This is a genomic window from Amycolatopsis deserti (assembly GCF_014653945.1).
GTDB classification, from domain to species: domain Bacteria; phylum Actinomycetota; class Actinomycetes; order Mycobacteriales; family Pseudonocardiaceae; genus Amycolatopsis_E; species Amycolatopsis_E deserti.
Window position 1 is genome coordinate 57,672 of the sequence record NZ_BNAU01000013.1, and the last position, 111,058, is coordinate 168,729.

Below are 111,058 nucleotides of genomic sequence, written 5' to 3' on the forward strand. Positions count from 1 at the left end.
CGCTACCCCGAGGAGGTGACCGTCGGCGACGACGGCATCGTCGTGGGCGGCAAGACCATCAAGGCGCTCGCCGAGCGCGACCCGGCCAACCTGCCCTGGGGCGACCTGGGCGTGGACGTCGTCGTCGAGTCCACCGGCTTCTTCACCAACGCCGACGCGGCGAAGGCCCACATCGCGGGCGGCGCCAAGAAGGTCATCATCTCCGCGCCCGCCAAGGGCGAGGACCTGACCGTCGTGCTGGGCGTCAACGACGACCTCTACGACGGCTCGCAGACGATCATCTCCAACGCGTCCTGCACCACCAACTGCCTCGGCCCGCTCGCCAAGGTCCTGCACGAGGCCTTCGGCATCGAAAAGGGCCTGATGACCACCATCCACGCCTACACGCAGGACCAGAACCTGCAGGACGGCCCGCACAAGGACCCGCGCCGCGCCCGGGCCGCCGCGCTGAACGTCGTGCCGACCTCCACCGGCGCCGCCAAGGCCATCGGCCTGGTCCTGCCTGAGCTCAACGGCAAGCTGGACGGCTACTCGCTGCGCGTCCCGGTGCCCACCGGCTCGATCACCGACCTCACCGTCGACCTGGCCAAGAAGGCTTCCGTCGAGGAGATCAACGCCGCGTACAAGGCCGCCGCCGAGGGCCCGCTGGCCGGCATCCTGCGCTACAGCGAGGACCCGATCGTCTCCAGCGACATCGTCAACGACCCGGCCTCGTGCATCTTCGACGCGCCGCTGACCAAGGTCATCGACAACCAGGTCAAGGTGTTCGGCTGGTACGACAACGAGTGGGGCTACTCCAACCGCCTCGCGGACCTGGTCAAGCTCGTCGGCTCGAAGCTCTCCTGAGGCCATGGCTGTCAAGACTCTCGAAGACCTGCTGGCCGAGGGTGTCTCCGGGCGGCGCGTTCTGGTCCGGTCGGACCTGAACGTGCCGCTCGACGGCTCGACCATCACCGATGACGGCCGGGTGCGCGCCGCGCTGCCGACCATCCGGAGCCTGGCCGAGGCCGGCGCGAGGGTGATCGTCGCGGCCCACCTCGGCCGTCCCAAGGGCACCCCCGAGGCCAAGTACTCGCTGCGCCCGGTCGCCGACCGGCTCGGCGAGCTGCTCGGCAAGGAGGTCCGCCTGGCCGGTGACGTGGTCGGCGAGCAGGCCCGCGCGGTCGTCGCCGGCCTGGCCGACGGCGACGTCGCCCTGCTGGAGAACGTGCGGTTCGACCCGCGCGAGACCAGCAAGGTCGAGGACGAGCGGGCCGAGCTGGCCCGCGACCTCGCGGCCCTGACCGGAGAAGGCGGCGCGTTCGTCTCCGACGGTTTCGGCGTGGTGCACCGCAAGCAGGCCTCGGTCTACGACGTGGCCCGCGCGCTGCCCGCCTACGCCGGCGGCCTGGTGCTCGCCGAGCTGGAGGTGCTGAGCAAGCTCACCGGCGCCCCGCAGCGGCCGTACGTGGTCGTGCTCGGCGGGTCGAAGGTGTCGGACAAGCTCGCGGTGATCGAGGCGCTGCTGCCGAAGGTGGACCGCCTGCTCATCGGCGGCGGCATGGCCTTCACGTTCCTGGCCGCCCAGGGCCACAGCGTCGGCTCCTCCCTGCTCGAGCAGGACTACGTGGAGACCGCGCGCAAGCTGCTGGCCGAGCACGCCGACAAGATCGTCGTGCCCTCCGACGTCGTGGTGGCGGACAAGTTCGCGGCCGACGCGGCCACTGACACGGTCGCCGCCGAGAAGATCCCGGACGGCTGGATGGGCCTGGACATCGGCCCGCGCACCACCGAGCACTTCGCGGCCGAGGTGGCCGCGGCGAAGACGGTGTTCTGGAACGGCCCGGCCGGCGTGTTCGAGATGGCCCCGTTCGCGGCCGGCACCAAGGGTGTCGCGCAGGCGATCGCCGACTCGGAGGCGTTCAGCGTGGTCGGTGGTGGCGACTCCGCGGCCGCGGTGCGCGTGCTGGGCCTGCCGGAGGAGAAGTTCTCGCACATCTCCACCGGTGGCGGCGCCTCCCTGGAGTACCTCGAGGGCAAGGAGCTGCCGGGCGTCGCGGTGCTGGAGGGTGGTGCCTGATGGCGCGCAAGCCGTTCATCGCCGGCAACTGGAAGATGAACCTCAACCACCTCGAGGCCATCGCCCTGGTGCAGAAGATCGCCTTCTCGCTGCCGGAGAAGTACTACGCGAAGGTCGATGTCGCGGTGCTGCCGCCGTTCACCGACATCCGGAGCATCCAGACCCTGGTCGACGGCGACAAGCTGCTGCTGACCTACGGCGCCCAGGACCTCTCGCCGCACGACTCCGGTGCCTACACCGGTGACGTGTCCGGTCCGATGCTCGCCAAGCTCGGCTGCTCCTACGTGACGGTCGGGCACTCCGAGCGGCGCGAGTACCACCACGAGGACGACGAGCTGGTCGGCAAGAAGGTCCGCGCCGCGATCAAGCACGGCATCAAGCCGATCCTGTGCGTCGGCGAGAAGCTCGAGGTGCGGGAGGCCGGCGGCCACGTCGACCACTGCCACTCGCAGCTGCTCGCGGCGCTCAAGGGTCTCAAGGCCGAGCAGGTCCGCGAGGTCGTGGTGGCGTACGAGCCGGTGTGGGCCATCGGCACCGGCAAGGTCGCGACCTCGACCGACGCCGAGGAGGTCTGCAAGGCGCTGCGCGGCGCCCTGGCCGACAAGTACGGCTCCGAGGTGGCCGACGAGGTCCGCGTGCTCTACGGCGGGTCGGTCAAGTCGGGCAACATCGCCGAGCTGGTCGCGTGCGACAACATCGACGGGGCGCTGGTCGGCGGGGCGAGCCTGCAGGCCGAGGAGTTCACCAAGCTCTGCGCGCTGGCTGCGGGTGGGCCGCTGCCGTAACCGGGGGGTCGGCGAGTAGTCTGGCAACCTCAGACCGTCACACGATCAGGCAACTCCCGAAGACCAGAGGATGAGATGAAGCTGTTCCTGCAAATCCTGCTGATCGCGTCCAGCGTGCTGCTCGTGATCGCCGTGCTGCTGCACCGCGGCCGCGGTGGCGGGTTGTCCTCGCTGTTCGGGGGTGGCATGCAGTCCAGCCTCGCGGGGTCGAGCGTGGCCGAGAAGAACCTCGACCGCATCACCCTGCTGCTGGGCGCCGTCTGGCTGATCAGCATCGTGGGCCTGGGCCTGCTGCTGAAGGTGTGACGGCCTGAACGCACGGGCGTGCCTATGGGGGGTGCGCCGCCTATCCACACTGTGAGGATTCATGGTTGGCGGTAACGCAATCAGAGGCACCAGGGTCGGTGCCGGTCCGTCCGGTGAGTCGGAGCGCGGTGAGGCCGCTCCCCGCCGCCGGGTGTCGTACTGGTGTGCCAACGGGCACGAGTCCAAGCCGTCGTTCGCCATGGACGCGGAGGTGCCGGACGAGTGGGACTGCCCGCGCTGCGGGCTACCCGCCGGCCAGGACGAGAAGAACCCGCCGGCCGCGCCGCGGACCGAGCCGTACAAGACCCACCTGGCGTACGTGAAGGAACGGCGCAGCGACGCCGACGGCGAGGCCATCCTCGCCGAGGCGCTCGAGCGGCTGCGTCAGCGCCGTCAGATCTGAGGAAGCGCTTTCCCGGACACGGACCCGCCTCGCCGGCGCGCACCGGCGGAGCGGGTCCGTTCTGCGTTCCGGACCTCGCCCGGCCCTGACGCGGGCTTCAAGCCGCCGGAGGGCAGCACGCCGAGCCCGCGACGCCCCTGTCTCAGACGCCCAGCGGGTAACGGGCCCGCACGCGGAAGCCGCCGTCCTCGGTGGGGCACGTTTCCAGGCTCCCGCCCAGCAGGCGAGCCCGTTCGGCGAGGCCGGTGAGCCCGTAGCCGCCCGAGGGGAGTTCCGTCGCCTCGTGGCAGGGGCGCTCGTTGCGCACCTCCACGCTCAGCGCGCCGTCCTCACCACGCACGAGGACCGTCGCGGTGGCGCCGGGCGCGTGTTTGCGCACGTTGGTCAGCGCCTCCTGCACCGTGCGGTACGCCGCCGCCGACACCTTCGGGGGCACGTCCTCGGGCACCTCGTCCATCGTCAGCCGCACCGCGACCGCGCTGTCGTGCACCAGCCTGCCGAGCTCGGCGATCCCGGGTTGCGGGCCGTCGTCCTCCAGGCCGGACCGCAGCACACCCACCAGCGAGCGCAGCTCCTCCAGCGTGCGGGTGGACAGCTGCCGGATGACCTCGGCGGTCTGCCGCGCCGACGGCGAGTCCTGCGCGGTGAGCACCCCCGCCTGCATCGCGATCAGGGTGATGTCGTGGGAGACCACGTCGTGCATCTCGCGCGCCAGCCGCGCCCGCTCCTCGGCGCGCACGGCGTCCGCGGTGAGCTTGCGTTCCCGGTCCCGGCTGGCGGCCAGCTCGCCCAGCTTCTGGGACAGCTGCGCGCGGGCGCCGATGAGCAGCCCGATCGCGATCGGCATGCCGGCCACCAGGACGCCGTAGATGCCGTCCAGGACGTGTTCGCGCCAGCTCAGCTGCGCGAAGTCGCTCGGCGGCCACTGCACGAACCGGCACATCCACACCAGCGCCGCCCCGACCCACACCTGCCAGTGGGTCTGTTTGCGGGTGGCGAGCATGCCCAGCGCGATCATCGCGGCCAGCTGCGACCAGCCGGTGAGGAAGCCGGGCACGGTCAGCAGCACCACGCCGAACGGCATCCAGCGACGGCCGGCCAGCGCCAGGCAGGCGAGCCCGGACAGGTAGATCGAGTACGGCGGCGCCTTCTCGGGGATGACGAGCCAGACGTCGAGCACGGCGATGAGGATGGCGGTGGCGTCGATCGCGAGCGGCAGCCACACCGCCCGCCGCGCGAGCGCCGCCCGGCGGGAGCGGGTGCCGCCGTGCGCCCGGTCGGCGGCCCCCGCGCCTGGGCCGCCGACCGAAATCCCGATGGAGAGTCCCTCGGTGCTCATGGTTTGGACCTCACTCGTCTTGTGGACTGCCTATGAGAGTCCGAAGTCACCCGATCGGGACGCGAGTGGCCGCAACAATGTGCGGATGCTAACGGGAACCTCACACGGGTGCGGGAAACACCGGAGGCGTGCGGGGGAGGGGAATGCTCATGGGCGAGGGGACGCGGGCCGCCAGCGCGGTGGCCTGGCGTTGATCGGCGAGGCCGCCGACGGGCGGCGGCTCGGCTGCGCTCACCCCGGCTGCCGGGTTCCGCCGGGCCGACGGCGATCCCAGGACACTGGGAAGGCGACCTGATCATCGGCAAGGACGGTGCTTCCGCGATCGGCACCCTGGTCGAACGACCGCCCACGCAAAACGCTCGGCTGGGACACCCAGCCGAGCGCTTCGCGAAACTCCTGACCCAAGCCAGTTGATCAGTTGTGTTGCAACGACCCCACTCAAGTCACGCTGTGGGCGGCAGGTACACGTTCGACAGCTTGCCCGCCGCCGCGCGGTCGAGCAGCCACAGCGTCCTCCGCTGGCCCCGGGCGCCCGCCACGGGCACCTGCACCTCGCCGGCACCGGACAGGGCCAGCGCGACCGCGTCGGCCTTCGCCTCACCCGTCGTCATCAGCCAGACGTCGTGCGAGCGCCGGATCGCGGGCAGCGTCAGCGACACGCGCGTCGGCGGGGGCTTCGGGCAGTTGCGCACCGCCACCACCGACCGCTCGGTCTCGTACACCGCCGGAGACTCCGGGAACACCGACGCCGTGTGGCCCTCGCCGCCGAGACCGAGCAGGCAGATGTCGAACTGCGGCACGTCGCCGTGGTCCTCCGGCTTCGCGTTGTCCGCCAGCACCTGCGCGTACGCCGCCGCGGCCGCGTCCACGTCGTCGCCGAACTCGCCGTCTGAGGCCGCCATCGCGTGCACCCGCTTCGGGTCGACGGGCACGTGGTCCAGCAGCGCCTCGCGGGCCTGCTTCTCGTTGCGCTCGTCGTCGTCCGCGGGCACGAACCGCTCGTCGCCCCAGTAGATGTCCAGCCGCGACCAGTCCACCGCGTCCCGCGCGGGGGAGCGGCGCAACTGCTCCAGCACCGCGATCCCGGTGCCGCCGCCGGTGAGCACCACCGACGCCGACCCCTTCGCGGCCTGCAGATCCACCAGGCGCGTCACCAGCCGGGCCGCCGCGGCCGCCGCCAGCAGCTCACCGTTGGCGTAGACCACCACTTCCGAAGAAGCCATCACGCGCTCGCCTTCGCCGACTTGGCCGGCTTCTTCGCGGGCGCCTTCTTCTTGGCGGCGCCCACCGAACCCGAGGCCAGCTTGTCCAGGCCCTGCAGCGACGCCTCGAACACCTCGTCCGGATCGAGCCGCCGCAGCTCCTCGATCAGGCAGTCCTTGGTGTTGCGCCGGTGCAGCGCGATCCGCCGCGTCGGCTGGCCCGGCTGCATGAGCGTGCCCACCTTGCCGTCCGGCCGGTGCAGCGCGATCGCACCCGAGCGGCGCTCCAGCTCCACCGACACGATGCCCTGCGCCGTCGTGGTCTTCACCCGGCGCACCGGCACCTTCAGGTACTCGGCGAGCCAGCCAGCCAGCAGCTCGGTCGACGGCGAGTCGGCCTCACCGGTCACCGTCGCGCCGGTGACCTTCTCGTACGGCGGCAAGTCCAGCGCCGCGACCAGCTGGGCACGCCAGTTGGTCAGCCGCGTCCACGCCAGGTCCGTGTCACCCGGCACGTACGCCTTCCGCCGCGCCGACAGCGCTCTTATCGGGTTGCGCTCCGCCGCCGAGTCGGTGATCCGGCGCTGCGCCAGCTCCCCGATCGGGTCCTGCGCCGGCACCTTCGGGCCGGAGCTGGGCCACCACGCCACGATCGGCGCGTCGGGCAGGAGCAGCGGGATCACCGCGCTCTGCCCCTGCGACGCCAGCGGCCCGTACAGCCGCAGGATGATGACCTCGCTCGCGCCGGCGTCCCCGCCGACGCGGATCTGCGCGTCGATCCGGGCCGCGGCCGTGCGCGACCCGCGGGCCAGCACGATCACCCGGCACGGGTGCTCGCGGCTGGCCTCGTTGGCCGCGTCGATGTGCTCCTCCAGGTGCTCGCCGTCGTCGTCGACGATCACCAGCGTCAGCACCCGGCCCAGCGCGACCGCGCCACCGCGCTCACGCAGCTCGACCATCTTGCGGTTGACCTGCGAGGTCGTGGTCGAAGGCAGGTCGATGATCACGGGCGCCTCCAGTTCCGGCCGCTGCGCTCCAGGACCTCGTCCGCCGACGGCGGACCCCAGGTGCCCGGGGGATAGGGCTCGGGCGTGCCGTTCTTGGCCCAGAACTCCAGGATCGGGTCGAGGATCTCCCAGGACAGCTCGACCTCTTCGTTGACCGGGAACAGCGACGGCTCGCCGAGCAGCACGTCCAGGATCAGCCGCTCGTAGGCCTCCGGCGAGGACTCGGTGAAGGCGTGCCCGTAGCCGAAGTCCATCGTGACGTCGCGGACCTCCATCGTGGTGCCCGGCACCTTCGAGCCGAACCGCAGCGTCACGCCCTCGTCCGGCTGCACCCGGATCACCAGGGCGTTCTGCCCCAGCTCCTCGGTCGAGGTGTAGTCGAACGGCAGGTGCGGCGCCCGCTTGAACACGACCGCGATCTCGGTGACCCGGCGGCCCAGCCGCTTGCCGGTGCGCAGGTAGAACGGCACCCCGGCCCAGCGGCGGTTCTGCACCTCCAGCGACACCGCGGCGTAGGTCTCGGTGGTCGAGTCCTTCGCGAACCCGGCCTCCTGCAGCAGGCCCGGCACCTTCTTGCCGCCCTGCCAGCCGCCGGTGTACTGGCCGCGCGCGGTGGTCTCGGCGAACGGCTGCATCGGCTTGGTGGCGCGCAGAACCTTGATCTTCTCCGCCCGCAGCGCGCGCGGCTCGAACGACAGCGGCTCCTCCATCGCGGTGAACGCGAGCAGCTGGAGGAGGTGGTTCTGGATCACGTCCCGCGCCGCGCCGATGCCGTCGTAGTACCCGGCGCGACCGCCCAGGCCGATGTCCTCGGCCATGGTGATCTGCACGTGGTCGACGTAGTTGGCGTTCCAGATCGGCTCGAACAGCTGGTTGGCGAAGCGCAGCGCGAGGATGTTCTGGACGGTCTCCTTGCCGAGGTAGTGGTCGATGCGGAACACCGACTCCTCGGGGAAGACGTCGTTGACGATCGCGTTGAGCTCCTTGGCGCTGGCCAGGTCGTGGCCGAACGGCTTCTCGATCACCACGCGGCGCCACGACTCGTCGTCGGAGGTCGCCAGGCCCGAGCGGGCCAGCTGCTTGGTCACCACCGGGAACGCGCTGGGCGGGATCGACAGGTAGAACGCGGTGTTGCCACCGGTGCCGCGCTCGGCGTCCAGCTCGCGCACGGTCTGCGCGAGCCGGTCGAACGCGTCGTCGTCGTCGAACGTGCCCTGCACGAAGCGGATGCCCTCGGCGAGCCGGTTCCACACCGACTCGCGGAACGGGGTCCGGGCGTGCTCGGCGACCGCGTCGTGCACGAGCTGCCCGAAGTCCTCGTTCTCCCAGTCCCGCCGCGCGAAACCGACCAGCGAGAACCCGGCGGGCAGCAGACCGCGGTTGGCCAGGTCGTAGATGGCCGGCATCAGCTTCTTGCGGGAGAGGTCACCGGTGACGCCGAAGATCACCAGGCTGGACGGCCCGGCGATCCGCGGCAGCCGCTTGTCGCGGGGATCCCGCAGCGGGTTGTTCCACCCCTTCGTTGTCACTCGGCCTCCTGTACGGCGCGCATCAGCTCGGCCAGGCCCGCGGCCCGGTCGGTCAGGTGCAGCCGCAGCACCGGACGGCCGCGCTCGGTCAGCACCTGGCCGTCGCCGAGCGCTTGCGCGTGCTGCAGCTGGCCCAGGGTGTAGGGCCGGTCCGGCACGTCGAGGTCGTGCTCGTTCGCGCCGGTGATCTGCAGGAAGATGCCGTTCTGGTGACCGCCCTTGTGGTACTGGCCGGTCGAGTGCAGGAACCGCGGCCCCCACCCGAAGGTGGTCTGCAGCCCGGTCCGCTTCGCCAGCTCGGGGCGCAGCAGCGCCGCCGAGGCGTCGTCGAGCCGGTCCAGGTACGCCTGCACCGCCAGGTAGCCGCCCTCCGGCGCGGTGGCCAGGAACTCCCGCAGCACGTCGGACAGCGAGCCGTTCCCGCTCACCCCGGCGGGGGCGAAGATCTCCACCGCGTCGTCCACCGCGCTCGGCGTCTCGCCGCCGGACAGCTTCGACGGGTCGTCCAGCAGCGAGCGGGCGGCCTTCTTCGCGGCCTCCACGTCCGGCTGGTCGAACGGGTTGATCTTCAGCAGCCGCCCGGCGATCGCGGTGGCGAACTCCCACAGCAGGAACTGCGCGCCGAGGGAGCCGGTGGTGGCGATCTTGGCAGCGCCGGTGACCGGGCCGATCGCGACCGGGGTCGCGTCCGCGCCCGCGTCGGCGAACCCGGGCGCGGCCGGGCCGTCCACGGCGACCGGCAGCAGGCCGGTGCCGAGCTTGCCGGTGGACTCTGCGATCAGCTGCTCGGCCCAGTCGGCGAACCCGGTGATGCCGGACCCGGTGTCGGCCAGCACGACCTTCTCCGCGCCCGCGTTGTGCGCGGCGCCCCACGCGGCGGCCAGCTTGACCGCCGGGTTGTCGGCGCTGTCGGCGCCGAGCACCTGCGCGGCCGCCGCGGCCTGGTCGAGCAGCCGGGCGATGTCCGCCCCGGCCAGCCCGGCGGGCACCAGCCCGAACGCGGTGAGCGCCGAATAGCGCCCGCCCACGTGCGGGTCGGCGAGGAACACCTTGCGGTACCCCTCCTTCTCGGCCAGCTCCGACAGCGGCGAGCCCGGGTCGGTGACCACGACGATGCGGCGCGCGGCCTCGATCCCGTTGTCGGCGAACGCCTTCGCGAAGATCCGGCGGTGGCTGTCGGTCTCCACCGTGCCGCCGGACTTCGACGACACCACCAGCACCGTGCGCTGGAGGTCACCGGCGAGCGCGTCGGCGACCTGGCCCGGGTCGGTGGTGTCCAGCACGGTCAGCGCCACGTTCTCGGTCGCCGCGATGACCTCCGGCGCGAGCGAGGAGCCGCCCATGCCGGCCAGGACGACCCGGTCGACGCCCTCGCTCCGCAGCTCCTCGCGCAGCGCCTCGATCTCGCCGATCAGCGGCCGCGACGACTTGTGCAGCGTGGTCCAGGACAGCCGGATCGAGGCCTCGGACTCGGCGTCCGGACCCCACAGGGTGGGGTCCTGCGCCGCGACCTTGGAGGCGACCTGGTCGGCGACGAGCTCGTCGACCAGCGGAGCCGCCTGCGCGGCCAGCTCCTCGTCGCTGATCGTGACGGTCAGCTCTTCCCCCACCACGGCGTCAGCCCTTCGCCTTCTCGAGCTGGCCGGTGACGGTCTCGAGCAGCTCGGTCCAGGACTTGTCGAACTTCTCCACGCCCTCGTCCTCCAGCGTGCGGAAGACGTCCGGGATGTCGATGCCCACCGCGGCGAGCTTGTCGAACACCTCCTGGGCCTGCGCGCCGGTGCCGGTGACCTGGTCGCCCTCGATCCGGGCGTGGTCGGCGACCGCGTCCAGGGTCTTCTCCGGCATCGTGTTGACCGTGCCGGCCACGACGAGCTGGTCGACGTAGCGGGTGTCGGAGTAGGACGGGTCCTTCACGCCGGTGGAGGCCCACAGCGGGCGCTGCGGCCGCGCGCCCGCGGCGGCCAGGGCCTGCCAGCGGTCGGTGGCGAACAGCTCCTCGTAGGCGGCGAAGGCCAGCCGGGCGTTGGCGATGGCGGCCTCGCCGCGCAGCGCCTTGGCCTCGTCGGTGCCGATCGCGTCCAGGCGCTTGTCGACCTCGGTGTCCACCCGGGACACGAAGAACGACGCGACCGACTCGATGGTGGCGAGGTCGTGGCCGTTGGCCTTGGCCTGCTCCAGGCCGGCGAAGAAGGCGTCGATCACCTTGCGGTAGCGCTCGACCGAGAAGATCAGCGTGACGTTGACGCTGATGCCCTCGGCCAGGGTCTTGGTGATCGCCGGCAGACCCTCCTCGGTGGCCGGGATCTTGACGAAGATGTTCGGCCGGTCGACGGTCTTCCACAGGTCCTGCGCCTCGGCCACGGTCTTGTCCGCGTCGCGGGCCAGGCTCGGGTCGACCTCGATCGACACGCGGCCGTCCACGCCGTTCGTGCGGGTGTAGACGTCGCGGAACAGGTCCGCGGCGTTGCGCACGTCGGTGGTGGTCAGCTCGCGCACGACCGCGTGGACGTCGGCGCCGCGGGCGGCCAGCTCACGCACCTGGTCGTCGTAGGCCTCGCCCTTGGACAGGGCGTTGGCGAAGATCGTCGGGTTGGTCGTCACGCCGGTCACGTGCCGGTCGCGGATGAGCCCGGCCAGGTTGCCGGAGTTCAGCCGTTCGCGGGACAGGTCGTCGAGCCAGATGGACACGCCGGCCTGCGTCAGCTGAGCAAGGTTGTCGCTCATGACTTCATCCCCTTTTCGGTGATCAGGAGTTCTTGGTCTTGGCGAGCGAGCGGCGCGCGGCGTCGACCACGGCGTCGGCGGTGAACCCGAACTCGCGGAACAGGGTCTGGTAGTCGGCCGAGGCCCCGAAGTGCTCGATCGAGACGATCTCACCGGCGTCGCCGACCCAGCGGTACCACGGCTGCGCGATGCCGGCCTCGACCGACACGCGGGCCTTCACACCGCTGGGCAGGACCGACTCGCGGTAGGACTCGTCCTGCGCCTCGAACCACTCGACGCACGGCACCGACACCACCCGGGTGGGCACGCCGTCGGCCTCGAGCGTCTTGCGCGCCTCGACGGCCAGCTGGACCTCGGAGCCGGTCGCCATCAGCACGACCTCCGGGGCGCCGGAGGAGGCGTCGGCGAGCACGTAGGCGCCCTTGGCGACCTTGTCCGCCGAGGTGCCCTCGAGCACCGGGACGTTCTGGCGGGTCAGCGCCAGGCCCGACGGGTGGCGCTTGTCCTCCAGTGCGGCCTTCCAGGCACCGGCGGTCTCGTTGGCGTCGGCGGGCCGGACCACGTTCAGGCCCGGGATGGCGCGCAGCGACGCCAGGTGCTCGATCGGCTGGTGCGTCGGGCCGTCCTCGCCCAGGCCGATCGAGTCGTGCGTCCACACGTAGATGACCGGCGCGTGCATCAGCGCGGCCAGCCGCACCGGCGGGCGCATGTAGTCGCTGAACACCAGGAAGGTCGCGCCGTACGGGCGGGTGCCGCCGTGCAGCGCGATGCCGTTGAGGATCGAGCCCATGGCGTGCTCGCGGACACCGAAGTGCAGCGTGCGGCCGTAGGGGTTGGCCTGCCACATGCCCGTGGAGGCCTTCTCCGGGCCGAACGAGTCGGCGCCCTTCATCGTGGTGTTGTTGCTCTCGGCCAGGTCGGCCGAGCCGCCCCACAGCTCCGGCAGCACGTCGGCCAGCGCGTTGAGCACCTCACCGGAGGCCTTGCGGGTGGCGATGCCCTTGGCGTCGGGCTCCCAGCTGGGCAGCTTGTCGGCCCAGCCCTCGGGCAGGTCGCGGGTGGCCAGCCGGTCGGCCAGCTTCTTGCGCTCCGGGTTCGCCGCGGCCCACGCGTCGAAGCGCTCCTGCCAGGCGGCGCGCTCCTGCTTGCCGCGCTCGAGCGCCTTGCGGGTGTGCTCGAGCACCTCGTCGTCGACCTGGAAGCTGCGCTGCGGGTCGAAGCCGAGGATCTCCTTGACCGCGGCGACCTCGTCGGCGCCCAGCGCGGCGCCGTGCGCCTTGCCGGTGTTCATCTTGTTCGGCGCCGGGTAGCCGATCACGGTGCGCAGCAGGATGAACGACGGGCGGGTGGTCTCCGCCTTGGCGGCCGCGATGGCCTCCTCGATCGCCACGACGTCCTCGCCGCCCTCGACGACCTGGACGTGCCAGCCGTAGGCCTCGTACCGCTTCGCGGTGTCCTCGGACAGCGCGATGTTGGTGTCGTCCTCGATCGAGATCTTGTTGTCGTCGTAGATGACGACCAGGTTGCCCAGCTCCTGGCGGCCCGCGATGGACGAGGCCTCGGAGGTCACACCCTCCTCGATGTCGCCGTCGGAGGCGATCACGAAGATGTGGTGGTCGAAGATGCTCTCGCCGGGCGCGGCGTCCGGGTCGAGCAGGCCGCGCTCGCGGCGGGCGGCCATCGCCATGCCGACCGCGTTGGCCAGGCCCTGGCCCAGCGGGCCGGTGGTGGTCTCCACGCCCTTGGTGTGCTGGTACTCCGGGTGGCCCGGGGTCTTCGAACCCCACTTGCGCAGCTGCTTGAGGTCCTCCAGCTCCAGGCCGTAGCCGGCGAGGAACAGCTGGATGTAGAGGGTCAGGCTGGAGTGCCCGGCGGAGAGGACGAACCGGTCACGCGCAGGCCACTCCGGGTCGCTCGGGTCGTGGCGCATGATCCGCTGGAAGAGCGAGTACGCCACCGGCGCCAGGCTCATCGCGGTGCCGGGGTGACCGCTGCCGCAGTTCTCGACCGCGTCGGCGGCCAGCACCCGGACGGTGTCGACCGCACGGGTGTCGAGGTCGGTCCAGTCGGCGGGCAGGTTCCGCCGCAGCAATGGGTTGTTCTCGCTGATGGAGGCGATATCGGACACTGAACTCGAACTCCCCGTCCTTCTCGGTGGCAACTCTTCTGTTCGTGGGGGTCTTCGCGCGCGCAGGCTCCACTCATCTCAATCGATCCCGAAGAGACGATATTCCTGCTAGCGGGCGTGCGCACGACCACAAGCGCAACCCCGGGCGCCAGCCTAGTAGGTCGGGTACCCGGCGCCTCCGGGGCCGACACACGCGGCTGGCGCACCCCGGTGCACGCGGGGTGCGAACCCGGCGATTACGATCGGTGGCGGTGCCGGGCCGCCCTCGGTGCCACCGAATCTGACTCAGGGAGCGGAATTGTCGTTGGTGAACGCTGCGCACGGGCGCAGTGACAGCACCAGCGCTGTCGACCCCGGAGGCGAGCGCCCGCGTGGTCTGCGGCGCGTGAGCCGGATCGTCGGCGCCTACGTCGCCCTGACCAAGCCTCAGGTCATCGAGCTGCTGCTGGTCACCACCATCCCGGCGATGTTCCTCGCCGCGCGCACGATCCCGTCGCCGTGGCTGATCCTGGCGACGCTGGTCGGCGGCACCATGGCCGCGGGCAGCGCGAACGCGCTCAACTGCGTGATCGACGCCGACATCGACAAGGTGATGAACCGGACCAAGCGCCGCCCGCTGGTGCGGGACTCGGTGCCCCGGCGCAACGCCCTGGTGTTCGCGCTGGCGCTGGGCGCCGGTTCGTTCGCGATGCTGTACTTCACGGTGAACCTGCTGGCCGCCGTGCTGGCGATCGCGACGATCCTGTTCTACATCTTCGTCTACACGCTGGTGCTCAAGCGGCGCACGGCGCAGAACGTGGTGTGGGGCGGGGCCGCCGGCTGCATGCCGGTGGTGATTGGCTGGGCCGCGGTCACCGGCACCGTGCAGTGGCCGGCGTTCGTGATGTTCGCCGTCATCTTCTTCTGGACGCCGCCGCACACCTGGGCGCTGGCGATGAAGTACAAGGACGACTACGAGCGCGCCGGCGTGCCGATGCTGCCGGTGGTCGCCACGGCCGAGCACGTGGCCCGCCAGATCCTGATCTACTCGTGGGTCATGGTCGGCTGGACGCTGCTCCTGCTGCCCGCGACCAGCTGGCTGTACGCGAGCTTCGCGGTGCTGGCCGGGTCCTGGTTCCTCTTCTACGCGCACCGCCTGTACTCCGGTGTCAAGCGCGGCGTGGAGACCAAGCCGATGGCGCTGTTCCACCGGTCGAACACGTACCTGATGATCCTGTTCTGCGCGCTGGCGGTCGACTCGGCGATCGGCCTGCCCACCCTCGGCCTGCCGTTCTGACGCGGGCCGGGAATTCCCCGGCGCCGGCCTTCGTTGATCCCAGGCCGACCACTCACCCGAACGCCGAAAGCAGGTTGCACTTGTCCGTGGCTGGGGACCGGGAACCGCAGAACACGACCGACCTTCAGCACGAGCAGGACTACGTGTCCATGCTCTACCGCAAGCTCGACGCCGAGCGCGAAACCACCGAGCGCCGCCTGGAGCGGGCGCTGCGCTCACACGGGGAGACCCCGCAGGAAAGCGCCGAGCGGGACGCCGCCAGCAGCCTCCACCACGAGCGGCTGGCGCAGCTCGGCTCGGTCGAGCAGGGCCTGTGCTTCGGCCGGCTCGACTTCCACGACCAGCAAGCGCCCGCCTACATCGGGCGGCTCGGGCTGTTCGACTCCGACGGCGACTACGAGCCGCTGCTGCTGGACTGGCGCGCGCCCGCGGCGCGGCCGTTCTACCTGGCCACCGCCGCCTCGCCGGAGGGCGTGCGGCGGCGCAGGCACATCCGCACGCTCAGCCGCAAGGTCGTCGGCCTCGACGACGAGATCCTGGACCTCCGCGCGGTCGACGGGCAGCAGGCCGACCTGGGACTGGCCGGGGAGGCCGCCCTGCTGGCCGCGCTGGAGCGCAAGCGCACGGGTGAGATGGGCGACATCGTCGCCACCATCCAGGCCGAGCAGGACGACATCATCCGCGACGAGCTGGGCGGCGTGGTCGTCGTGCAGGGCGGGCCGGGCACCGGCAAGACCGCCGTGGCCCTGCACCGGGCCGCCTACCTCCTCTACACCTACCGCCAGCAGCTCGCCTCGCGCGGTGTGCTCGTGGTCGGCCCGAACAGCACGTTCCTGCGCTACATCGGCCAGGTCCTGCCCTCGCTCGGCGAGACCGGCGTGCTGCTGTCCACGATCGGGCAGCTGTTCCCCGGTATCCGGGCCCGTGGCGCGGACAGCCGGGAGGCCGCCGAGGTCAAGGGCCGCCCGGTCATGGTCGACGTGCTCACCCGGGCCGTCGCCGACCGCCAGCGGGTGCCGGAGGAGAAGTTCGAGGTCGCCTTCGACGACGACGTGCTGGTGCTGGACCGGGACGTGGTGGAACGAGCCCGCGACAAGGCCCGGCGCACCCGCCGCCCGCACAACCTCGCGCGGCGGGTGTTCGTCGACGCGATGCTCGACGCGCTGACCGAGCGGGCCACGGTCCGCATGGAGGTCGACCTGTTCGCCGGCGTGCCGGACATCCCGCTCGCCGCGGGCGAGGACGCCGACGCGCCGGTGCTGGACGCGGGCGACCGGGTGGAGATCCGCAAGGAACTGTCCGAGTCCGACACCGTCGCGGCCGCGCTGGACGAACTGTGGCCGAAGCTCACCCCCCAGCGGCTGTTGCGTGACCTGTTCGCCGACGCCGACCGGCTGCTCAGCGCGTCCGAGGGGCTGCTGTCCGACGATGACCGCGCGGCGCTCAAGCGCCCGGCGCGGTCGCCGTGGACGCCCGGCGACGTGCCGCTGCTCGACGAGCTGGCCGAGCTGCTCGGCGAGGACGACGCGGCCGAGCGGGAGGCCCGCGAGCGGCGGGAGCGCGAGGAGCGCGCCTACGCCGAGGGTGTGCTCGACATCATGGACCAGGACGAGGAGCTCCTGGACGAGGACCAGATCAACATCGCCGACATCCTGGACGCCGAGCTGTTCGCCGAGCGGCAGGAGCGCAGCAGCCACCTGACCGCCGCGCAGCGCGCCGCCCGCGACCGCACCTGGACGTTCGGGCACGTCATCGTCGACGAGGCGCAGGAGCTGTCGGCGATGGACTGGCGGCTGCTCATGCGGCGCTGCCCGAGCCGGTCGATGACCGTGGTCGGCGACGTCGCGCAGACCGGCGCGCCCGGCGGCGCGTCGTCCTGGCGGGACATGCTCGAACGCTACGTCGGCGACCGGTGGCGCCTGCGCGAGCTGACGGTCAACTACCGCACGCCGGTGGAGATCATGGACCTCGCCGCGGAGGCACTGCGCGAGGTCGACCCGGACCTGCGGGTGCCGGCGTCGGTGCGGGAGACCGGGGTGCGGCCGTGGCGCGCGCCGCTCGGCTCGCGGCCCCTGACGTCCATTGTGGACGAGGAGGTGGCGGCCGCGGACGGCGGCACCGTGGCGGTGCTGGTCCCCGCGTCCCGGCTCGGCGCGGTCCGGTCCGAACTGGACGGTCACGCGGAGGCGGTGTCGGTGCTGACCGTGGCCGAGGCCAAGGGATTGGAATTCGACGGGGTCGTGGTGCTGGCGCCGGAGGAGATCGTGGCGGAGTCGCCGCGCGGGTGGAACGACCTGTACGTGGCGTACACGCGGGCCACCCAGCGCCTCGGGATTCTTTACACGGAGCGCTAACCCGGGCAAACCGACTGGTCAGCGCCCGGTTAAGGTGTCGCCATGCGTAACGCTGGCAAGATCGTGCTCGCGGCGGCAGCCGCCCTCGCTCTCGGGGCCTGCGCGCCCGACCAGGACCCGTCGTCCTTCCCGCCCGGTGGCGGCCCGACCTACCCGGCGCCGGAGCCGGCGGGGGCGTCCGCCAGCGCCTCGGCGGGGCACGGGACGGGCAGCGCCGCGCACGAGTGCACCGCGGACGACATCACCGTGACCGGCGACTTCGGCGCCAAGCCCACGATCACCATCCCGGACGACTGCGGTGCGCCGACGAAGCTGCTGACCAAGGACCTGAAGCCGGGCACCGGCGCCACCGCGCACGCCGGCAGCACGCTGCAGATGGACTACGACCTGGTCACCTGGTCGGACAAGGTGGACCAGCAGAACTCCTTCGGGGCGGCGCCGTTCTCGTTCGCGCTCGGCGAGGGCACCGCCATCCCGGGCTGGGACCAGGGCCTGGAGGGCATCAAGCAGGGTGGCCGCCGTCTGCTGGTCATCCCGCCGGACCTGGGCTACGGCGCGCGCGGCAACGGCCCGATCAAGCCGAACGAGACGCTCGTCTTCGTGGTCGACGCGGTGCAGGTCACGGGCTGACGTCGCGGTGACGGCCGCGGGAAGCTGGGCCGGCGGCAGCCGGCCTCGCTCCTCGCGGCCCGCGGGCTCGGCCGGCGGAAGCCGGCCTTGGCCGCACGGCCCACGGGGCGGGCCAGTGGTGGCCGGGTTGCCGGGGCCTCGCTCCCGCGGCCCAGCGCGGGCGGGGGCCGCAGGAAGGTGGCCGTCCGCCAGGCTCGCTCGGGAAGCCCGCGTGGGGGCCGGTAGCAGCCGGCTTCGCTCCTCGCGGCCCGCGCAGTTGGCCGCGGCCCGGCTGGAGGGTGGGCGCCGCCCGTACGTCGCCCGGATCGGAGGCTGACCATGGACGTCCGTGGTGCGGTCGCGGTGGTCACCGGTGCCTCGTCGGGCATCGGGGCGGCCACGGCGCTCCGGCTGCACGAGGCTGGTGCTCGCCTCGTGCTGCATGGGCGGGACGGCGACCGGCTGGCGGCGCTCGCCGAGCGCACCGGCGGGGTCGCCGTCCGTGCCGACTTCGCCGAGCCCGGCGCCGTCGAGGCCGCGGCCGCGGAGATCACCCGGGCCGGCCGCATCGACGTGCTCGTCAACAACGCCGGCCTCGGCTACGCCGGACCGGTGTCCGGCATGTCCGGCGCCGACGTCCGGCGATTGCTGTCCGTGAACCTCGCCGCACCCGTCGAACTGACCCGCGCCCTGCTGCCCGACCTCCTCGACCGGCCCCGAGCGGCCGTGGTCTTCGTCACATCCATCGCCGGCCGGGCGGGCGTCGCGGGGGAGTCGGTCTACTCCGCGACCAAGGCGGGCGTGGACGTGTTCGCCGAGAGCCTGCGGCTGGAACTGGCCGGTACCGGGGTGCGGGTCGGGGTCGTCGTCCCCGGTGTGGTGGACACCGAGTTCTTCGCCCGCCGCGGCCGTCCCTACCAGCGGCGCAGCCCCCGGCCGGTGCCCGCGGGCAAGGTCGCCGACGCGGTGCTCGAGGCGATCACGGCCGAACGGGCCGAGCAGTACGTCCCCCGCTGGCTCAGACTGCCAATTGCGGTGCGCGCGACCGCTCCCTCGGTGTACCGTGCACTATCTGCCCGGTTCGGGGGTTCGAGCTGAGTTCCCGGAATCTTTCCGCCACTGGAAGCGCTGAAAAGTGACGTGTTAGTCCCGGTATTCCTCGGATTCGCCGCGGCGTTCCTGTTCGCGGCGTCAGCCGCGCTGCAGCGACGCGCGGTGATCGAGGTTGCCGACACCGAGGCCGGCGGGCGCGCCGCGCGGCACCGCGTCCCCGTACTGTGGCTGATCCGCAAGCTGTTGCGCAAGAGGGTGTGGCTCGCGGGATGGGCCACGAACCTGTTGGGCTTTTTCAGCCAGGCCGCCGCGCTGCACTTCGGGTCGATCGCGCTCGTCCAGCCGCTGCTGGTCACCGAACTGCTCTTCGCGCTGCCGATGGCCTCGGCCGCGATCAAGCGCTGGCCGCCGCTGCGGGACTGGCTGGCCGGGCTCGCCATCACCGGGGGCGTGGTGGTGTTCCTGACGGTCGAGGGCACCGCGCCGCTGGGCGGGTCGCCGGACCAGGGCCGCCTGCTGATCGCCGTGCTCATCGCCGCGGCCACCGTCGTCACCCTCGTGCAGGTCGCCCAGAAGCGCGGCCCGCTCCTGCACAGCGCGCTCATCGCCACCGCCGCGGGCATCTGCTACGCGATCAGCGCGGCCATGATGAAGGTGACCACCGACCTGCTGTTGAACGAGGGTGTCGCTCACACCGCGCTCACCTGGCCGGGGTACGTCCTGGCCCTGTCCACCTTGTCCGGGCTGCTTCTCGGGCAGCAGGCGTACGGGTCGGGTTCGCTGTCCGCGGCGATCGCCGTGATGTCCATCGTCAACCCCGCGGCCAGCTACTTCCTGGGGCTACTGGCGTTCAACGCGACCCTGGTCACCGAGCCGGGACCGCTCGCGGCGACGGCGGGCGCGGCCGTGCTGCTGATCGTCGGCGTGTTCGGGCTGGCGCACTCGCCGAGCGTCCAGGCGGAGACCAGCCGATCCGCCCAACGCGGGGTTTATCCCGGAAGTGGTAAATTCTCCGGAACCGTCCCCGCCCGATCTTCGGACTCCTTCGCTCAGGAATAATTCAGGTATCCGGCGTAGGTTTCGGGCCCGGCGGGCGGTGGAACCTACAGAGCCTGTCAGTGAGTGCGCTGCCCCCGCGCACCCAGGCAGACCCTTGGAGGCTGGAACCCGTGCACCACCGAGCGTCCTCCGGCGAGCGCCATTTGGTGATCGAAATACCGCATTTGCGGAAAACGATCAAGGATGCGGCGATTCTGCTGCTGGAAACCGTCGTCATCCCGTCGGTGCTCCTGGCTTTGCTGCTGAATTTCGTCGGTCTGGTACCCGCGTTGTGCGCGGTGCTCGGCTGGGCGGCCGTCGTCATCGGCGCCCGGCGCCTGATGAAGCGCGACATGCCCCGCACGCTGCTGCTGTGCACGGCGATGCTGGTCGGACGGGCGGCGGTCGCGCTGGTGACGTCGAGCGCGGTCGTGTACGTGCTGCAACCGGCCGTGGGCTCGGTGCTGATGTTCCTGATCTTCGTCGGCAGCGCGATGATCGGGCGCCCCATCACGGCGCGCCTGGCCAAGGACTTCGTGCGGCTGCCCGCGGAGCTGTTCAAGCACCGCACGGTGAACCGCGTGTTCATCGAGGTGGCCCTGCTGTGGGGCGGCTCGCGGCTCATCGACGCCGCGATGACCATCGGGTTCCTGCACTGGGGGGTCGGGGCCGGCCTGATGTCGCGCGGCATCCTCAGCGGGCTGCTGACCGCGCTGACCGTCGCGGCCTGCGTGGGCCACGGCTGGCGCAAACTCCGCCGCGACGGCGTGACGCTCCGCCTGGCCGGCCGCCACACCCCGGCACCCGCCGCCGCCTGACCCGCGCCGCGCGCGAACTCCGCGCGCTCACCGGGGTCCGCTCACGCCGCCGCGCCCGGGCCGGGCAGCAGGTCCACGTTCCCGGCGTGCAGGGCCTCGCCGCAGTGGTCGCACCTCAGGCCGGCCCCGCTGACCTCCCCGCACGCGTGGTGCCGGTACACCACCGGCGGCCCCGCCTCGCCCGCCAGCCACCGGTCGCCCCAGTTGGCCATCACCATCAGCACCTCGACCAGCTCGGCGCCCTTCTGCGTCAGCACGTACTCGTAGCGCGGCCGCCGGTCGTAGGGCCGCCGCTCCAGCACCCCGCGCTCCACCAGGTGGTTCAGCCGCTCGGTCAGCACCTTCCGGGATATCCCCAGATCGGCCTGGATCTGCTCGAACCGGCTCAGCCCGGCCCACACGTCCCGCAGCACCAGGGGCGACCACGGCTCCCCGATGACGTCCAGCGTGCGCGCGATCGAGCACGCCATCCCCCCGAAGTTCGTCCGCTGCATGGACCCGAGTCTAGCAATCGGGGTTCCCTGAAGGAACTCACACTGCTACGGTCGGAGTCTCTTGAAGGAACTCCGAAGGGAACCCGAGATGAGCAAGGTCATCGCCGCGCACGCGGTCTCCGTCGACGGCTTCATCACCGGCCGCGACCCCCAACCGGGCCACGGCCTCGGCGACGGCGGAATGCTGTTCGACTGGTACTTCGGCGGCGACACCCCGAGCGGCGTGTTCGACGGCTTCTGGCTGAGCGAGCCCAGCGCCCGCGTGTTCGACGCCCTCGCCGGCCGGGTGGGCGCCATCGTCGCCGGGCGCACCACCTACGAGGACTCCGAGCGCTTCGGCGGCGGCAGCCCGCACCCGAAGGCCCGGTTGGTCGTCCTGAGCCACCGGCCCGCGCAGACCAGCGACCGGCAGATCCTCGCCGCCGGCATCGAGGACGCGATCGCCCGCGCGCGGGAAGCCGCCGGCGACCTGGACGTCGGCCTCATGGGTGGCGGCGTCGTCACCGCGGCGCTGGCGGCCGGCCTGGTCGACGAGATCGTCCTGCACCAGGTCCCGGTCCTGCTCGGCGCCGGACGGCCCTACTTCCGGGAACTGCCCGCGCACGTGCGGCTCCGCCTCGTCGAAGCCGTTCCAGCGCCGGGCGTCACCCACCTCCACTACGCGGTCGAGCGGTGATTCGAGCGAGCGCACCCGCCACGAAGCGTGGTATATGACGGTGTGCTCACCGTAGGTTCCACCTCACGGTCCCCGGTGGTCGCGGACGCCCGCGCGGCGGCCGTCCCGCGTCCCAGCTGGTGGGGTGAACTGCTGCTCGGGCTCGCCCTGTTCGGGGTGTACCTGCTGGTCGAGGCGTTCCCGCTGCCCGGCCGCGAGCCCCGGGCGCACGCCAACGGTGAGGCGCTGCTGGCGTTCGAACGCTGGATGCACCTGGACTTCGAGCTGCCGGTCAACCTGTGGCTCGCCGAGCAGGGCTGGATCCGCGTCTTCGCCAACTATGAGTACGCGATCACCTACATCGCCAGCGCGATCATCCTGCTGATCTGGGTGCACGCCCGCCACCCGGTCTACTACCGGTCGGTGCGCAACAGCTTCGTCTGGCTCAACCTGTTCGCCCTGGCCTGCTTCTGGCTCTTCCCGGTCGCGCCGCCGCGGATGCTCGAGGGCGCCGGGTTCATCGACACCGTCCGGCTCGGGCACACGTTCCTGTCCTGGGGCTCACCGGCGTTGCAGGGTGCCAACCAGCTCGCCGCCATGCCGTCGTTGCACGTCGGGTGGGCGCTGTGGGTGTCCGTCGTCCTCGCGCGCATCCGCGGCGGCTGGCTCGTGCAGATCGTCAGCGCCGTCCACGTCGCCATCACGTTCGCGGTGATCATCGCCACCGGCAACCACTACTGGATCGACGCGGCCGCCGCCGTGGTGTTCATCGCCGCGGCGACCTGGATCGCGCGCCTCGCGCGGCCGGTCGACCGGGTGTCCGCGTCCGACACGTTCTTCCTGCACGTCGAGACCCCGGCCTACCCGCAGCACGTCGGCGGGCTGATCATGCTCGACACGTCGGCGAACCCGTCCGGTCCGACCCGCGAGTGGGTGCAGAACGCCATCCGCGACAAGCTGCCCGCGATGCCCCGCTACGCGCAGCGCCTGTCGGACTACTCGCCCTGGCGGCGCCAGCACTGGGTGCCGCACCCGGACATCGACTGGGACTGGCACGTCCCCGATTTCGACCTGACCCGCCCGGACGGCACGCCCGGCGGGATGGGGGAGCTGCACCGGCTGGTCGCCCGGTTCCAGAGCGAGCCGCTGCCCCGGGACCGCCCGCTGTGGCGGTTCGCCGTGGTGCGCGGCGTCGAGGAGAACACCGCGGCCGTGATCTCGCTGGTGCACCACGCGGTCGCGGACGGCATCGGCACGATCAGCCTGATGCTCGAGCTGTTCGACTCGCCCAGCCTGCTCGAGGGGATCAACGAGACCAGGCAGCCCAACGCCCTGCAGAAGGCCGCCGCGGGGGCCGTCGGCCTGGCGCAGCTGGCCACCGACGGGCGGCCCAAGGCGCAACTGCCGTCCGGCGACCCGCCGGATCGCCGCTACGCGACCCTGCAGATCCCGCTCGACGACGTCCGCGAGCTGGCGCGCAAGCACGGCGTCCGGGTGACCGACCTGCTCCTGGGCGGGGTCGCCGGGGCGCTGCGGCGGGTCGCGGTCGCGCCGTTGCCGGAGTCGATGCTCACCTCGGTCACGCTGATGGCCGCCGAACCGCGGCCCGGCGCGGAGGGCAACGTCACCGCCGCGGTGATGGTCGACATCCCGCTGGGGGACATGCCCGAAGCCGAACGCCTGAAGCGGATCGCGCGGGCCACCAAGCGGTTGCGCACCGGCACGCGGGTCGTCGCGTCCCGGTTCGTGCAGCACACCCTGGCCGGCCTGATGCCACCGTTCTTCCACTCCTGGTTCGCCCGGACTGTCTACAATGAACGGTTCTTCAACGGCACCGTGTCCAACATGCCCGGTGCGGCCTGGCAGGTGAGCTTCCGGGACTTCCCGCTGCGCACCGCGTTCGCCATCATCCCGCTCGCGCCGGGAACACCGTTCACCGTCGGCGTGCTGGGGTGGTACGGGTCGTTCTCGATGAGCGCCACCGTGGACGCGGCGCTGGTGGACAGCGTGGACGGTTTCCTCGCCGAGTTCCGCGCGGTGCTGGCGGAACTGGACTGACCCGGCCTCAGAGGTCGCCGGATTCCGGGCCGCCCCAGGCGAGGGCGAGCGTGAGGCGGCGGCGGTTGTCCGGATCGTCCAGGCTCTCGCCGAACAGCTCACGCAGCTGGGTCATCCGGTAGCGCACCGTCTGCGGGTGGATGTGCAGCTCCTCCGCCATCGCCCGGCGGTCGCCCAGGTGCCGCAGCCAGCACGCGAGCGTCTCGCACAACCGCTTGCGCGTCACCGGCCCGAGGTGCGCCAGCGGGGCCAGGCACTGGTGCCGCATCGCGTCGAACAGCTTCGCGTCGCGGTGCACGATGATCGAGTCCAGGTGCTCGTCCACGAACACCGGATCGTCCTCCAGCACGTGCGTGCGGCGCAGCTGCGCGGCCAGCTCGGCAACGTGCATGCTGGCCGGCAGGTGCTCCAGCGGCACGGCGTGCCCGACCACCGCGCCCGCCCCGCGCAACGCCGACGCCAGCCGCTGGCGCCGCTGCGGCCCGTCCGGATCGGGCACGATGGCGCAGACCAGCCGCTGCCGCCGGACGTGCAGGGACGAGTTCCCCAGCCGCCCCAGCAGCGCGCTGCCGACCGGGTTGTCCGGCTCCACCAGAACCACCGCCGCCTGCCGGGGCAGCGGCCAGTCCACCCGGGCCGCCGCGGCGCGGATCGCGGCGGAATCGGACCGGTCGGACAGCAGCATGTCGGCGAGCTCGTCGCGCAGCCGTTCCCGCATGGCCGCCGACTCGGACTGCTCCAGCACGTAGCCGCGGGCCGACGCCGAGGACAGCTGGTCCACGAAGATGAACACCGCTTCGGCCAGCGAGGCGAACATGTCGGAGGGGACACCGACCTCGAGCGCGACCTCGGCGACGTGGTGCCACGCCACCCGCGCGCCGATCTGGTAAGCCGACAGCAGGCTCGTCAGGTCGCGGCCCTGCTGCCACTGCGCGCGCCCGATCTCCTCGAACAGCGGCTGCTCGCCGAACCGGTCACCGGCCTGGTCGGCGATGCCGGACAGTTCCGCGATGTCCCATTTGGCCATCCGCAGCAGCCGCTGCAGGAACATGGTGGCGGAGACCAGGACCTCGTCCCGCTCAGTGACGATGAACTCGGCGTAGTCGGGCCAGTGCTCGTTCAGCAGCCGCGCCACGTCGTCCAGCATGCGCGGCAACCGCTTCGAGGTCGCCGCCGCGAGTTCGGCCAGCGTGCCCTCGCTGGTCTCCGTTCGTCTGCCCGCCATGTCGTGGACCCCCACTCGCTGCCCGCGTGCCGTCCATCGTCCGGGTCAATACTGTCAGCTCGTGACAACCGTGGCTTCTTCATTTTTGTTTCCGGTGCGAAGAATTCGCCGCGGCCACGGAGTGATTATGAGGCGATGGCTCCCGCACCCCCAGGTCCCGGCACGGTCGGCGACCGCGCGCTGCGCGAAAAGGAACACGCCGAGAACTTTCCCGTAGCGCTGCGGATACTTCCCCGTGACCTGCGGGCGGACCTGGTCGCGGTGTACGACGTCGCGCGCGTCATCGACGATCTGGGTGACGAGTCAGCAGTCCAAGATCGCACACCCGGGTTATTGCGATTCCAGCGCGATCTGGAACGCACCTTTCGGGGGGAGCAACCACACGAACGGGTATTACGTGATCTTCTTCCCGCGATTCGGCGCCGGGAACTGGAACTCGACCCGTTCAATCGCCTGGTGCGGGCGAACCTCCAGGACCAGCGTGTCGCCGCGTACGCCACCCAGGCCGAGCTGGAGGACTACTGCGTGCTCTCCGCCGATCCGGTCGGCCGGATCGTGCTCCGCGTCTTCGGGGTGCGCGACCCCGTCGCGGAGCGGCTCTCGGACCGGGTGTGCACCGCGCTGCAGCTGATCGAGCACTGCCAGGACGTCGCCGAGGACCGCCGCAACGGGCGGGTCTACCTGCCGCAGGCCGACCTCGCCGCGTTCGGGGCCACCGAGGCGGACCTGGACGCGCCGACCACGAGCCGCCCGGTGCGCCTGACCGTGGCCGCGCAGACCGCCCGCGCGCTGGACCTGCTCACCGAGGGTGCGGCCCTGCTGGACCGCCTGCACGGCTGGGCGCGCCTGGCCGTCGCCGGGTACATCGCTGGGGGACTGGCCACCCTCGACGCGCTGCGCCGGGCCCGCTGGGACGTCCTGGCCGGTACCCCGCGCCCCCGCAAGACCGACGTCCTGGCGCACCTGATCGCCCTGCTGGTGCGCCCGGCCGCCCATGTCCGCCGGATCCGGGAAGGTGGTCGGCTCTCATGACGGCACCCACGATCGAGCAGGCCTACGCCACCTGCGAGGACATCACCAGGACGGAGGCCCGCAACTTCTACTGGGGCATCCGGCTGCTCACCCGGCAGCGCCGCTCGGCGCTGTGCGCGGTGTACGCGCTGGCGCGGCGCGTCGACGACATCGGCGACGGCGACCTGCCGGTGGAGGAGAAGGCCGCGCGGCTGGAGACGGTGCGCAAGGAGCTGGCCGCGCTGGACCGCAGCACCGACCCGGTGATGGTCGCGGTCGCCGACGCCGCCCGCCGCTACCCGGTGCCGCTGGAGGCGTTCGAGGAACTGCTCGACGGCGTCTGGATGGACATCGAGGGCCGCCGCTACGGCACGTTCGACGAGCTGACCGAGTACTGCCGGTGCGTGGCCGGGTCGATCGGACGGCTGTGCCTGGGCGTGTTCGGCCACAAGCCGCACCCGCGGGCCACCCACTACGCCGACGCGCTCGGCATCGCCCTGCAGCAGACCAACATCCTGCGCGACATCCGCGAAGACCTCCTCAACGGCCGGGTCTACCTGCCGCAGGAGGACCTGGACGCGTTCGGGGTCGAGCTGCGGATCGACAACGGCGCCCTGGCCGACCCGGACGGCGGTCTGGCGAACCTCATCCGGCACAGCGCGGCCCGCGCCCGCGAGTGGTACGCCGACGGCCTGCGCCTGGGCCCGCTGCTGGACCGCCGCAGCGGGGCCTGCTGCCTGGCGATGGCGGGCATCTACCGGCAGCTGCTGGAACGCATAGCCGACCAGCCGTCCGCGGTCTACGACCAGCGGCTGTCGCTGTCCGGGCGGGAGAAGCTGGGCGTGGCGGTCCGCGCCCTGGGCGGGCGGGCGGCATGAGGCAGCGGGTCGCGGTCGTCGGTGGCGGTCTCGCCGGGATCACCGCGGCTCTGCGCTGCGCCGACGCCGGGCACGAGGTGACGCTGCTGGAGTCGCGCGGCCTGCTGGGCGGCCTGACCCACTCGTTCACCCGGGACGGCCTGCATGTCGACAACGGGCAGCACGTGTTCCTCCGCTGCTGCACCGCCTACCTCGGGTTCCTGCGGCGGCTCGGCGTGACCGACCGCGTGCACCTCCAGCCGCGGCTGGAGATCCCGGTGCACTCGCCGCGGCTGCGCCGTCCGGTGTGGCTGCGCCGCAACCCGCTGCCCGCGCCGCTGCACCTGGCCGACTCGGTGCTGCGCTACACCCCGCTCGGTCTCGGGGACCGGATGCGCTTCGCCGGTGCCGCGCTCGCGCTGAAGTCGGTCGACCCCGCCGCGCCCAGCTCGGACCGGCGCACCTTCGGCGAATGGCTGGCCGCGCACGGGCAGAGCCGCGACGCGATCAGGAAGCTGTGGGACCTGGTCGGCATCGCGACGCTGAACGCCCCCGCCGAGCAGGCGTCGCTGGGCCTGGCCGCGACCGTGTTCCAGGTGGGCCTGCTGACCGACGCGGACGCCGCGGACATCGGCTGGGCCACGGTCCCGCTGCGCAAACTGCACGGCGAACCCGCGCTGGCCCGGCTGACCGAGGCCGGAGTGACCGTCCGGCTCAACACGAAGGTGACCGGACTGTCCCGCGCGGACGGCGTCTGGCGCGTCGAGGCCGGGGAGCCGGTCGAGGCCGACCAGGTCGTGCTGGCCGTGCCGCCGCCGGCCGCCGCGAAATTGCTGCCCGAAGGCGCGGCCGCCCTGCCGCCGGACTTCGCGGACGGCCTGGGCAGCTCGCCGATCGTCAACGCCCACGTCGTGTTCGACCGTCCCGTCACCGACCAGGCCTTCTTCGCCGTCGTCGACTCGCCGCTGCAGTGGGTGTTCGACCGCACCGCCTCGTCCGGCCTGTCCCGTGGGCAGTACCTGGCGATCTCGTTGTCCGCGGCCGTGGAGGAGATCGACCTGCCGGTGCGGGTGCTGCGGGACCGCCTGCTGCCCGCGCTGCGCGAGGTGCTGCCCGCCGCGCGCCAGGCCGAGGTCCTGGATTTCTTCGTGACCCGTGAGCGGCACGCCACGTTCGCTCCCGCGCCGGGCAGCGCGGGACTGCGCCCACCCGCCCGCACCCGCGCCCCGGGGCTGGTCCTGGCCGGAGCGTGGACCGCCACCGGCTGGCCGGCGACCATGGAGGGCGCCGTGCGCAGCGGTGAGGCGGCCGCCCAAGCCGTACTCGGCACCTCCGCGGAGGTGCCGGGCCGATCGGAAGGGATACCCGCATGACCGCTGTACTCGATTCCCTGCAGCAGGGCAGGCAGGCCGTCCTGCCCGCGATGCGGGCCGCGATCGACCGGCTCGACCCGGCCAGCCGCGCCATCGCCTACTACCACCTCGGCTGGACCGACCTGGACGGCAACCCGACCTCCGGCGGCGGCAAGGCCGTGCGCCCGGCGCTGGCGCTGCTGTCGGCCGAGGCCGCCGGCGCGCCCCCGGCCACCGGGCTGCCCGGCGCGGTCGCGGTGGAGCTGGTGCACAACTTCTCGCTGCTGCACGACGACCTGATGGACGGCGACACCGAGCGGCGGCACCGGCCGACCGTGTGGGCGGTGCGCGGCGCGGCCAGCGCGATCCTCACCGGCGACGCGATGCTCGCCCTGGCCAACGAGGTCCTGCTGGACTCCGACGGTCCGGGCGCGGTCGCGGCGGCCCGGCTGCTGTCCGAGGCGGTCGGCGAGCTGATCCGCGGCCAGGTCCTCGACGTCGCCTTCGAGCAACGCGACGACGTCACCCTCGACGAGTGCCTGGACATGGCCGGCGGCAAGACCGGCGCGCTGCTGTCCGCCAGCGCCGCGATCGGCGCCGTGCTCGCCTGCGCGCCGGCCCGCACGGTCAGCGCGCTCGCCGAGTTCGGCGCCGACCTGGGCCTGGCGTTCCAGCTGGTCGACGACGTGCTCGGGATCTGGGGCGAGCCGTCGGTCACCGGCAAACCGGTGCACTCCGACCTGCGGGCCCGCAAGAAGAGCCTGCCGGTCACCTACGCGATCACCCACGGCGGCGCGCCCGGCCGGGAGCTGGCCGCGTGGCTGACCGACGGCGACGTCGCCGACGACGACGCGGTGCGCCGCGCGGCCGACCTGGTCGACCTGGCCGGCGGGCGCGCGTGGGCGCTGGAGGAAGCCCACCGCCGGATGGCGGCGGGACAGCGCAAGCTCGAGGACGCCGAGGTCCCGGGACGGGTGCGCGAGGAGCTGCTGGCCCTCGCGCGGTTCATCGTGACCAGGGAGGCCTGAATGACGCAGACCGCTGATCCGGCGACCAGATCCGGCGCCGGTGCCGCCGAGGCGCTGGACCGCGCCGTGGCCCACCTCAAGGGCCTGCAGCGCGACGGCGGCTGGTGGAAGGGCGAGCTGCAGACCAACGTCACCATGGACGCCGAGGACCTGCTGATGCGGGAGTTCCTCGGCATCCGCACCGCACGCGAAACCGAGGAGGCCGCGCGCTGGATCCGTTCACAGCAGCGCGCGGACGGCACCTGGGCCACCTTCTACGGCGGCCCCGGGGACCTGTCCACCACCCTGGAGGCGTGGGTCGCGCTGCGGCTGGCCGGGGACTCGCCGGACGAGCCGCACATGCGCAAGGCAGCCGAGTTCGTCCGCGCCGGCGGCGGGGTCGAAGCCAGCCGCGTGTTCACCCGGATCTGGCTGGCGCTGTTCGGGCTGTGGTCGTGGGACGACCTGCCGAACATGCCGCCCGAGCTGGTGCTGCTGCCGTCCTGGGTGCCGCTGAACGTCTACGACTGGGGGTGCTGGGCGCGCCAGACCGTGGTGCCGCTGACCGTGGTCAGCACGCTGCGGCCGGTCCGCCCGCTGCCGTTCGGCATCGACGAGCTGCGCACCGGGGTCAAGCGCGGCGGGCTGGTCGCGCCGTGGACCTGGTCGGGCGCCTTCCACTACCTGGACAAGGCGCTGCACGCCTACGCGAAGGTCGCGGTCAAACCGGTGCGGGAGTTCGCGATGCGGCAGGCCGCGGAGTGGATCCTGGCCCGCCAGGAGGCCGACGGCGGATGGGGCGGCATCCAGCCGCCGTGGGTGTACTCGCTGCTCGCGCTGCACCTGCTCGGCTACTCGCTGGACCACCCGGCGATGCGCGCGGGCCTGGCCGGCCTGGAGGGGTTCCTGATCCGCGAGGAGACCCCCGAGGGCACCGTGCGGCGGCTGGAGGCGTGCCAGTCCCCGGTGTGGGACACCGCGCTGGCGATCACCGCGCTGCTCGACGCGGGCGCGCCGGGCGACGACCCGCACGTGCTCAAGGCCGTCGACTGGATGCTCGGCGAGGAGATCACCGTGCGCGGCGACTGGGCCGTGCGGCGGCCGGACCTCGACCCGGGCGGGTGGGCGTTCGAGTTCGCCAACGACCTCTACCCGGACACCGACGACACCGCCGAGGTCGTGCTCGGCCTGCGCCGCGTCTCGCACCCGGACTCCGAACGCCTGGACCGCGCGCTGGACCGGGCCGTGAAGTGGGTGACCGGCATGCAGTCGCGCGACGGCGGCTGGGGCGCGTTCGACGCCGACAACACCCAGGAGCTGACCACCAAGCTGCCGTTCTGCGACTTCGGCGCCGTGATCGACCCGCCGTCGGCCGACGTCACCGCGCACGTGGTCGAGATGCTCGCCAAGGAGGGCAAGGCGGGCAGCCGCGAATGCCGCCGCGGGGTGAAGTGGCTGCTGGACCACCAGGAGGCCGACGGGTCGTGGTTCGGCCGCTGGGGCGCGAACTACGTCTACGGCACCGGAGCCGTCGTGCCCGCGCTGGTCGAGGCCGGGGTGCCGTCCTCGGCCACCGCCATCCGGCGGGCGGTCACGTGGCTGGCCGAGCACCAGAACGCCGACGGCGGTTGGGGCGAGGACCTGCGGTCCTACCGGGACCCGTCGTGGGCCGGGCGTGGCGAGTCGACCGCGTCGCAGACCGCGTGGGCGCTGCTGGCGCTGCTCGCGGCGGGTGAGCGGGACTCCGAGGTCACCGCGCGCGGCGTGCGGTGGCTGGCCGAAACCCAACGGCCGGACGGCACGTGGGACGAGCCGCAGTTCACCGGCACCGGCTTCCCCGGCGACTTCTACATCAACTACCACCTGTACCGGCTGGTGTTCCCGGTGACCGCGCTCGGCCGGTACCTGGAACGGTCATGACCGGCGTCGTGGTCGCGCCGATGCGCGTCGAGGCCTCGGCACTGCGGATGCCGGGCCTGGTGGTGCTGCGCGGCGGGATGGGCCCGCGCCGCGCGGCGGAATCGGCGCAGCGGCTGGCCGCGGCCGGGCGGCCGGTCCTGGTAGCCGGGGTCGGCGGGGCGCTCGTGCCCGACGTCCGGCCGGGCGACCTCGTGGTGGCGACCGAGATCGACGGCCCGGACGGGCGGGTGCCGCTGCCGTCGGCGCCGATGCTCGCCGCGGCGCTGCGACGGCTCGGCCTGACCGTCCACCTCGGACCGATCGCGTCGTCACCGTCCGTCGTGGACGGTGCGGAACGAGCCCGGTACGCGCGCAGCGGCGCGCTCGCGGTCGACATGGAGTCTGCGGAGTTCGCCGGGCTGCCCGGCCCGGTAGCCGTCGTCCGGGCCATTGTGGACACGCCGGACCAGCCGTTGTGGCGTCCGGGCACGGTGTTGCGCGGCCTCAGCGGCCTTCGGTCGTTGCGGGCGGCGGTCCCTGCGCTGCGCGAGTGGTGCGAGGCCGCGGGGGAGGGAGAACTGCTGCTCGCCAGCCCACGGTCATTCTGCGCCGGGGTGGAACGCGCGATCGAGATCGTCGAGCGGGCGCTGGAGCGGTACGGCGCGCCGGTCTACGTGCGCCGTCAGGTCGTGCACAACGCGCACGTGGTGCGGCGGTTGGAGGCGCTGGGCGCGGTGTTCGTGCAGGAGGTCGAGGAGGTGCCGCGCGGCGCGACGACGGTCCTGGCCGCACACGGTGTCGCCCCGGCCGTGCGGGCGGCGGCGCAGGCGCGGGACCTGCGGGTGATCGACGCGACCTGCCCGCTGGTGATGAAGGTGCACAGCGAGGTCAAGCGCTACACCGGGCGCGGGGACACGGTGTTCCTGATCGGGCACGCCGACCACGAAGAGGTCGAGGGCACGGTCGGGGAGGCGCCGGAGCGGATCGTGGTGGTCGAGGACGCCGAGGCGGCCGCGCACGTGCGCGCGCCCGACGGCGGCCGGGTGGCCTACGCGATGCAGACCACCCTGGCCGTCGACGAAGCCGAGGAGATCGCCTCGGTGCTGCGCAAGCGGTTCCCGTCGATCGAGGGGCCGCGGCGCGACGACATCTGTTACGCCACCACCAACCGCCAGCGCGCGGTGACGACGGTGGCGGAGGAGGCGGACCTCGTCCTCGTGGTCGGCTCGGCGAACTCGTCCAACTCGCTGCGCCTGGTCGAGGTGGCGCGGCGGCGGGGGACACGCGCCCGGCTCGTCGACGACGTGTCCGAAGTGGACCTGCGCTGGCTGGCCGGTGCGACGCGGATCGGGATCACCGCGGGCGCCTCGGCCCCACCGGACCTGGTGGCCGAGCTGGTGCGGTGCTTGCAGGGACTCGGCCGCACCCGCGTGACCGAGACCGTGCGGGCCGATGAAGACGTGGTTTTCACATTACCCCGGGAGGTGAGCTAGACCATGGCGATGCCGTTACGCCAGTCGATCCGGCTGGGCGCGTTCCTGGCCAAGCAGAAGCTGCTGCGCAAGGAGAAGTACGCGATCCTGGTCGAGCTGGAACCGTTGTTCGCGTGCAACCTCAAGTGCGGTGGCTGCGGCAAGATCCAGCAGCCGGCGCATCTGCTGAAGCAGCGGATGCCGGTGCAGCAGGCCGTGGGCGCGGTGGAGGAGAGCGGCGCGCCGATGGTGTCCATCGCCGGTGGCGAGCCGCTGATGCACCCGCAGATCCACGAGATCACCCGGATCCTGCTGGAGCGCAACAAGATCGTGTTCCTGTGCACGAACGCGCTGCTGCTGCCCAAGCACATCCACAAGTTCAAGCCGCACCGCAACTTCACCTGGATGGTCCACATCGACGGGCTCGAGGAGAAGCACGACGCGTCGGTGCGCAAGGAGGGCGGCTTCCAGGCCGCGGTCGAGGCGATCCAGCTGGCGAAGTCCCAGGGCTTCAAGGTGATGACGAACACGACGTTCTTCAACACCGACACCCCGCAGGACGTCATCGACGTGCTGGACTACCTCAACGACGTGGTCAAGGTCGACAACATGCAGTTGTCCCCGGGGTACGCCTACGAGAAGGCCCCGGACCAGGAGCACTTCCTCGGGGTGCAGCAGACCCGGGAGCTGTTCGCCAAGGCCTTCGCCGACGGGCGCCGCAAGAAGTGGCGGCTCAACCACTCGCCGGTGTTCCTCGACTTCATCGAGGGCAAGCGGGACCTGGAGTGCACGCCGTGGGGGATCCCGTCCTACTCGCTGCTGGGCTGGCAGCGGCCGTGCTACCTGCTCGACGACGGCTACGCCAAGACCTGGCGGGAGCTGATCGAGGAGACGGAGTGGGACAAGTTCGGCCGCGGGAAGGACCCGCGGTGCGCCAACTGCATGGCGCACTGCGGCTACGAGCCGACGGCCGTGATCGCGACGACGAGCAGCCTGAAGGAGACGATCCGCGCCGCCGTGAGCGTGTGAGCGTGCCGGCCCCGCCTCCCCGTCCGGAGGCGGGGTCAGCTCTCGAAGAACTGGTGGTCCACGGCGATGCGCCCGTCGGCGGCCAGGGTCAGGACCTCCAGCCCGGTGCTGCGCAACTGCCCGCTGCCGTCGACGAGTTCCCAGTTGAACTTGACGGTGTCGCCGAGCCGGTCGGTGTTGCCGCCGGCTCTGAGCGTGACCCCCGCGGGCGCCAGGAAGTCCTCGTACCCGCGGCGCACCCGCTCCTCGATGGCGGCGTAGCCGCGTGCGGCCAGGACCGCGTCGCCGAAGCCGAGGGCGATCGCCCGGTCCCGCATCTCCCGGGGCGGTTGCAGCAGGTGCACGCCGTCCTCGTGCCACAGCAGCTCGATCGCCTTCCGGCGGGCATCCGCGCCGGTTTCCTTCCACAGCGCGACGTAGCGTTCCACCAGATCCATGGCGGTAGCCTCGCCGGAGCCGGGGCAGACCGGCAATTCCCGCCCGGGTATCAGGCCCGGGCCGCGGCCCACTCCGGGTAGCCGTCCTCCAGGCGGGCTGCCCGGTGGCCGGCCGCGGTCAGCAGCCGGACCGCGTCGTCGGCGTAGACGCAGTACGGGCCGCGGCAGTAGGCGACGACCTGGGCGCCGTCCGGCACCTCGGTCAGCCGCGCCCGCAGCTCGGTGATCGGGATCGACACGGCGCCCGGGATGTGGCCGGCCGCGTACTCCGGGGCCGGGCGGACGTCGAGCACCACCACGTCGCCGTCGCGCAGCCGCCGGTCCAGCTCGTCGCGCGTGATGGTGTCCAGGCCGGAGCGGTCGCCGACGTAGTCCTCGGCGAGCCGGGTCAGGCCCTCGACGTGCTCCTCGGCCGCGGCGCGCATCGCCAGCCACAACCGCGCCACGGCGGCGCCGGCCAGCGAGTAGAACACCCGCGTTCCCTCCCGGCGGGTCCGCACCAGGCCGGACCGCAACAGCCGCCGCAGGTGCTGGGAGGTGTTGGCCACCGACTGGCCGATCTCGGCGGCGAGCTCGTCGACCGGCCGCTCGCCCTGGACGAGCACGTCGACCAGCTCCGCACGCCGTCCGCTGGCGAGCGCCTTCGCGGTCTCGGCCAGCGCGTCGTACAGCTCGGTCTTCGCGGCCCGGTCACCCATGCGGAGCAGGATATTCAAGAGAACTCTTGACAAGCAACCCGGCGCGGGGCTCTTATTCAAGAAGTCACTTGAACAAGCGCGGAGGTGCGCGATGACCGCGACCGTGGACACCCTCGGTGCAGGATCCGAGCGCGGACGCCGGGATCGCGTCGACCGTCCCGGCGGCGCAGCCAGCCCGGCTCGCGACCCCGAGCCCCAGCTCGAAGTGGAAACTCGCGCCCGCCTAGCCGCTGAGGCGGGCGCCGGCGCCGACGGCCACGCGCGCATCCCCGGCCGGGCACGGGACGCCGGCGTGCACAGCGTGTCCGTCCTCGCCACAAGCGCGGGAGGGTGAGTGCCGTGTCGACTGTGGACGTCCTGCCGCTCGTGGACGAGGGGCTCGGCAACTCGGCCTACCTGGTCGACCTCGGCGACGGCCGGGCCCTGGTCGTCGACGTGAGCCTGGACCTGCGGGCCGCCCGGCGCGCCGCCCGCCGCCGGGGTCTGCGCCTGGCCTTCGCCGCCGACACCCACCTGCACGCCGACTTCGTCTCCGGCGCCCGGCAGCTCGCGGTCACCGACGGCGCCCGCGTGCTGGCCTCCGCGGCCGGGCAGCGCGAGTTCACCCACGACGGGCTGCGCGACGGGGACGAGACCGACCTGGGCGGCCTGCGCCTGCGCGCCCTGTTCACCCCCGGGCACACGCACGAGCACCTGTCGTTCCTCCTGCTCGACGGCGACACCCCGGTCGGCGTGTTCACCGGCGGCTCCCTGATCGTGGGGGCCGCCGCCCGCACCGACCTCGTCGACCCGGACCGGACCGACGAGCTGGCCCGCCGCCAGTACGCCTCCCTGCGCCGGCTGGCGACCCTGCCCGACGAGGTCGCGGTGTGGCCCACCCACGGCGCCGGCTCGTTCTGCTCCGCCCCACCGGGAGCACGGCGCACCAGCACGATCGGCACCGAGAAGGCGACGAACACGTTGCTGCGCGCGGAAAACGAGGACGCCTTCGTCACGGCGCTGCTCGATTCCCTGGGCAGCTTCCCGTCCTACTTCCGCGAACTGGCCGACACCAACCGCCGCGGCGTGGTCCTCCCCGGTGACCCCACCTTGCCCGGGCTCGACGTGGACCGGGTGCGCGGGTTGTGCGGCGATGGCGCCGTGGTGGTCGACGCCCGCCCCGCCGCCGACTTCGCCGCCGGTCACCTGCCGGGTGCGCTGTCGAACCCGCTGCGCCCGGCGTTCGCGTCCTGGCTCGGCTGGCTGGTGCCCGCCGGCCGCCCGATCGTCGTCGTGCGCGGGGCGGACCAGGACCCGGCCGAGATCGCCTGGCAGGCGGTCAAGATCGGCCGCACCGACCTGGCCGGCGAACTGGCCGGCGGGCTGGACGCGTGGACCGCCGCCGGGCAGCCGGTGCGCCGCACCCCGGTCGTGACCCCCGCCGGGATCGGCCGGCGGCCGGTGCTCGACGTGCGCCAGGACGGGGAGTTCGCCGCCGGTCACCTGCCTGGCGCCCGCCACCGCGAGCTGGGCCGCCTCGACCCGCGCGAGCTGCCGCGCGAACCGCTGGTCGTGATGTGCGGGCACGGCGAACGGGCGATGAGCGCGGCCAGCCTCCTCGAACAGGCCGGTCACCACGAGGTCGCGGTGCTGCTGGCGAGCGGCCCCGCGGACTGGGCCCGCGCGACCGGGAACGCGCTGGTGACCGGAGCGTGACGGTCCGGCTGGGCCTGCGCGCCAACCTGGCCCAGTTCACCCTGCTGGTCGCCGTCAACGCCCTGGTCGGCGGCGTGCTGGGCCAGGAACGGACCGTCCTGCCGCTGCTCGCCGGACCGGTGTTCGGCCTAAGCGGCTACACCGTCCTGCTCACCTACGTGCTCGCCTTCGGCCTCACCAAGGCCGCCGCCAACTACCTCGCCGGCACCCTGTCCGACCGCCACGGCCGCAAACCCGTGCTGCTGGCCGGCTGGCTGATCGCCGTGCCGGTGCCCGCGACGCTCGCGCTGGCCCCGGACTGGGGCTGGATCGTCGCCGCCAACGTGCTGCTCGGCCTGAGCCAGGGCCTGACCTGGTCCACCACCGTCATCATGAAGATCGACCTCGCCGGGCCCCGGCGGCGCGGCCTCGCGATGGGGCTCAACGAGGCCGCCGGGTACGGCGCCCTGGCACTCACCGCCGCCGCCACCGGCTACCTCGCCGCGCACTTCGGCCTGCGCCCGGCGCCGTTCCTCCTCGGCGCGGCCTACGTCGCCCTCGGCCTGGGCCTGACCGCGGCGTTCGTGCGCGAAACCCGCGACCACGCCCGGTCCGAGTCCCACCCCGCCACCGCCGTCCTGAGCGGCTGGGCCGTGTTCGCCCGGACCAGCGTGCGGGACCGCGCGATGTCCGCCGCCAGCCAGGCCGGGCTGGTCAACAACCTCAACGACGGCCTCGCCATGGGCCTGTTCCCCGTCCTGTTCGTCACCACCGGGCTGTCCGTCGCCGGCGCGGGCGTGCTCGCCGCGCTCTACCCCGCGGTGTGGGGCGCCGGGCAGCTCGTCACCGGCCCGCTGTCCGACCGGTGGGGCCGCAAACACCTGATCACCGCGGGCATGCTGGTGCAGGCCGCCGCGCTCGGCCTGACCGCGCTCGGCACCGGGTTCGCGGTGTGGGCGGTGGCGATGGTGCTGCTCGGTGCCGGCACCGCGATGGTCTACCCGACGCTGCTCGCGGTGGTCGGCGACGTGGCGCACCCGGCGTGGCGGGCCCGCGCGGTCGGCGTCTACCGGCTCTGGCGGGACAGCGGCTTCGCGGCCGGGGCGGTGGTGTCCGGGCTCGCCGCCGACCTGTGGGGGCTGCGGGCGGCGGTGGCGGTCGTCGCCGCGCTCACCGCCGCCTCCGGGATCGCGGTCGCGATCCGCCTGCCGGAAACGCTCCGCCGGAGCTGACTCACGGGATCAGCAGCACCTTGCCGGTCGTGCGGCGGCCCTGCAGGTCCTCGTGCGCCTTCGCGGCCTCGGCCAGCGGGTACTTCGCCCCGACCCGGACCTTCAGCGCGCCGGAGGCGACCGCCTCGAACAGTTCGCCCGTGCGCCACTCCAGCTCCTCGCGGGTGCGCACGTAGTGGGCCGAGGTCGGGCGCGTCAGGTACACCGAGCCGGCCGCGTTCAGCCGCTGCGGGTCGAACGGCGGCACCGGTCCGCTGGCCGCGCCGAACAGCACCAGGAAGCCCCGCACCCGCACGCTCGCCAGGCTTCCGTCGAAAGTGGACTTGCCGACCCCGTCGTACACCGCGGCCACACCCTCGCCGCCGGTCAGCCTCCGGACCTCCTCGGCGAAGTCGACCTGGTCGTACCGGATCACCTCGTCCACACCGGCCTCCCGGGCCAGCGCCGCCTTCTCCTCGGTCGACACCGTGCCGATCACCCGCGCGCCCCGCGCCTTCGCCAGCTGCGTCAGCAACAGCCCGACGCCACCCGCGGCCGCGTGCAACAGGATCGTGTCGCCGTCCTGGACCTCGTAGGTCGACCGCACCAGGTAGTGCGCGGTGATGCCCTGCAGCATGGTCGCGGCGGCCGTCTCCGCCGAGACACCCTCGGGCACCGGCACCGCGGCGCTCGCCGGGATCAGGGCCCGCTGCGCGTAACCGCCGAGCACGCCCTGCCACGCCACCCGGTCGCCGACCGCGAAGCCCGACACGCCCTCGCCGACGGCGGCGACCGTGCCCGCGCCCTCCATGCCCAGCGTCGCGGGCAGGTCGATCTTGTAGATCCCGCCGCGTTGGTAGGTGTCGATGTAGTTCACGCCCGCGGCGGCGACGTCGACCAGCAGCTCACCCGGCCCGGGATCGCCGATCTCGACGTCACCGGCCTCCAGCACCTCGGGTCCGCCGGTCCGCCGAATCTGCACTGCCGTGGGCATCGCCTGTGTCCTCCTGACGTGGTCGGGTTCACCTCGCACAACCGGGTGGGCCGGGCGGATCTTCCCTAAGATGCCGACATGGCTGAAGAGACCGAGGCACCGGCGCCCACCGCCAAGCAGCTTACGACCGCCCGCCGCTTCGTCGCCGAGCACGGCAAGCCGGCGAAGGCCGTCGTGGAGAACATCGGCCGCGCCGGCGCCCGCGTGGTGCTCGTCGGCCACGACGGCGCGCTGGGCGACATCGTCGTGCCGGCCGTGGAAACCGGGCAGAAGCTCGTCGAGGCCGTGGAGGACCTGGAACCGGCCGAGTGGGACGCCGAGACCACCAACTCGACCAAGATCGGGCCCGGCCACCGCCGCCGGATGGCCGGGCACGCCCTGTAGGAACTAGGAAGCGGGCTCGAGCCGCTTCGCGGCGAGGCGCTCGGCGCGCGGCCACCGCACGTCGCGCGCCCAGCCCAGCTTCTCGAAGATCCAGATCACCCGCGCCGACACGTCCAGCTGCCCGCGCAGCACGCCGTGCCGGGCGCAGGTCGGGTCCGCGTGGTGCGAGTTGTGCCACGACTCGCCCATCGACAGGATCGCCAGTGGCCAGAAGTTCGCCGCCTTGTCCCGGCTGGCGAACGGCCGGTCGCCGATCATGTGGCAGATCGAGTTCACCGACCACGTCACGTGGTGCAGGAACGCGATGCGCACCAGCCCGGCCCAGAAGAACGCGGTCACCGCGCCCCACCACGACCAGCTCAGCAGACCGCCGAGCAGCGTCGGCAGGCCCAGGCTCAGCACGATCCACAGCCAGAACAGCCGGTTCACCACGCGCAGGTCGTCGTCGGCCAGCAGGTCCGGCGCGAACCGCTCGTAGTTGGTCACCTCACGCTGGAACATCCACCCCATGTGCGCGTGCCAGAAGCCGCGCAGCAGCGCCGCCGGGCTCGTGCCGAACAGCCAGGGGGAGTGCGGGTCGCCCTCGCGGTCGGCGAACGCGTGGTGACGGCGGTGGCTGGCCACCCAGAAGATGACCGACCCCTGCACGGCCATGCTGCCCGCGATCGCCATGGCGACGCGCAGCGGACGGCCGGTCTTGAACGCCCCGTGCGTGAAGTACCGGTGGTAGCCGACCGTCACCCCGAGGGTGGCGACGACGTAGAAGAACACCGCCAAGCCCAGGTCGAGCCAGGTCAGGCCCCAGCCCCACGCCAGCGGAACGGCGGTGATCAGGGCGAGGAACGGGATCAGCAGGAAGGCTTTGAGCACGATCATCTGACCGGAGGACCGGCGATGCGAGATCAGCGGTTTCGTCATGGGTGGCAGTAACCTCTCTCTCCGGCCCCACCGTACGGAGCCGTCTTGGCGAATACCCCCCTCAGGCGTTACTACCGCATGACGGGCGGCGAAATCACGCCCCAGCCGCGGTCAGCCGCGCGCCGCGGTCAGCTCCGGCTCCCGGGGCGCCGGCCCGTCCGAGGTGACCGGCCCGCGGTCGCGGCAGCCGCACCACAGCGCCGCGGTCGCCACGATCACCAGCGCCGAGCCCAGCACGTGCAGCGACACCAGTGCCTCCGGGATGCCCAGCGCGTACTGCACCGAACCCAGCACACCCTGCGCGAGCGCCACCAGCCACACGATCGAGTACCGCCGCCACACCACCGCCGGGGTGCCGCCGCGCATCAGCACCAGGCCGAAGACCGCGAGCACCAGCAGGTAGAGGACGAGCAGTCCGCCGTGGACCTGGGCGAGCACCTCGATCGGCGCGTCCAGACGGTGGGTCTCCGGGTCGCCGCCGTGCGGGCCCGCGCCGGTGACGGTGGTGCCGGCGATCAGGATCGCCCACAGCGCGACCACGAGCGTGACCAGCAGCTTCTTCGCCAGCGGCGGGACGAGCCAGCGGGCCGGCCGGTCGCCCTCGTTGAACGCGCGCAGCAGCAGCACCGCGAGCCACACCAGCGGGGTGGAGGCGAGGAAGTGGATCGCGACCGTCCACCATTCCAGCTTCGCGAGCACCGTGATGCCGCCGACCACGGCCTGCAGCACGACCCCGCCGGGCATCGTCCAGGCGAGCCGGACCAGCCGCTTGCGCTCGGGGTGGGCGATCTGCACGCGCCACGCGGCGAGCACCGCCAGCGCGGAGACCAGCACGACCACGACGGTGAGCATCCGGTTGCCGAACTCGATCCACTGGTTGAGCGTGTCGAATTCGGGGTGCGCGACCGGCACCATGCTGCCCGGGAAGCACTGCGGCCAGGTCGGGCAGCCCAGACCCGATCCGGTGACCCGGACGACCGAACCGGTGACCCCGATGCCGGCCTGGGCCACGATCGCGGCGACGGCGATCGCGCGCTGCACCGGGCGCGACGGGTAGGGCAGGCGGGCGATCAGGGACTTCAGGGCCACGGCAACATCCTAGAGTTATGTCAGTTTCGTCGTTTTCGCGGCCACGGCTGCCGCCAGCGCGCCCCACACGGCGAGCACGAGGACCGGGCCGACGGCGAACCGCCCGTCGACGAGCGCGGCCCGCAGTCCCTCGGCCAGCGCCCCCGAGGGCAGCAGTTCGATCACGGTCGCGGCCGCCGACGGCAGCGCCGAGGGCGCGAGCAGGATGCCGCCCGCGAGCAGCAGCACGAACCACACGATGTTCGCCAGCGCCAGCACCGCCTCCGCGCGCAGCGAACCGCCGAGCAGCACGCCCAGCGCGCCGAAGCTCAGCGTGCCGAGCACCAGCAGGACCACCGCCTCGGCGATGCCCCCCGCCGACGGCGTCCAGCCGAGGAACGCCGCGACCACGCCGAGCACCACGACCTGCAGCAGAACCACGACCAGGGCCGCCACGATCCGGCCCGCGACCAGCAGCCAGCGCGGGATCGCGGTCGCCGACAGCCGCTTGAGCACGCCGTAGCGGCGGTCGAAACCGAGCGCGATCGCCTGGCCGGTGAACGCCGAGGACATGACCGCCAGCGCGAAGATCCGCGGCGTCACCCAGTCCACCTTGGACACCCCGGCGAGGTCGCCCGCGGGCAGGATGTCCAGCAGCGTCAGGCCGATCAGCAGGGCCAGCGGGATGAGCAGGGTGAGCAGGATCTGCTCGCCGTGCCGCAGCGTGAGGCTGGTCTCCAGCTTGGCGTGGGTGAGCAGCATGCGCGCGCGGCTCCCGGCGCCGGGCGCGGGGGTGAAGGTTCCGGCGGGGAACCGGGCCGGTGCGGTCACGAGCGCAGCTCCCGTCCGGTCAGCTCGAGGAAGACCTCTTCCAGGTCGCGTTTGCCGACGTGCAGCTCCTCGGCCAGCACGCCCTGCTGCGCGCACCACGCGGTCACCGTGGACACCACCTGCGGGTTCACCTTCCCGGACACCTGGTAGCTGCCCGGCGCGGACTCCTTGACGTGGTAGCCCTCGGGCAGCGCGGCGGACAGCAGCTCGGTGTCCAGCCCGGCGCGGGCCTTGAACCGCAGCTGCGCGGTGTCGGCGTCGTCGGCGGTCAGGGCGCTGGGGGTGCCCTCGGCGATGACCTTGCCGTGGTCGACGATCACCACGTCGTCGGCCAGCGCCTCGGCCTCCTCCATCAGGTGCGTGGTGAGCAGGACGCTGACGCCGTCGGCCCGCAGCGCGCCCAGCAGCTCCCACACCAGGCGGCGGGCCTGCGGGTCCATGCCCGCGGTCGGCTCGTCGAGGAACACCAGCTCCGGCCGCCCGACCAGGGCGCAGGCCAGCGACAGGCGCTGCTGCTGGCCGCCGGAGAGGCGCTTGAACGGGGTGCGGCGCGCGGGGGCGAGGCCGAGGACGTCGAGCAGCCACGCCGGGTCGAGCGGGTTGGCGGCGCACGAGGCGACCAGGCCCAGCATCTCGCCGGCGCGGACGCCGGGGTAGGCGCCGCCGCCCTGCGGCATGACGCCGATGCGCGGGCGCAGCGCGGCGCCGTCGCGGACCGGGTCCAGGCCCAGCACGCGCACCGAGCCGGAGTCGGCGCGGCGGAAGCCTTCGCAGATCTCGACGGTGGTGGTCTTGCCGGCGCCGTTGGGGCCGAGCAGCGCGAGCAGGCGCCCGCGGTCCATCTTGAGGTCCAGGCCGTCGACCGCGGTCTTCGAGCCGTACCGCTTCACCAGCCCGGTGATCTCGACGGCAGGTGTGCTCACGACTGTCAAGCGTACGACCCCGGCTCAGGCCACCGGCTGCGGATCCCTCTTCAGCAGAAGAGGTGCCCTGCGCCACACGACGAGCATCGCGACGGCGACCACGAGAGCCGCGGCCAGGTAGGCCTGCGGCACGACGAACGAGCGGCCGTCGAACGTGCTGCCCGGCGGCGCGGCGAGGAACGCGAGCGCGACGCTGGCCACGCTGGCCGCGACGCGGAACCGGGAGGTGCCCGCGGCGGCGGCGAGCGGGATGACCGCCCAGAGCAGCCACCACGGCTGCATCGCGACGTGCAGCATCATGAACGCGCCGAGGGAGACGCCGAGGCCGATGATGGGCCGGTAGCGCCAGCGGAAGCTGTCCCAGAGGAACTTGGCCGTGATGAGCCCGGCCAGCGCGGTGCCGGCCAGCTGCAGGATCGAGACGAGCGCGTTGGTGTGGTTGCCCAGGCCCAGTGCGATGCCCAGGACACCGCCGAGGTTGGCCAGCTCCGCGGTGGGGGAGATCCAGCTGCGCACCAGTCCCGGCGTGCCGAGCGTGCCGACCCAGCCGAAGCCGAGGCCGGTGCCCAGGCACACGGCGGCCATGACGACCGCGAACACGCCGGAGACCAGGGCCGCGGCGCGCAGCAGGTCGGTGGTGCGGCCGTGCCAGCGGCGGGCGATCATCACGCCGAAGAAGCCCAGCGCGATGATCGCGTTGACTTTGACCGCCGCGCCGAGCGTGATGACGGCCGCGCCGAGCACGATGAACAGGACCTCGCCGCGGGCCAGCGGCGGCGGCGTGTCGCCCGTCACGCGCACCGGCAGGCGCCGCAGGCCCAGCTCCAGGCCGGCGACCATGAGGCCGATGCCGAGCGCTTCGTTGTGCGCGCCGGCGACCAGGTGGAACAGGACGAGCGGGTTGGCGGCGCCCAGCCACAGCGCGGTGGCCGGTTCGACGCCGAAGCGCTGCGCCAGGCGCGGCAGGGCCCAGATGATGAGGGCGACGCCGGCCAGGGCGAGCGCGCGCTGCAACAGCACCCCGGCGACGATGTTGTCGCCGACGATCGCGGAGATCCAGCTGCCCAGCTTGAGGAACAGCGGGCCGTAGGGGGCCGGGGTCTCGCGCCACATGTTGGAGACGCCGCTGGTGAGCGGGTCGGCGACGCCGAGGGCCTGCGCGGGGCCGAGCGAGTAGGGGTCCATGCCGCGGTGGACGATCTCGCTCTGGGCCAGGTAGCTGTAGACGTCGCGGGAGAACAGTGGCGGGATGAACATCAGCGGCGTCAGCCACATGACGAGGGTGCGGGTTAGCTGCGCGCGGCTGGCGAGGCGGGTGCGTCCCGGTCGCGCGAACCGCCCGAGCAGCAACCAGCCGAGGACGAGCATGCCCATGCCGGCGAAGCAGATGGCGAGCGAGACGGTGGGGATGCGCGAGAAGAGGCGCAGGACGGGCAGGTCCTGGACCGGGTTGAGCACCGGAGCGGCCCCGGCGCCCAGCGAGCCCAGCGCGAGTAGCAGCGCACCGACCGTCCCGAGGCGGCGGATGATGTCGAGCGCGCGCAGTTCGCGCTGTTCCAGCGGTGCGGCCTCGGGGGGCCGCACCGGGGACAGCGGTACCGCCACCGCACCGCCACCGGTGCTCTGCTCGCCCAATGCCACACAGAGAGGGTATCGACGCCGTGAAGGGCGCCGGTGAAGGGCGGTGGCCGGGGTTGATCATGACGGTGGGTAGTGGTGTGGGGACGGGTTGTTGTCGCGCGGTGGGGCCTCGGCGCTGCCGGCGCCGCCCGTAGCGGGAAGGGCAGGCTCGCCGCGGCGACGGTTGGTGCTCTCGCGGGGCCGCGGTTGGCCTTCTCGTGGGGCGATGGTTGGCCCTCTCGCGCCGCGGCGACTGGCCTTCTCGCGGGGCGATGGTTGGCGCTCTCGCGCCGCGGTGACTGGCCCTCTCGCGGGGCCGCGACTTGCTCTCTCGTGGGGCGGCGACGGGCCCTCTGGCGCCGCGGCGGTTGGCCTTCTCGCGGGGTCGCGACTGGCCCTTCCGTGGGGCGACGAGTGGTCCTCTCAGACGGCGGCGGTTGGCCCTCTCGCACGGTGGCGACTGGCCCTCTCGAGAGGCGACGGCTGGCCCTCGCGGCTGGGGCGATGACTGGGCATCTCGTGCGGCGACGGTTGGCCCTTTCGTGTCGCTCTGAATGGCCCTCTCGCGCGCACCGGCGCGGTTGGTCATCTCGTACGGCGACGAACGGACCACTCGCGCGCTCACGACTGGCCCACCCGCACGCCACCACCCACCCGAGCGACCGCCGACACGCCGCGAACCCGCCACCGACCAGCGCGGACACGTGAGCCCGGTCACCGGGAGTTGACCGATCTTTGCCTCCCGCCCCGAAATACGACACACTTATGTTGTGAAAAACAGCGGACCCATCCAGCACCAGGCCGGCGCGAGCCGTCCCGGGGCCGTGGTGTCCGCTCAGGCCACCCCCGGCCACCCGGGCCAGACCGCCCCGGCGCACCCCGCCGAGGCGCACGCCACCCAGATGCATGCCGCCGAGGCGCACCACCCCGTGCCGCCGCAGGCGACCCCCGAAGGGCGCACCCGCCACGAGGTCGCCCGCCTCCTGTTGGAGGACGGCCCCATGACGGCGGGTGTCGTCGCCGAGCGGTTGGGTCTCACCCCGGCCGCCGTGCGCCGCCACCTCGACGCCCTGGTCGCCGACGGGGAGGCCGAGACCCGGGACGCGCCCCGGCGCGGCCCGCGCGGCCGGGGCCGCCCGGCCAAGCTCTTCCTGCTCACCGAAACGGGACGGGCGCGGTTCGGGCACGCCTACGACGACCTCGCGGTCGCCGCCATCCGGTTCCTCGCCGAGCACGCTGGCGAGGACGCGGTGCGGGCGTTCGCGGAGCGGCGGGTGGCGGCCCTGGTCGAGCCGCACCGGGCCGCGGTCAACGCGGCCGACAGCCCGGCCCACCGGGCGGAGGCCCTGGCCGCCGCCCTGACCAGGGAAGGCTACGCTGCGTCCACCCGCCAGGTGGGCGCATCGGCCACCGGTGCCGGCGCGCAACTGTGCCAGCACCACTGCCCGGTCGCCCACGTCGCCGCTGAGTTCCCGCAGCTGTGCGAGGCGGAGACCGAGGCGTTCGCCAAGCTGCTGGGCACCCACGTCCAGCGGCTGGCGACCATCGCACGCGGTGACGCCGCGTGCACGACACACGTCCCTGCGGAAAATCCGCCGGGTCTGCAAGCGAAAGCTCCGGACGGAGGGGAACGCGAATGACTGCCGCTGCCGAGCAGCGCAATCCCACCACGACGCCGCTGTCCCAGGAAGAGACCATCGAGTCCCTGGGCAACTACGCGTTCGGGTGGGCCGACCCGGATGCCGCGGGGGCCAGCGCCCGCCGCGGGCTCAACGCCGACGTCGTGGCCGACATCTCCGCGAAGAAGAACGAGCCGGAGTGGATGCTCGAGGCGCGCCAGAAGGCGCTGAAGCTCTTCGAGCGCAAGCCGATGCCGAACTGGGGCGCCGACCTGTCGGGCATCGACTTCGACAACATCAAGTACTTCGTCCGCTCCACCGAGCAGCAGGCCACCAGCTGGGACGAGCTGCCCGAGGACATCAAGAACACCTACGACAAGCTGGGCATCCCGGAGGCGGAGAAGCAGCGCCTGATCGCCGGCGTCGCGGCCCAGTACGAGTCGGAGGTCGTCTACCACAAGATCCGCGAGGACCTCGAGGCCCAGGGCGTCATCTTCCTGGACACCGACACCGGCCTCAAGGAGCACCCGGAGCTGTTCCAGGAGTACTTCGGCTCGGTCATCCCGGCCGGTGACAACAAGTTCTCCGCCCTGAACACCGCGGTGTGGTCCGGCGGGTCGTTCATCTACGTGCCGCCGGGCGTGCACGTGGACATCCCGCTGCAGGCCTACTTCCGGATCAACACCGAGAACATGGGCCAGTTCGAGCGGACCCTGATCATCGTCGACGAGGGTGCCTACGTGCACTACGTCGAGGGCTGCACCGCCCCGATCTACAAGTCCGACTCGCTGCACTCGGCCGTGGTCGAGATCATCGTGAAGAAGGGCGGCCGCTGCCGCTACACGACGATCCAGAACTGGTCGAACAACGTCTACAACCTGGTCACCAAGCGCGCCAAGTGCGAAGAGGGCGCGACCATGGAGTGGATCGACGGCAACATCGGCTCCAAGGTGACCATGAAGTACCCGTCGGTCTTCCTGATGGGCGAGCACGCCAAGGGCGAGGTCCTCTCGATCGCCTTCGCGGGCGAGGGCCAGCACCAGGACGCGGGCGCGAAGATGGAGCACCTGGCGCCGCACACCTCCTCGACCATCGTGTCGAAGTCGGTGGCGCGCGGCGGCGGCCGCACCTCCTACCGCGGCCTGGTCAAGGTCGCCAAGCGGGCGCACCACTCCGCCTCCACGGTGAAGTGCGACGCGCTGCTGGTCGACACCATCTCCCGCTCGGACACCTACCCCTACGTCGACATCCGCAACGACGAGGTGTCGATGGGCCACGAGGCCACGGTGTCCAAGGTCTCCGAGGACCAGCTGTTCTACCTGATGTCGCGCGGTCTCACCGAGGACGAGGCCATGGCGATGGTCGTGCGCGGGTTCGTCGAGCCCATCGCGCGCGAGCTGCCCATGGAGTACGCGCTCGAGCTGAACCGCCTGATCGAACTGCAGATGGAAGGAGCCGTCGGCTGACATGACGGTGTCTGCTGAGAACACCGCCGCCGCCGCGGAGGCCGTCGTCCCGGCGGCCTCCCGCGCGGAGCGCTTCACCGGGTACGACGTCGAGGCCTTCGAGGTCCCCAGCGGCCGCGAGGAGAACTGGCGCTTCACCCCGATGAAGCGCCTGCGCGGCCTGCACGACGGCACCGCGGCCGCCTCCGGCGAGGTCAAGGTCGACGTCGACGCCGCCCCCGAGGTGCGCGTCGAAACGGTCGGCCGCGAGGACGAGCGCCTCGGCCAGGCCGGCGTGCCGAGCGACCGCATCGCGGCGCAGGCGTACAGCTCGTTCCCCGCGGCGACCCTGGTGACCCTGCCCAAGGAGACCAAGGCGTCGAAGCCGACCGTGCTGCGGCTGACCGGCCCCGGCGAGGGCAACACCGCCTACGGGCACGTGCAGGTGCGCGCCGAGGCCTACGCCGAGGGCGTGGTCGTGCTCGACCACCTCGGCTCCGGCACCTACGCCGACAACGTCGAGTTCGTCGTCGGCGAGGGCGCCAAGCTCACCGTGGTCAGCGTCCAGGACTGGGCCGACGACGCGGTGCACGTCTCCGAGCAGCACCTCAAGCTCGGCAAGGACGCCACGGTCAAGCACATCGTGGTCACCCTGGGCGGCGACCTGGTGCGCGTGTCGCCCACCGCGACGTTCGCCGACCGCGGCGGCGACGTGGAGATGCTGGGCCTGTACTTCGCCGACGCCGGGCAGCACCAGGAGCACCGCCTCTTCGTCGACCACGCGGTCCCGAACTGCAAGTCGAACGTGATGTACAAGGGCGCGCTGCAGGGCGACGACGCGCACGCGGTGTGGATCGGCGACGTGCTGATCCGGGCCGCGGCCGAGGGCACCGAGACCTACGAGCTCAACCGCAACCTCGTGCTCACCACGGGCGCGCGCGCCGACTCGGTGCCGAACCTGGAGATCGAGACCGGTGAGATCGCCGGCGCCGGGCACGCGAGCGCCACGGGAAGGTTCGACGACGAGCAGTTGTTCTACCTGCAGTCGCGCGGGATCGAAGAGGAGCAGGCGCGGCGGCTGGTCGTCCGCGGCTTCTTCCACGAGATCCTGATGAAGATCGACGTTCCCGAGGTCCGCGAGCGCCTGGCCGAGGCGATCGAGGCCGAACTCGAAGCCGTCGGCAGCTGAGCCCCCTCCTTCCACCACGAGAGACAGAGACGAAACAAGGCCATGGCCACACTGGAAATCAAGGACCTGCACGCGAGCGTCACCACCGACGAGGGCGCCAAGGAGATCCTCAAGGGCGTCAACCTGACGATCAAGTCCGGTGAGACCCACGCGATCATGGGCCCCAACGGCTCGGGCAAGTCCACCCTGTCCTACGCCATCGCCGGCCACCCCAAGTACGAGGTGACCTCCGGCGAGGTGCTGCTGGACGGCGAGAACGTCCTCGAGATGAGTGTCGACGAGCGGGCGCGCGCCGGGCTGTTCCTGGCGATGCAGTACCCGGTCGAGGTGCCCGGCGTGTCCATGTCGAACTTCCTCCGCACCGCGGCCACCGCCGTGCGCGGCGAGGCGCCCAAGCTGCGCCACTGGGTCAAGGAAGTCAAGGACGAGATGGCCAAGCTGGAGATCTCGCCCGAGTTCGCCGAGCGCAGCGTCAACGAGGGCTTCTCCGGCGGTGAGAAGAAGCGCCACGAGATCCTGCAGCTGGCGCTGCTCAAGCCGAAGATCGCGATCCTCGACGAGACCGACTCGGGCCTGGACGTCGACGCGCTGCGGATCGTTTCCGAGGGCGTCAACGAGTACAAGGCGAACAACGAGGTCGGCGTCATGCTGATCACGCACTACACCCGGATCCTGCGCCACATCACCCCCGACTTCGTGCACGTCTTCGCCGACGGCCGCGTCGTCGAGTCCGGTGGCAAGGAGCTGGCGGACGCGCTGGAGGAGAACGGCTACGTCAAGTACACCGGCAAGAAGGAAGCCGCGGCGGTCTGACGTTGTTGTACCTCCCGAACTGACACACCGAGAGAGGAGTTGGCGCGCATGACCACGCGAACAAACGCCAACACGACAGCCACCTCGCTGGATGTCGCCGCGGTGCGCGCCGACTTCCCCATCCTGTCGCGCACGGTGCGTGACGGGAAACCCTTGGTGTACCTGGACTCCGGCGCCACCTCGCAGCGGCCGACGCAGGTGCTCGACGCCGAGCGCCGGTTCCTGGAGACCTCGAACGCGGCGGTGCACCGCGGCGCGCACCAGCTCGCCGAGGAAGCCACGGACGCCTACGAGTACGCCCGCGCCCGCACCGGCGAGTTCGTCGGCGCGGACCCGGGCGAGCTGGTGTTCACCAAGAACGCCACCGAGGGCATCAACCTCGTCGCGTACGCGATGAGCAACGCGGCCACCGCCGGCCCCGGGGCCGAACGGTTCCGCGTCGGCCCCGGTGACGAGATCGTGATCACCGCGATGGAGCACCACGCGAACCTGGTGCCCTGGCAGCAGCTGTGCCAGCGCACCGGCGCGACGCTGCGGTGGTTCGACCTGACCGATACGTTCCGGCTGGACCTGTCCAACCTGGACGAACTGGTCAACGAGCGCACCAAGATCGTCGCGTTCGCGCACCAGTCCAACGTGCTCGGCACGATCAACCCGGTCGAGCCGATCGTGCGGCGGGCCCGCGAGGTGGGCGCGCTGACGCTGCTCGACGCGTGCCAGTCGGTGCCGCACTTCCCGGTCGACTTCCACGCCCTCGGCGTGGACTTCGCGGTGTTCTCCGGGCACAAGATGCTGGCGCCGTCCGGCATCGGCGTGCTCTACGGGCGCCGTGAGCTGCTCGAGGCGATGCCGCCGTTCCTCACCGGCGGGTCGATGATCGAGCTGGTCACCCTGGAGCGCACCACGTTCGCGCCGCCGCCGCAGAAGTTCGAGGCCGGCGTGCCGATGACCTCGCAGGCCGTCGGGCTGGGTGCGGCGGTGGACTACCTGACCGCGATCGGCATGGAGCGGGTCGCCGCGCACGAGCACGCGCTCGTCGAGGCCGCGCTGGCCGGGATCGCCGAGATCCCCGGCGTCCGGCTGATCGGGCCGGGCGATTCCGCCGACCGCGGCGCGACGGTGGCGTTCGTCGTCGACGGCGTGCACCCGCACGACGCCGGTCAGGTGCTGGACAGCCTGGGCATCGCGGTGCGCGTGGGACACCACTGCGCGTGGCCGCTGCACCGGGTCTGCCAGGTGCCCGCCACCGTGCGGGCGACCTTCTACCTGTACAACGATCTGTCCGAAGTGGACGCCCTGCTGGGCGGGATCCGCGAGGCGCAGAAGTTCTTCGGGGTGGCGTAGGTGAACCTGGAGAGCATGTACCAGGAGATCATCCTGGACCACTACAAGAACCCGCACGGCCACGGCCTGCGGGAGCCCTTCGACGCGGAGTCGTTCCAGGTCAACCCGACCTGCGGCGACGAGATCACCCTGCGCCTGAAGGTGGAGGGCGACAAGGTCGCCGACGTCTCCTACGAGGGGCAGGGCTGCTCGATCAGCCAGGCGTCCGCGTCGGTGCTGACCGATCTGGTGACCGGTCACACCGTGTCGGAGGCGCTGTCCACGATGGACACCTTCGTGGAGATGATGCAGAGCCGCGGCCAGATCGAGCCGGACGAGGATGTGCTGGAGGACGCGGTCGCCTTCGCCGGGGTGTCGAAGTACCCGGCGCGGGTGAAGTGCGCCCTGCTGGGCTGGATGGCGTTCAAGGATGCGCTGACCCGCACGAACGGAGCTGGGAAGTGACCGAGGAGCAGACGCGCGAGGGCCGCACCGCGGAGGACCTGCCCGAGCAGGCGCAGCCGCCTGCGGCGGACCTGGCCAAGATCGAGGACATCGAGGAGGCCATGCGGGACGTCGTCGACCCCGAGCTCGGCATCAACGTGGTCGACCTCGGACTGGTCTACGACATCCGCGTGGAGCCCGACAACACCGCGACGATCGACATGACGCTGACGTCGGCGGCCTGCCCGCTGACCGACGTGATCGAGGACCAGACGGCGTCCGTGCTGGTCGGCCAGGCCGGCGTGGTGAAGGACTTCCGGATCAACTGGGTCTGGATGCCGCCGTGGGGCCCGGAAAAGATCACCGACGACGGCCGGGAGCAGCTCCGGGCGCTGGGCTTCACGGTCTAGGGTTTCACGGTCTAGATCTGTAGCTGTACCTGCGGAACACCGCCGCCGCACTCGGGCCCGTTCGGGAACACGAGCCGCGCGGCGGTGTTCTGCGTTGTGCGGCCCACTTCGCGGCTGCCCGCGTCCGTCAGGACGACCGTGACGTCGTAGGGGCCCTCGCGCAGATCGTCGACCGGGACGAAGCCGTGCCAGCCGCCCGTTTCGTGCAGCTGCACCGAACAGGAGTCCTCTGGCCCGGTGCCGGTGCACGTCTGCGGGCCGGCGGTGGTCGCGGGGAAGAGTGGCGTTTCCCCGGTCCGGCAGGCAGCGTCGCGGCAGACGGTCACCGCTGCCGCGGCTATTGCCTGTCCCACGCGCGGCGCGACGTCCAGGCTGATCCCCGGCATCGCGCCGATCATCGTGCAGGCACGGTCACCCGCGGCGCCCGAGGACGCGCCGCAGGCCGTCAGCACAGCCACTCCCAAAACGGCCACCGGCACCATCCGCATACCGGACAGACGAACCCAAGCCGCCCCCCGGTTGCATGTATAACGACCTACACGGCGCGGCTCAAGCCGACCGGTCCCGCCGGCCGCTGCTCCGGCAGCGCGTGCCGCGACCGGCCGCGCAGCACCTCCACCCGCTCGGAGCCCGGGCGCCCCAGCACCCAGCTCGACCCCGGCACCGCCTTGGCCTGCTTCTTCAGCGGCGCCAGCAGCCGCGACGCCTCGCGGTAGGACTCGATCGTCGCTGTGGCGCAGACCAGCGTCGCCAGCGACACGGTCACCGGCATGCCCTCCGCCGACCACGGCGTGTCCAGCAGCGCGCCCGCGATCGTGCCGATCTCGTCCACGTCGCAGGCGATCAGGAAGTCGTCGCCGCCGACGTGGCTCACCACCATCCGCGGCAGCCGCGACGCCAGATCCGTCAGCGTCCGGCCGATCGCGCGGATCAGATCGTCCCCGGCGGCGAAGCCCGCGTTGTCGTTCACCGCCTTGAACGAGTCGACGTCCAGCCACGCCGCGACGAACGCCTCCCGGCTGCCGATCCGCCGGTCCACGTCCCGCGCCACCGTGTCGCTGCCGGGCAGCCGGGTCAGCGGGTTGAGCGCCGCCGCCTCCTCGACCTTCGCCTCGGCCACGCCGCGCACCACCTCGGTCACCAGCACCACGCCCAGGCACCGGCCCGCGTCGTCGACCACCACGACGTCGTCGCCGGTGCGGCCCCAGTCCGCGTCGGTCACCAGCTCCAGCAGCTCCAGCGCCCCGGCGTCGGCGTGGATCGTGTGCGGGGTGTCGGCCAGCCGCTCCGCGCTGCGCTTCGCGTGCAGCGCGTGCCCGTACGGCCCGGTGACCGAAACCAGGAACCGGGTGCGGTCGATCGACCACCGCGGGCGGCCCTCGTCGTCGATGCCGACGATGCCGCTCGGCGCGTCGCCGGCCGCCAGCGCGGTACGCACGTCGTCGCAGGTCGCGTCGTGCGGCAGGGTGCTCGCCGGGCGCAGGAAGTCCCGCACCCGCGGCGTGGTGAGCGGGCCCGGCGTGAGGCGCTCGTCGGGATCCGGGATCGCCGGGGTCAGCAGGTGCCCCAGGTTCACCCCGTCCCGGGCGGGGGCGAACAGGTTGCCCTGAGCGATGCGCACCCCCAGGCGGCGCACCGCTGCCAGCTGCGCTTCGGTCTCGATCCCGGTGGCGACCAGCCGCGCGCCGGTCCGGGCCGTGAAGTGCAGCAGGGATTCCACGACCGCGACCGAGCCGGCGTCACCGGGCAGCCCGCGCAGCACGCTGCGGTCGAGTTTGAGCACGTCCACCGGCGCCGCCGCGAGCATCGCGAACGGCAGGTCGCCGCGGCCGAGGCCGTCCAGCGCCAGCCGGAACCCCAGCTCGCCGAGCCGGTTCAGACCGGCGAGCAGCTGCTCGGGCCACACCGAGCAGAACGGCGGCCCGACCTCCAGCACCACCTCGCGCGGCCGTTTGCCGGCGCGGGCGAGGGTGTCGAGCAGCGGATCCACCGGCCGCGGACGCGGTGGCCGCGGTGATGTTGAGGTGCAGCGGCAGCAGGGTCTGCTGGTCGGCCTCCGCGCGGACGGCGTCGCAGGCCAGCGCGATGTCGGTCTCGACCAGGCGCCGTTCACGGCGGGCGGTGTCGAGCAGGTCGTGCACGGACCCCTCGGCGGGGCGGGCCAGCGCTTCGAGCGCGACCATACCGCCGGTGTTGAGGCTGTAGAGCGGCTGGAAGGCGAACCGGACTGGGCGCACGGACCGATCTTCGCTGGTGAGGTGGGTGAATTGAAAGAGATGTCGACTGATGTTCACCTCGGGGGCGGGTAGCGTACTCCCGCGCGGGTACGGGCGGGGCAGATACGGTGATGCGCATGGAACCCGATCCGCGGACGCTACGCCGGGAGAACGCCCGGGAACCGGCCTGGTCCGATCTGGCCGACAACCCCTTCCGGGCCGACCGGGACCGCATCGTGGTGTCGCCGTTCTTCGCCCGGCTCGGCGGCGTGACCCAGGTGGTCAGCGCGGCCGGGTCCGGTCTGCTGCACAACCGGCTCACCCACAGCCTCAAGGTCGCCCAGGTCGCGCGCGCCATCTCGCAGCGGCTGCTGTCCTCGGTGGACTCGGCGGAGCTGATCGGCAAGCTGGGCGGGCTCGACCCGGACGTCGCCGAGGCCGCCGCGCTGGCCCACGACCTCGGGCACCCGCCGTTCGGGCACCTGGGGGAGCAGGTGCTGGACCGCATCGCGCGGCACCGGTTCTCGCTGCCGGACGGGTTCGAGGGCAACGCGCAGACCTTCCGGATCATCACCACGACCGACGTGCGCGGGCCGGCCGCGGTCGGGCTGGACCTCACCGCGGCCGTGCGGGCGGCGGTGCTGAAGTACCCGTGGGCGCGCCTGCACTGGCCGGACCCGCACCCGGCCGCGATGCGCATCCCGCCGCGGGGCGCGGCCGAGCCCGACGAGGCTCCGGGCACCGGGTCGAGCAAGTTCTCCGCCTACTGCACCGAGCTGGACGACGTGGTCGCGGCACGCCGGTCGTTCGCCGGGCGGATCGAGCCGTGGCAGCAGACGGTCGAGGCGTCGGTGATGGACACCGCGGACGACCTGGCCTACGCGATCCACGACATCCAGGACTTCCACCGCATCGGGGTGCTGCAGCACGCGCCGGTGGCGGCCGAGCTGGGGGAGTGGCTCGACCACGCGGTGGAGCTGGCCGGGCTGGACAACGCCACCCTCGCCGCGCGGATCCGCCGCCCCGGCCGGTCGCTGGAGCAGCTGCGGCGCCGCATGCACGCCAAGGACGCGTGGATCGTCGACGACGACGCGTTCGCCCAAGCTGTGTCCCGGATCCGGACCGAGCTGGTCGACGGCTTGCTGGCCGAGCCGTTCGACGGATCGATCGAGGCGGAGCAGGCGACGGCGGCGTTCTCCGCGCGGTGGACGCATCGCCTGGTGGACGGGGTGATCGTGCTGCCGTCGCCGTCCACGCGGGCCGGGCACGTGTCGCTGCGGACCGCGCAATGGCACGAGGTGCAGGTGCTGAAGTTCGTGCACCGGCGGTTCGTGCTGCTGCGCCCGGAGCTGGCCCTGCACCAGCGGGGGCAGGCGTCGCTGCTGACGACGCTGGTCGACGCGCTCGACGCGTGGCTCGCCGACCGGGACGAGGTGTCCCGCCTGCCGCGGCGCCTGCACGACCTGGTGGAGCTGGCGCAGTCGGAGTTCGATGAGCTGGTGCGGACAGCGCCCGAGCTGCTGGTCGGAGCCACCGGCGAGCCGGTGGCCGGAGCGGACGCCGTCCGGGGCCTGGCGAGGGGCCGCGCGGTGATCGACTTCGTGTCGTCGCTGACGGACAAGCAGGCGGTCAGCCTGCTGGACGCGCTGTCGGGCCGGTCCGGGCAGCCCTGGTCGGACAGCTTCGTGCTCTGACCAGCGCACCACCCACAACCGCCGGCCGGCAACGCAACAGCGGTTTGTGCATATCACCTTGAGCCAGGGCCGCAAGGTTGGCATGGTCGGCCGCCGGAGAGAGCCTGGGTTGCGGCCCTGGCTCAAGGTGATCGTTGCGTGTCAGGCGACGGGATGACCACCCAGCTACCTGGGGTGTCGGGTGAGGCCCGCCACCGTGGGGAAAATCGCTGGACGGTGATCCGTACACTGGGTCTCGTGGACGTCCAGTTGGAGTAGCTCCGGGCCGCCTGTGCAGCAGGCCCGTCGATGCCACCTGTCCACCCCCGATACCGGGAGTTTCCTTGATCACGGCCACCGGCCTCGAACTGCGCGCCGGGTCGCGCATTCTGCTGTCCGACACCACCCTGCGCATCCAGCCGGGCGATCGCATCGGCCTGGTGGGGCGCAACGGCGCCGGCAAGACCACCACCCTGAAGGTCCTCGCCCGCGAGGGTGAGCCCTACGCGGGCGAGGTCCGCCACGGCAGCGAGCTCGGCTACCTGCCGCAGGACCCCCGCGAGGGCGACCTGTCCGTCACGGCCAAGGACCGCGTCCTGTCCGCCCGCGGCCTGGACACCCTCCTGCGCGACATGGAGAAGGCCCAGACCGCCATGTCCGAGCTGGTCGACGACGCCGAGCGGGACAAGGCGATCCGCCGCTACGGCCGCCTCGAGGAGCGCTTCGCCTCCCTCGGCGGCTACGCCGCGGAGAGCGAGGCCGCCCGCATCTGCGCCAACCTCGGCCTGGCCGACCGCGTCCTCACCCAGCCGTTGCGCACCCTCTCCGGTGGTCAGCGCCGCCGCGTCGAGCTGGCCCGCATCCTGTTCGCCGCCTCCGACGTGGGCGCCTCCGGCCGTTCGGACACGATCCTGCTGCTCGACGAGCCCACCAACCACCTCGACGCCGACTCGATCAACTGGCTGCGCGGCTTCCTCAAGGGCCACGAGGGCGGCCTCGTGGTGATCAGCCACGACGTCGACCTGCTGGCCGAGGTCGTGAACAAGGTCTGGTTCCTCGACGCCACCCGCGCCGAGCTGGACACCTACAACATGACCTGGAACCGCTACCTCGAGGCGCGCGCCACCGACGAGAAGCGCCGCCGCCGCGAGCGGGCCAACGCCGAAAAAAAGGCCGCCGCCCTGCAGGCCCAGGCCGCCAAGCTCGGCGCGAAGGCCACCAAGGCCGTCGCGGCGAAGAACATGGCTCGCCGCGCCGAGCAGATGCTCGCGAGCCTGGACGACCAGCGCCAGGCGGACAAGGTCGCGCACATCAAGTTCCCGGCCCCGGCCCCGTGCGGGCGCACCCCGCTCACCGCCGAGGGACTGTCCAAATCGTACGGTTCGCTGGAGATCTTCACCGGCGTCGACCTCGCGATCGACCGCGGCACCAAGGTCGTCGTGCTCGGCCTCAACGGCGCGGGCAAGACGACGCTGCTGCGCCTGCTGGGCGGCATGGAAAAGCCGGACACCGGAAGCGTCGTCGCGGGCCACGGCCTGCGCCTGGGCTACTACGCGCAGGAACACGAGACGCTCGACCACGACGCCAGCGTGTGGGAGAACATCCGCCACCTCGCCCCGGACACCGGCGCGCAAGAGCTGCGGAACCTGCTGGGCTCGTTCCTGTTCACCGGCGAGCAGCTGGACCAGCCGGCCGGCACGCTCTCCGGCGGCGAGAAGACCCGGCTCGCGCTCGCCGGCCTGGTGTCCAGCGCCGCCAACGTCCTGCTGCTCGACGAGCCCACCAACAACCTGGACCCGGCCAGCCGCGAACAGGTGCTGAACGCGTTGCGCAGCTACACCGGCGCGGTCGTCCTGGTGACCCACGACCCGGGCGCCGTCGAGGCGCTGGAGCCCGAGCGGGTGATCCTGTTGCCCGACGGCACGGAGGATCACTGGTCGGATGATTACTTGGAACTCGTCCAGTTGGCCTGATGTAAACAAAGGGCTGATTGCTTAGTTGGACTAGGCAACCACCTGGAACGGCGCAATTTTTCCGCCATTGGGCAGGTTTTTCGCCGCTCGTCTGGCAAATTCGCGGTTCGTGTTCGATCATTGCGTGACGAGGCCCACCGTGGCCTGCCAACGCGATCTGGTGGAAGGCGGAACGACGTGGCTGACCTGAAGAAGGGCGCGCGGATCACCGGCAGCACGCGTGACAAGCTTGCCGCTGACCTGAAGAAGAAATACGAGAAGGGTGCGAGTATTCGGGCCCTGGCCGAGTCGACCGGACGCTCGTACGGTTTTGTGCACCGCGTGCTTTCCGAATCCGGGGTGCAGTTGCGCGGGCGCGGCGGGGCGACGCGCGCTAAGAAGAAGTAGGCCGGGCGTCCCCGGCCTCGGCACGGCGGAAGCACAACATCGCACCGAGGAGCACGCACGGGTACACCAGGTACCCGAAGCGCGTCGCGGGCGTCAGGAGGGTGAAGGCCCCCAGGCCCACGGCGATGCGCCACAACGCGTCCGATCCGGCCACGGGCGGACGCCGCAGCAACCAGACGAGGATCGCGGCAGCGGCGCCGGCGAGCAGGACGAACGCGGCCACCTTCCCGGCCGGTCCGGTACTGGCGATGAGGTAGCCCGGCAACGGGCTCGCCGCCGGTGACGTCACCTGGCCCAGGCCGGCCGGGAACCGGATCACGTGCTCCACGAACGCCCGCGGGTTCACCAGGAACACCGGGACGTTGAGCACGGCGCACGCGAGCACCGTCGTGGTGAGGAAGCGCGCCAGGGCCCTGCCGCCCAGGCGGGCGAAGACGAGCACGGCCAGCACCACGGCGGCCGGTGCCACGATGAGCTTCGCGCTGATCACCAGCGCGAGCACGATCGCGCTCGCCACCGGGCGGTCCCGGGCCGCGAGCGCAGCGGCGACCAGCATCAGACCGACGATCGCCAGGTCCGGCCCGGCGACCGCCCAGGTCAGCGCGGTCAGCGGGCAGGCCATCGCGAACTGCGCCGCGCGCACCGGGACCCGCGGGGTGCGGGACAGCCGGATCGTCAGCCACGCGCACACGCACGCGGTGAGGACGAACATCAGCCGCGCGTCGGTGAGGGCGTCGGCCACCGGGCTGCCGCCGAACAGGGCGCGGGGCAGCCCGAACACGGCCATGACCGGGCCGTAGGGCGTGTAGTCGTTGACCTCCGGCGCCCGCGCGAGGGCCGCGACATCCACATAGGGCGTGCCGTGGTCCAGCAGCAGGCTCGCCGAGCGCTCGATCACCCACACCTCGGGCTGCGCGCTCCAGGAGAACGGCGTGTTCAGCCAGTCCGTGCCGGTGAGCCGCCGGATCACCAGGACGGTCAGGGGCAGCAGCATCGACAGCACGGCGATCCCGGCCAGCCCCACCCAGCGGGAGCGCAGCTGCCCGCCCTGGCGGCGGGCGGCGATCAGCCAGCCGGTGTGGGCGGCGGCGAAGCCGTAGCCGAACGCCGCGCACGAACCCCAGATGCGGAAGCCGTAGAACTCGTTGGTGACCGCCAGTGCGATGGCGTAGACGGTACAGCCGAGGTAGAAGACCAGGTCGACGGTCAGCGGGTGCGCGGCGAGCAGCGCGCGCCAGCGGTCGAGGGCGGTGGCGGGGGCCGGCGGGCGCACCGCGGTGCGCTCAGTGGTCATCGCGGGCCGCCGGATGGTCTGGCACCGGTTTCGTCCCTCCCCATGCGCAAAGGTTACCGAGGAGGGAATCGGCGGCGACGTCCGGGAAGCTTTTGGTGTCCGCCCGCGTTGGCCTGGAGGTCTTCGGAGTGGACCTCAAGCATTGTCGAAGTTTTAGGGTGGGCGGCGTGGACAACACCTGGTCTTTGATGAGTTCGGCGATGCGTGCCGCGAACGCGCCGAAGGGCCTCGCGCCCGGCACGATCCGGCGGGTGGCGCGGTTCGCCCGGCCGTACTGGCGCAGCCTGCTGGTCTTCCTGGCGCTGACCGTGGTGTCGGCGGTGATCGCGGTGAGCACCCCGGTGCTGGCCGGCAAGGTCGTCGACACCATCGTCGGCGGCAAGGAGGCCGGGCTGGTCGTGCTGCTGGCGGTCGTGGTGGCCGGGCTGGCGATCGCCGACGCCGGGTTCGGGCTGGTCGAGCGGTGGCTGTCGGCCCGCATCGGCGAGGGGCTGATCTACGACCTGCGCCGCGCGGTGTTCGAGCACGTGCAGCGGATGCCGATCGCGTTCTTCACCCGCACCCGCACCGGCGCGCTGGTCAGCCGCCTGAACAACGACGTGATCGGCGCGCAGCGGACCTTCACCGCGACCCTGTCCGGCCTGGTCACCAACGTGATCCAGCTGGTGCTCTCGCTCGCGGTGATGGTGACGTTGTCCTGGCAGGTCACCCTGCTGGCGCTGGTGCTGCTGCCGGTGTTCGTGCTCCCGGCGCAGCGCATCGGGCGCCGGATGGCCGATCTGCAGCGCGAGTCCGCGCAGCTCAACGCCGGGATGACCACGCAGATGACCGAGCGGTTCTCCGCGCCCGGCGCGACGCTGGTCAAGCTGTTCGGACGGCCGCGGCGGGAGGCCGAGGACTTCGGCGCCCGCGCCGGGCGGGTGCGTGACATCGGGGTGCGGACCGCGATGCTCACCCGGTGGTTCATGACCAGCCTGACCCTGGTGTCGGCGCTCGCGCAGGCCCTGGTCTACGGCCTGGGCGGCTGGCTGGCGATCCGCGGGCAGCTCGCCCCGGGCACCGTGGTCGCCCTCGCGCTGCTGCTGACCAGGCTCTACAGCCCGCTGACCGCGCTGGCCAACGTCCGGGTGGACGTGATGACCGCGCTGGTGTCGTTCGAGCGGGTCTTCGAGGTGCTCGACCTCGACCCGATGATCACCGAGAAGCCGGACGCCCGCACCGTGCCGGCCGGCGGGGTGTCGGTCGAGTTCGACGACGTGCGCTTCGCCTACCCGGCGGCCGACAAGTACTCCCTGGCCTCGCTGGAGGAGGTGTCCACACTGGACACCCGTGGTGGCGAGGAGGTGCTGCACGGGATCAGCTTCCGCGCCGAGGCCGGGCAGATGGTCGCCCTGGTCGGGTCGTCCGGGGCGGGCAAGTCGACGATCGCGTCGCTGCTGCCGCGCCTCTACGACGTCGACTCCGGCGCCATCCGGCTGTCCGATGTGGACGTGCGTGACCTGGGGTTCGCCTCGATCCGGGACACCGTGGGCGTGGTGACCCAGGACGGGCACCTGTTCCACGACACCATCCGCGCCAACCTGGAGTACGCGCGGCCGGGCGTGACCGAGGAGGAGATCTGGGACGCGCTGGAGCGCGCGCGGCTGGCCGAGCTGGTGCGCGGCCTGCCCGACGGACTGGACACGGTGGTGGGGGAGCGCGGCTACCGGCTCTCCGGCGGCGAACGGCAGCGGCTGACGATCGCGCGGCTGCTGCTGGCCCAGCCGCGGGTGATCGTGCTGGACGAGGCGACCGCGCACCTGGACTCCGAATCCGAGGTGGCGGTCAGCGAAGCCCTGTCGCACGCCTTGGAGGGGCGGACCGCGCTGGTCATCGCGCACCGGCTGTCCACCGTGCGGGCGGCCGACCAGATCCTGGTGGTCGAGGCCGGGCGCATCGTCGAACGCGGCACGCACGAGGAACTGCTCGCCGCGAACGGCCGCTACGCCGACCTCTACCACACGCAGTTCAGCGAGGAGCCGGCCGCGGTTTAGCGGAGGGCGGGGACGCGGGGGCGGTAGTGCTCGAGCAGCGCGGCGTTGGCCGCGTCGCCGCCCTCGACGTTCGAGCTGCGCCACAGCGGCACCTCGACACCCTCCTGCGCGGCGGTGGTGACGACGTGCGCCAGCACCTCGTTCCAGAGGTAGACGTTGAGCAGCGAGGACAGCGCCACCGTGCGGGGGGCGTCCTCGGGGAAGGCGGCGTCGCCGGGCCGGACGCCGGTGTCGAGCACCACGTCGGCCTGCTCCGGCAGCGTGCTGTGCGAGCGGCGGGGCGCCGCCTCGACCGAGGCCCGCGACGTCACCGCGACCACCGGCGCCCCCGCGGCCCGGGCGGCTTCGGCCAGTTCCACCGGGTAGGGGTTGACGCCGGAGTTGGAGAACACGAACACCACGTCCTCCGGGCCCGGCGCGCGCCCGGCCAGCACCTCGGCGGCCAGGCCGGACCGCCGCTCCGCCGTCGTGCTGCCCGCGGCGCTGTGCAGCGGCAGCAGGTCCGGGTGGTACAGCGGGTAGACGCAGGCCAGGCCGCCCGCGCGGTAGAAGGTTTCGGCGACCGAGGCCAGCGAATGCCCGGCGCCACCGGTGAAGACGAGGGCGTCCGCCCGCACCGCGGCCAGCACGAGCCCCGCCGCCCGCTCGATCTCCCGGGCGTTGCGTTCGCCGGCCCGCGCGAGGGCCCCGGCGACCAGATCGTGGATCATGCGCCCGACCCTAGGCGCCGGACCACCGGGCCTGGGTGGTCGGCGGATGATTCCCGCCGTCCGGCCGCGCTCCGCGCCCGATCAACCCCGCGGCGGTGGCCGTTGAGGGCTCACCCCGAGCGGCCCTGCCGCTGAGGAAGCAGACATCCCGTCCGAGTGGCCAGCGGAAGTTTCCCGCCCGCCGGCCCACGTTCGGCGGATGCGCTCCGCGCGCCGCCGCCCGGTCAACCCAACGGCACCGGTTGGCGGCCCACCCGCGGCCGCTGAGGAAGCAGTCACCCCGCCGGGGGGTCGGCGGCAGGTTCCTTGCCCGCCGTCCCGCCCGTCCACGCGCCGCCGCCCGATCAACCCCGCGGCGGTGGCGGTCGAGGGCTCACCCAAAGCGGCTCTGCCGGCGGCGGAAGAATCCCGCCGTCCGTGGTGTTGCCCGGGGTGTGACGAGTGATCCCGTGCTGACCACCTGGCGCGCCCGCGGGCCGGTGCGCGCCGTGGTGCTGGTCCTGCACGGCGGCGCCGAGAACGGCCTGAACGTGGTCCGCCCGTGGGGCCTGGCCTACCTGCGCATGGTGCCGCTGGCGCGGCAGATCCTCCGCGCCGGCGGCCCGCACGGCGTCGAGGTTCGGCTGCTGCGCAACCGGGTCCGCGGCTGGAACGACCCCGACCTGCACCCGGTGGCCGACGCGCGGTGGGCGCTGGAGCGGATCCGCGCCGAGCGGCCGGGCGTGCCGGTGTTCCTCGCCGGGCACTCGATGGGCGGCCGCGTCGCGCTGCGGGTGGCCGACGATCCGCAGGTCCGGTCGGTGCTGGCGCTGGCCCCGTGGACGCCGATCGGCGAGCCGGTCGAACCGGTCACGGGCAAGACGGTCGTCATCGCCCACGGCACGCGTGACCGCATCACCCGTCCCGCCGAGTCCTTCGCCTACGCCGAGCGCGCCCAGGCGGTCGCCGAGCGGGTGGTGCGCATCGAGGTCATGTCCGAGGGGCACGCCATGCTGTACCGGCCCGGCGTGTGGAACCGGCTGGCGCGCGAGTTCGCCCTGGACGCGGCGGGTGTGGCGCCGCTCACGGCCTGGTCGGTGCGTCCCGACCAGCGGCTTCGCCTGCCCGGGTAGAGGTGAGCAACCCTTTCGGGGTGCTGGACGTCCTTGATCGAGAGGTTTGCGGTTCACTAGGTGCGTCCTAGGGCCGGTCGATCGGGGAACGGTGATGGCGTGACGAACCAGGGCGGCTACCCACCGCGCGTGCCGCCGCGCGGCCCGCGACAGCACCAGCCCGCGCAGATGATGCCGCTGCCCGGCCGCGAAGGCGGCTACCGGCAGCCGCCGCCCCGCCGTCCCGGACCGCCGCCCACCCGCGCGATGCCCTCCCGCGGCGACGTCCCGCCGCCCCCGCCGCCGGTCGCGCGCCGTCCGCGCCGCCGGTTCGGCCCCGGCAAGGTCCTGCTCACCCTGCTGTCGGTGTTCGTGCTGTTCCTCGCCGGCGTGTGGGTGTACCTGGAGTTCTCGATCAACCGGATCGCCGCGCTGGAGGACTACGAGGGCCGCCCCGCCGCCGGGGCGGGCACGAACTGGCTCATCGTCGGCTCGGACAGCCGTGAGGGGCTCACCGCCGAGGACGAGCAGCGCCTGGTCACCGGTGACGTGGCGGCCGCGGGCGGCGGGCAGCGCACCGACACGATGATGATCGCGCACCTGCCGGACAACGACACCAAGCCGACGCTGGTCAGCCTGCCGCGCGACTCGCAGGTCGCCATCCCCGGCCACGGCACCAGCAAGATCAACGCGGCGTTCTCGATCGGCGGCGCGCCGCTGCTGGTGAAGACCGTCGAGCAGGCCACCGGGCTGCGCATCGACCACTACGCCGAGATCGGGTTCGGCGGGTTCGCCACCATCGTCGACGCGATCGGCGGCGTGCCCATGTGCGTCGACAAGGAGATGCACGACACCGTCACCGGCATCACGATCCCCGCCGGGTGCGGGGACCTCGACGGCGCGCAGGCGCTCGGGTTCGTCCGGATGCGCCACAGCGACGCGACGCCGCGGTCGGACCTGGACCGGGTGGAGAACCAGCGCAAGTTCATCGGCGCGCTGGTCAGCGAGATCTCCAGCCCTGGCACCCTGCTCAACCCGTTCGACGTGTTCCCGCTGCTGAGCGCCGCCCCGGACGCGCTGACCATCGACGAGGGCGACCACCTGCACAACCTGGTCGGCCTGGCCTGGGCGATGCGCGGGATCTCCTCGGACGGCGTGCTGTCCACGACGGTGCCGGTCACCTCCGCCTCGGCCGAACACTGGGACAAGACGAAGTCGAAGCAGCTGTTCGACGCGCTGCGCAACGACACGGTGGTGCCCGAAAGCGCCATCATGAACTAGGAGCGCAGCCAGGGCGTGTCTGACAAGCCTTTGTCCAGGTGATGGCGTCGTGGATGGGGATGGCTGCGCGGTGGACGGTGGCGAGGTTGCGTAGCGGGTGGCGATGCCGCGGCACATCCCGCCACGCGATCCCGCACCGGTACCGGTAGATGATCCCGTCCACCATCGCCCGCGCATCCGAAAAGGCCTACCCGGTCGCGCCGGCGACAAGTCCTCGATCAACGCCCACTGCTCAACCGACAACAACTCAAACCGCGACACGGCCAGCACCATCCCAGCTGGCCGATGCCGCGGTCCTGCCCCGACTAGACCCAGACCAGCGCGGTCGCGTTCTGAAGTCGGGCGCAGGCGTTCTTCGCGTCCCAGGAATCACCGCGCAGCACACCGGCTACTGGCACCGCAACCCAAGCGGGACCAGCACCTAGGAGCGGCCGAGGTCGGCGAGCAGGCCGTCGAGGGCCTGGGTGAGCCCTGCCGCGTTGGCGGGCGTGAACCACGTCGTGCGGATGCGCTCGTTGTTCCCCTTCGGCGTCTCGTGGTCGGCCGCCAGCTGCTCCAGCGTGCGGGTCCGGTCGCCCAGGGCGCGGCCGACCTCCTGGAACAGGCTGCGCACGTAGCGGTCCGCGTCCGGTGCGGCGATGCCGTGACCGGCGGCCCACGAGGTGAGCGTGGCGAGGTACCAGTAGTGGCTGGTCAGCGTCCCCGTCACCGCGGAGAGCACATCGAAGGCCCGCTCGTCGGCGACCGGGAGCACCCCGCCCAGCGGCTCGAAGAAGGCCTCCGCCACCGGATGGGCCGGGTAGGTCGCGGTGAGGGAGCGGCGTTCGCGGATGGCCGGCAGCGGGATGGCCCGGACGATCGGGGCCTCGGTGCCCAGCGTCGCGCGCAGGTCGTCGTTGGCGACGCCGGCCATCACGTTGATCACGATCTTGCCGCTCGCCACCGTCACGCCGTCAAGTGCCTCGTGCCGGTCCTGACGGCGCACTGCGATGACGACGATGTCCGCGCGGTCGGCCACCGCCTGGTTGCCGGGACACACCTGGACGCCCGCGTAGCGCTCGGACAGCTCCGCGGCCGTGCGGGCTCCCCGCGGCGAGAGGAACACCTCCGGCGCCTCGCCGCCTCCGTGGTGCAGGCCGTCCACGATGGCCCGGCCGATCTCGCCGACCCCGATGATCCCGACGCTGTTCACCGCGTCTCCCTTCCGCGCTGCTGCCACAACAGTGCGACCGCCACGACGCCCGCCAGGCAGGGAGCCATCCCGGCCCAGCCCAGCTCGGGCGGCAGCCCGGTCTCGCCCGAGACGTCCCTGGTGAGCAGTCCAGCCAGCCCGGCGCCGGTGCCGAGCACCAGCAGCACGGTCGCGGCGGGGCGGGCCCACCGCTTGCCCGCCCGGACCGCCCAGGTCGTCCAGAGCCAGGCGCCGGCGCCGAGCGCACCCAGAACGGACAACAGGACGAGGTAGGCGGTGACGGCCGAGTCGATCTGCGCTTCGGTGTAGGCGGGATAGCCGGCCCGGACGTGACCGGCCAGGGCATCGCTGTCGAGGTACGGCAAGACCGTCGCGGCGACGGTGAGCCCCAGCCCCGTGTACATCGCGGCGAGCGCTGATCGTGTCTTCGTCATCAGAACGCCTCCCCGCCCGGGACGAGGGCGGCCCGGAGGAACTCGAGGATCTCCGCCTGCGCGGCCCGGGCCTGGGGTTCCACGCCGGGCAGGGTGAGGAACGCGTGCCCCGCTCCGTGGTACTCGGCCAACCGCGCCGGTGTCCCGGCCGCGCGCAGCCGCTCGGCGTAGCGGCGGCCGTGATCGGCCACCGGGTCGCGGGTGGGCACCACCACGAGCGCCGGGGCCAGCCCGCTCAGGTCGCCGGCGTGCAGCGGCGAGACCGCACGGTCGTCGGCTCCCGTTGGCACGCCGAGCCGCCGGACGAGCTCGAGCTGCGGCACCGAGAGCGTCGGGGTGTGGGCGTACTCGGTGACCGAGGGGTAGTCGAGCATCGTGGCGGTCGTGTCGGCGACCGGGTTGACCAGCACCTGCGCTTCCAGGCGCAGGCCGGCGTCCCTGGCCCGGATCGCCGTCAGGGCGCTGATCAGCGCGCCGCAGCTCTCGCCGAACACGGCCGCGCGCCCGGCGTCGACGCCCCACCGCGAGGCGTGCCGCACCACGTGTTCGAGCACGTCCCAGCCGTCGTCGGCGGCCGCGGACAGCGGCGTGTCGAAGTCCAGGAGGCGGTGCTCGACCGAGACGACGACCGCGGGCAGCCGCACGGCGAGGTGGCTGTTGGTCCAGTCGCACTGCGTGGCCGTGCCCACGAAGCCGCTGCCGTGCACGTGGACCACGAGTGGCAGCCCGGCTCTGTGCCCGGCTCTGGCCCCGACCGGCCGGTACACCCGGACCGGCAGCTCGCGGCCGGGCAGCGGCACCTGCTGCCAGTCGATCGTGGCGCCGGGGTCCGGGTGCCCGAGCATCTCCCGCGCCCCTTCGGACGCGCGGAAACGGTTCTCCGCGTCACGGTAGGCACGCAGTTCCTCCGGCGTGATCGCCGCGAAGTCCGGTGCCGGGGGCCGCGTGACGGTTTCGCTCATGCCTGCTTCTCCTTCTCCAGAGGCAACTGTCCCCATTATGCACGCAGTGCGTGCAACAGCAAGTGCACAGGTAGACTCGGGTCCGGACGAGAGGGGCGAGATGACGGGCCGAAGGCGTTGGTCGACCGAGGAGATCCTGGACGTGGCGGCGGAGCTGCTGCGCACGAGCGACGCCGAGTCGTTCAGCGTGCGCAAGCTCGCCGCGGCGCTGGGGACCGATTCCTCCAGCCTCTACCGGCACTTCCGCAACAAGACCGAACTGCTGCGGGCGGTCGCCGACCGGATCCTGCTGGCCGCCGTGGAGGGTCACCGCCCGGAGGGTGACTGGAAGCAGCGCATCACCGCGCTGGCGCTGCGGCTGCGGGAGGCCTTCGGCCGGCACCCGCAGCTCGCCACGATCTGGGGGCGGTACGCCTCCAGCGGCACCGGTTCGCGGCTGGTCATGGAGGAGGTGCTGCAGGCGCTGCGGGCGTCGGGCCTGCCCGACGAGGAGATCCCGGCCCGCTACCACCGGGTCGTGGTCCTGCTCGCCGCGCTGATCTCCGCCGACGCCGGGATCGGCACCCTCACACCCGAGGAGTACGAACAGGGCGTGGAGCTGTTCCGCGTCGCGGTACTGGGCGCCGACCCCGACCGCTTCCCCGCCCTGGCGCACTTCGCCCGCGAGGTCCGGCCACTCGGCGCGGACCGCGGCGCCGCGTTCGAGGACATCCTCGCCGCGCACCTCGCCCACATCGAGGCCGGGATCGGCTGAGGAGTCCCGGCGGAAAGTCCCGTGCGGGGCACGGCCGCGGCGTGGATGATCGAGGGATGCAGATCCCTGCGGAGACCCTCTCGGACGGGGTGATCCTGCTGCGCCGGTGGTGGGCCGGCGACGCCGAGCTCCTGCACCGCCTCGTGAACGAGTCCCTGGACCACCTCGCGCCGTGGATGCCGTGGGCGGTGGACGGCTACACCGAGCGCGACGCGCGGGACTTCCTGACGCTGACGCGGGAGAGCTGGCTCGCGGCCGAGACGTTCGACTACGCGATCGTCGGGCCGGACGGGGCGGTCGCCGGCAGCTGCGGGCTGATGGCGCGCATCGGCCGGGGCGGGCTGGAGATCGGCTACTGGCTGGCGAAGGCCTACACCGGCCGCGGATGGGCCACCCGCGCGGCGCGGCTGCTGACCACCGAGGCGTTCCGCGTCGGCGCCAACCGGGTGGAGATCGTCCACGACGTGGCCAACCACCGCAGTGGAGCCGTCCCCGCGCGGCTCGGCTTCACCCGGATCGACGAGCGCCCGACCCGGCTCCCCGGCGGCACGGCGGCCACCGGACGGGTCGCGGTGTGGCGGCTGACCGCGCCCGACGGGTCGCCACTCCCAGTTGCTTTCCCTGCGTCCGGACACCCGCGAGGGCACGGCTGATCTGTTGACCGCGCCCGGACGCGGTAGCCGAAAAGATCACCAACCGTGACGGCATCTACACTGATCATCACACGTTCGGCCGGTAGACAAGTCTGTCCGGGCGTGATGGCGTGGCATGACTCCGGGACGGATCCGGCCCGGGGTGGGCCCGTCAGCGCCCGGACCGGGGCTGACCTGGCCGTTGTCGTTCTCCGGAAGAGGTGGAGCGTGTCGGAACCTGGTGCCGCACCAGGGTTGGCGGACGTGGCCCGTCGCTGGGCCGCGCGGTTGGCTGACACGGACGGAGTATCACTTCCCCCGGAAGAGCTCGAGCAGCTCCTGCACGACTTCGCGCGCAACGCCGTCGCCGAGGCCGAAGCGGCCCGCGACGCCGCCCTGCGCCGGTTCACCACGCTCTACAGCACCGCGCCCATCGGCATCGCGATGGCCGATCCGGACGGCACGATCGTCGAGGTCAACAAGGAGCTCGGCAAGTTCCTCGGGCACAGGCCCGACCGCCTGCGCGGCCGCCGGCTCACCGAACTCGGCTTCGACGACCGCGACTGCGAAAAGCTGGCCACCGGCCTGGCCGAACTGGCCGAGACCGACCTCGAGGAGTTCGCCGACCGGGTCCGCCTCGCCCACGCCGACGACGCGGGCGTGTGGGCCGACATCGTCCTGACCCGCCTGCCCGGCGACCGGCCCGGCACCCTCTACCCGGTACTGATGGCCGCCGACGCGAACGAGGTCCACACGCTGCAGGAAACCCTGCGGCACCAGAGCATCCACGACTCGCTCACCGGCCTGTCCAACGCCTCCCGCTTCCGGACCCTGCTGGAGTCCGCGCTCAGCCCGTCGGCACGCGGCCAGATCGCGCTGGTCTACCTCGACCTCGACGGGTTCAAGGTGATCAACGACGGCCTCGGCGCCGGGGTCGGCGACGCGGTTCTGCGCGGGGTCGCCAAGAAGCTGAAGGAAGCCTTCGCCGAGCACGACGCCCTGGTGGCGCGGCTGTCCGGTGACGGGTTCGCCGTGCTGCTGCGCGGCGAGCTGACCCCGCCGCAGGTCATCGCCCTCGTCGAGACCGCGTTGGAGGACCTGGCCGAGCCGATCTACATCGGCGAGCACGGCGTCGGGGTGAGCGCCAGCGCCGGGATCGTGGTGCGGGACGTGCGTGACGGCGGTGTCGAGGACATCGAGCGCGCCGCGGAGATCGCACTGCACCGCGCCAAGGAGGCCGGCAAGGCGCAGTGGATGCTGTTCGACCCGGAGCTCGACGCCCGCGATCGGGCCCGCTACCGGCTCGGCGCGGAGATCGCCGGCGCCCTGGAGAACGGGCAGTTCGAGCTGATCTACCAGCCGACCGTGAAGCTGGCCAACCCCGACGAGATCGCCGCGGTGAACGCGGGACTGCGCTGGCACCACCCGGAGCTGGGCGAGCTGCCCGCCGAGGAGTTCTTCCCGCTGGCCGACACCACCGGTATGACGATCCCGCTCGGCAAGTGGCTGCTGACCGAGTCGTTGCGGGCGACCGCGCGCTGGCGCGAGCGCTACGGCGACGCCGCGCCGGACGTGTGCATCCGGCTGCCCAACCGGCTCGCGATCGAGCCGGACCTGGTGGCGATGGTCAAGGAGGAGCTGGACCGCAACGAGCTGCCGGCCAAGGCGCTGCGGCTGTGCACGGACAGCGACTCGATCCTCGACCCGCGCGGCGAGGTGCTCGACTCGCTCACCGTGCTGGCCGATCTCGGCGCGAAGCTGGTGCTCACGGTGCAGGGGTCGGCGGATCTGGAGCTGATCCCGCAGCACCGGCTGTCGGTGCAGCACGTGATCCTGTCCGGCCCGGTCGTCGACGCGCTCGCCGACGGTGAGCCGGAGATCGCGGCGCGGCACCTGGACCAGCTGATCACGCGGGCGCGGGAGCTGAAGCTGCGGATCGGCGCCGAGGGTGTGCGCAGCCACGAGCAGGCCGAACGGCTGCGGCGGCACGGCGTGATCGCCGCGCGTGGCGCGTTCGTGGCCGAGACGGCGACCGGCGACGAGGTGGACCAGCTCATCGAGCAGCACACCGACGCGACGGTGACCGGGTGAAGCCGGGGGAGATCGTCCCGGACTTCACGCTGCCGGACGAGCGGGGTGAGCCGCGCTCGCTGAGCGGTTTCCTGGCGTCGGGGCCGGTGGTGCTGTTCTTCTACCCGGCGGCGATGACTCCGGGGTGCACCGCGGAGAGCTGCCACTTCCGGGACCTGGCGAAGGAGTTCGCGGAGGTCGGCGCCCAGCGGGTGGGGATCAGCCCGGACCCGGTGGCGCGGCAGCAGGAGTTCTCGGCGCGGCACGGGTTCGACTACCCGCTGCTGTCCGACCCCGAGGGCGAGGTAGCGCGAACCTTCGGCGTGCGGCGCTCGTTCGGCCCGCTGCTGACGAAGCGCCAGACGTTCGTCATCGCCCCCGACGGCCACCTGCTGGAAGTGATCAAGAGCGAGTTGCGGATGGCCGTGCACGCGGACAAGGCGCTGGATGTGTTGCGGGCGCGCAGCCGGTAGCCGTCCGCCTCAGCGCAGGCGCCGCAACCGCACCGTCAGGCCGTCCACCGGGACCGGCAGCGACACGTAGTCCCACTTGATGCGGTAGTCCTCGGGCACCGACCAGCGGTACGTGCGCAGCATCTCGTGCATCAGGAGCTTCACCTCGTTGTTCCCGAAGTGCATCCCGATGCACTTGTGCGCCCCGCCGCCGAAGGGCATCCACGCGAACCGGTGCGACTTGTCCTCCCGCCGACCCTCCGCGAACCGCTCCGGGTCGAACGCGCGCGGGTTCGTCCAGTGCTCCGGCGAATAGTGGTTGGTGTTGGGCGAAACGCTGCACATCGTCCCGGCCGGGATGTAGTGCCCCAGCACCGACGTGTCCTTCACCGTCTTGCGCGGCAGCGACGGCACCGGCGCCGTCAGCCGCAGCGCCTCCTTGATCACCAGGTCCAGCGTCTTCAACGACTCCAGCGCCTCGAGATCCGGCAGCTCGTCACCCAGTGCCAGCGACTCCTCGCGCGCCCGTTCCTGCCACGAAGGGTGCTTCGCCAGGTGATAGGCGACCGCGGAACTGGTGATCGTCGCCGTGTCGTGGGCCGCCATCATCAGGAAGATCATGTGGTTCACCACGTCGTCGTCGGTGAACTCGGCTCCGTCGTCGCCGCGCGCGTGGCACAGCGCCGAGAACAGGCCCGCGCCCTCGCTGCGCCGCTTCGACGGCAGCTTCTCCGCGAAGTACCGCTCCAGCACGCGCCGCCCGTGCAGGCCCGCCGCCCACCGGCCGCCCGGTACCGGCACCCGAACCAGCGCCGTCGCCGCCCGGACCGTCCCGACGAACGCCCGGTTGATCGCGTCGGCGTCCGCGCCCGGCGGCATGTCCATGAACACCCGCGACGCCACGTCCAGCGTGAGCCGCTTCAGCAGCCAGTACAGCCGCGGCCGCTCGGCGCCGGCCCAGGCCGCCACACCCTCGCGCAGCACCGGCGCCGCCTGCCGCATGTAGCCGGCCAGCTTGTCGCGCGTGAACGCCTCCTGCATGATCCGCCGGTGCAGGTGGTGCTCCTCGAAGTCCAGCAGCATCAGCCCGCGGTGGAAGAACCGCTCGATGAAGAACTGCCAGCCCTCCTGCGAGAACGCCTTGTCCTTGTTCACCAGCGCGGCCTGGGTGGCGTCCGGGCCGGCCAGCACGACGATCCGCTGCCCGAACGCCCCCATCCACGACACCGGCCCGTACTTGTCGAACCGGTGCAGCGCGAAGTCCAGCCCGAACCGCATCGACTCGATGGCGTGCCCGACGATCGGCGCCCCCGCGTCGCCGATGATCGGCTCCAGACCGCTGCCCGCCGGCGGGGTCGCCAGCTCCCGCACCGGCCACCGCTGGTCCAGCAGCCTGCGGTCGACGGCCCGGGGGAGGGGGATGGCGGTCAGGGGTGGAACGCGTTCCCGGAACGCCCGGACGACGGCACTGGTCACGATCGCGCCTCCTTGCGACAACACGTGTGATCACCACCGTCCCGCACACCCCCCGCCCCCGGCAAGGGTGAACTTCACCCGGTGATCAGTCCCAGGCGAGCGATCCACCCGTCTGGTACTCGGTCACCCGCGTCTCGAAGAAGTTCTTCTCCTTGCGCAGGTCCATCGCCTCCGACATCCACGGGAACGGGTTCTCGTTCTCGCCGAAGATCGGGGCCAGCCCGAGCTGCTGGGCGCGCCGGTCGGTGATGAAGTGCAGGTACTGCTCGCACAGCGCCGCCGACAGCCCGAGCATCCCGCGCGGCATCGTGTCCCGCGCGTAGGCGACCTCCAGCTCGCACGCCTCGGCGAGCATCGCGCGCACCTCGGCCTGGAACTCCGGCGACCACAGGTGCGGGTTCTCGATCTTGATCTGGTTGATGCAGTCGATGCCGAAGTTCAGGTGGATCGACTCGTCGCGCAGGATGTACTGGAACTGCTCGGCGATCCCCACCATCTTGTTGCGCCGCCCCAGCGACAGGATCTGCGCGAACCCGGTGTAGAACCACATGCCCTCGAACACCACGTAAAAGGCCACCAGGTCACGCAGGAAGTCCTGGTCCGCGGCCGCGGTGCCGGTCGCGAAGTCCGGGTTCTCCAGGTTGCGCGTGTACCGCAGCGCCCACGCGTCCTTGTCGGTGATCGACGGGACCTCGCGGTAGGCGTTGAACAGCTCGCCCTCGTCCAGGCCCAGGCTTTCGCAGATGTACTGGAAGGTGTGCGTGTGCACGGCCTCCTCGAACGCCTGCCGCAGCAGGTACTGGCGGCACTCCGGGTTGGTGATCTGCCGGTACACCGCCAGCACCAGGTTGTTCGCCACCAGCGACTCGGCGGTGGCGAAGAAGCCGAGGTTGCGCTTGACCATGCGGCGCTCGTCCTCGGTCAGCCCGTCCGGCGACTTCCACAGCGCGATGTCGGCCTGCATCGCCACCTCGGTCGGCATCCAGTGGTTGGTGCAGCCGGCCAGGTACTTCTCCCACGCCCAGTGGTACTTCAGCGGCAGCAGCTGGTTGACGTCGGCGCGGGCGTTGATCATCGCCTTGTCGTCGACGCTGACCCGGTCGGCGCCGCGGCTGATCGCGCCCAGGCCGGTCTGGTCGGTTTCGGTGGTGGTCACTGGCAGGCCTCGCAGTCGGGGTCGTCGATCCGGCAGGCGGCGAACTCGGGCTCCGGCACAGCAGTGGGCACGGCAGCCGGGACCGCGGCGGGCACCGCGTTGAGCTTGCCGTCCGTGCCGCGCAGCGTGCTCTTCTCCACGCTCGTGGCGGCCTTCGCCCGCAGGTAGTAGGTCGTCTTCAGGCCCTTGTGCCACGCGTACCGGTACAGCTCGTCCAGCTTGCGGCCGCTCGGCGCGGCGATGTAGAGGTTGAGCGACTGGGCCTGGTCGATCCACTTCTGCCGGCGCGAGGCGGCGTCCACCAGCCACCGGCTGTCGATCTCGAACGCGGTCGCGTAGAGCCGCTTCAGGTCGGCGGGCACCCGGTCGATCCGCGCCAGGCTGCCGTCGAAGTACTTCAGGTCGGCCACCATCGCCTCGTCCCACAGGCCGCGCTCCTTCAGCGCCGCGACCAGGTGCGGGTTGACCACGGTGAAGTCGCCGGACATGTTCGACTTGACGTAGAGGTTCTGGAACAGCGGCTCGATCGACTGCCCGACCCCGCAGATGTTGGAGATCGTCGCGGTCGGCGCGATCGCCATGACGTTGGAGTTGCGCATCCCGCCGCGCACCCGCTCACGCAGCGCGTCCCAGTCCAGAGTGGACGAGGAGTCGACCTCCAGCGCGTCACCCACCCGGGCCTGCGCCAGCAGCCGCAGCGAGTCCAGCGGCAGCACGCCCTGGCTCCACAGCGAGCCGGAGAACGTCTCGTAGGCGCCCCGCTCCTGCGCCAGCTGCGCCGACGCGGCGATCGCGTGGTAGCTCAGGTGCTCCATGCTGCGGTCGGCGAACTCCACCGCCTCCGGGCTGTCCACCGGCAGGCCGAGCGTGAACAACGCGTCCTGGTAGCCCATCAGCCCCAAGCCCACCGGGCGGTGCCGCAGGTTGGACCGGCGCGCCTCCGGGATGGTGTAGAAGTTGATGTCCACGACGTTGTCCAGCATCCGCACCGCGGTGCGCACCGTGCGCTCCAGCTTCGCGGTGTCCAGGCCGTCGGCGGTGACGTGCCGGGCCAGGTTGACCGAGCCGAGGTTGCACACCGCGACCTCGTCGGGGCTGGTGTTCAGCGTGATCTCGGTGCACAGGTTGGACGAGTGCACCACGCCGGCGTGCTGCTGCGGCGAGCGCAGGTTGCACGGGTCCTTGAAGGTGATCCACGGGTGCCCGGTCTCGAACAGCATGGTCAGCATCCGCCGCCACAGCTCCACCGCCCGCACCCGGCGGAACACCCGGATCTCGCCGCGGTCGGCCGCGGCCTCGTACTCGCGGTAGCGCTGCGCGAACGCGTTGCCGTAGAGGTCGTGCAGGTCCGGGGTCTCGTCGGGGGAGAACAGGGTCCACTGCGCGTCGGCCTCGACGCGGCGCAGGAACTCGTCGGGCACCCAGTTGGCGGTGTTCATGTCGTGGGTGCGGCGCCGGTCGTCGCCGGTGTTCTTGCGCAGGTCGAGGAACTCCTCGACGTCGATGTGCCAGGTCTCCAGGTACGCGCACGCCGCGCCCTTGCGCTTGCCGCCCTGGTTGACCGCCACCGCCGTGTCGTTGGCGATCTTCAGGAACGGCACCACGCCCTGGGAGGTGCCGTTGGTGCCCTTGATGTGGGCGCCCAGCCCGCGCACCGGGGTCCAGTCGTTGCCCAGCCCGCCGGAGTACTTCGCCAGCAGCGCGTTGTTCTTGTACGACTGGAAGATCGCGTCCAGGCTGTCCTCGACCGTGGTCAGGAAGCACGACGACAGCTGCGCCCGGGTGGTGCCGGAGTTGAACAGCGTCGGCGTGGAGGCCATGAAGTCGAAGCTGGACAGCAGGTCGTAGAACTCCACGGCACGGGCCTCGCGGTCGTCCTCGCGCAGGGCCAGACCCATCGCCACGCGCAGGAAGAACGCCTGCGGCAGCTCGAACCGGGTGCCGTCGGAGTGCAGGAAGTACCGGTCGTAGAGGGTCTGCAGGCCGAGGAAGCCGAAGTCCAGGTCGCGCTCGGGCCGGATCGCGGCGGTGACCCGGTCCAGGTCGAAGCGGGCCAGCTCCGGATCCACCAGCTCCAGCTCGATCGCGTGGCGCAGGTAGTCGCGGAAGTAGCCGGGGTAGTCCAGCTCGGCGTGCGACGCCTGGCGCGGCTCGCCGGCGAGGTGGCTCAGAGCTTCACCACGCAGCTTGTCCAGCAGCAGGCGCGCGGTGACGGCCGAGTAGTTGGGCTCGCGCTCGACCAGCGTGCGGGCGGCCATGATCAGGGCCAGGGCCAGCTCGTCGGCGCCGATCCCGTCGTAGAGGTTGCGCTCGGTCTCGGCCAGCACCGGCTCCGCCGAGACGTCGTCGATCCCGGCGACGGCCTCCCCGACGACGCGGGCGATGCGCTCGCGGTCCAGCGGGCGCAGCTCGCCGTCCGGGTGCTTGACGCGGATCGCCGCCGGGGGCGGGGCGGTCTCGCGGGCCTTGGCGTGCTCCTCGCGGTAGAGCACGTACGCGCGCGCGACCTTGTGGTGGCCGCCGCGCATCAGCGCCAGCTCCACCAGGTCCTGGATCTGCTCCAGGTGCACGGCGTCCCCGGTGGCGTGGCGGCGCAGGGACGACTCGACCTGCGCGGTCAGCTCGCCGACGACGTGGTGGATCCGCGACGACGCGGCGGCCCCGTCGCCCTCGGCGGCGAGGAAGGCCTTCGTCAGCGCGACGGAGATCCGGTTCGCGTCGAACGGCGAGGCCTCGCCGTCCCGGCGGATCACCCGCAGCGTGGCTGCCGGCGCCGGGGAGGTTTCCACAGACATGCATCACTCCGTTTTCGGGCGCGTTTCATCGGCACACCGGCCTTGAGTGCCGGCGTGCTGGGGTGGGCACGACTCGTACCGGACGGGCCCGCGCTCGCTTCCCCTGGCGTCGGGCCCTGCCGGTGATCGAAGACTACATCTTGGGGTCGATCTGTCCAGTGACCCCAAGATGCGGGCGTGTCGGCGTGGCGTGCTAGGTAAAACAATCAAGCGTGCTTGATTTTTCTGCTCCGGGGTGCCACGCTCGGCAGCAAGCGTGCGCGAGGAGGCGGATGGCGTGGCGGACCCCGAACCGATCCTGCGGGACCTGGCCGACGAGAGCCGGGAACTGGACGACCTGGTGAACGAGGCCGAGTGGTCGGCCCCGACCCCGGCGGAGGGCTGGACGATCGCGCACCAGATCGCGCACCTGGCGTGGACCGACGCCAAGGCGCTGATCGCGGTGCGCACCCCCGACGAGTTCCCGGCCGAAGTCCAGCGGGCCTTGGCCGCCGGAGAGGACTTCGTCGACCAGGGTGCGCGGGAGCTGGCGGGAAAGCCGCGCGACGAACTGCTCGCGCTGTGGCGGTCCGGGCGGGAGGAGCTGGCGACCGAGCTGGCGCGGGTGCCGGACGGTCAGAAGCTGCCGTGGTACGGGCCGCCGATGAGCGCCGCGTCGATGGCGACCGCGCGGCTGATGGAAACGTGGGCGCACGCGCAGGACGTCTACGACGCGCTCGGGCTGCGGCGCGAGCCGACGCGCCGGCTCTGGCAGATCGCGCGGTTCGGAGTGCGCACCCGCAACTTCGCGTTCTCGGTGCACGGACTCGCCCCGCCCGCTGAGGAATTCCGCGTCGAACTGTCCGGAGTGGACGGCACAGAGTGGACGTTCGGTCCCGAGGACGCCGCCCAGCGGGTCACCGGGTCCGCGCTCGGGTTCTGCTTGATCGTCACGCAGCGGCGGCACCCGGCCGACACCGACGTCGTGGCCGCCGGTCCGGACGCCGAGAAGTGGCTGGAGATCGCGCAGGCGTTCGCCGGCCCGCCTGGTTCCGGCCGGAAGGCGGGGCAGTTCGCATGACCGACGTGCTGCGCATCGGCAACGCCTCCGGCTTCTACGGCGACCGGTTCTCCGCCGTGCGCGAGATGCTCACCGGCGGCCCGCTGGACGTGCTGACCGGCGACTACCTCGCCGAGCTGACCATGCTGATCCTCGGCCGCGACCGGCTCAAGGACGCCACCCGCGGCTACGCCAAGACCTTCCTGCGCCAGATGGAGGAGAACCTCGCGCTGGCGAAGGAAAACGGGGTGAAGATCGTCACCAACGCGGGCGGGCTCAACCCGGCCGGGCTGGCCGCGGCGATCCGCGAGATCGCCCAACGGTTGGGCGTGGACATCGCCGTCGCCCACGTCGAAGGTGACGACCTGCTGTCCCGGGTGGACGAACTGGGACTCGGGAAACCGTTGACCGCCAACGCCTACCTCGGCGCCTGGGGCATCGCCGCGTGCCTGGAACGCGGTGCGGACGTGGTCGTCACCGGGCGCGTCACCGACGCCTCGCTGGTCGTCGGCCCGGCCGCCGCGCACTTCGGGTGGGCCCGCGACGACTACGACGCCCTCGCCGGCGCGGTGGCCGCCGGGCACGTCATCGAATGCGGCGCCCAGGCCACCGGCGGGAACTACGCGTTCTTCACCGAGCACGACACCGGCACCCCGGGCTTCCCGATCGCGGAGATCGCCGCCGACGGCACCAGCGTGATCACCAAGCACCCGGGCACCGGGGGAGCGGTGACCGCCGGCACCGTCACCGCCCAGCTGCTGTACGAGATCGCCGGTGCGCGTTACGCCGGGCCGGACGTCACCGCCCGGTTCGACACGATGACGCTCACCGAGGACGGCCCCGACCGGGTGCGGATCTCCGGCACCCGCGGCGAGCCGCCACCCCCGACGCTCAAGGTGTGCCTGAACACCCTCGGCGGCTTCCGCAACGAGACCACGTTCGTGCTGACCGGACTGGACATCGATGCCAAGGCGACCCTGGTCCGCGACCAGCTGGAGGGCGCGCTCAAGGACCGGCCCCCGGCCGAGATCCGCTGGATCCTGGCCCGCACCGACCATGAAGACGCCGACACCGAGCAGCGCGCCAGCGCCCTGCTGCACTGCGCGGTCAAGGACCCCGACCCGAAGGTCGCCGGGCGCGCGTTCAGCGGCGCGGCGATCGAACTGGCCCTGGCGAGCTACCCCGGTTTCCACGTCACCGCGCCACCCTCGGACGCCTCGCCGTACGGCGTCTACACCGCGGCCTTTGTGGACGCTGCCGAAGTCCCGCACGTGGCCGTGCTGCCGGACGGGTCCCGGGTGGACATCGCGCCCGCGATCGACACCCTGCCCTTGTCCGAAGTGGACGAGCCGGAGCTGCCGCAACCGTTGCCGGACGGTCCGACGCGGCGCGTGCCGCTGGGCACCATCCTCGGCGCTCGCAGCGGCGACAAGGGCGGCGACGCCAACCTCGGCGTGTGGGCCCGGTCAGACGAAGCGTGGCGCTGGCTCGCGCACTACCTCACCGTCGAGGAGTTCCAGCGGCTGCTGCCGGAGACCGCGAGCCTCACCGTCCGCCGGTACGCGCTGCCCAACCTGCGTGCGCTGAACTTCGTCGTGGAGGGCCTGCTCGGGCAGGGTGTCGCGTCGCAGGCCCGGTTCGACCCGCAGGCCAAGGCGTTCGGCGAGTGGCTGCGTGCCCGTCACGCCGACATCCCGGAGGTGCTGCTGTGACCGACCCGTTCGCCACGCCCGAGCGGACCGCGCTGCGCAAGACCGTGCGCCGGTTCGTCGAGGCCGAGGTGCTGCCGCACCTGGACGACTGGGAGCGCGCCGGTGAGCTGCCGCGCGAGCTGCACCGCAAGGCCGGGGAGATCGGCCTGCTCGGGGTGTCGTTCCCGGAGAGCGCCGGCGGCGGGGGCGGCGACTTCCTGGACGCGATGACCGTCACCGAGGAAATCCTGTACGCGGGCGGCTCGGGCGGGCTGATCGCGTCGCTGTTCACCAACGGCATCGCGGTGCCGCACATCGTGACCGCGGGTGATCCCGGGCAGATCGAACGCTGGGTGCGGCCGACCATCGAGGGCCGGCTGATCGGGTCGCTGGCGATCACCGAGCCGGACGGCGGCTCCGACGTCGCCGGGATCCGCACCACGGCCCGGCGGGAGGGCGACCACTACGTCGTCAACGGCGCCAAGACCTACATCACCTCGGGCACGCGTGCCGACTTCGTCACGACGGCCGTGCGCACCGGCGGCCCGGGCGCCCACGGCGTGTCCCTGCTGGTGATCGAGAAGGGCACGCCCGGGTTCACGGTCAGCCGCAAGCTGGAGAAGATGGGCTGGCACTGCTCGGACACCGCCGAGCTGTCCTTCGCCGACGCCAGGGTGCCGGCGAAGAACCTGGTGGGCGAGGAGAACACCGGGTTCATCCAGATCGCCACCCACTTCGTCACCGAACGGCTCTCCCTCGCGGTGCAGGGCTACGCGACCGCCCAGCGCGCGCTGGACCTCACCCTGCAGTGGTGCCGGCTGCGTGAGACGTTCGGCCGCCCGCTGATCTCCCGCCAGCTGGTGCAGCACAAGCTGGTGGAGATGGCCCGGCGGATCGACCTCGCTCGCGTCTACACGCGACACGTCGCGCAGCGGTTCGTGGCCGGGGAAGAAGTCATCGCCGAGGCGTGCTTCGCGAAGAACACCGCGGTCGAGACGGCCGAGTGGGTGGTCAACGAAGCGGTCCAGCTGCACGGCGGCCTCGGCTACCTGCGCGAGTCCGAAGTGGAACGGCACTACCGCGATGTCCGCATCCTCGGCATCGGCGGCGGCACCAACGAGATCCTGGCGGGTCTCGCGGCGAAGAGATTGGGGTACACGGCTTGAGCGTGATCCGGTCCGGAGTGGACACAGGGAGCGCGGAGTTCGCGGCCAACCGGGAGGCGATGGAGGCCAAACTCGCCGAGCTGGCGGCCGAGCACGCGAAGGCGATCGCGGGCGGCGGCGAGAAGTACGTCGAACGCCACCGCAAACGCGGCAAGCTGCTCGCCCGGGAGCGGATCGAGCTGCTCATCGACGAGGACTCGCCGTTCCTGGAGCTGTCGCCGCTGGCCGCGTGGGGCACCGACTACCACGTCGGTGGCAGCGTGGTCACCGGCATCGGCGTGGTCGAGGGCGTCGAGTGCATGATCGTCGCCAACGACCCGACGGTGAAGGGCGGCGCGAGCAACCCGTCCAGCCTGAAGAAGGGCCTGCGGGCGGCGGAGATCGCGGCGGAGAACCGGCTGCCCACGATCAACCTGGTCGAGTCCGGCGGTGCGGACCTGCCCACCCAGAAGGAGATCTTCATCCCGGGCGGGCGGACGTTCCGCAACCTGACCACCTCCTCGGCCGCGCGGATCCCGACCATCGCGCTGGTGTTCGGCAACTCCACCGCCGGCGGCGCCTACCTGCCCGGCATGTCCGACTACGTGGTGATGGTGAAGGAACGCGCGAAGGTGTTCCTGGGCGGCCCGCCGCTGGTCAAGATGGCGACCGGCGAGGAGTCCGACGACGAGTCGCTGGGCGGCGCGGAGATGCACGCGCGCACCTCGGGCCTGGCCGATTACCTCGCGCACGACGAGCAGGACGCCATCCGCATCGGCCGCAGCATCGTCAAGCGGCTGAACTGGCACAAGCAGGGGCCGTCCCCGAAACCGGACTACGCCGAGCCGGTGCTGGACGCCCAGGACCTGCTCGGCATCGTGCCGACCGACCTGAAGATCCCATTCGACCCGCGCGAGGTGATCGGCCGGATCGTCGACGGCTCCGACTTCGACGAGTTCAAACCGCTCTACGGCACCAGTCTGGTGACCGGCTGGGCGAACCTGCACGGCTACCCGATCGGGATCCTCGCCAACGCCCAGGGCGTGCTGTTCAGCGAGGAGTCGCAGAAGGCCACCCAGTTCATCCAGCTGGCGAACCAGACCGACACGCCGCTGCTGTTCCTGCACAACACCACCGGCTACATGGTCGGCAAGGAGTACGAGCAGGGCGGCATCATCAAGCACGGCGCGATGATGATCAACGCGGTGTCCAACTCGAAGGTCCCGCACCTGTCGGTGCTGATGGGCGCCTCCTACGGCGCCGGGCACTACGGCATGTGCGGGCGGGCGTACGGGCCGCGGTTCCTGTTCGCCTGGCCCAGCGCCAAGTCCGCGGTGATGGGGCCGGCGCAGCTGGCCGGTGTGCTGTCGATCGTCGCCCGCCAGGCCGCCGCCGGGCGCGGTCAGCCCTACGACGAGGACGCCGACGCCGCGATGCGCGCCATGGTCGAGCAGCAGATCGAGGCCGAATCGCTGCCGATGTTCCTGTCCGGCATGCTCTACGACGACGGCATCATCGACCCGCGCGACACCCGCACGGTGCTCGGGCTGTGCCTGTCCGCCATCCACAATGGACCGATCAGGGGCGCCGAGGGCTTCGGCGTCTTCCGGATGTGAGTGACGTGATCGACAACGTTCTGGTCGCCAACCGCGGTGAGATCGCCCGCCGCGTGTTCCGCACCTGCTCGGCCCTGGGCATCGCCCGCACGGCCGTGTTCTCCGACGCTGACGCCGGGGCCCCGCACGTCGCGGAGGCGGACGCGGCGGTCCGGCTGCCCGGCAACACCCCGTCCGAGACCTACCTGCGCGCCGACCTGCTGGTCGAGGCCGCACGCTCGGCCGGTGCGGACGCCGTCCACCCCGGCTACGGGTTCCTGTCCGAGAACGCCGGGTTCGCCCGGGCGGTGCTCGACGCCGGGCTCACCTGGATCGGCCCGCCCCCGTCCGCGATCGAGACCATGGGCTCCAAAGTGGAGTCCAAGCGGCTGATGGACGCCGCCGGGGTGCCGGTGCTGTCCGAACTGGACCCGACGGCGGTGACCGAGGCCGATCTACCGGTGCTGGTCAAGGCTTCCGCCGGTGGTGGCGGCCGCGGCATGCGGATCGTGCGGTCCCTGGACGAGCTGGCCGAAGCCGTGGAGAGCGCGAGCGCGGAGGCGGCCTCGGCGTTCGGCGATCCGACCGTCTTCTGTGAGCGGTACCTGGAGACCGGGCGGCACATCGAGGTCCAGGTGCTCGCCGACACCCACGGCACGGTGTGGGCGCTGGGGGAGCGGGAGTGTTCGATCCAGCGGCGGCACCAGAAGGTCGTCGAGGAAGCGCCCTCACCACTGGTCGACGACGCGATGCGCGCCGAACTGTTCGACGCGGCGCGCAAGGCCGCGAAGGCGATCGACTACGTCGGCGCGGGCACGGTCGAGTTCCTCGCCACCGAGGACGGGCGCTTCTACTTCCTGGAGATGAACACGCGCCTGCAGGTCGAGCACCCGGTCACCGAATGCGTCACCGGCCTGGACCTGGTCGCGCTGCAGATCCGGATCGCCGAGGGGGAGCGGCTGCCGGCCGAGCCGCCCCAGTCGCGCGGGCACGCCATCGAGGTACGACTGTATGCCGAGGATCCGGCCGCCGGGTGGCAGCCGCAGAGCGGGACGCTGCACCGGTTCGAGATCCCGGGCGTGGACAGGGAGTTCGCCCTGGGTGGTGAGGCCGGTCTGCGGCTGGACGCGGGCGTGGTGGACGGCTCGGTGGTCGGCGTGCACTACGACCCGATGCTCGCCAAGGTGATCGCGTGGGCGCCGACCCGGGCGGAGGCGGCCTGGCGGCTCGCCCGCGCCCTGGCCGGGGCCCGGATCCACGGCCTGCGCACCAACCGCGACCTGCTGGTCAACGTGCTGCGGCACGAGGAGTTCCTGGCCGGGCGCACCGACACCGCGTTCCTGGACCGGCACGGGCTGGACGTCCTGTCTCGCCCCCTCGCGGACGCCGCCGCGGTGCGGCTGTCGGCCACGGCGGCGGCGCTCGCCGAAGCCGCGGCCAACCGGGCGTCGGCGCGAACGCTGGGCCGGCTGCCCGCTGGATGGCGCAACGTGACCTCCGCGCCGCTGCGCAAGCGTTACCTCGCCGGGGGCACCGAGGTGGAGGTCGAGTACCGGCCGGGCCTGCGGGTCGACGGCGCGGAGGTCGCCGAGGCCACGCCGGAACGCGTGGTGCTGGACGTCGACGGGGTCCGGCGCGTGTTCACCGTCGGCCGGTACCCGGGGCTGGTGTGCGTGGACTCCGCGCTCGGGGCCGTCGACCTGGTTCCGGTGCCGCGGTTCACCGACCCGGAGGCCGCGCTCGCCGCGGGCTCGCTGGTCGCGCCGATGCCCGGCACCGTGCTGCGGATCGCCGTCGCGGTCGGGGACACCGTGTCCGCCGGTGACCCGCTGCTGTGGCTGGAAGCCATGAAGATGGAACACCGGATCACCGCGCCCGCCGACGGTGAGGTCACCGAACTGCCCGTGTCGGTGGGCCGGCAGGTCGAACCGGGCGCCGTCCTCGCCGTCGTCACCCCCAAGGAGCAAGCATGAACTTCGTCGAATCCGAAGAGCGGATCGCGCTGCGCAAGGCGGTCGGCGACCTGGCACGCGGCTACGGGCACGAGTACTACGTCAAGGTCGCGCGCAGCGGCGGCCACACCAGCGACCTGTGGAACGAGGCCGGGCGGCTGGGCTACCTCGGCGTGTCGGTGCCCGAGGAGTACGGCGGGGGCGGCGCCGGGATCGGCGACCTGGCCGCGGTGTGCGAGGAGTTCTGCGCGGCCGGCACGCCGATGCTGCTGATGGTGGTGTCCCCGGCGATCTGCGCCACGGTCATCGCGCGCTACGGCACCGAGGAGCAGAAGCGCTCGTGGCTGCCGCGGTTCGCCACCGGCGAGGTGCGGATGTCCTTCGCCATCACCGAGCCGGACGCGGGGTCCAATTCGCACCGTCTCACCACGACGGCCAAACGCGACGGTGCCGACTGGATCCTCAACGGGCGCAAGGTGTTCATCTCCGGCGTGGACGAGGCCGACGCGGTGCTGGTGGTCGGCCGCACCGAGGACGCGAAGACCGGCAAGCTCAAGCCCGCGCTGTTCATCGTGCCCACGAACACGCCCGGGTTCGAGTACCGGCAGATCGAGATGGACCTGGTCTCGGCCGACAAGCAGTTCGGCCTGTTCCTCGACGACGTCCGGCTGCCGGCCGAGGCGCTCGTCGGGTCCGAGGACGCGGCGCTGGCGCAGCTGTTCGCCGGGCTCAACCCGGAGCGGATCATGGGCGCGTCGTTCTCCATCGGCATCGCCCGGTACGCGCTGGACAAGGGCGTGGCGTACGCGAAGGAGCGCAGCGTGTGGGGCGCGCCGATCGGCACCCACCAGGGCATCGCGCACCCGCTGGCGCAGGTCAAGATCGAGCTGGAGCTGGCCAAGCTGATGACCCAGAAGGCCGCCGCGCTGTACGACTCGGGCGACGACTTCGGGGCGGGCGAGGCCGCGAACATGGCCAAGTACGCTGGCGCGGAGGTCGCCATCAAGGCGGTCGACCAGGCGATCCAGACCCACGGCGGCAACGGCATGGCGTCGGAGTACGGGCTGGGCACGCTGCTCGCGGCCGTCCGGGTGGGCCGGATCGCCCCGGTCAGCCGCGAGATGGTGCTCAACTTCGTCGCCCAGCACTCCCTGGGCCTGCCGAAGTCCTACTAGGAGGAAGACCCGTGCCGGAGCCCCGCCAGGAGCGCAGCCGGACCACCCGCCGCAAGCTCATCGAGGCAGCCGTGGACTGCATCGGCGAGGTCGGGTGGGCCGGCACCACGGTCGCGTTGATCGCGCAGCGCGCCGGGGTCTCGCGCGGGGCCGCCCAGCACCACTTCCCGACCCGGGAGGACCTGGTCACGGCCGCGGTCGAGTACGTCGGCGAAGTGCAGATCGCCGAGATGCGCCGCGGCGCCGAGGGGCTGCCCGCCGGCCGGTCCCGCATCGAGCCGGTCGTCGACATGCTGCTCAACCTCTACACCGGCCCCATGTTCCGCGCCGCGCTGCACCTGTGGGTGGCGGCCTCCAGTGACGAGTCGTTGCGCACCGTGCTGGTCCCGCTGCAGGCGAAGGTCGGGCGGGAGGCGCACCGGCTGGCCGTCGACCTGCTCGGGGTCGACGAGGCTCAGCCCGGGGTGCGGGAGCTGGTCCAGTCGACCCTCGACCTGGCTCGCGGGCTCGGCCTGGCGAACCTGCTCGCCGACGACACCACCCGGCGGCGCCGGATCATCCGCCAGTGGGCCCGGGTGCTGGGCCCCGCCCTGCCCGAGCCGGAGGTCACCTCGGTGGGTGGCTGACGGCGTGTCGGGGGACCGGTCGTTAACACTAATGGACCAGTGTGCGATAACAGAGGCAACAGCAGGTGATGAGGCAAGGGGGTAGATCCCGGTGTCCGGTACAGGTGAAGAGCTGTCCCATCGTGCGATGGCGATGTTGCGAGCGGTGGCCCAGGGCCGCGCCGTGATGTCGTCGAGCGTCGAGCCGGACCTTTTCATCGACGGAGTCGCCTGCTGCGACCAGATGGCCGCGCACGCCCTCGCCCACGGCGGCTACATCCGCCCGGACGGCGAGAGCGGGGAGCGCCTGGTGCCCGCCGTCCTGACCGAGGCCGGGCAGGCCGTCCTCGCGCCGGCCGTCGGCCACGTGGCCTGATCCACCAGCTCGAGCCCGCGCCGGTCGCCTGATCGGCGCGGGCCTCACTCCGCGGTCAGCAGCTTCCCGAGCAGCGTCGCGAGCTGATCACGCTCCGCGGCGGAAAGCGCTGCGAACGTGCGGTCCAGGAAATCCGGCGTCGCCGCCTCGGCCTTCTCCAGCGCCTTCCGGCCGGCGGCGCTGATCGTGACCGCGTACGCCCGCCGGTCCCGCGGGTCCCGTTCCCGGCGGACGTAGCCCGCCTTCTCCAGGTCGTCCGCGATGCCGACCATCACGCTGCGGTCGATCCGCAGCTCCTCGCTGAGCACCTGCTGCGAACACGGCCCCACCGCCGCGAGCATCTTCAGCACCAGGTGCTGCCCGACTCCCAGCCCCTGCTCACCCGCGGCCTTCTCCGCCGCCCGGGCCACCGACGTGCTCGCCCGGCACAGTGCGATGTCCAGCCGTTCCGCCGCGAGCCGCGGGAAGTAGGACTCTTCTGACCTGGCCGCCATACCGTGGACCCTACCACGAATCGTCTGTTCGCCAATTGTTTGACAGCAGATCAATCGAAACCGTATGGTCGCAAATGATCTGTCCACAGACGATTTGCGGAGACATCATGACGCTCGACCTGACCGCCGACGAGGTCCTGTCCACCACCCGCGCCGTGCGCAAGCGCCTCGACTTCGCCCGGCCCGTCCCGCGGCGCCTCATCGAGGAGTGCGTCGACCTCGCCACCCAGGCCCCGACCGGGCGCAACCGCCAGCGCTGGCACTTCCTGGTCGTCACCGGCAAAACCCAGCGCGCCGCGGTCGCCGGGATCTTCCGGCGCGCCGTGCAGCTGGCGAGCGGCCGCCCGCTGACCGAGAAGGACCTGCGCCGCATGGCGGCCCACCCCGGCTCGATGCGGCGCATCGGCGAGGGCGCCCAGTACCTCTACGACAACATCCACCGCGTGCCGGCGTTCGTGATCCCCGCCGTCGAGGGCCGCACCGACCACGCGCCGGTGCTGGACCAGGCGATGACGTGGGGTTCGATCCTGCCTGCCGTGTGGAGTTTCATGCTCGCGGCACGCAACCGCGGCCTCGGCACGGTCTGGACCACCGCGCACGCGCCGCTGGAGAAGGAGCTCGCCGCCACCCTCGGCGTGCCTCACGACGAGGTCATGCTCGCCGCGCTGATCCCGCTGGCCTTCACGCTCGGCACCGACTTCCGCCCCGCGCCCCGCATCGACCGCGGCGAGGTGCTGCACTGGGACCGCTGGTGAGAATCAGCGACGTACCCAGCGGCGGCCTACTACCGCGTACAGTCCCGCGGCCAGGCCGAACCCGACGAAACACGTCACATCGCCCACCTCCGGCACCGCCCGCGGCACCGGCCCCGCGTACAGCGTCTGGTTCGCGAACAACGCGATCGACGCCACCGCCGCGACCAGGAACGCCACCAGTCCCGGCCGCCCCCACCGCCCGGTGTCGGACAGCAGGCGGTCCAGCCCGGCCTGCCCGCGCCGCATCAGCTGGTCGGCGAACACCACCCCCAGCCACGGGCTCACCCAGTACGCGATCACCAGCAGGAAGTGCTCGTACGCCGTCCCCGCGTCGGCGAGCCCGAGCCACGCCAGCACGAACCCGACGGCGCCGAACGCGAGCGCCACCAGCGCCCGCCGCCACGCGAGCGGCAAGTCCACGCCGAGGGTGAGGAACGCGAGCGCTCCGGAGTAGACGTTCAGCGCGTTCGCGGCCACCGCCCCGAGCGCGATCGCCAGCAGCGTCAGCGCGGACAACCAGCCCGGCATGTGCCCGGTGAACGCCGCCGTCGGACTGCCGTCCCCGCCGCCCAGGGTCGCCGACGCGGCGCCCGTCGCCATCAGCACCGTCGTCGCCACGAACAGGCCCCCGCCGGCGGCCCAGCCGACCGCGCGGCCGCTCACCGACTCCGGCAGGTAGCGCGTGTAGTCCGCGGCGTAGGGGTTCCAGCCCGCCGTGTACCCGAACGCCGCGCCGACGGTCAGCAGGAACCCGCCCACCCCACCGGTTCCGGCGACCGCACCCGGCGACGCCTGCGCGAACGTGACCACCGCCCCGATCGCGAACACCACCGCCAGCACCCCGAAGATCCAGCGCTCGTAGGCCTGCACCAGGTTGTGCCCGAAGAACGCCAGCCCGATCTGCGCCACCACCACGATCACCAGGCACAGCAGCGCCGGCATCCCGGTCAGCGTGCCGAGCGCGAACGCCCCGCTGACGCTGTTGACCGCGAACCAGCCGATCCCCGCCGTCACCGACATCAGCGCCGCCGGCACCGCGTTGCCGCGGTAGCCGAACGCCAGGCGGCTCACCACCATCTGCGGCACCCCGAACCGCGGCCCGCGCGCGGACAGCACGCCGTGCGACACCGCGCCCAGCCCGTTGCCGATCGCCACTGCGATCACCGCCTGCGAAAAGCTCAGCCCGAACGCCGACACCGCCAGCACGCCGACGAAGATCGTGGCGAACTCCAGGTTCGGCGAGGCCCACGTCCAGAACAGCTGCCGCGGCCTGCCGTGCCGGTCGGCCGCCGCCACCGGCTCGACACCGCCCGGTTCGACCGCGACGACTTTTTCGCCGTATTCGCCTGTTTTCCGCCCTGCCCTGGTCACCATGGCTGCACCGTAGGCACCCGATGTTGCGTTGATGTTGCACCATCGGGTGAACCGCGGAACTTCCCCGGGCCGGTCGGCGACCCGGAGGGCGAACCCCCATCCGAGGAAAGGAACACCATGGAGACACCGGGCAACTGCAACTGCGGCAACTGCTGTGACTGCGGCGGGGAGTACGGCCGCAACTGACGCCGTCGTGCCCCCTGGCCCCGGTGCGGTCAGCGCCGCCGGGGTCAGGGGGCCACGGTGATCGCGTCGAGTTTCCCGCGCAGGTACTCCGACGCCACGACCTCCGGATACGCGGTGCGGCCCAGCGGCGGCGCCAGCGAGGTGATCCGCGCGTCGTGGTCGGTCTCGTAGAAGAAGATGAGCGACACCAGGTCCTCCTCCGGCGCCTCGGCCGAGGGCGGCAGCACCCGGTGCCGCGTCGAGCGCCAGCGGTCGCCCGTCCAGCGCGCCATCAGGTCCCCGATGTTCACCGTGAACGCCGCCGGCTCATACGGCGCGTCCAGCCACTCGCCGTCGCTGGTGCAGACCTGCAGCCCGCCCACCCCGGCCTGCCGGTCCAGCACCGTCACCGTGCCGAAGTCGGTGTGCGGCCCGATCCGGAACTGCCCCGGCTCCGGCGCGCCGACCCGGTTCAGCGCCGGGTACCAGTTGATGTTGAACGTGTACGTCGGATGCCCGGTGTGCCGGGTGAAGTGGTCCGGCGCCAGGCCGAGCGCCGCCGCGAACACCGTCAGCAGCTCGTCCGAGAGCTCCCGCATCCGCGCCATGTACTCGCGTGACGCGGCCGCGAACTCCGGGACCTCCGACGGCCACACGTTGGGCTGGAACCAGAACTCGTCGACCTCCGGCACACCGACCGCGGCGTCCGCGCCGACCGAGTAGGACTCCTTGAGGTCCGGCGGGGTCTCGGTGCCCTCGGCGTAGCCGTTGGCCTCCACCCCCGGCGGCAGCCAGCCGCGCCCGCCGACCGTCACCGCGTACCGCCGCTTCACCTCGGCGGGCAGCGCGAAGAACTCCCGCGCCCGCGAGCGCACCCGCGCGCGCAGCTCGTCCGGTACGCCGTGCCCGGTGATCAGCAGGAAACCGGACTCCCGCAGCGCGCGGTCCACCTCGGCGGCCACCCGTTCACGGCCGGTGCCGTCGAACCAAGTCGTCAGGTCGATCAGCGGAACGGACGGTGACATGGCAGCTCCTCAGGAAGTTTCGACCCCGATGTCCTCGAACCACAGATCCGGGCGCTCTTCGATGAACTCCGTCATCAGCGCGACACACGCGGGGTCGTCGAGGATGGTGATGCCGACGCCCAGCCCGGCAAGCCAGTCGTGGCCACCGGAGAACGTGCGGGCCTCGCCGATCACCACGTGGGAGATGCTGAACTGCCGCACCAGACCGCTGCAATACCAGCAGGGGGACAGTGTGGTGACCATCACGGTGTCGCGGTAGTGCGGCCGCCTGCCCGCGTTGCGGAAGGCCGCCGTCTCGGCGTGCATCGACGGGTCGCCGTCCTGCACCCGCCGGTTGTGACCCCGGCCGAGCAGCTCACCGTCCACAGTGAACAGCGCGGCGCCGATCGGCACGCCGCCCTCGGACTTGCCGAGCAGGGCCTCTTCACGGGCGACGGCGAGCAGCCGGCCGGGATCGGGTTTAAGCATGCGCCCCACTCTAGAGCGATCCGAAGAACTCCAGGACGTCCGCGGCGAACAGATCCGGCTCCTCCATCGCGGCGAAGTGCCCGCCCCGGTCGAACTCCGACCAGTGCACGATGTTGTTGTCCCGCTCGGCCAGGCGGCGCACCGGCAGCACGATGTCGTGCGGGAACACCGCCACCCCCATCGGCACGTCCAGCCCGGGCTGCCTGCCCCAGCTGCGGGCCGATTCGTAGTACAGCCGCGCCGACGAGCCCGCGGTGCCGGTCAGCCAGTAGATCATCACGTTGGTGAGCATCAGGTCCCGGTCGACGGCGTCCTCCGGGGTGTCGCCGGAATCGGTCCACTCCTGGAACTTCTCCACGATCCAGGCGAGCTGGCCGACGGGGGAGTCGGTCAACGCGTAGGCCAGGGTCTGCGGGCGCGTGGACTGCTGTTTCATGTAGCCGGACAGCTCGCGCTGGTACCGCTCGATCCGGCCGAGCCGCTCCTTGTCCGCCAGGGACAGCTCGTCCAGCTCGGCCGGGTTCCCGGACGGGGCGGTGCCGAGCATGTTGACGTGCACCCCGGCGACGTGCGCGGCGTCGTCGAGCCCGAGCTGCCGGGAGATCGCCGAACCCCAGTCGCCGCCCTGCGCGCCGTAGCGGTCGTAGCCGAGGCGGCGCATCAGCTCGGCGAACGCGCGGGCGATGCGCGGCACGTCCCAGCCGGTGCCGGTGGTCGGGCCGGAGAAGCCGTAGCCGGGGATGGCCGGGATGACCAGGTGGTGCCGCGCCGACAGCGCCTCGATCACCGGCAGGAACTCCACCACCGAGCCGGGCCAGCCGTGCGTGAGGATCAGCGGCAGCGCGTCCTCCTCCGCCGCGCGGACGTGCAGGAAGTAGATGCGCTGCCCGTCGATCTCGGTGGTGAACTGGCCCAGCTCGTTGAGCCGCCGCTCGTGCACGCGCCAGTCGTAGCTCGTGCGCCAGTACCGGGTCAGCTCCTGGACGTAGCCGAGCGGGATGCCGTAGCTCCAGCCGACCCCCGGCAGCTCGTCCGGCCAGCGGGTCAGGTCGATGCGGGCGTGCAGGTCGTCGAGCTGGGACTGCGGGATCGCGAGGGAGAACGGGCGGATTTCGCTCATGCCGTGACGGTAGCGTCGATCACGCCGTCGCGAGGTTACCGACCGCTTAGTATGTGAGGTACGGTGAGCGTCGTGGCACCGTCGCTGTCAGGGCTGCGCGCCGAGCATGCGCAGCGCGAGATCCGCGTACTCGCGGCCGAGCGCCTTGGGTGTCTTGCCGGTGCGCTCGGTGTACCAGCGCGCCACGTCGACGCCGAGCGACAGGACCGCTCGCGCGGCGGTCTTGACGTCGGCGACCACGAACTGGCCCTGCGTCACGCCCTCCTCGATGACGCCCCGGACCAGGTGCTCGATGCGGCGCCGCAGGTCGGCCACCACCTGGTACTCCTGCTCGGGCAGCGCCTGCAGCTCGTACTGCACGACGCGCGCCACGGTGTGCCGGCGGGCGTGCCAGGCGACGAAATCGGCGACGATGCTGCGCATCCGCTCCTTCGGGTCGTCGGCGCGCTTGGCGACGTCCTCGACCAGGTCGAGCGTCTGCTGGTGCCCGCTCTTGCTGATGGCGAACAGCAGCGCGGCCTTGGACGGGAAGTGCACGTACAGCGCCGCGGGGCTCATCCCGGCCGCGCCGGCGATGTCGCGGGTCGTGGTCGCGTGGTAGCCGCGGCGGGCGAAGGACTCGACTCCGGCCAGCATCAGCCGCCGCGCCGCGTCCGGCTGCACGTCCGGCCACAGTTCGGCGGACAGCGAGATGGTCATGGCGGAATCCTCCCAGTCGGGAACCGCCTGGCGGGAGACTTGACACGGCGGTCCGGCCGTTCTCATTGTAAGCGAGCGCTTAGTCATGGTGGACAGGAGACAGGAGCCCGATGGTGAACTCGTTCAAGGACCGCGTCGCGATCGTCACCGGGGCGAGCCGGGGCATCGGCCTCGGCATCGCCCGTGAGCTGGTGCAGCGCGGCGCGCGGGTGTGCATCACCGCCCGCAAGCCGGAGCCGCTGGCCGACGCGGTGAACGAGCTGGGCGGGCCGGGGGTCGCGATCGCGGTGCCCGGCAAGGCCGACGACCCGGCGCACCAGGAGGAGGCCGTCGCCAAGGCGGTGGAGACGTTCGGGCGGCTGGACATGCTGGTCAACAACACCGGCATCAACCCGGTGTACGGCCCGATGATCGACATCGACCGCGACGCCGCGGCGAAGATCCTCGCCGTGAACGTGCTGGCGCCGCTGGCCTGGCTGCGTCAGGCGCGTGACGCGTGGATGGGCGAGCACGGCGGCTCGGTTGTGAACGTCGCCTCGATCGCCGGCCTGCGCGCCTCGCCCGGGATCGGCATGTACGGCGTGAGCAAGGCCGCGGTGATCCGGATGACGCAGGAGCTGGCGGTCGAGCTGGGCCCGAAGATCCGGGTCAACGCGGTGGCGCCGGCCGTGGTGAAGACCAAGTTCGCCACCGCGCTGTACGAGGGGCGCGAGGAGGAGGTGTCCGCCGCGTACCCGATGAAGCGGCTCGGCGTGCCGGAGGACATCGCGGGCGCGGTCGCGTTCCTGCTCTCCGACGAGGCCGGGTGGATCACCGGGCAGACCGTGGTGCTCGACGGCGGCGTGACGCTGGGAGGCGGGCTGTGAGCTTCGAGCTGAACGGAGCTCGCGTTGTCATCACCGGCGGTGGCGGCGGGATCGGGGCGGCGCTGGCCCGGCGGTTCGCGGCCGAGGGGGCGCGGATCGTGGTGGCGGACCTGGACGGGCCGGCCGCGGAGGCGGTGGCCGCGGAGGTCGGCGGGGTCGCGGTCGCCGGTGACGCGGCCGGGGTCGAGGGGGTCGCGGCGCTGATCGCGCGGGCGACTGAGGAGCTGGGCGCGATCGACCTGTTCTGCGCCAACGCGGGGATCGCGCCGCACGGCGGGCCGGAGGCGCCCGAGGAGGTGTGGGCGCGGGCGTGGGACGTCAACGTGATGGCCCACGTCCGGGCGGCTGACGCGCTGTTGCCCGGGTGGCTGGAGCGCGGGCGGGGCCGGTTCCTGGCGACGGTCTCCGCGGCGGGGCTGCTGACCAGCCTCGGGTCGGCGCCGTACTCGGTGACCAAGCACGGGGCGCTGGCGTTCGCGGAGTGGTTGTCGGCGACGTACCGGCACCGGGGCATCACGGTCCAGGCGATCTGCCCGCAGGGAGTCCGAACGAACATGCTCGCCGCGACGGGCGTCGGCGGGCAGCTGATCATGGGCGCGTCGGCGATCGAACCGGCGCAGGTGGCGGACGCGGTGATGGAGTCCTTCGCGGACGACCGGTTCCTGATCCTGCCGCACCCGGAGGTAGCGGAGTACTACGCGACGCGCGCGACGCAGACGGACCGCTGGCTGGGCGGGATGAACAAGCTGCAGCGCAAGGTGGAGGCGGCACAGGCAGAGTAGGCGGGGGACCTAGCGCCGCCCGAGGGGCCGGGGCGCGGGTGCCCGCCGGGCGGGCACCCGCGCCGGTGCGGTTCGTTGCGCGGCTGCGGTGCCCACGCCGCCGTTAGCGGGGGCGCGCTTCGGTGGCGACGGCCCGGGGCAGGCGCCGACCCTGGGGCGGCCACCACAGCTGGGCCGGGCCACTGGCGGTGCGCCCGGCCACGGCTGTTGGGTTGGCTGCTGCTCGGTTGGCCGCTGCCGCTCGGCTGGCTGCTGGGCGCTCGGCCCGGCCACTGGCGCTCGGCCCGGCACCGCCGCTCCGGCTGGCCGCCGCACCGCGGGGGCCACCGCCGCTCATCCGGTCGCCGTCGCACCGCCGGGCCGCTGCCGCGCCGGCTGGCGGCTGCCGGGCGGCTGCTCACATCCGCTCCGGTTGGCTGCCGCCGCTACGCCCGGTCACCGCCGCTTGGTTGTCGCTTCCGCTCTGCCTGGCCGCTTCCGCTCGGCCCGGCCACTGCCGCTCGGCCCGGCCACTGCCGTTCCGGCTGGCCGCTTCCGCTCGGCCCGGCCGCTTCCGCTCGGCCCGGCCGCTTCCGCTCGGCCCGGCCGCTTCCGCTCGGCCCGGCCGCTTCCGCTCGGCCCGGCCGCTGGCGCTCCGGCTGGCCGCTGGTGCTCGGCCCGCCCCCGCCGGTCGCCGTCGCACCGCCGGGCCGCTGCCGCGCCGGCCGGCCCCCGCCGCTTCGAGCGGCCACCGCGGCTCGGCCGTCGCTCAGTCGACCAGGTCGGTGTGCGCCTCCAGGCTCGCGGCCACCTCGCCGGGGTCCTCCAGCGGCAGCGGGTAGATCAGCAGCCGGTCCACGCCAAGGTCGGCGTACCGCTTCGCGTCGTCCTTCGTCGTGCGGCCCGGCAGCTGCATCACCGTGATCTCCAGCTCGCCCAGCCGCTCCGGGCGCTCCACCTCCCGCGCGGCCCGGCGCAGACCCGCCAGGTGCGGCTCGAGATCGGCGGGCGAAGCGGCGTTGCCGAACCAGCCGTGCCCCCGCGCCACCGCCCGCCGGTACGCCGCCGGGCTGTGCCCGCCCACCACGATCCGCGGCCCGCCCGGCCGCACCGGCCGCGGATGCGCGTCCACCCCGCGGAACGACACGAACTCACCCTCGAAGGCGGGCTCGGGCGAGGTCCACAGCGCGGTCATCGCGTCCAGGTACTCGTCCGTGCGGCGCCCGCGCCCGGCCATCGGCACCCCGATCGCGCGCATCTCCGGCTCCAGGTAACCCGCGCCCACCCCGAGCACCACGCGCCCGCCGCTGAGCACGTCCAGGCTCGCCACCTGCTTCGCCAGCACGAGCGGGTTGCGCTGCGGCAGGATCACGATCCCGGTGCCCAGCTCGAGCCGCTCGGTCAGCGCCGCCACGTAGGCCAGGTGCACCAGCGGGTCGAGGATCGGGTCGGTGGCGTCCATCGGGCTGTCCGGCGTGCGCGGGCTGGGCAGCACCACGTGCTCGCCCGCCCACCACGACGTGTACCCCAGCTCCTCGGCCAGTGCCGCCAGCTTCGCGGTCTCGGCCGGGCCCAGTGTCGATTTGGCGCTCAGCCCGAAGACTCCCAGTTCCATGCGGCCAGCCTGGCCCGGTGCCGGTCCCGGTGTCCAAGACCTCCTGTAATAACCTCGGGTTATGGACGCTCGGGTCCAGGACCTGCGGTACTTCGTCGCGGTCGCGGAGGAGCTCAGCTTCACCCGCGCCGCCGACCGGCTGTTCGTGTCGCAGCCCGCGTTGAGCAAGCAGGTGCGGCAGCTCGAACGGGCCCTGCGCGTCACGCTGTTCGAGCGCGATCGCCGGTCCGTCCGCCTGACCGCGGCCGGCCAGGCGCTGCTGCCCAGGGCGCGCGACATCATCGCGATGTGGGAGGACGCCCGCGCCGCCGTCGCGGCCGGCGGGACCACCCTCCGCGTCGGGTTCCAGACGCAGATCGGCCGCGGTCTCATCCCCGCCACGACGGCGCGCCTGCGGGAGGTGCTGGCGGAGTGGCGGCTGCTGTTCCGGCAGATCCCCTGGGACGACCCGGCGGTCGGGCTGGCCAGCGGTGAGGTCGATGTCGCGGTCGCCTGGCTGCCGGTGCCGGACGTGCTCGAGTGGAAGGTCGTCAGCAGCGAGGAGCGCTGGGTGGCGATGCCTCCGGGGCACCGGCTCGCCGGGCTGGACACGGTGCCGTTCGAGTCGCTTGTGGACGAACCGGTGATCGCGCTGCCGGCTTCGGCCGGGCCGGCGCGGGACTTCTGGCTGGGGGCGGCGCAGCGGTCGCGGCCCGCGGTGGTCGCCACGGAGGCGACGACGGCGGAGGAGGCGTTCGAGGGGGTGGCCGCCGGGCTCGGGATCGTGCTCGTGGCGGCGGGCAACGCGGAGATCTACCGGCGCGAGGACGTGGTGTGCCGCCCGGTGTCGGGGTTGCCGCCGAGTGAACTGGCGGTGGTGTGGCGGGCCGGCGACGACCGGGAAGCGGTGCGCGTGTTCGCCGAGGTGTGCCGGATGTGCCTGTGTGACCAGGGGTGATGCGCCGCGCGCGGGTATGCTGTGGCGGTCGAGGGAGGACGTGCGGATGACCGAGGAGCCGGTGCCGGCGAGGCTGCTTTCGGCGGCGACGCGGTTGTTCGCCGAGCGGGGGTTCGACCGGACCTCGGTGCAGGAGATCGTGGCCGCGGCCGGGGTCACCAAGGGCGCGATGTACCACTACTTCGGCTCGAAGGACGACCTGCTGCACGAGATCTACGGCCGGGTGCTGCGGCTGCAGACCGAGCAGCTGGAGAAGGTGGTGGCGGGCGGCGAGCCGGTGGCCGCGCGGCTGCACGCCGCCGCTTCCGACGTCGTGGTGAGCAGCATCGAAAACCTCGACGACACCACGATCTTCTTCCAGTCCATGCACCAGCTCAGCCCGGAGAACCGCAAGGCGGTGCGCGCCGAGCGGCGCCGGTACCACGTGCTGTTCCGGTCGCTGATCGAGGAAGGGCAGCGGGAGGGCGTGTTCCGCGCCGACAAGCCCGCGGACATCGTGGTGGACTACTTCTTCGGCTCGGTGCACCACCTGGCGGTCTGGTACCGCAGCGATGGGCGGCTGAGCGCGCAGGAAGTCGGGCGGCACTACGCCGATCTGCTGGTGTCTTCGCTGCGGCCTTGACGGGTTGTGGCGCTGGTTTTCTGCTGGTGGGGCGTGGTTGGTCCAGTGGTGCTGGCACGAGATGACCGGTCGTGCGGGTGCGAGGTGACCGGTCGTGGGGTGCGAGGTGACGCTTCGCGCGGCCATGAGGTGACCGGTCGTGCGGGTGTGAGGTGACCATTCGCGCGGCGCTGAGATGCGCGGCACGCGAGGCCACGAGATGTCCCTTCGCGCGGGGGCGAGATGTCCGATCATGGGCCGATGAGATGACCGCTCGTGCACGCGCGGGGTGAGACGCCCGTTCGCGGGGCGATGAGATGACCGTTCGTGGTCGCGCGAGGTGTCCCTGTGGTGCGGGGTGGCGCGGTTGGTCCAGTGGTGTGCGTGCGAGGTGCGCGCCCGTGTCAGCGTGACGTGTCCAGTCGTGTGGGTGCGAGGTGTCCAGTCGTGCGGGCACGAGGTGCCCACCCACGCGCGTGCGAGGTGTCCACTCGTGCGCCTGCCAGGTGTCCACTCGTGCCGCGCCGTCCCTGCGCGACGCCAAAAGAAGAGAGGCCGGCGCACCCACGCGCCGGCCTCCCGCAAACCCGCAGCAGCAACCCGCCTCACGCCGGTGGCAGGTTCACCAACCCCGCCAGCGCGGCGCGGTGTCGCCCGGGCGTGCCGAGCGCCAGCTCGTCACTCTTGGCGCGCTTCAGGTACAGGTGCGCCGGGTGCTCCCACGTCATCCCGATCCCACCGTGCAACTGCACCGCCTCCTCCGCGGCGTGCAGCGCCACCGCCGAGCACGTCGACTGCGCGACCGCCACCGCGACCGGCACATCGGCATCACCGGTAGCCAGCGTGTCCGCGGCATACCGAGCCGTCGCGCGGGCCGACACGATCTCCAGGTACAGGTCCGCCAAGCGGTGCTTCAGCGCCTGGAACGAACCCACCGGCCGCCCGAACTGGTAGCGCTGCTTCAGGTACGCCACCGTCTCATCCAGACACCACTGCGCGACCCCGACCTGCTCCGACGCCAGCAACCCGGCCCCGGCCAGCAACGCCTGCCGCAGCGCCGCCTCCGCGTCCGAACCCGACGCCAGCAACCGCGACGACGCGTTGTCGAACGACACGTCCGCCAGCCGGCGCGTCAGGTCGAGCGACACCACCTCGGTCACCGTCGCCGCGGTCTTCTCCACCGCGTACAGCCCCGGGCCGTCCGGGCCCACCGCCGGCACGATCAGCACGTCCGCCACCGACGCATCGGCCACCGTCCGCACCGCACCGCTCAGCGCGCCCTCCGTGTTCGCCGAGACACCACCCGGGAACCCGGCGTCCGGCGCGGACGTCAGCGGCACCGCCAGCGCCCCGATCACCTCACCGGCCGCCAGGCGCGGCAACAACTCCGCGTCACCCGCGGCCTGCAAAGCGGCCGTCGCCAGCACGGCACTGCCGAGGAACGGCACCGGCGCCACCGACCGGCCCAGCTCCTCCAGCACGACCGCCACCTCGCGGTACGACGCGCCCTGCCCGCCCAGCGACTCCGGCACCGCCAGCCCGGCCAGGCCCAGATCCACCGCCAGCGTCCGCCACAACTTCAGGTCGTAGGGCTCGGCGCTCTCGGTCCGCGCCAGCACCGAGGTGAACCCGGCCTGGTCGCTCAGCAGGTCGCGGACACTCGCCCGGAGGTCCTCCTCGACCTCGGAGTACAGCAGATCGCTCACCGCGGCAGGTCCTTCCACGCGACGTCCTTGTCCACCCGCGGCTCGGACGGCAGCCCGAGCACGCGTTCGGAGATGATGTTGCGCAGCACCTCGGAGGTGCCGCCCTCGATCGAATTGCCCTTCGCCCGCAGGTAGCGGTACCCGGGGCCGCGGCCGAGCATGTCGACCTTCTCCGGCCGGCGCAACGTCCAGTCGTCGTAACGCAGACCGTCCTCACCGGACAGTTCGATCTCCAGCCCGGTAAGCGCTTGCTGCAGCTTCGCGAACGCCAGCTTCATCGCCGAACCCTCCGGCCCCGGCGCACCTACGGCCAGCTGCTGACGCAACCGCGTCCCCGCCAGACGCGCCGCTTCCGCCTCGACCCAGAGGCGAAGCAACCGGTCGTGCAGCTCCGGCGTGCGCAGCTCCGGCCGCTCCCGCCAGGTGCGCGACACCATCCCGATCAGGCCGCCCTCGCGCGGGATCGCGTTGCCGCCGATCGCCACCCGCTCGTTCATCAGCGTGGTCTGCGCGACCTTCCAGCCCTCGCCAACCGCGCCGAGCCGGTTCGCGTCCGGGATCCGCACCCCGGACAGGAACACCTCGTTGAACTCGGCCTCACCGGTCAGCTGCCGCAGCGGCCGCACCTCGACGCCGGGATCGGTCATGTCGCAGATGAAGTACGTCATGCCCTGGTGCTTGGGCACGTCCGGGTCGGTGCGGGTGACCAGGATCGCGAACCGGGCGATGTGCGCGACCGAGGTCCACACCTTCTGCCCGTTGACCACCCACTCGTCCCCGTCGCGCACCGCGCGGGTGCCCAGCGCGGCGAGGTCCGATCCGGCGCCCGGCTCGCTGAACAGCTGGCACCACACCTCCTCGCCGGTCCACAGTGGACGCAGATAGCGCTTCTTCTGCTCCTCCGTGCCGAACCGCAGGATCGTCGGCGCCGCCATGCCCAGCCCGATGCCGATCCGGCGCGGGTTGTTGTCCGGCGCGCCGGCCTTGGCCAGCTCGGCTTCGACGACGTTCTGCAGCTCGCGCGGCGCGCCCAGCCCGCCCAGGCCCTCCGGGTAGTGCACCCAGGCCAGGCCGGCGTCGAACCGGGCTCGCAGGAACTCCAGCCTCTCCGTGCTCGCCGGCGGGTGGGCGGCGAGCAACTCGCCCACCCGCGCGCGCAGGTCGTCGGCGGTCAGCGTGCTCATCGGGCCTCCGATCGGTACTTCTTCAGCTCGCGGTGGGCGAGCGAGCGCTTGTGGACCTCGTCCGGTCCGTCGGCGAACCGGAGCGTGCGGATCCCGGCCCACATCTGCGCCAGCGGGAAGTCTTGGGACAGCCCGCCCGCACCGTGCGCCTGGATCGCCTTGTCCAGGATCCACTCGACGGTCTTCGGGGTGGCGATCTTGATCGCCTGGATCTCGGTGTGCGCGCCGCGGTTGCCGACGGTGTCCATCAGCCACGCGGTCTTGAGCACCAGCAGCCGCAGCTGCTCGACCTTGACCCGCGCCTCGGCGATCCAGTCCTGCACCACGCCCTGCTCGGCGATCGGCTTGCCGAAGGTCGAGCGGCTCAGCGTGCGGCGGCACATCATCTCGATGGCGCGCTCGGCGATGCCGATCGAGCGCATGCAGTGGTGGATCCGGCCCGGCCCCAGCCGCGCCTGGGCGATGGCGAACCCGTCGCCCTCCTCGCCGATCAGGTTGTCGGCGGGCACCCGGGCCTCGTCGAAGACCACCTCGGCGTGCCCGCCGTGCGAGCCGTCGGTGTAGCCGAAGACGTGCATGCCGCGTGTGACGTGCACACCCGGAGTGTCCCGCGGCACCAGGATCTGGCTCTGCTGGCAGTGCGGCTCGGCGTCCGGGTCGGTCTTGCCCATGACGATGAAGATCTTGCAGTTCGGGTTCATCGCGCCGGTGATGTACCACTTGCGCCCGGTGATCACGTACGAGTCGCCGTCCCGGCGGATGCTGGTGGCGATGTTGCGGGCGTCGGAGGAGGCCACGTCCGGCTCGGTCATCGCGAACGCCGAGCGGATCTCGCCGTCCAGCAGCGGCTGCAGCCACTGCTTGCGCTGCTGCTCGGTGCCGAACATCGCGAGCACTTCCATGTTGCCTGTGTCCGGCGCCGAGCAGTTCAACGCGACCGGCGCCAGGTGCGGGCTGCGGCCGGTGATCTCGGCCAGCGGCGCGTACTGCAGGTTCGTCAGTCCCGCGCCGTGCTCGCCGGGGAGGAAGAAGTTCCACAGGCCGCGCTTGCGCGCCTCGGCCTTGAGGTCTTCCACGACCGGCGGGAAGGTCCATTCGTTGTCCCGCTCGGCCAGCTGCTCCTCGTAGACCGGCTCGGCGGGGTAGATGTGGGAGTCCATGAACTCGAGGAGCCGTTCCCGCAGCTCCTCGGTCTTGGCGTCGAACGCGAAATGCATGTTCAGTCCTTGAGGGTGTCGAGTCCGAGGGTGACGAGCGGGACCACCGCGGCGCCGATCTGGTCGAAGCCGGCGCCGACGGTCTGGCCCTGGCTGAACCGGTAGTAGATGCCTTCCAGGATCACCGCGAGCTTGAAGAACGCGAACCCGACGTACCAGTCCAGCGCGGAGACGTCCCGGCCGGAGCGGGCCGCGTAACGCGCGATCATCTCGTCGGTGCCCGGGTAGCCCGGCGCGGTGCTGACGTTGGAGACGATCTCCAGGTTGACCTTGCCGCGCTCGGCGTAGGCCACCAGCAGGGCCAGGTCGGTCAGCGGGTCGCCGAGGGTGGACATCTCCCAGTCCAGCACCGCGGTGATGCGGTCGGTCTCGTCGACCAGGACGTTGTCCAGCCGGTAGTCGCCGTGCACGATGGCCGCCGGCCCGGACGCCGGGATGGCGCGGGCCAGCTGGTCGTGCAGGTCGTCCACGCCGGGCAGGTCCCGGCTGCGCGAGGCGTCCAGCTGCTTCTTCCAGCGGCGCACCTGCCGTTCCAGGAACCCCTCCGGGCGGCCGAAGTCGGCGAGCCCGACCGCGGCCGGGTCCACCGCGTGCAGGTCGACCAGGGTGTCCATCAGCGATTCGGCGATCGCCCGGGTGCGCTGCTCGCCGAGCGCCTCCAGCTCCTCGGCCGCGCGGTAGGGGGTGCCCGGCACGAACTCCATCACGTAGAACGGCGCGCCGAGCACCTCGGTGTCCTGGCACAGCGTGATCGTCCGCGGCACCGGCACGGGCGTGTCCGCGAGCGCGCTGATCACGCGGTGCTCGCGGGCCATGTCGTGCGCGGTGGGCAGGACGTGCCCGAGCGGGGGCCGGCGCACCACCCAGCGGCTCGTGCCGTCGCCGACGATGTAGGTCAGGTTCGACCGGCCGCCCTGCACCACGTCACCGGTGAGCGGGCCCTGGACGAGCCCGGGGGAGTGCTCGTCCAGGTAGTCCCGCAGCCGCGCGAGGTCGAGTCCGGGCAGGTCCTGCTGGGTCACTGGGCCTCCTTGTCCAGATAGCTATACCGACCAGTCGGTATGTCCCCACCGTAGCGGAAGCCCGCCCGGAGGCGGGCTCGCGTCTCAGGCGATCAGGCGCGTCACCCACTCGGCGACGCACGCCGGCTTGGCCTCGCCGTCGATCTCGATGGTCCACCGCGTCACCACCTGCTTGCCGCCCGGCACGTCGGTGACCTCGGCCAGCTCGGCGACACCGCGGATCTTCGAGCCGACCTTGACCGGCTGCGGGAACCGGACCTTGTTCAGGCCGTAGTTGATCCCCATCTTCAGCCCGTCCACGCGGTAGGTGGCCGCCGACAGCAGCGGCAGCACCGACAGCGTCAGAAAGCCGTGCGCGATCGGGCCGCCGAACGGGCCCTGCTTGGCCTTCTCGACGTCCACGTGGATCCACTGGTGGTCGCCGGTGGCGTCGGCGAAGGTGTTGACCTGCTCCTGTGTGACGGTGTGCCAGTCGCTGGTGCCTAGCTGCTGCCCGACGGCGGCGGTGAACTCGTCCAGCCCGTTGAAGATGCGCATGATGTCAGTCCTTCGGTCCGCCGGCGACGTAGATGACCTGGCCGGAGACGAACCCGGCGCCCTCGCTGACCAGGAACGAGACGGTGTTGGCGATGTCCTCGGGCTTGCCGACGCGCTGCACCGGGATCTCCTTGGCCGCGAACGCCTTGAAGTCCTCGAACGGCACGCCCAGGCGCTCCGCGGTGGCGGCGGTCATGTCGGTCTCGATGAAGCCCGGCGCGATCGCGTTGGCGGTGACGCCGAACTTGCCCAGCTCGATGGCCAGGGTCTTGGTGAAGCCCTGCATGCCGGCCTTGGCCGCGGAGTAGTTGACCTGGCCGCGGTTGCCCAGCGCCGAGGTGCTGGACAGGTTCACGATCCGGCCCCAGCGCTGCTCGGTCATGTGCTTCTGGACCGCCCGGGTCATCAGGAACGAGCCCTTGAGGTGCACGTTCATGACCGAGTCCCAGTCCTCGTCGGTCATCTTGAAGATCAGGTTGTCCCGGGTGATGCCGGCGTTGTTGACCAGCACGGTCGGCGGGCCCAGCTCCTCGGCGACCCGGGCGACGGCGGCCTCGACCTGCTCGGTGTTGCTGACGTCGAGCGCGACCCCGATGGCCTTGCCGCCGGCGGCGGCGATGTCCTCGGCGCCCTGCTTCACGGATTCCTCGTTGAGGTCCAGCAGTGCGACGGCGAAACCGTCCGAGGCCAGCTTGCGCGCGACAGCGGCGCCGATGCCTCGGCCGGCGCCGGTCACGATGGCGACCCGGGAGTGGGACTCGGTCACGGGAACTCCTCCTCGTCGTTGAGCACGTCGGTAAGCGAGCGCTTAGAAAGTTACTCGCCTCCGACCCGGAGCGCCTAAGTGACCTGGGTCACCCCGGCTCGGTTCGATCGTAGTAACGGGACGGCCAGCGTGGCGAGCGCGAGCAGTTCGGTGGCCGCGAGCAGCCGCTCGACCAGGCCAAGCGGGATGGTGTGCCACCACGGGCCGCCGCCGGCCAGCATGTAACCGACCGCGCCCAGGATGAGCCCGAACCAGGCGAGCGAGACGATCGCCAGTGCGCGGGCCGCCCAGCGCCAGCCCGGCGAGTCCGGGAAGATGCGGCGCGCGGCGAACAGCAGCCCGACCGGCAGGCACACGAACCCGACGACGCTCGCGTAGCGGTGCACGACGCCGCCCAGGCTCGGCCCGACGGACCAGTCGGTCTTGGGGAAGGCGACCACCACGAGCAGGCTGACCGTCCACAGTGCACCGAGTAGCACCGCGGCCGAGCGGACCGGCAGCGCCCGCATCAGCACGTGCGCGGCGAACAGCACCGCGGAGCCGACGGCGATCAGCAGCACCGCGATGTCGAAGATCCACTTGTTGGTGCTCAGGGCGTACTCGCTGATCGTGCGGCGCACCGGGCTGATCTGGTCGGTGGGCGGGAGGAACTGCAGCAGCAGCACGAGCGCGGCGCCGCCGGCGATCGCGATGAGGCAGACCAGTGCCAGGATCCGCGGGATGCGCGTGGGGGCCGGGGTGGAGGCGGTCACCCGGTCCAGTTTATGGGCGGGCGTGTGGGGGTTTTGTGATCTCCTGGGCGGTTCCGGCGGGTGCCCGGGATTGTCGGTGGGTCCGCCTAGGATCGGCGGCATGGAACAACGGGTTCTCGGCCGGACCGGCCGTGCGGTGTCGGTGGTCGGGCTCGGCACGTGGCAGCTGGGCGCGGACTGGGGCGAGGTCGACGAAGCGGAGGCGCTGTCGGTGCTGGACGCCGCGGTGTCGGCTGGTGTCACGTTCTTCGACACCGCCGACGTCTACGGCGACGGCCGTAGCGAGCAGATCATCGGGCGGTTCCTGAAGGACCACCCGGACGTGTTCGTGGCGACCAAGATGGGCCGCCGCGCGCCGCTGGACCCGGGTGAGTACACGCTGGACAACTTCCGGGCCTGGACCGACCGGTCGCGGGCCAACCTGGGGGTCGACGTGCTGGACCTGGTGCAGCTGCACTGCCCGCCGACGGCGGTGTACTCCAGCGACGCGGTGTTCGACGCGCTGGACACGCTGGTGGCGGAGGAGCGGATCGCGGCGTACGGGGTGAGCGTCGAGACGTGCGCGGAGGCGCTGACCGCGATCGCCCGCCCGGGCACGGCGAGCGTGCAGATCATCCTCAACCCCTTCCGGCTCAAGCCACTCGAACGGGTGCTGCCTGCGGCGGCGGAGGCTGGGGTGGGGATCATCGCGCGGGTGCCGCTCGCGTCCGGCCTGCTGTCCGGCCGCTACACGAAGGAGACGGTGTTCGCTGCCGACGACCACCGCACGTTCAACCGGCACGGCGAGGCGTTCGACCAGGGGGAGACGTTCAGCGGGGTGGACTTCGCGACGGGCGTGGAGGCGGCGGCGGAGTTCTCCGCGCTGGCCCCCGCCGGGGCGACGCCCGCGCAGACGGCGTTGCGGTGGATCATCCAGCAGCCGGGCGTCACGTCGGTCATCCCGGGAGCGCGCTCGGCGGAGCAGGCACGAGCGAACGCGGCGGCGGCCGCGTTGGAGGCGCTGCCGGAGTCCACGCTGGCGGCGGTGCGGGAGCTGTACGACCGGCGGATCCGGGCGCAGGTGCACGATCGCTGGTAGGGCTGCGGTGTCTAGCCAGGCGGGGTCGCGTCGGCCAAGGGCGTGCGCGATTACCGCTGTCCGATGGCCCGGCGCGCCGACAGGCCCCGCACCAGCGCCCGGCGCCTGTCGGCGGCCCGCTCACCGGAGCGGGTGCGAGCGAACGCGGCGGCGGCCGCGTTGGAGGCGCTGCCGGAGTCCACGCTGGCGGCGGTGCGGGAGCTGTACGACCGGCGGATCCGGGCGCAGGCGCACCACCGCTGGTAGGGCGTCGTGGGCTGGTGGTGGCGATCCGCAGCTGCCGCGGTGGTCCCGCCGCCCGGCAGCAGTGGTCTCGCCGACCGGCCGTAGCGGTCGCGCTGGTTGGGCAGAGGCGCCATCACCGCCGCATCGATGCGTGCACCGCCCTCGCGGGCCGCTTCGCCGCTGCACCGCCCTAGCGGGCCGGATCAGCGCCGCATCGATGCGCGCCGGCCGGGCGTCGGCCGCTTCGCCGCCGCACCGCGCTCGCGGGCCGGTTCGTCGCCGTACCGCGCTCGCGGGCCGCTTCGCCGCTGCACCGCCCTCGCGGGCTGGATCAGCGCCGCATCGATGCGGGCGCCGGCTGGGCGCCGGCCGCTTCGCCGCCGCTCCGATCACCCCGCCGGCCGCTTCGGCGCCGCACCGCTGCTCGCGGCGCGGCGTGCGGTCGCCGTCCCGGGAATATCGCCCTCGCTGGGTGCCTTGTGCCGGGCGTGAGTGATCACTTCGAACGGGAGTACGCGCCGAGTCCGACGGACTGGGTCCGCGAGGCGGTCGAGACCTTCGAGGCCTCCGGCGGCGAGGCCAACCTCAACGAGCCCGGCGGGGCCCCGATCGTCGTGGTCACCACCGTCGGCGCCAAGACCGGCAAGATCCGCAAGTCGCCGCTCATGCGGATCGAGCAGGGCGGGAAGTACCTCGCGGTGGCGTCCAACGGCGGCCGCCGCGCGAATCCGGGCTGGGTCGCCAACATCCGCGCCCACCCGACGGTCGAGCTGCAGGACGGCGCGGTCAAGAAGACCTACGTCGCCCGCGAGCTCGACGGCCAAGAGCGTCGCGAGTGGTGGGAGTACGCCGTCGCGATCTGGCCGACGTATGTCCAGTGGCAGAACAAGACCGACCGCCACATCCCGCTCTTCCTGCTGGAGGCTGAAGCTTCGTCCTGACCCCGCGCCGGGCGAGTCAGCCGGCCGCGGTGAGCGTGCGGATGACGAGGTCCCGCGTCGCGGCCGGGTCGATCACGTCGTCGATCTCGAAGACCGTCGCCGTGCTCAGGGCCTTGCCGCGCTCGTAGTACTCGGCGACCAGCTCGAGGTAGCGGGCGTGGCGGGCCTCCGGGTCGGCGATCGCCGCCAGCTCCTTGCGGAACCCCAGCCGCACCGCGCCCTCCAGGCCCATGCCGCCGAACTCGCCGGTCGGCCACGCCACGGTCAGCGCGGGCGCGTGCAGCGAGCCGCCGGTCATCGCCATCGCGCCCAGGCCGTAGGCCTTGCGCAGCACCACCGCGACCAGCGGCGAAGTCAGCCGCGCCCCGGCGACGAACAGGTCGCCGAACCGCCGCACCGTCGCCGTCTTCTCCGCTTCCGGTCCCACCATGAACCCCGGCGTGTCCACAAACGACACCACCGGCAGACCGTGCGCGCGGCACAGGTTCAGAAACCGCGCCGCCTTGTCGGAGGCGTCACCGTCGATCGCGCCGCCGAGGTGGGCCGGGTTGTTCGCCAGCACACCCACTCCGATCCCGCCGATCCGGGCCAGCGCGGTGATCACACCGGTCCCGAACCCGGCGCGCAGCTCGAGCAGACTGCCCGGATCGGCCACTGTGGACAGCACCGGCCGCACGTCGTAGACGCGGACCCGGCTCTCCGGCACCAGGTTCCGCAGCCGGCGCTGGTCGTGCGGCTCCCCGACCTCGGACGGACCGGCGAAGTAGGACAGGTAACGCCGGGCCACGTCGACCGCCTCGGCCTCGTCGGCCACCAGCACGTCCACCACCCCGTTGGCGTACTGCACCGGCATCGGCCCGACGTCGCCGGGCGCGACCACACCCAGCCCGCCGCCCTCGATCATCGCCGGCCCGCCCATGCCCAGTGAACTGCCCTCGGTCGCGATGACCACGTCACACACCCCGGCCAGCGCCGCGTTGCCGGCGAAGCAGTAGCCGGACACGATCGCCACCGTGGGCACCTCGCCGGCCAGCTGGGCGGCCATGCGGAACGTCGGCACGTCCAGCTGGGCGACCGCGGAGGTGTCGGTGTCGCCCGGCCGACCGCCGCCGCCCTCGGCGAACAGCACCACGGGCAGGCCGCGGTTCCGGGCGAGCCGCAGCATCCGGTCGGTCTTGCGGTGGTTGTGCACGCCCTGCGTCCCGGCCAGGACGGTGTAGTCGTAGGCGAGCACCACGACCGGCCGCCCACCGACGGTCGCGGTGCCGGTGACCAGGCCGTCGGCGGGCGTGCGGCGGATCAGGTCGCCGAGGTCCCGGCGGCGGCGCTGCGCGGCGATCGCGAGCGCGCCGTACTCGGTGAAGCTGCCGGGATCGCACAGGTCCTCGACGTTCTCGCGGGCGGTCCGCTGCCCCGCGGAGTGCCGCTTGCGCACCGCGTCCGGGCGCGCGGCGTCCAGGCCGATCTCGTGCCGGGCCACGGTTTCCGCGAGGTCGGGCCGGATGTGGTCGAGGTCGGCCTCCGTCACCTCGGCGGCGCCGGTCACCTCGCCGTCCTCCCGCAGGGTGACCAGGACCGCCCCGGCCGCGACGGTGTCGCCGGGCTTGACCGCGACCCCGAGCACCGCGCCGCCCCGCTCGGCGGTGATCACGTGTTCCATCTTCATCGCCTCGAGCACGACGAGTTCCGCGCCGGCCGGCACCGTCTCGCCCTCGGCCACGCACACCTGCACGACCACGCCCTGCTGTGGCGCGGTGACCGTGCCCGGCGCGGCGGCCGGTTCCGTGATCTCGTCCACCAGGTCCGGCAGTCGGCGGTCGACGAACGTGGTGTCGACCGCGCCGAGCGGCTCGGCCAGGAGTGCGCGGAGCAGGGCGAGGTTCGTCGGCGGCCCGGTGATGGTGAACTCCCTCAAGGCGCGGCGCGCCCGGGCGGCGGCCGCGGCGAGGTCGTGGCCGGTCACGACCACCTTGGCCAGCAGCGAGTCGTAGCGCGGGTTGCCGGGGTAGCCCGGGTAGCCGTGGGTGTCCACGCGGACGCCGCGGCCGGTGGGCGGCTGGAACGCGGTGAGCGTGCCGCCGCCGGGCAGCACGGTGCCGTCCGGGCGGACCGTTTCGGTGTTGACCCTGGCCTGGATCGCCACGCCGCGCGGCTCGGGAACGGCGAGGTCCAGCGGCTCGCCCGCGGCGAGCCGGAGTCCGATCTCGACCAGGTCGAGCCCGGTGACCTCCTCGGTCACGGTGTGCTCGACCTGCAGCCGCGGATTCACCTCCAGGAACACGAATTCGCCGCCGTCGACCAGGAATTCCACAGTGGCCAGCCCACGGTACACAGTGGACCCGATCAGCCGGGTGGCGGCTTCGTGCAAGCGCTTTCGGAGCACTTCGGACAGTGCCGCGGGCGCGATTTCGATGAGCTTCTGGCGGCGGCGCTGGAGGCTGCAGTCCCGGTCGCCGAGCGCGAGCGTGGTTTCGCCGTCGGCGGCGATCTGGACCTCGATGTGGCGGGCGTGGGGGAGGAGCCGTTCCAGGTAGACCGAGCCGTCGCCGAACGCGGCCTGGGCTTCGGAGGCGCAGCGGCGCAGCGCGGCGGGCAGGTCGGCCGCGTCGGTCACCGGGCGCATGCCGCGTCCGCCGCCCCCGGCCAGCGCCTTGACCATCACGGCGCCGTGCTCGGCGAAGAACGCCTCGGCGGTGGCCTGGTCGGTGGGGCCGTCGGTGCCCGCGAGCACCGGAATGCCCAGCTCGCGGGCGCGTGCACGGGCCCGGGTCTTGTCGCCGAACAGTTCCAGGGCCTCCGGGGAGGGCCCGGCGAAGCGGATGCCGGCGTCGGCGCAGCGGCGGGCGAGGTCGGGGCTCTCGGACAGGAACCCGTAGCCGGGGTGCAGGAACTCGCATCCGGTGCGCTGCGCGGCGGCGACGATCGCGGCGGCGTCGAGGTAGGTGCCGTCGAGGCGTTCGGCTTGGTCGGCGCGGGTGACGTGAGCGCAGTCGGCGTCGTCAACGGGATACACGGCGACGGTGCGGAAGCCCAGCCCCGCGGCGGTGTCGAGGATCCGGACGGCGATCTCGCCCCGGTTCGCGACGAGCAGGGACGGCACCGTCTCACCTCACCGTGTCGATCACGTCCTCGGTCTCCCCGGACGCTACCGGGCGGGCGGTGCCGGTACCAGGGCCGCCGGTGTCGCCAGATCGGGACGGGCGAAACCGGCGGCCGTGTTGTTCAACGATCGGCAGGGACCGGGAATTCCCGGCCAAGATCACCAGGGCGGCCACCGAAACGAGCACGTAGGAGGACCCGAGCAGGTGCTGCCACCAGGTCCAGCGCATCTCCAGGTCGTGGGTCTGCGGCAGCCACGAGTGCGGCCCGACGGCGAAGACGAGCAGCACCGGGCTCCAACGCGGGGCGCGGACCAGCACCGCGACCGCGGCGGGCAGCACCCAGACCCAGTGGTGCGACCAGCTCACCGGTGAGGCGAGCAGCCCGCCGGCGGCGATGGCGAGCAGGGCGGTGACGTCGTCGCGAGCCCGGCGCGCGGCGACGGCGGCCAGTGCCATGACCGCGGCGGCGAGAACGGCCCAGAGCAGCGTGTTCTCCGGCAGCAGGCGCACGAGGATCGCCTGGATGTTCTGGTTGAACGCGTAGGCGAGGCCGCCGATGCGTCCCGGGTCGAAGAGGGTGTGCAGCCAGTACTGCGCGGTGTCGTCGGGCGCGAGGAACAGGCCGGCGAGCCCGCAGGCGGCGAAGGAGGCCACGGCGGTGGCAGCGGCCCGGTATTGGCGGCGGAGGAGGAACAACAGCACGAAAACGGCCGGGGTGAGCTTGATCGCCGCCGCAACGCCGACCAGCAGGCCGCGGGGCCAGCGGGTGCGGGGGAGCAGGCAATCCGCGGTGACCAGGGCCATCAGGATCAGGTTGATCTGGCCGAAGCCGATGGTCTGCCGGGCGGGTTCGAAGAGGGCCCACAGGGCGGCGACGCTCATGCCGAGGGCGTTCGCGGTCGCGCGGTCGCCGAGGAGGCGGCGGGCGGTGAGCGTGGTGGTGAAGGCGAGGGCGGCCGCGGAGGCGAGGCTGACCGCGAACTTCGCCACGTGCCAGGGCAGGAGTTCGACGGGTGCGAACAGGATCGCGGCGAACGGAGGATAGGTGAAGGGCAGCGGCATGCCCGGCACCATGGCCGCGAAGGCCGGCGTGTACAGCCCGACGCCGGTGCGCCAGGCGAGGCCGCCGGTGCGGTAGACGTGCAGGTCGAGAAAGCCCTGGAAGAGGAGCACCCAGCCGACCACGGTGAGGAGGAGCAGCGCGGCGGCGGCGCGGGTGATCCACCGCAGGCGGGTGTCGGCTCGTAGCGGGTTCCCGTGCGCGCGCAGGTGAGCGGCCATTCATGTCCCCCAGTCACGGCGCGGCCCCCTGCCGCGTCCCCCAAGATCGCCATCTTGGCACCGGCGCGCACGGGCGCGGAGGGAGGTCCCCCGGTCCAGTGACGGGCGGAGGATGAGGTGGTGCCGGGCCCGGGGGCTTCAGGGGCGGCCCGGACGGTGGAGTGGTGCCGCGGGCGGCGCCGGCAGGTGCGGCGCCCGGCGAGTCGGGGTGGCTGCCGGATGCGGGCCGGGTGGTGGGGCTGGGCACCCCACCAGAGAGACGGGGGCAAGTGGCGGCGCTCCGCCGGGGCGAGGTGAGGCGATTGTTCGATGTGTGCCGGGCGGTGGGGGCCGGCGGCCCGCGTCAAGGCCGGACCGTGGGGGCAAGTGGCGATGCTCCGTCGGGGCGAGGTGGGGCGGTTGTTCGATGCGTGCCGGGCGGTGGGGGCCGGCGGCCCGCGCCAAGGCCGGATCGTGGGGGCAGGTGGTGGCGCTTCGTCGGGGCCGTGGTGGGGCGGTTGTTCGATGAGTGCCGGG

98 protein-coding genes and 1 pseudogene (1 of these 99 running past the window's edge) are annotated in these 111,058 nt (G+C 72.2%); 56 read left to right on the forward strand and 43 right to left on the reverse strand.

All coding sequences use genetic code 11. The features are described from left to right. The 5 genes from gap to IE290_RS36015 form a co-directional block, all read left to right on the forward strand. Positions 1 to 846: the 3' portion of a type I glyceraldehyde-3-phosphate dehydrogenase gene (gene gap / locus IE290_RS35995; protein ID WP_191249209.1), read on the forward strand. It extends 159 nt beyond the left edge of the window; 846 of the gene's 1,005 nt are visible here — the last part of the coding sequence; its start codon lies beyond the left edge, outside the window; it ends in the stop codon at positions 844 to 846. 4 nt (positions 847 to 850) lie between these two features. Continuing rightward, positions 851 to 2,059 carry a phosphoglycerate kinase gene (locus IE290_RS36000; RefSeq protein WP_191249210.1) on the forward strand — a complete coding sequence of 403 codons (1,209 nt, stop codon included), beginning with the start codon at positions 851 to 853 and terminating at the stop codon, positions 2,057 to 2,059. Further along, on the forward strand, positions 2,059 to 2,844 hold the full coding sequence (gene tpiA / locus IE290_RS36005; RefSeq protein ID WP_191249211.1) for a triose-phosphate isomerase: 786 nt from the start codon (positions 2,059 to 2,061) through the stop codon (positions 2,842 to 2,844). Before IE290_RS36000 ends, tpiA begins: the two co-directional genes overlap by 1 nt. Before the next feature lie 75 nt (positions 2,845 to 2,919). Continuing rightward, positions 2,920 to 3,150 carry a preprotein translocase subunit SecG gene (gene secG / locus IE290_RS36010; protein ID WP_091507503.1) on the forward strand — a complete coding sequence of 77 codons (231 nt, stop codon included), beginning with the start codon at positions 2,920 to 2,922 and terminating at the stop codon, positions 3,148 to 3,150. Between the two features lie 61 nt (positions 3,151 to 3,211). Beyond that, a complete protein-coding gene (locus IE290_RS36015) occupies positions 3,212 to 3,553 on the forward strand; it encodes an RNA polymerase-binding protein RbpA (protein WP_026153205.1) in 342 nt (113 codons plus the stop codon). 142 nt (positions 3,554 to 3,695) lie between these two features. Here the strand turns inward: IE290_RS36015 and IE290_RS36020 are convergent, their stop codons facing one another. The 7 genes from IE290_RS36020 to tkt all read right to left on the reverse strand — a co-directional run bounded on the left by IE290_RS36020 (position 3,696) and on the right by tkt (position 13,485). Beyond that, a complete protein-coding gene (locus IE290_RS36020; protein ID WP_191249212.1) occupies positions 3,696 to 4,892 on the reverse strand; it encodes a sensor histidine kinase in 1,197 nt (398 codons plus the stop codon). A 443-nt stretch (positions 4,893 to 5,335) separates the two neighbouring features. Next, positions 5,336 to 6,115, reverse strand: coding sequence for a 6-phosphogluconolactonase (gene pgl, locus IE290_RS36025; protein WP_191249213.1), 780 nt, complete (start codon positions 6,113 to 6,115; stop codon positions 5,336 to 5,338). After that, positions 6,115 to 7,101, reverse strand: coding sequence for a glucose-6-phosphate dehydrogenase assembly protein OpcA (gene opcA, locus IE290_RS36030; protein ID WP_191249214.1), 987 nt, complete (start codon positions 7,099 to 7,101; stop codon positions 6,115 to 6,117). Before opcA ends, pgl begins: the two co-directional genes overlap by 1 nt. Continuing rightward, a complete protein-coding gene (zwf, locus tag IE290_RS36035; RefSeq protein WP_191249215.1) occupies positions 7,098 to 8,630 on the reverse strand; it encodes a glucose-6-phosphate dehydrogenase in 1,533 nt (510 codons plus the stop codon). Before zwf ends, opcA begins: the two co-directional genes overlap by 4 nt. Then, positions 8,627 to 10,243, reverse strand: coding sequence for a phosphoglucose isomerase-related protein (locus IE290_RS36040; protein WP_191249216.1), 1,617 nt, complete (start codon positions 10,241 to 10,243; stop codon positions 8,627 to 8,629). The genes zwf and IE290_RS36040 overlap by 4 nt, the downstream gene beginning before the upstream one ends. Before the next feature lie 4 nt (positions 10,244 to 10,247). Beyond that, a complete protein-coding gene (gene tal, locus IE290_RS36045; RefSeq protein ID WP_191249217.1) occupies positions 10,248 to 11,357 on the reverse strand; it encodes a transaldolase in 1,110 nt (369 codons plus the stop codon). Positions 11,358 to 11,379: 22 nt separating this feature from the next. Further along, the gene (gene tkt, locus IE290_RS36050; RefSeq protein WP_191249218.1) at positions 11,380 to 13,485 is read right to left on the reverse strand and encodes a transketolase; all 2,106 of its coding nucleotides are present in this window, start codon (positions 13,483 to 13,485) and stop codon (positions 11,380 to 11,382) included. Between the two features lie 298 nt (positions 13,486 to 13,783). On the opposite strand from tkt, the gene IE290_RS36055 reads away from it, so the two are divergent. The 6 genes from IE290_RS36055 (at position 13,784) to IE290_RS36080 (ending at position 20,633) form a co-directional block, all read left to right on the forward strand. Beyond that, entirely contained in the window at positions 13,784 to 14,761 is a 978-nt protein-coding gene (locus IE290_RS36055) for a heme o synthase (RefSeq protein ID WP_094008068.1), read from the forward strand. 86 nt (positions 14,762 to 14,847) lie between these two features. Next, entirely contained in the window at positions 14,848 to 17,115 is a 2,268-nt protein-coding gene (locus IE290_RS36060; RefSeq protein WP_191249362.1) for an AAA family ATPase, read from the forward strand. Positions 17,116 to 17,157: 42 nt separating this feature from the next. After that, positions 17,158 to 17,745 carry an FKBP-type peptidyl-prolyl cis-trans isomerase gene (locus tag IE290_RS36065; RefSeq protein WP_191249219.1) on the forward strand — a complete coding sequence of 196 codons (588 nt, stop codon included), beginning with the start codon at positions 17,158 to 17,160 and terminating at the stop codon, positions 17,743 to 17,745. Positions 17,746 to 18,063: 318 nt separating this feature from the next. Further along, positions 18,064 to 18,822 carry an SDR family NAD(P)-dependent oxidoreductase gene (locus IE290_RS36070; RefSeq protein WP_191249220.1) on the forward strand — a complete coding sequence of 253 codons (759 nt, stop codon included), beginning with the start codon at positions 18,064 to 18,066 and terminating at the stop codon, positions 18,820 to 18,822. A gap of 42 nt (positions 18,823 to 18,864) precedes the next feature. Then, entirely contained in the window at positions 18,865 to 19,836 is a 972-nt protein-coding gene (locus tag IE290_RS36075) for a DMT family transporter (RefSeq protein ID WP_191249221.1), read from the forward strand. A gap of 110 nt (positions 19,837 to 19,946) precedes the next feature. Beyond that, complete coding sequence (locus IE290_RS36080; RefSeq protein ID WP_191249222.1) at positions 19,947 to 20,633, forward strand: DUF3159 domain-containing protein; 687 nt, start codon at positions 19,947 to 19,949, stop codon at positions 20,631 to 20,633. 41 nt (positions 20,634 to 20,674) lie between these two features. On the opposite strand, the gene IE290_RS36085 is transcribed toward IE290_RS36080, so the two are convergent. Next, a complete protein-coding gene (locus tag IE290_RS36085; RefSeq protein WP_191249223.1) occupies positions 20,675 to 21,127 on the reverse strand; it encodes a winged helix-turn-helix transcriptional regulator in 453 nt (150 codons plus the stop codon). 88 nt (positions 21,128 to 21,215) lie between these two features. On the opposite strand from IE290_RS36085, the gene IE290_RS36090 reads away from it, so the two are divergent. Both IE290_RS36090 and IE290_RS36095 read left to right on the forward strand, forming a co-directional pair. Then, positions 21,216 to 21,803, forward strand: a complete 588-nt coding sequence (locus tag IE290_RS36090; protein ID WP_191249224.1) for a dihydrofolate reductase family protein — start codon at positions 21,216 to 21,218, stop codon at positions 21,801 to 21,803. 75 nt (positions 21,804 to 21,878) lie between these two features. Then, the gene (locus IE290_RS36095; protein WP_191249225.1) at positions 21,879 to 23,840 is read left to right on the forward strand and encodes a bifunctional phosphatase PAP2/O-acyltransferase family protein; all 1,962 of its coding nucleotides are present in this window, start codon (positions 21,879 to 21,881) and stop codon (positions 23,838 to 23,840) included. Positions 23,841 to 23,847: 7 nt separating this feature from the next. Here IE290_RS36095 and IE290_RS36100 read toward each other — a convergent pair whose 3' ends face one another. After that, positions 23,848 to 25,065 carry a PucR family transcriptional regulator gene (locus tag IE290_RS36100; protein WP_229874916.1) on the reverse strand — a complete coding sequence of 406 codons (1,218 nt, stop codon included), beginning with the start codon at positions 25,063 to 25,065 and terminating at the stop codon, positions 23,848 to 23,850. A gap of 135 nt (positions 25,066 to 25,200) precedes the next feature. On the opposite strand from IE290_RS36100, the gene hpnC reads away from it, so the two are divergent. From hpnC to hpnH, 7 genes are read left to right on the forward strand one after another with little or no spacing between them, the layout of a single operon-like run. After that, complete coding sequence (gene hpnC / locus IE290_RS36105) at positions 25,201 to 26,097, forward strand: squalene synthase HpnC (RefSeq protein ID WP_191249227.1); 897 nt, start codon at positions 25,201 to 25,203, stop codon at positions 26,095 to 26,097. Next, positions 26,094 to 26,954 (forward strand): presqualene diphosphate synthase HpnD, encoded by an 861-nt coding sequence (gene hpnD / locus IE290_RS36110; protein WP_191249228.1) that lies wholly within the window; start codon positions 26,094 to 26,096, stop codon positions 26,952 to 26,954. Before hpnC ends, hpnD begins: the two co-directional genes overlap by 4 nt. Further along, positions 26,951 to 28,306 carry a hydroxysqualene dehydroxylase HpnE gene (gene hpnE, locus IE290_RS36115; protein WP_191249229.1) on the forward strand — a complete coding sequence of 452 codons (1,356 nt, stop codon included), beginning with the start codon at positions 26,951 to 26,953 and terminating at the stop codon, positions 28,304 to 28,306. Before hpnD ends, hpnE begins: the two co-directional genes overlap by 4 nt. Beyond that, the gene (locus IE290_RS36120) at positions 28,303 to 29,313 is read left to right on the forward strand and encodes a polyprenyl synthetase family protein (RefSeq protein ID WP_191249230.1); all 1,011 of its coding nucleotides are present in this window, start codon (positions 28,303 to 28,305) and stop codon (positions 29,311 to 29,313) included. Before hpnE ends, IE290_RS36120 begins: the two co-directional genes overlap by 4 nt. Then, entirely contained in the window at positions 29,314 to 31,212 is a 1,899-nt protein-coding gene (gene shc, locus IE290_RS36125) for a squalene--hopene cyclase (RefSeq protein WP_191249231.1), read from the forward strand. It abuts the gene before it with no gap. Then, a complete protein-coding gene (gene ispH, locus IE290_RS36130) occupies positions 31,209 to 32,684 on the forward strand; it encodes a 4-hydroxy-3-methylbut-2-enyl diphosphate reductase (RefSeq protein ID WP_191249232.1) in 1,476 nt (491 codons plus the stop codon). The genes shc and ispH overlap by 4 nt, the downstream gene beginning before the upstream one ends. A gap of 3 nt (positions 32,685 to 32,687) precedes the next feature. Beyond that, positions 32,688 to 33,692 carry an adenosyl-hopene transferase HpnH gene (gene hpnH / locus IE290_RS36135; RefSeq protein WP_191249233.1) on the forward strand — a complete coding sequence of 335 codons (1,005 nt, stop codon included), beginning with the start codon at positions 32,688 to 32,690 and terminating at the stop codon, positions 33,690 to 33,692. A 35-nt stretch (positions 33,693 to 33,727) separates the two neighbouring features. On the opposite strand, the gene IE290_RS36140 is transcribed toward hpnH, so the two are convergent. Both IE290_RS36140 and IE290_RS36145 read right to left on the reverse strand, forming a co-directional pair. Further along, positions 33,728 to 34,129: a hypothetical protein gene (locus tag IE290_RS36140; RefSeq protein WP_191249234.1), complete on the reverse strand. Its 402-nt coding sequence runs from the start codon at positions 34,127 to 34,129 to the stop codon at positions 33,728 to 33,730. Between the two features lie 50 nt (positions 34,130 to 34,179). Next, the gene (locus tag IE290_RS36145; RefSeq protein ID WP_191249235.1) at positions 34,180 to 34,827 is read right to left on the reverse strand and encodes an ArsR/SmtB family transcription factor; all 648 of its coding nucleotides are present in this window, start codon (positions 34,825 to 34,827) and stop codon (positions 34,180 to 34,182) included. 339 nt (positions 34,828 to 35,166) lie between these two features. Between IE290_RS36145 and IE290_RS36150 the strand changes: the two genes are divergently transcribed. Both IE290_RS36150 and IE290_RS36155 read left to right on the forward strand, forming a co-directional pair. Continuing rightward, on the forward strand, positions 35,167 to 36,522 hold the full coding sequence (locus IE290_RS36150; RefSeq protein ID WP_191249236.1) for an MBL fold metallo-hydrolase: 1,356 nt from the start codon (positions 35,167 to 35,169) through the stop codon (positions 36,520 to 36,522). Further along, positions 36,519 to 37,733, forward strand: coding sequence for an MFS transporter (locus IE290_RS36155; protein ID WP_229874917.1), 1,215 nt, complete (start codon positions 36,519 to 36,521; stop codon positions 37,731 to 37,733). The genes IE290_RS36150 and IE290_RS36155 overlap by 4 nt, the downstream gene beginning before the upstream one ends. A 1-nt stretch (position 37,734) precedes the next feature. On the opposite strand, the gene IE290_RS36160 is transcribed toward IE290_RS36155, so the two are convergent. Beyond that, positions 37,735 to 38,706, reverse strand: coding sequence for a quinone oxidoreductase family protein (locus tag IE290_RS36160; protein WP_191249237.1), 972 nt, complete (start codon positions 38,704 to 38,706; stop codon positions 37,735 to 37,737). A 78-nt stretch (positions 38,707 to 38,784) separates the two neighbouring features. Here IE290_RS36160 and IE290_RS36165 point away from each other — a divergent pair, with 78 nt between their 5' ends. Next, positions 38,785 to 39,090: a hypothetical protein gene (locus IE290_RS36165; RefSeq protein ID WP_191249238.1), complete on the forward strand. Its 306-nt coding sequence runs from the start codon at positions 38,785 to 38,787 to the stop codon at positions 39,088 to 39,090. A gap of 3 nt (positions 39,091 to 39,093) precedes the next feature. On the opposite strand, the gene IE290_RS36170 is transcribed toward IE290_RS36165, so the two are convergent. The 5 genes from IE290_RS36170 to mptB form a co-directional block, all read right to left on the reverse strand. Then, positions 39,094 to 40,008: an acyl-CoA desaturase gene (locus IE290_RS36170; RefSeq protein ID WP_191249239.1), complete on the reverse strand. Its 915-nt coding sequence runs from the start codon at positions 40,006 to 40,008 to the stop codon at positions 39,094 to 39,096. Between the two features lie 111 nt (positions 40,009 to 40,119). Continuing rightward, the gene (locus IE290_RS36175) at positions 40,120 to 41,097 is read right to left on the reverse strand and encodes a COX15/CtaA family protein (RefSeq protein WP_191249240.1); all 978 of its coding nucleotides are present in this window, start codon (positions 41,095 to 41,097) and stop codon (positions 40,120 to 40,122) included. Between the two features lie 15 nt (positions 41,098 to 41,112). Continuing rightward, entirely contained in the window at positions 41,113 to 41,838 is a 726-nt protein-coding gene (locus IE290_RS36180; protein WP_229874930.1) for an ABC transporter permease, read from the reverse strand. Positions 41,839 to 41,903: 65 nt separating this feature from the next. After that, a complete protein-coding gene (locus tag IE290_RS36185; protein ID WP_191249242.1) occupies positions 41,904 to 42,830 on the reverse strand; it encodes an ABC transporter ATP-binding protein in 927 nt (308 codons plus the stop codon). Positions 42,831 to 42,854: 24 nt separating this feature from the next. Then, entirely contained in the window at positions 42,855 to 44,465 is a 1,611-nt protein-coding gene (gene mptB / locus IE290_RS36190) for a polyprenol phosphomannose-dependent alpha 1,6 mannosyltransferase MptB (RefSeq protein WP_191249364.1), read from the reverse strand. A gap of 887 nt (positions 44,466 to 45,352) precedes the next feature. On the opposite strand from mptB, the gene IE290_RS36195 reads away from it, so the two are divergent. Genes IE290_RS36195 through IE290_RS36225 form a run of 7 tightly spaced genes read left to right on the forward strand, consistent with a single transcriptional unit; the run spans position 45,353 to position 51,693 of the window. After that, a complete protein-coding gene (locus tag IE290_RS36195; RefSeq protein ID WP_191249365.1) occupies positions 45,353 to 46,090 on the forward strand; it encodes a helix-turn-helix transcriptional regulator in 738 nt (245 codons plus the stop codon). Beyond that, the gene (gene sufB / locus IE290_RS36200; RefSeq protein ID WP_191249244.1) at positions 46,087 to 47,535 is read left to right on the forward strand and encodes a Fe-S cluster assembly protein SufB; all 1,449 of its coding nucleotides are present in this window, start codon (positions 46,087 to 46,089) and stop codon (positions 47,533 to 47,535) included. The genes IE290_RS36195 and sufB overlap by 4 nt, the downstream gene beginning before the upstream one ends. A 1-nt stretch (position 47,536) precedes the next feature. Continuing rightward, positions 47,537 to 48,703 (forward strand): Fe-S cluster assembly protein SufD, encoded by a 1,167-nt coding sequence (gene sufD, locus IE290_RS36205; RefSeq protein WP_191249246.1) that lies wholly within the window; start codon positions 47,537 to 47,539, stop codon positions 48,701 to 48,703. A gap of 42 nt (positions 48,704 to 48,745) precedes the next feature. Then, positions 48,746 to 49,516 carry a Fe-S cluster assembly ATPase SufC gene (gene sufC / locus IE290_RS36210; RefSeq protein ID WP_191249248.1) on the forward strand — a complete coding sequence of 257 codons (771 nt, stop codon included), beginning with the start codon at positions 48,746 to 48,748 and terminating at the stop codon, positions 49,514 to 49,516. A gap of 48 nt (positions 49,517 to 49,564) precedes the next feature. Further along, the gene (locus IE290_RS36215; protein WP_191249250.1) at positions 49,565 to 50,860 is read left to right on the forward strand and encodes a cysteine desulfurase; all 1,296 of its coding nucleotides are present in this window, start codon (positions 49,565 to 49,567) and stop codon (positions 50,858 to 50,860) included. Beyond that, entirely contained in the window at positions 50,861 to 51,304 is a 444-nt protein-coding gene (gene sufU / locus IE290_RS36220) for a Fe-S cluster assembly sulfur transfer protein SufU (protein ID WP_191249252.1), read from the forward strand. It begins immediately after the preceding gene. Then, positions 51,301 to 51,693, forward strand: coding sequence for a metal-sulfur cluster assembly factor (locus IE290_RS36225; protein WP_191249254.1), 393 nt, complete (start codon positions 51,301 to 51,303; stop codon positions 51,691 to 51,693). The genes sufU and IE290_RS36225 overlap by 4 nt, the downstream gene beginning before the upstream one ends. Positions 51,694 to 51,704: 11 nt before the next feature. On the opposite strand, the gene IE290_RS36230 is transcribed toward IE290_RS36225, so the two are convergent. Next, positions 51,705 to 52,181, reverse strand: coding sequence for a hypothetical protein (locus tag IE290_RS36230; RefSeq protein WP_229874919.1), 477 nt, complete (start codon positions 52,179 to 52,181; stop codon positions 51,705 to 51,707). Between the two features lie 47 nt (positions 52,182 to 52,228). Further along, positions 52,229 to 53,930, reverse strand: a pseudogene (locus tag IE290_RS36235) (GGDEF domain-containing protein). Positions 53,931 to 54,040: 110 nt separating this feature from the next. On the opposite strand from IE290_RS36235, the gene IE290_RS36240 reads away from it, so the two are divergent. From IE290_RS36240 to IE290_RS36250, 3 genes are all read left to right on the forward strand, one after another. Beyond that, positions 54,041 to 55,603, forward strand: a complete 1,563-nt coding sequence (locus IE290_RS36240; RefSeq protein ID WP_191249256.1) for a deoxyguanosinetriphosphate triphosphohydrolase family protein — start codon at positions 54,041 to 54,043, stop codon at positions 55,601 to 55,603. A gap of 323 nt (positions 55,604 to 55,926) precedes the next feature. Continuing rightward, the gene (locus tag IE290_RS36245; protein ID WP_191249258.1) at positions 55,927 to 57,555 is read left to right on the forward strand and encodes an ABC-F family ATP-binding cassette domain-containing protein; all 1,629 of its coding nucleotides are present in this window, start codon (positions 55,927 to 55,929) and stop codon (positions 57,553 to 57,555) included. A gap of 177 nt (positions 57,556 to 57,732) precedes the next feature. Beyond that, the gene (locus IE290_RS36250; RefSeq protein ID WP_017982988.1) at positions 57,733 to 57,942 is read left to right on the forward strand and encodes a helix-turn-helix domain-containing protein; all 210 of its coding nucleotides are present in this window, start codon (positions 57,733 to 57,735) and stop codon (positions 57,940 to 57,942) included. Here the strand turns inward: IE290_RS36250 and IE290_RS36255 are convergent. Further along, positions 57,929 to 59,236 carry a glycosyltransferase 87 family protein gene (locus IE290_RS36255; protein WP_191249260.1) on the reverse strand — a complete coding sequence of 436 codons (1,308 nt, stop codon included), beginning with the start codon at positions 59,234 to 59,236 and terminating at the stop codon, positions 57,929 to 57,931. The two genes, IE290_RS36250 and IE290_RS36255, sit on opposite strands and share 14 nt — an antisense overlap. 167 nt (positions 59,237 to 59,403) lie before the next feature. Between IE290_RS36255 and IE290_RS36260 the strand changes: the two genes are divergently transcribed. Continuing rightward, positions 59,404 to 61,269 carry an ABC transporter ATP-binding protein gene (locus IE290_RS36260; RefSeq protein ID WP_191249262.1) on the forward strand — a complete coding sequence of 622 codons (1,866 nt, stop codon included), beginning with the start codon at positions 59,404 to 59,406 and terminating at the stop codon, positions 61,267 to 61,269. On the opposite strand, the gene IE290_RS36265 is transcribed toward IE290_RS36260, so the two are convergent. Next, a complete protein-coding gene (locus IE290_RS36265; RefSeq protein ID WP_191249264.1) occupies positions 61,266 to 61,979 on the reverse strand; it encodes a sugar isomerase domain-containing protein in 714 nt (237 codons plus the stop codon). The two genes, IE290_RS36260 and IE290_RS36265, sit on opposite strands and share 4 nt — an antisense overlap. A 434-nt stretch (positions 61,980 to 62,413) precedes the next feature. Here IE290_RS36265 and IE290_RS36270 point away from each other — a divergent pair, with 434 nt between their 5' ends. Continuing rightward, positions 62,414 to 63,091: an alpha/beta hydrolase gene (locus tag IE290_RS36270; RefSeq protein ID WP_191249265.1), complete on the forward strand. Its 678-nt coding sequence runs from the start codon at positions 62,414 to 62,416 to the stop codon at positions 63,089 to 63,091. A gap of 99 nt (positions 63,092 to 63,190) precedes the next feature. Continuing rightward, the gene (locus IE290_RS36275) at positions 63,191 to 64,351 is read left to right on the forward strand and encodes an LCP family protein (protein WP_191249267.1); all 1,161 of its coding nucleotides are present in this window, start codon (positions 63,191 to 63,193) and stop codon (positions 64,349 to 64,351) included. 421 nt (positions 64,352 to 64,772) lie between these two features. Here IE290_RS36275 and IE290_RS36280 read toward each other — a convergent pair whose 3' ends face one another. The 3 genes from IE290_RS36280 to IE290_RS36290 are packed head-to-tail and all read right to left on the reverse strand — an operon-like array spanning position 64,773 to position 66,939. Then, positions 64,773 to 65,543: an NAD(P)-binding domain-containing protein gene (locus IE290_RS36280; RefSeq protein ID WP_191249269.1), complete on the reverse strand. Its 771-nt coding sequence runs from the start codon at positions 65,541 to 65,543 to the stop codon at positions 64,773 to 64,775. Next, a complete protein-coding gene (locus IE290_RS36285) occupies positions 65,540 to 65,977 on the reverse strand; it encodes a hypothetical protein (protein ID WP_191249270.1) in 438 nt (145 codons plus the stop codon). The genes IE290_RS36280 and IE290_RS36285 overlap by 4 nt, the downstream gene beginning before the upstream one ends. Further along, a complete protein-coding gene (locus IE290_RS36290; RefSeq protein WP_191249272.1) occupies positions 65,977 to 66,939 on the reverse strand; it encodes an alpha/beta hydrolase in 963 nt (320 codons plus the stop codon). Before IE290_RS36290 ends, IE290_RS36285 begins: the two co-directional genes overlap by 1 nt. 100 nt (positions 66,940 to 67,039) lie before the next feature. Here IE290_RS36290 and IE290_RS36295 point away from each other — a divergent pair, with 100 nt between their 5' ends. From IE290_RS36295 to IE290_RS36310, 4 genes are all read left to right on the forward strand, one after another. Next, entirely contained in the window at positions 67,040 to 67,693 is a 654-nt protein-coding gene (locus IE290_RS36295) for a TetR/AcrR family transcriptional regulator (RefSeq protein ID WP_191249274.1), read from the forward strand. 56 nt (positions 67,694 to 67,749) lie between these two features. After that, the gene (locus IE290_RS36300) at positions 67,750 to 68,346 is read left to right on the forward strand and encodes a GNAT family N-acetyltransferase (RefSeq protein WP_191249276.1); all 597 of its coding nucleotides are present in this window, start codon (positions 67,750 to 67,752) and stop codon (positions 68,344 to 68,346) included. A 243-nt stretch (positions 68,347 to 68,589) separates the two neighbouring features. Beyond that, on the forward strand, positions 68,590 to 70,416 hold the full coding sequence (locus IE290_RS36305; protein WP_191249278.1) for an EAL domain-containing protein: 1,827 nt from the start codon (positions 68,590 to 68,592) through the stop codon (positions 70,414 to 70,416). Then, positions 70,413 to 70,868 carry a peroxiredoxin gene (locus IE290_RS36310; RefSeq protein ID WP_191249280.1) on the forward strand — a complete coding sequence of 152 codons (456 nt, stop codon included), beginning with the start codon at positions 70,413 to 70,415 and terminating at the stop codon, positions 70,866 to 70,868. Before IE290_RS36305 ends, IE290_RS36310 begins: the two co-directional genes overlap by 4 nt. A 9-nt stretch (positions 70,869 to 70,877) precedes the next feature. On the opposite strand, the gene IE290_RS36315 is transcribed toward IE290_RS36310, so the two are convergent. The 3 genes from IE290_RS36315 to IE290_RS36325 form a co-directional block, all read right to left on the reverse strand. Next, positions 70,878 to 72,323, reverse strand: a complete 1,446-nt coding sequence (locus IE290_RS36315) for a cytochrome P450 (protein WP_191249282.1) — start codon at positions 72,321 to 72,323, stop codon at positions 70,878 to 70,880. Between the two features lie 85 nt (positions 72,324 to 72,408). Beyond that, the gene (locus IE290_RS36320; protein WP_191249284.1) at positions 72,409 to 73,479 is read right to left on the reverse strand and encodes a ribonucleotide-diphosphate reductase subunit beta; all 1,071 of its coding nucleotides are present in this window, start codon (positions 73,477 to 73,479) and stop codon (positions 72,409 to 72,411) included. Then, positions 73,476 to 76,274 carry a ribonucleoside-diphosphate reductase subunit alpha gene (locus tag IE290_RS36325; protein WP_191249286.1) on the reverse strand — a complete coding sequence of 933 codons (2,799 nt, stop codon included), beginning with the start codon at positions 76,272 to 76,274 and terminating at the stop codon, positions 73,476 to 73,478. The genes IE290_RS36320 and IE290_RS36325 overlap by 4 nt, the downstream gene beginning before the upstream one ends. Positions 76,275 to 76,551: 277 nt before the next feature. Between IE290_RS36325 and IE290_RS36330 the strand changes: the two genes are divergently transcribed. From IE290_RS36330 to IE290_RS36365, 8 genes are all read left to right on the forward strand, one after another. Beyond that, positions 76,552 to 77,334 carry a TIGR03084 family metal-binding protein gene (locus tag IE290_RS36330; protein WP_191249288.1) on the forward strand — a complete coding sequence of 261 codons (783 nt, stop codon included), beginning with the start codon at positions 76,552 to 76,554 and terminating at the stop codon, positions 77,332 to 77,334. Next, positions 77,331 to 79,025: an acyclic terpene utilization AtuA family protein gene (locus IE290_RS36335; protein WP_191249290.1), complete on the forward strand. Its 1,695-nt coding sequence runs from the start codon at positions 77,331 to 77,333 to the stop codon at positions 79,023 to 79,025. The genes IE290_RS36330 and IE290_RS36335 overlap by 4 nt, the downstream gene beginning before the upstream one ends. After that, positions 79,022 to 80,170, forward strand: a complete 1,149-nt coding sequence (locus IE290_RS36340; RefSeq protein WP_191249292.1) for an acyl-CoA dehydrogenase family protein — start codon at positions 79,022 to 79,024, stop codon at positions 80,168 to 80,170. The genes IE290_RS36335 and IE290_RS36340 overlap by 4 nt, the downstream gene beginning before the upstream one ends. Further along, positions 80,167 to 81,765 carry an acyl-CoA carboxylase subunit beta gene (locus IE290_RS36345; RefSeq protein WP_191249294.1) on the forward strand — a complete coding sequence of 533 codons (1,599 nt, stop codon included), beginning with the start codon at positions 80,167 to 80,169 and terminating at the stop codon, positions 81,763 to 81,765. Before IE290_RS36340 ends, IE290_RS36345 begins: the two co-directional genes overlap by 4 nt. Before the next feature lie 5 nt (positions 81,766 to 81,770). Further along, on the forward strand, positions 81,771 to 83,717 hold the full coding sequence (locus IE290_RS36350) for an ATP-binding protein (protein WP_191249295.1): 1,947 nt from the start codon (positions 81,771 to 81,773) through the stop codon (positions 83,715 to 83,717). Further along, positions 83,714 to 84,871, forward strand: a complete 1,158-nt coding sequence (locus IE290_RS36355) for an acyl-CoA dehydrogenase family protein (RefSeq protein WP_094007673.1) — start codon at positions 83,714 to 83,716, stop codon at positions 84,869 to 84,871. The genes IE290_RS36350 and IE290_RS36355 overlap by 4 nt, the downstream gene beginning before the upstream one ends. 11 nt (positions 84,872 to 84,882) lie before the next feature. Then, positions 84,883 to 85,497, forward strand: a complete 615-nt coding sequence (locus tag IE290_RS36360) for a TetR/AcrR family transcriptional regulator (protein WP_191249296.1) — start codon at positions 84,883 to 84,885, stop codon at positions 85,495 to 85,497. Between the two features lie 127 nt (positions 85,498 to 85,624). Then, a complete protein-coding gene (locus IE290_RS36365) occupies positions 85,625 to 85,852 on the forward strand; it encodes a hypothetical protein (protein WP_191249297.1) in 228 nt (75 codons plus the stop codon). Positions 85,853 to 85,896: 44 nt separating this feature from the next. On the opposite strand, the gene IE290_RS36370 is transcribed toward IE290_RS36365, so the two are convergent. Then, positions 85,897 to 86,346 (reverse strand): MarR family winged helix-turn-helix transcriptional regulator, encoded by a 450-nt coding sequence (locus IE290_RS36370; RefSeq protein ID WP_191249298.1) that lies wholly within the window; start codon positions 86,344 to 86,346, stop codon positions 85,897 to 85,899. A 107-nt stretch (positions 86,347 to 86,453) separates the two neighbouring features. Between IE290_RS36370 and IE290_RS36375 the strand changes: the two genes are divergently transcribed. Next, complete coding sequence (locus IE290_RS36375; RefSeq protein ID WP_191249299.1) at positions 86,454 to 87,101, forward strand: nitroreductase family protein; 648 nt, start codon at positions 86,454 to 86,456, stop codon at positions 87,099 to 87,101. Positions 87,102 to 87,104: 3 nt separating this feature from the next. Here the strand turns inward: IE290_RS36375 and IE290_RS36380 are convergent, their stop codons facing one another. The 5 genes from IE290_RS36380 to IE290_RS36400 form a co-directional block, all read right to left on the reverse strand. Further along, complete coding sequence (locus IE290_RS36380; protein WP_191249300.1) at positions 87,105 to 88,475, reverse strand: purine-cytosine permease family protein; 1,371 nt, start codon at positions 88,473 to 88,475, stop codon at positions 87,105 to 87,107. Between the two features lie 230 nt (positions 88,476 to 88,705). Continuing rightward, the gene (locus IE290_RS36385; protein ID WP_191249301.1) at positions 88,706 to 89,665 is read right to left on the reverse strand and encodes an isopenicillin N synthase family dioxygenase; all 960 of its coding nucleotides are present in this window, start codon (positions 89,663 to 89,665) and stop codon (positions 88,706 to 88,708) included. 9 nt (positions 89,666 to 89,674) lie between these two features. After that, positions 89,675 to 90,133 carry a nucleoside deaminase gene (locus IE290_RS36390; RefSeq protein ID WP_191249302.1) on the reverse strand — a complete coding sequence of 153 codons (459 nt, stop codon included), beginning with the start codon at positions 90,131 to 90,133 and terminating at the stop codon, positions 89,675 to 89,677. 10 nt (positions 90,134 to 90,143) lie between these two features. Next, the gene (locus IE290_RS36395) at positions 90,144 to 91,253 is read right to left on the reverse strand and encodes an epoxide hydrolase family protein (protein WP_191249303.1); all 1,110 of its coding nucleotides are present in this window, start codon (positions 91,251 to 91,253) and stop codon (positions 90,144 to 90,146) included. Positions 91,254 to 91,340: 87 nt separating this feature from the next. Next, positions 91,341 to 91,952, reverse strand: coding sequence for a TetR/AcrR family transcriptional regulator (locus IE290_RS36400; protein WP_191249304.1), 612 nt, complete (start codon positions 91,950 to 91,952; stop codon positions 91,341 to 91,343). A gap of 110 nt (positions 91,953 to 92,062) precedes the next feature. Here IE290_RS36400 and IE290_RS36405 point away from each other — a divergent pair, with 110 nt between their 5' ends. Both IE290_RS36405 and IE290_RS36410 read left to right on the forward strand, forming a co-directional pair. After that, on the forward strand, positions 92,063 to 92,818 hold the full coding sequence (locus IE290_RS36405; RefSeq protein WP_191249305.1) for an SDR family oxidoreductase: 756 nt from the start codon (positions 92,063 to 92,065) through the stop codon (positions 92,816 to 92,818). Continuing rightward, entirely contained in the window at positions 92,815 to 93,600 is a 786-nt protein-coding gene (locus IE290_RS36410) for an SDR family oxidoreductase (RefSeq protein WP_191249306.1), read from the forward strand. The genes IE290_RS36405 and IE290_RS36410 overlap by 4 nt, the downstream gene beginning before the upstream one ends. 748 nt (positions 93,601 to 94,348) lie before the next feature. Here IE290_RS36410 and IE290_RS36415 read toward each other — a convergent pair. Beyond that, positions 94,349 to 95,194 carry an LLM class F420-dependent oxidoreductase gene (locus IE290_RS36415; RefSeq protein WP_191249307.1) on the reverse strand — a complete coding sequence of 282 codons (846 nt, stop codon included), beginning with the start codon at positions 95,192 to 95,194 and terminating at the stop codon, positions 94,349 to 94,351. Positions 95,195 to 95,255: 61 nt separating this feature from the next. Here IE290_RS36415 and IE290_RS36420 point away from each other — a divergent pair, with 61 nt between their 5' ends. Then, complete coding sequence (locus IE290_RS36420) at positions 95,256 to 96,131, forward strand: LysR family transcriptional regulator (protein WP_191249308.1); 876 nt, start codon at positions 95,256 to 95,258, stop codon at positions 96,129 to 96,131. Between the two features lie 46 nt (positions 96,132 to 96,177). Then, complete coding sequence (locus IE290_RS36425; RefSeq protein WP_229874920.1) at positions 96,178 to 96,753, forward strand: TetR/AcrR family transcriptional regulator; 576 nt, start codon at positions 96,178 to 96,180, stop codon at positions 96,751 to 96,753. 584 nt (positions 96,754 to 97,337) lie between these two features. Here the strand turns inward: IE290_RS36425 and IE290_RS36430 are convergent. The 7 genes from IE290_RS36430 to IE290_RS36460 all read right to left on the reverse strand — a co-directional run bounded on the left by IE290_RS36430 (position 97,338) and on the right by IE290_RS36460 (position 103,916). Next, entirely contained in the window at positions 97,338 to 98,438 is a 1,101-nt protein-coding gene (locus IE290_RS36430; protein ID WP_191249309.1) for an acyl-CoA dehydrogenase family protein, read from the reverse strand. Beyond that, on the reverse strand, positions 98,435 to 99,622 hold the full coding sequence (locus IE290_RS36435) for an acyl-CoA dehydrogenase family protein (RefSeq protein ID WP_191249310.1): 1,188 nt from the start codon (positions 99,620 to 99,622) through the stop codon (positions 98,435 to 98,437). Before IE290_RS36435 ends, IE290_RS36430 begins: the two co-directional genes overlap by 4 nt. Continuing rightward, complete coding sequence (locus IE290_RS36440) at positions 99,619 to 100,839, reverse strand: acyl-CoA dehydrogenase family protein (protein ID WP_191249311.1); 1,221 nt, start codon at positions 100,837 to 100,839, stop codon at positions 99,619 to 99,621. Before IE290_RS36440 ends, IE290_RS36435 begins: the two co-directional genes overlap by 4 nt. A 2-nt stretch (positions 100,840 to 100,841) precedes the next feature. Continuing rightward, positions 100,842 to 101,861 carry a phosphotransferase family protein gene (locus IE290_RS36445; RefSeq protein ID WP_191249312.1) on the reverse strand — a complete coding sequence of 340 codons (1,020 nt, stop codon included), beginning with the start codon at positions 101,859 to 101,861 and terminating at the stop codon, positions 100,842 to 100,844. A gap of 84 nt (positions 101,862 to 101,945) precedes the next feature. Next, the gene (locus IE290_RS36450) at positions 101,946 to 102,398 is read right to left on the reverse strand and encodes a MaoC family dehydratase (RefSeq protein WP_191249313.1); all 453 of its coding nucleotides are present in this window, start codon (positions 102,396 to 102,398) and stop codon (positions 101,946 to 101,948) included. Positions 102,399 to 102,402: 4 nt separating this feature from the next. Continuing rightward, entirely contained in the window at positions 102,403 to 103,164 is a 762-nt protein-coding gene (locus tag IE290_RS36455) for a beta-ketoacyl-ACP reductase (RefSeq protein ID WP_191249314.1), read from the reverse strand. Positions 103,165 to 103,238: 74 nt separating this feature from the next. Then, positions 103,239 to 103,916, reverse strand: coding sequence for a DUF998 domain-containing protein (locus tag IE290_RS36460; RefSeq protein WP_191249315.1), 678 nt, complete (start codon positions 103,914 to 103,916; stop codon positions 103,239 to 103,241). Between the two features lie 100 nt (positions 103,917 to 104,016). Between IE290_RS36460 and IE290_RS36465 the strand changes: the two genes are divergently transcribed. The 3 genes from IE290_RS36465 (at position 104,017) to IE290_RS36475 (ending at position 106,160) form a co-directional block, all read left to right on the forward strand. Beyond that, positions 104,017 to 104,994 (forward strand): aldo/keto reductase, encoded by a 978-nt coding sequence (locus tag IE290_RS36465; protein ID WP_191249316.1) that lies wholly within the window; start codon positions 104,017 to 104,019, stop codon positions 104,992 to 104,994. 63 nt (positions 104,995 to 105,057) lie between these two features. Then, positions 105,058 to 105,240 carry a hypothetical protein gene (locus IE290_RS36470; RefSeq protein ID WP_229874921.1) on the forward strand — a complete coding sequence of 61 codons (183 nt, stop codon included), beginning with the start codon at positions 105,058 to 105,060 and terminating at the stop codon, positions 105,238 to 105,240. A 467-nt stretch (positions 105,241 to 105,707) separates the two neighbouring features. Further along, the gene (locus IE290_RS36475; RefSeq protein WP_191249317.1) at positions 105,708 to 106,160 is read left to right on the forward strand and encodes a nitroreductase family deazaflavin-dependent oxidoreductase; all 453 of its coding nucleotides are present in this window, start codon (positions 105,708 to 105,710) and stop codon (positions 106,158 to 106,160) included. 16 nt (positions 106,161 to 106,176) lie between these two features. On the opposite strand, the gene IE290_RS36480 is transcribed toward IE290_RS36475, so the two are convergent. Both IE290_RS36480 and IE290_RS36485 read right to left on the reverse strand, forming a co-directional pair. After that, complete coding sequence (locus IE290_RS36480) at positions 106,177 to 109,260, reverse strand: acetyl-CoA carboxylase family protein (RefSeq protein ID WP_191249318.1); 3,084 nt, start codon at positions 109,258 to 109,260, stop codon at positions 106,177 to 106,179. A 4-nt stretch (positions 109,261 to 109,264) separates the two neighbouring features. Further along, the gene (locus tag IE290_RS36485; protein WP_191249319.1) at positions 109,265 to 110,542 is read right to left on the reverse strand and encodes a glycosyltransferase 87 family protein; all 1,278 of its coding nucleotides are present in this window, start codon (positions 110,540 to 110,542) and stop codon (positions 109,265 to 109,267) included. Positions 110,543 to 111,058: the final 516 nt, after the last annotated feature.

Excerpts from the sequence above, each read along its gene's own strand:
- IE290_RS36180 (WP_229874930.1), bottom strand. The coding sequence starts at position 41,838 with ATGCTGCTCACCCACGCCAAGCTGGAGACCAGCCTCACGCTGCGGCAC.
- IE290_RS36100 (WP_229874916.1), bottom strand. The coding sequence starts at position 25,065 with ATGGCGGGCAGACGAACGGAGACCAGCGAGGGCACGCTGGCCGAACTC.
- secG (WP_091507503.1), top strand. The coding sequence starts at position 2,920 with ATGAAGCTGTTCCTGCAAATCCTGCTGATCGCGTCCAGCGTGCTGCTC.
- hpnC (WP_191249227.1), top strand. The coding sequence starts at position 25,201 with ATGGCTCCCGCACCCCCAGGTCCCGGCACGGTCGGCGACCGCGCGCTG.
- shc (WP_191249231.1), top strand. The coding sequence starts at position 29,314 with ATGACGCAGACCGCTGATCCGGCGACCAGATCCGGCGCCGGTGCCGCC.
- IE290_RS36000 (WP_191249210.1), top strand. The coding sequence starts at position 851 with ATGGCTGTCAAGACTCTCGAAGACCTGCTGGCCGAGGGTGTCTCCGGG.
- IE290_RS36240 (WP_191249256.1), top strand. The coding sequence starts at position 54,041 with ATGCGCATGGAACCCGATCCGCGGACGCTACGCCGGGAGAACGCCCGG.
- IE290_RS36285 (WP_191249270.1), bottom strand. The coding sequence starts at position 65,977 with ATGACGAAGACACGATCAGCGCTCGCCGCGATGTACACGGGGCTGGGG.
- IE290_RS36380 (WP_191249300.1), bottom strand. The coding sequence starts at position 88,475 with ATGGTGACCAGGGCAGGGCGGAAAACAGGCGAATACGGCGAAAAAGTC.
- IE290_RS36435 (WP_191249310.1), bottom strand. The coding sequence starts at position 99,622 with ATGAGCACGCTGACCGCCGACGACCTGCGCGCGCGGGTGGGCGAGTTG.
- sufB (WP_191249244.1), top strand. The coding sequence starts at position 46,087 with ATGACTGCCGCTGCCGAGCAGCGCAATCCCACCACGACGCCGCTGTCC.
- pgl (WP_191249213.1), bottom strand. The coding sequence starts at position 6,115 with ATGGCTTCTTCGGAAGTGGTGGTCTACGCCAACGGTGAGCTGCTGGCG.
- IE290_RS36370 (WP_191249298.1), bottom strand. The coding sequence starts at position 86,346 with ATGGCGGCCAGGTCAGAAGAGTCCTACTTCCCGCGGCTCGCGGCGGAA.
- IE290_RS36395 (WP_191249303.1), bottom strand. The coding sequence starts at position 91,253 with ATGAGCGAAATCCGCCCGTTCTCCCTCGCGATCCCGCAGTCCCAGCTC.
- IE290_RS36405 (WP_191249305.1), top strand. The coding sequence starts at position 92,063 with ATGGTGAACTCGTTCAAGGACCGCGTCGCGATCGTCACCGGGGCGAGC.
- IE290_RS36170 (WP_191249239.1), bottom strand. The coding sequence starts at position 40,008 with ATGACGAAACCGCTGATCTCGCATCGCCGGTCCTCCGGTCAGATGATC.
- IE290_RS36140 (WP_191249234.1), bottom strand. The coding sequence starts at position 34,129 with ATGGATCTGGTGGAACGCTACGTCGCGCTGTGGAAGGAAACCGGCGCG.
- IE290_RS36300 (WP_191249276.1), top strand. The coding sequence starts at position 67,750 with ATGCAGATCCCTGCGGAGACCCTCTCGGACGGGGTGATCCTGCTGCGC.
- tpiA (WP_191249211.1), top strand. The coding sequence starts at position 2,059 with ATGGCGCGCAAGCCGTTCATCGCCGGCAACTGGAAGATGAACCTCAAC.
- hpnD (WP_191249228.1), top strand. The coding sequence starts at position 26,094 with ATGACGGCACCCACGATCGAGCAGGCCTACGCCACCTGCGAGGACATC.
- IE290_RS36450 (WP_191249313.1), bottom strand. The coding sequence starts at position 102,398 with ATGCGCATCTTCAACGGGCTGGACGAGTTCACCGCCGCCGTCGGGCAG.
- IE290_RS36295 (WP_191249274.1), top strand. The coding sequence starts at position 67,040 with ATGACGGGCCGAAGGCGTTGGTCGACCGAGGAGATCCTGGACGTGGCG.
- IE290_RS36255 (WP_191249260.1), bottom strand. The coding sequence starts at position 59,236 with ATGACCACTGAGCGCACCGCGGTGCGCCCGCCGGCCCCCGCCACCGCC.
- IE290_RS36145 (WP_191249235.1), bottom strand. The coding sequence starts at position 34,827 with ATGGGTGACCGGGCCGCGAAGACCGAGCTGTACGACGCGCTGGCCGAG.
- hpnH (WP_191249233.1), top strand. The coding sequence starts at position 32,688 with ATGGCGATGCCGTTACGCCAGTCGATCCGGCTGGGCGCGTTCCTGGCC.
- IE290_RS36020 (WP_191249212.1), bottom strand. The coding sequence starts at position 4,892 with ATGAGCACCGAGGGACTCTCCATCGGGATTTCGGTCGGCGGCCCAGGC.
- IE290_RS36070 (WP_191249220.1), top strand. The coding sequence starts at position 18,064 with ATGGACGTCCGTGGTGCGGTCGCGGTGGTCACCGGTGCCTCGTCGGGC.
- IE290_RS36440 (WP_191249311.1), bottom strand. The coding sequence starts at position 100,839 with ATGCATTTCGCGTTCGACGCCAAGACCGAGGAGCTGCGGGAACGGCTC.
- IE290_RS36230 (WP_229874919.1), bottom strand. The coding sequence starts at position 52,181 with ATGCGGATGGTGCCGGTGGCCGTTTTGGGAGTGGCTGTGCTGACGGCC.
- IE290_RS36355 (WP_094007673.1), top strand. The coding sequence starts at position 83,714 with ATGAACTTCGTCGAATCCGAAGAGCGGATCGCGCTGCGCAAGGCGGTC.
- IE290_RS36400 (WP_191249304.1), bottom strand. The coding sequence starts at position 91,952 with ATGACCATCTCGCTGTCCGCCGAACTGTGGCCGGACGTGCAGCCGGAC.
- IE290_RS36165 (WP_191249238.1), top strand. The coding sequence starts at position 38,785 with ATGGCTGAAGAGACCGAGGCACCGGCGCCCACCGCCAAGCAGCTTACG.
- IE290_RS36215 (WP_191249250.1), top strand. The coding sequence starts at position 49,565 with ATGACCACGCGAACAAACGCCAACACGACAGCCACCTCGCTGGATGTC.
- IE290_RS36415 (WP_191249307.1), bottom strand. The coding sequence starts at position 95,194 with ATGGAACTGGGAGTCTTCGGGCTGAGCGCCAAATCGACACTGGGCCCG.
- hpnE (WP_191249229.1), top strand. The coding sequence starts at position 26,951 with ATGAGGCAGCGGGTCGCGGTCGTCGGTGGCGGTCTCGCCGGGATCACC.
- IE290_RS36420 (WP_191249308.1), top strand. The coding sequence starts at position 95,256 with ATGGACGCTCGGGTCCAGGACCTGCGGTACTTCGTCGCGGTCGCGGAG.
- IE290_RS36375 (WP_191249299.1), top strand. The coding sequence starts at position 86,454 with ATGACGCTCGACCTGACCGCCGACGAGGTCCTGTCCACCACCCGCGCC.
- IE290_RS36325 (WP_191249286.1), bottom strand. The coding sequence starts at position 76,274 with ATGTCTGTGGAAACCTCCCCGGCGCCGGCAGCCACGCTGCGGGTGATC.
- IE290_RS36465 (WP_191249316.1), top strand. The coding sequence starts at position 104,017 with ATGGAACAACGGGTTCTCGGCCGGACCGGCCGTGCGGTGTCGGTGGTC.
- IE290_RS36470 (WP_229874921.1), top strand. The coding sequence starts at position 105,058 with ATGGCCCGGCGCGCCGACAGGCCCCGCACCAGCGCCCGGCGCCTGTCG.
- sufC (WP_191249248.1), top strand. The coding sequence starts at position 48,746 with ATGGCCACACTGGAAATCAAGGACCTGCACGCGAGCGTCACCACCGAC.
- IE290_RS36290 (WP_191249272.1), bottom strand. The coding sequence starts at position 66,939 with ATGAGCGAAACCGTCACGCGGCCCCCGGCACCGGACTTCGCGGCGATC.
- IE290_RS36160 (WP_191249237.1), bottom strand. The coding sequence starts at position 38,706 with ATGCCCACGGCAGTGCAGATTCGGCGGACCGGCGGACCCGAGGTGCTG.
- IE290_RS36015 (WP_026153205.1), top strand. The coding sequence starts at position 3,212 with ATGGTTGGCGGTAACGCAATCAGAGGCACCAGGGTCGGTGCCGGTCCG.
- IE290_RS36120 (WP_191249230.1), top strand. The coding sequence starts at position 28,303 with ATGACCGCTGTACTCGATTCCCTGCAGCAGGGCAGGCAGGCCGTCCTG.
- IE290_RS36365 (WP_191249297.1), top strand. The coding sequence starts at position 85,625 with ATGGCGATGTTGCGAGCGGTGGCCCAGGGCCGCGCCGTGATGTCGTCG.
- IE290_RS36195 (WP_191249365.1), top strand. The coding sequence starts at position 45,353 with ATGCATGCCGCCGAGGCGCACCACCCCGTGCCGCCGCAGGCGACCCCC.
- IE290_RS36265 (WP_191249264.1), bottom strand. The coding sequence starts at position 61,979 with ATGATCCACGATCTGGTCGCCGGGGCCCTCGCGCGGGCCGGCGAACGC.
- IE290_RS36090 (WP_191249224.1), top strand. The coding sequence starts at position 21,216 with ATGAGCAAGGTCATCGCCGCGCACGCGGTCTCCGTCGACGGCTTCATC.
- IE290_RS36485 (WP_191249319.1), bottom strand. The coding sequence starts at position 110,542 with ATGGCCGCTCACCTGCGCGCGCACGGGAACCCGCTACGAGCCGACACC.
- IE290_RS36335 (WP_191249290.1), top strand. The coding sequence starts at position 77,331 with ATGACCGACGTGCTGCGCATCGGCAACGCCTCCGGCTTCTACGGCGAC.
- IE290_RS36065 (WP_191249219.1), top strand. The coding sequence starts at position 17,158 with ATGCGTAACGCTGGCAAGATCGTGCTCGCGGCGGCAGCCGCCCTCGCT.
- IE290_RS36425 (WP_229874920.1), top strand. The coding sequence starts at position 96,178 with ATGACCGAGGAGCCGGTGCCGGCGAGGCTGCTTTCGGCGGCGACGCGG.
- IE290_RS36085 (WP_191249223.1), bottom strand. The coding sequence starts at position 21,127 with ATGCAGCGGACGAACTTCGGGGGGATGGCGTGCTCGATCGCGCGCACG.
- IE290_RS36390 (WP_191249302.1), bottom strand. The coding sequence starts at position 90,133 with ATGCTTAAACCCGATCCCGGCCGGCTGCTCGCCGTCGCCCGTGAAGAG.
- IE290_RS36385 (WP_191249301.1), bottom strand. The coding sequence starts at position 89,665 with ATGTCACCGTCCGTTCCGCTGATCGACCTGACGACTTGGTTCGACGGC.
- ispH (WP_191249232.1), top strand. The coding sequence starts at position 31,209 with ATGACCGGCGTCGTGGTCGCGCCGATGCGCGTCGAGGCCTCGGCACTG.
- tal (WP_191249217.1), bottom strand. The coding sequence starts at position 11,357 with ATGAGCGACAACCTTGCTCAGCTGACGCAGGCCGGCGTGTCCATCTGG.
- sufD (WP_191249246.1), top strand. The coding sequence starts at position 47,537 with ATGACGGTGTCTGCTGAGAACACCGCCGCCGCCGCGGAGGCCGTCGTC.